Source organism: Pseudomonas putida (assembly GCF_004357765.1).
In the GTDB taxonomy this organism is placed as follows: Bacteria; Pseudomonadota; Gammaproteobacteria; order Pseudomonadales; family Pseudomonadaceae; genus Aquipseudomonas; species Aquipseudomonas putida_U.
The window spans coordinates 1-111,484 of record NZ_SMTE01000011.1 but is presented as its reverse complement, the minus strand read 5'-3'; the positions used below and the strand labels follow the sequence as shown (position 1 = coordinate 111,484).

Below are 111,484 nucleotides of genomic sequence, written 5' to 3'. Positions count from 1 at the left end.
CCACGCCGCCCGCCCAGGGCAGCCTCGGCGGCCTCCTGCAACTTGATATCCAGGCTCAGCACGATGTCCTTGCCCGGTTTCGGATCGGTGCGTTTGAGCACCCGCAAGACCCGGCCACGGGCGTTGGTTTCGACTTCCTCGTAACCGACCTGGCCGTGCAGTTCGGCTTCATAGAAGCGTTCGATGCCGGTCTTGCCGATGTGGTGAGTGCCGCTGTAGTTCACCGGGTCGAGGGTCTTCAGCTCTCGCTCGTTGATCCGTCCGACATAGCCCACCGAATGGGCGAAATGCGCACCTTGGGGGTAATGCCGGACCAACTGCGCCACTACCTCGACGCCGGGCAGACGGAATTGATTGACCGCCACCCGTGCGATCTGTTCTTCGTTGAGTTCGAACAGGATCGGCACCGGCTCGAACGGCCGGCGCCCCTGCTTCATGCGTTTCTCGAAGAGGGCGCGGTCATCGGCGGTGAGCTCCAGCACTTCGACGATGGTATCCAGCACTTGCTGCCAGTTACCCGCACGTTCGCGGGTCATCGACAGACTGAAGCTGGGCCTGTTGTCGGCGATGATCACACCGTTGCGGTCAAAGATCAGGCCGCGAGTCGGTGGAATCGGCTGCACGTGCACTCGGTTGTTTTCCGACAACGTCGAGTGATAGTCGTACTGGATGATCTGCAGGTAATACAGGCGGGCGACGAGCACACAGATGAGCAGCACGACCACCACCGCGCCGACCACGACGCGGTTGCGCACCAGGCGGGCGTCTTTTCCGTGGTCCTTGAGACGGATCGGCTGCGACATCGGACGGCTTACAGGCTCATTTGTGGTAAGGGTGCCCGGACAATACGGTCCAGGCGCGGTAGATCTGCTCGCCGATGAGTATCCTTACCAACGGGTGCGGCAGGGTCAGCGGCGACAGCGACCAGCGTTGCTCGGCGCGTGCGCAGACTTCCGGCGCCAGCCCTTCCGGGCCGCCCACCATCAAGTTGACCGTGCGCGCATCCAGGCGCCAGCGATCCAGTTCGCTCGCCAGTTGCTCGGTACTCCAGGGCTTGCCATGGACTTCGAGGGTGACGATTCGCTCCCCTGGCTGGACCTTGCTCAGCATGGCCTCGCCCTCCTGACGAATCAGACGGGCGACGTCGGCATTCTTGCCTCGGGTGTTCAGCGGAATTTCCAGCAGCTCCAGCGACAGCTCCTGGGGCAGGCGCTTGGCATACTCATGCCAACCGTCCTCGACCCACTTGGGCATGCGCGAGCCGACCGCGATCAGGCGCAGACGCACGGCGTGTCCTTATTCCCGGTCCTTGAGCTTGTCGGAGTAGTCGTGGCTGTTCTCCGGGCTGTGGTGCTTGCCATCGGCGGCACGGCTCTGCTCGGCACCCAACCACAGGCGCTCCAGGTCGTAGAACTGGCGAGCGGCGGCGGTCATCATGTGCACGATGACATCATTGAGGTCCAGCAGCACCCAGTCGCTGTCGCCCTTGCCTTCTTCGCCCAGGGGCTGTGCACCCTGCTTCTTCACCGCCTCGCGGACTTTTTCCAGCATCGCGTTGATCTGGCGGTTGGAGGTACCGGTGGCAATGATCATGTAGTCGGTCAGGCTGTGCTTGTCACGTACGTCGATGACCTGGATGTCCTGGGCCTTGACATCTTCCAGCGCGGCCTTGGTCAGCTCGACCAGCTGTTCGCCATTGATTTTCTGCTTGCTCATAAAAAACTCTTCAACTCGTTGGATGAGGCGCCGTGGGGCACCGTCAGTTAGGCACACGATACAGTTCGTGCGCCTCGATATAGGCCAGTACGGCGTCCGGCACCAGGAACCTCACCGATCTGCCGCTGGCCAGCAGCTGTCGGATCTGCGTGGCGGACACCGCGAGCGGGGTCTGCCAGACGAACGAAATATGCCCCGCCGGGCCGGACATGGCGGTGGGGTCGCTCACCGAGCGCGCAGCCAGCAGGTTGCGCAGCTCGTCTGGGGGTTCTACGTCGGCATCCGGGCGTTGCAGCACCAGGATGTGACAGTGTTGCAGCAGTTCGTCCCAGCGGTGCCAGCTCGGCAGGCCGCAGAATGCGTCCCAGCCCAGCACCAGAAACAACTGATCGTCGGCGTGCAGTTCGGCACGCACCGACTCCAGCGTATCGATGGTGTACGACGGCTTGTCGCGGGCCAGTTCGCGGGCATCCACGCTCAGGCGCTCGACGCCCTGCACCGCGCTACGCACCATGGCCAACCGGTCATGCGCGGCCACCTGGGGCGTGTCGCGGTGCGGCGGGCGGGCATTGGGCAGCAGGCGCAACTCGTCCAGTCGCATGAACTCGGCCACCTCCAGCGCGCTGCGCAGGTGGCCGATGTGCACGGGATCGAAGGTGCCGCCAAGAATGCCGATACGCCGGGCTGCCGGGGCTTTGCTCAACTCAACAGGTCCCCTGACCGCGCAACTGGCCGTCGCCGATCACCACGTACTTCTCGCAGGTCAGGCCTTCCAGGCCAACCGGGCCGCGGGCGTGCAGCTTATCGGTGGAAATGCCGATCTCGGCACCCAGGCCGTACTCGAAGCCATCGGCGAAGCAGGTCGGGGTGTTGAGCATCACCGACGCCGAATCGACCTCGGTCATGAACTGGCGAGCCTGACCCTGATGCTCGGTGATGATCGAGTCGGTATGGTGCGATCCATAGTGATTGATGTGCTCGATGGCCTGCTCCAGGCCGTCAACGACACGGATCGACAGGATCGCGTCGAGGTACTCGGTGTGCCAGTCGTCTTCGGTGGCCGGCTTGGCCTCGATGATTGCCCGGGTGCGTTCGCAGCCGCGCAGCTCGACGCCCTTCTCCTGGAAGCGGCGGGCCATTTCCGGCAGGAAGTCGGCGGCCACGCGCTGATCGACCAGCAGGGTTTCCATGGCGCCGCAGATGCCATAGCGGTAGGTCTTGGCGTTGAAGGCCACGGCCAGGGCCTTGTCCAGCTCGGCGTGAGCGGCGACGTAGACGTGGCAGATGCCATCGAGGTGCTTGATCACCGGCACCCGGGCATCGCGGCTGATGCGCTCGATCAGGCCGCGGCCGCCGCGCGGCACGATGACGTCGACGAACTCGGGCATGCTGATCAGTGCGCCCACGGCTTCGCGGTCAGTGGTCTCGACCACCTGCACCACCGCCGCCGGCAGGCCGGCTTCGGCCAGGCCACGCTGGATGCAGGTGGCGATGGCGCGATTGGAGTGGATGGCTTCGGAGCCGCCGCGCAGGATGGTGGCATTGCCGGACTTCAGGCATAGGCTCGCCGCATCGATGGTCACGTTGGGACGCGACTCGTAGATGATGCCGATCACCCCCAGCGGTACGCGCATCTTGCCGACCTGAATGCCCGACGGGCGGTAGCTCATGTCGCGGATGGCACCGACCGGATCCGGCAGAGTGGCTACCTGGCGCAGGCCGGTGATCATGCCGTCGATGCGCGCCGGGGTCAGTGCCAGGCGGTCGAGCAGTGCAGGCTCCAGACCGTTGGCGCGGCCGGCGGCCAGGTCCAGTTCGTTGGCAGCCGTCAGCTCGGCGCGCGCAGCATCCAGCGCGTCGGCGGCGGCCTGCAGGGCACGGTTCTTCTGCGCGGTGCTGGCACGCGCGATCACCCGGGAGGCCTGGCGGGCGGCGTGACCCAGGCGGGTCATGTAGTCAAGAACGGACTCAGTCATGGGTGCGGTGTCTTGGCAAAGGGGAAATCGGCTGATTATAACTGTCGCGCAGGTATACGCCCAGCGGCGGGAGGCGGATGGTTGAAAATGATGGGATCGCCTTGGGGTTTGCAGCGCGTTGAAGATCGAGCGCCGCCCCCAGCGAACCGAAACATACAGAAACCATTCCCCCACCCCCACCGTTCAGCCTCGATTAAGCCAATCATTGCTATCATCCCCGACCTCATCGCCACGAAACGCCAGCATGCCAGCCCCAAGCCCCTGCCCTGCCCGCGCCCTGCCCGACAGCTTCTTCGACCGTGACGCCCAGACCCTGGCCCAGGCCCTGCTCGGCAAGGTCATCCGCCACCGTCACGGCGACCTGTGGCTGGCCGCGCGCATCATCGAGACCGAGGCCTACTACCTCACCGATAAGGGCAGCCATGCCTCGCTGGGCTACACCGAGAAACGCAAAGCGCTGTTCCTCGATGGCGGGCATATCTACATGTACTACGCCCGTGGCGGCGACTCGCTGAACTTCAGCGCCCACGGCCCAGGCAATGCGGTGTTGATCAAGTCCGCCTATCCCTGGGTCGATGCCATCTCCGACGCCAACAGCCTGGCGCAGATGCAGCTGAACAACCCCGACGCCAGCGGTGAAATTCGTCCTGCAGAACGCCTGTGCGCCGGCCAGACTCTGCTGTGCCGCGCCCTGGGCCTGAAAGTGCCACAGTGGGACGCCCAGCGCTTCGACCCCGATCGCCTGTACGTCGAGGACTGCGCCATCGACGTGCCACGGGTGATCCAAACCACGCGCCTGGGCATCCCCCATGGCCGCGACGAACACCTGCCATACCGCTTCGTCGATGCCGCCTTCGCCCGCTTCTGCACGCGGAACCCGCTGCGCCGGGGGCAAGTCGAAGGGCGCGACTTCTTCATTCTCGAACAAGGAAGCTGAACCATGGGCCAATGGCTCGACAGCCTGACCAACTGGCTCGGCGCCAACCCCGAGTGGCTGGGCCTGGCGATTTTCCTGGTGGCCTGCGTGGAATGCCTGGCCATCGCCGGCATCATCGTGCCCGGCACTGTCTTGCTGTTCACGGTTGCCGTGCTGGCCGGCAGCGGCGCCCTGGGCCTGAGTGAAACCCTGTTGCTGGGCTTCCTCGGCGGTCTGTTGGGTGACGCGCTTTCCTACACAATCGGCAAGCATTTCCACCAAAACATTCGCCGCCTACCCTTGTTGCGCCACCACCCTGAATGGATCGGCAGCGCCGAGACCTACTTCCAGCGCTACGGCATCGCCAGCCTGCTGGTAGGCCGCTTCATCGGCCCATTGCGACCGATGCTGCCAATGGTCGCCGGCATGTTCGACATGCCGCTCCCACGCTTCATCGCCGTGAGCCTGCTGGCCGGCGCGGGCTGGTCGGTGGTGTACCTGCTGCCGGGCTGGGCCACCGGCGCGGCGATGCGCCTGCCATTGCCCGAAGGCTTTTGGCCGGAGGCCGCCGTGGTCGCCGGCACCTTGGCGGTGGTGACCGGGCTGAGCCTGAACGCCAGCATCCGTGACCGCCGCCATGGCACCCGACTGATCGCCGCCCTGAGCTTTCTTGCCCTGGCCGGGGTTTTCCTCGGCTGGCCGCTGCTGCATGACCTCGACCAGGGCATCATGACCCTGGTGCAGGAACATCGTAGCCAGGCCATCGATGGCACCGTGGTGCTGGTGACCCGCCTGGGTGACTTCCGCACCCAGTTCTTCCTCGGTGGCTTGCTGACCGGCTTGCTGCTGCTGACCCGACAATGGCGCCACGCGGTGTTCGCCGGTAGCGCGCTGATGGGCACCGCCATCGCCAACGGCACGCTGAAATGGCTGTTCGCCCGCGCCCGCCCGGAAGTCCTCGCCGACCCGCTGACCAGCTACAGCATGCCCAGCGGGCACAGTTCGGCATCGTTCGCGTTCTTTCTGGTGATGGCGGTACTGGCCGGACGTGGCCAACCGCCGCGCATGCGACTGACGTGGATCATGCTCGGCTGTGTTCCCGCGCTGTCGATTGCCCTGTCGCGGGTGTACCTGGGAGCCCACTGGCCGACCGATATCCTGGCCGGGGCGTTGCTCGCCTGCTGCGTCTGCGCACTGAGCCTGACCTTGGTGCAGCATCGCGCCCCGCTGAACGCTCTGCCCCAGCGGGTGTGGTGGCTGGTGGTGCCAGCGTGCGTGGCGTTGCTGGCGTTCTTTGCCATGCATGCCCTGCCGCAGGCGTTGCTGCGCTATCAATATTGATCGTGGCCGAGCCGGCCACGATCGATCAGGCGAACAACTCGCCCTGGATCCGCTCCAGCAAGCGCTGGATCTCCGCCAGGCGCTCCTGGGGCGAATCGATGGTCAACAGGTCGAGCTTGTCTTCCTCCATGAACGGCAACAGGTATGCCAGCTGATTGGCCAGGGACTGGCGACCGTCGACCGCACGCGGCATGTCCAACGCCTCGACCATCGGGTGCTCGCCTAATGCCAGCAACAGCGCCAGCAGGTCATCGTCCTGCTCGCCCAGCGGACTGTCGGGCTGTTCGGCGAGCCAATGGACCTGCCCCAGCATCAGTTGGTCCTTCTGCACTTCGGTCTGGGTCAGCTCGAAGCGGCGCACACCTTCCACGCGGATGCCGAGCAGGCCGTTGTCCTGCTGGACGAAGTCGCGGATCAGCGCCTCGCAGCCGATCGACGCCACAACCGGGGGCGCCTTGCCGACCTGCTCACCTTCGAGGATGCAGACCACGCCAAAACCTTCGCCCTGCTTCATGCAGCGGCCGATCATGTCCAGATAGCGTGCCTCGAAGATCTGCAGATCCAGCAGGCATCCGGGAAACAACACGGTATTGAGGGGAAACAGCGGTAGCGTCATCAGAACTCCTCAAGCCACCAGGCTGACCGCCAACGGCAGGAACACCGCCGTGGCCACCCCCATGAGACTCATCGCCAGCGCGGCGAAGGCGCCGCATTCGTCACTTTCCTGCAAGGCCACCGAGGTACCGACCGCATGTGCGGTGATACCCAGGGACATGCCTCGCGCCTCCGGGCTGAGCACGCCCAGACGGGTCAGCAGGGCCGGGCCGAAAATCGCCCCGATGACCCCGGTAATCAACACGAACACCGCCGCCAATGCCGCCACCCCACCGATCTGCTCGGCGACCAGCATGGCGATCGGCGAAGTCACTGACTTGGGTGCCATGGTCATCAGGATCATGTGTTCGGCGCCGAACCACCACCCCAGCAACACGCACGCCACGGTGGCAAAAACGCCTCCGATTACCAGCGTAGTAAAGATCGGCCAGAACAGTTGGCGAATGCGCCGCAGGTTGAGGTAGAGGGGGACCGCCAGGGCCACCGTGGCCGGGCCCAGGAGGATATTCATGATCTCGGTGCTCTTGCGGTACTCGGCGTAGTCGATACCACTGAGCAACAGCACGCCGATCACCAGCAGCATCGACACCAGCACCGGCTGCAGGAAGATCCAGCGGGTTTTCTCGTAGGCCGCCAGGACCATTTGATAGGCGGCCAAGGTGATGCCGATGCCAAAGAGCGGATGATGCACCACCGCATCCACGGTCCCCTGCCAATCGAGGTTCATGGCTGCTCCTCGCGGGGGGCCTGGCGATGGATAAGCTTTTGCATCAGCACACCGACGAACACCAGGGTAAGCAGGCACGACACCAACAGCGCCCCGACAATGGCCCAGAAATCAGCGGCAATCGCCTTGGCATACACCATCACCCCGACCGCCGGAGGCACCAGCAGCAACGGCAGATAGCGCAGCAGGCTGCTGGCGGCCTCGTTCAGTGGCTTGCCGACCTCGCCGCGGGCCATGAGGAAGCACAGCAACAACAACAGACCGATGATCGGGCCCGGCAGAATCGGGGCAAGCAGATGATTGATCGCTGTACCCAGCAGCTGGAACAGCACCAGCCAGGTCAAACCACGCAACAGCATACGTCTCTCCTCGAGGCATCGCGGCCATTATAAGCATGCCGTGCCTGTATGCCGATATTCGGCAAAGTGCAGGCAACTTGACGGCAACCAGCGGCCGTGCTGATCTTGCACTCTCGTACCAACTAGAAGCCTCTGGAGAGTCGCCATGCCCCATGTACCGGTTACCGAGCTCGTGCAGCATGTTGGAAAGGAACTGGGTCGTTCCGACTGGCTCAAGATCGATCAGCAACGTATCGACCTGTTCGCCGAGGCTACCGGCGATTTCCAGTTCATCCACGTCGACCCACAACGGGCAGCGAATACCCCGTTCGGCAGCACAATCGCCCATGGTTTTCTCACCTTGTCGCTGTTGCCGATGCTGATGGAAGACATCCTGCTCCTGCCCGAGGGGCTGAAGATGGTGGTCAACTATGGCCTGGACAGCGTGCGCTTCGTGCAACCGGTGAAGGTCGACAGCAAGGTGAGGCTCAAGCTGGAGCTTCGCGAAGTGACCGAGAAGCGACCCGGGCAATGGTTGCTGAAGGCAACCGCCACCCTGGAGATCGAAGGCGAAGAAAAGCCGGCCTACATTGCCGAGCCACTGACCCTCTGTTTCGTCTGAACGACATGGGGGCTGCTATGCAGCCCCCATTCTGCGGCATACTCGGCAGATCTTTTGCCCGGGTTCGACCATGCGTCCATTGTTGCCTCTCGCCCTGACCCTGTTGCTTGCCGCCTGTGGCGATGGCGAATCGTTATTGCCGCCGGACGCCCGCCTGCCCGACGGCGGGCGCTATCGAGGCGAGGTGGTGAATGGCCTGCTGCAGGGCCAGGGTCGTATCGACTACCCCAATGGCAGCTGGTACGCCGGCACGTTCAAGGATGGCCAATGGCACGGCCAGGGCGAATGGCACGGTAGCAATGGCGAGGTCTACCGCGGCCAGTTCGCCGAAGGGCTGTTCCAGGGCCTGGGCGACCTGACCACCCCAGGCAGCCACTACGCCGGCACCTTCAAGCATGGCCGGCGCGATGGCGAAGGCACGCTCAAGCAAGCCGATCAGACCTACCGGGGCCAGTTCAAGGACGATCAGTACGACGGTGCGGGCCAGCTCGAACTGGCTGACGGCAGCCGCTACCAGGGGCTGTTCGCCAAGGGCCAGCCCAATGGCGATGGCGTACGCAGCGACGCCAGCGGCAACCAGTTCAGCGGGCGTTTCGTCAATGGCCAACTGCAGGGCAGCGGCACCTACGACAGCGTCGACGGTGAGCAGTACATCGGTGAGTTCAAGGACAACCGTTTGGAAGGCCGGGGCCGCTATGAAAGCGCCGAGGGTGATGTGTGGATCGGCGAATTCAAGGATGGCTCGCTGATCGGCGAAGGCGAAATGCTCGCCAGCGATGGCAGCCACTACAAAGGCGAATTCGTCGACTGGCGCTTCGACGGCCAGGGCACCCTGCAACTGGCTGACGGCAGCCACTACAGCGGCGGCTTTGCCAACGATGCCTACCACGGCGCAGGTCGCCTGACCCTGGCCAACGGTAAGGTGCAGGCTGGTGAGTGGGTGAACGGCGTGCGCGTGCGCGACCAGCACGGCAAGCTGTTGCCCGACCCTCTCGACCTGGCCTTGCTCAACCAAGGCCGACTGCTCGACGAAGCACTGGCCAACGTGCCGCATTCGGCACCACCGATCCAACTGTACAGCCTGGTGGTGGCCGGAGATGGCCAGCAGAGCGTATTCCTGCGCGAAGCCGACTATGTCAGCAACATGCTGAAGGTACGCTTCGGCGCCAGCGGCCAGGTAACCCTGGTCAATCACCGGGATCAGCTGGCGACGCGCCCGATGGCGACACGCGAGAGCCTCTCCCGCGCCGTGCGTACCCTGGCCGAGCGTAGCGGCCCGGAAGACCTGGTGTTCATCTACCTGACCAGCCACGGCAGCGCCGACCACCAGTTGGTGCTCGACCAGCCGCGCCTGCAACTGGCCGATCTGTCCGCTGCCGAGCTGAGCAGCGCCCTGGCCCCGCTGAAGGGCCGCGACAAGGTGATCGTCATCTCCGCCTGCTATTCCGGAGGCTACATCGCTCCGCTCAAGGACGAGCGCACGGTGATCATGACTGCAGCGCGAGCTGATCGGGTGTCGTTCGGCTGTTCGGAAGAGGCTGATTTCACCTACTTCGGCGATGCGTTGTTCGCCCAGGCACTGAATCAGACCGATGATTTGAAACAGGCGTTCGAACTGGCGCGAGCCACCGTTGCCGAACGTGAACAAAGGGAAGGTTTTGAAGCCTCCGAGCCCCAGATGTGGGCACCGCCTGCGGTCCTGGCGCACTGGCAGCGCCTGCGCCGGCAGCAGGCCGAGGAGGCCTTGCGCAACGCCGCACAGGCGAACGTGGGGGAACAGGCGAAAACGCCCGGCAACCACTAAACTCTGTGTGTAACAAGGGAGAGACATCATGTACTTGACGCCTCAGCATGTCCTGCTTGCCGGAGCCACGGGTCTAACGGGCGAACACCTGCTCGACCGCCTGCTCAACGAACCCACCATCAGCCGGGTACTGGCCCCAACGCGCCGCCCCCTGGCCGAGCATCCGCATCTGGAAAACCCGGTTGGCGACCCGGCAGTGTTTCTGCCACAGCTGGCCGGACGCGTCGACATCGCCTATTGCTGCCTGGGCACCACGCTCAAGCAGGCGGGGTCGGAGCAGGCGTTCCGTGCGGTGGACCTGGACATGGTCGTGGCCTTCAGCAAGCGTGCCCGGGAGATGGGCGCGCGGCACCTGCTGGTGGTCAGCGCGATCGGTGCCGATCCCAAGTCGTCGATTTTCTACAACCGGGTCAAAGGCGAGATGGAAGAAGCGCTCAAGGCCCAGGACTGGCCACAGCTGACCATCGTGCGGCCTTCACTGCTGCTGGGTGACCGCGTCGAGCCACGCCTGGGCGAGCGGATGGCGGCGCCGTTCGCGCGGTTTCTCCCAGGCAAGTATCGCGGTATCGAGCCCTGCACACTGGCGCGGGCGCTATGGCGACTGGCGCTGGAAGAAGAAGACGGGGTGCGCATCGTCGAGTCGGATGAGCTGCGTAGGCTCGGCAAGAAGTAATCCTGCGTTCAATCAGGCCTCTTCGCGCCAGTTCGGCGCGAAGAGGCCATCACAATCCACCGCTAGCCTGGAAACCGATGCCCGCCGCGGTCAGCAACGACAACGGCAGGAACAGGGTATCGAGCAGCATGCTCCCCGGCAGATCCAGGCGCGGATACGTCGGTGCCTCGGCGCCGAAGTGGTCCTTGGGGCAGCACCCGCCATTGATCACATACCAGTCCAGCCGCGTCCCGGCATACACCACCGGCGCCCCCGGCTTGTTGGCATCCAGGGTTCGCACGGTGGCGCAGCCGCCAAGCGTCATGCCCGCCAGCAGTATCACCAGCACGCGCTTCAATCATCGACCCCGAAGTGATGCTCGCCCCAGCGCGGGAGCATGTCCTGGGGAATGTTCAGCAGGTTGAGCACACGCGCCACGACGAAGTCGACCAGGTCATCGATGGTCTGCGGCTGATGGTAGAAACCCGGCGCAGCCGGCAGGATCACCGCCCCCATCTGCGACAGCTTGAGCATGTTCTCCAGATGAATCGTCGAGAATGGCGCCTCACGCGGCACCAGGATCAACTGCCGACGCTCCTTGAGGGTGACATCGGCGGCGCGCTCGATCAGGTTGTTGCAGGCGCCGGTGGCGATGGCCGACAGCGTACCGGTGGAGCACGGCACCACTACCATCGCCGCCGGAGCACCGGAGCCTGAAGCTACCGGCGACATCCAGTCCTCCTTGCCATACACCCGCACCTGGCCATCGGCGGCACCGGTGTACTCGGTCAGAAACGCCTGCATCGCCTGTGGCTTGGGCGGCAACACCACGTCGGTCTCGGTGGCCATCACCAGTTGTGCGGCCTTGGAGATGAGAAAGTGCACCTCGCGATCCTCGCGCACCAGGCAGTCGAGCAGGCGCAGGCCATACTGCGCCCCGGAGGCGCCGGTCATGGCCAGGGTGATGCGTTCCGGCCCGTTCACTTCAGGGCCTCGGCCAGCTTGCCGTGCAGGCCGCCAAAGCCGCCGTTGCTCATGATCACCACATGGGTGCCGGGACGCGCCTGGCCCTTGACCCGCTCGATGATCGCCTCGAGGCTGTCGGCCACCACGCTCGGCACCTTGCACTGCTCGGCGGTGGCCGCCAGGTCCCAACCGAGGTTGGCCGGGGCGTACCAGATGACCTGATCGGCGTCGTTGACGCTGTCCGGCAGGCCATCACGGTGGGCACCCAGTTTCATCGAGTTGGATCGGGGCTCGACCACCGCGATCACCGGCGCCTCGCCAACGCGCTTGCGCAGGCCATCGAGGGTGGTGGCGATAGCGGTCGGGTGATGGGCGAAATCGTCATAGATAGTCACGCCCTGAACTTCAGCGACCTTCTCCATACGGCGTTTGACACTCTTGAAGGCGCTCAGACCGTCGATGCCCATGGCCGGCACTACGCCGACATGGCGGGCGGCGGCCAGGGTCGCCAGGGCATTGGCGACGTTATGCTGGCCGGTCAGGGCCCAATCGACCACACCCTGTGGCTCGCCCTCGAACAGCACTTCGAAGCGCGACCCATCGGCGCTGAGCAGCTTGGCCTGCCACTGGCCGCCGGCTCCGGTGGTCTGCACCGGCGTCCAGCACCCCATGCCGATCACCCGTTCCAATGCCGGTTCGGTGGTGGGATGGATGACCAGACCCTCGCCTGGAATCGTCCGTACGAGGTGATGGAACTGCCGCTCGATCGACGCCAGGTCGGGGAAGATATCGGCATGATCGAACTCGAGGTTGTTGAGGATCGCGGTTCGCGGGTGGTAGTGGACGAATTTCGAGCGCTTGTCGAAGAAGGCACTGTCGTACTCATCGGCCTCGACCACGAAGAACGGCGTGTCGCCAAGGCGCGCCGACACCGAGAAATTCTGCGGCACACCGCCGATCAAAAAGCCCGGGCTCATGCCGGCATGTTCGAGGACCCAAGCCAGCATGCTGCTGGTGGTGGTCTTGCCGTGGGTACCGGCGACGGCCAGTACCCAGCGCCCCTGCAGCACGTGGTCGGCCAGCCACTGCGGGCCGGAGACGTAGGGCAGTCCCTTGTTGAGCACGTATTCCACTGCCGGATTGCCGCGCGACATGGCGTTGCCGATCACCACCAGATCAGGTGCCGGGTCCAGTTGCGCCGGGTCGTAGCCCTGGGTCAGCTCGATACCCTGGGCCTCGAGCTGGGTGCTCATCGGTGGATAGACGTTGGCGTCGGAGCCAGTGACGCGGTGGCCAAGCTCCTTGGCCAGCACCGCCAGCGACCCCATGAACGTGCCGCAAATACCTAGAATGTGAATATGCATGGTCGACCTCGCAAAACTTCGAGGCAGGGTAGCCCAGGGCGAAGAAAATCGCACACGATGTTTCGCTCAGACGGCTCGGGTTATGCCGTGCTTGCGCAGTTTTCGATAGAGGGTATTGCGACTGATGCCCAGGTGCTCGGCGACGCGGGTCAAGTGCCAGCGATTGGCCTCCAGCATTTCCATTAGCGCCTGACGCTCGGCGCTCTGCAGTAGATCGACACCCTCCAATGTTCCAGACCCGATAACGGACCTGTGGGAGCGGGCCTCGTTGGCCCTGACCATAGTGGGAATGTCAGAGAATCGGATCAACGTGTCCTCGCACAGCGCCAGCAAAGTCCGCAGCACGGTACGCATCTGCCGCACATTGCCAGGCCAGGCAAAGTCCAGCAGCGCCTGCCGCGCCCGTGGCTCGATGGCGATGGCCTGGCCCTGGGCTTCCTGGCGCAGCAACAGGTCCAACAGCGCCGCCTTGTCGCTGCGTTCGCGCAGTGCCGGCAAGGTGACCTCCAAGCCGTTGAGCCGGTAGTACAGGTCCTCGCGGAAAGTGCCCTGCTCTACCCGTTCGAGCAGGTCGCGATGGGTGGCACTGACGATGCGCACGTCCACTGCCTGGGGCTCGCCCCCGATCGGCACCACCTGGCGCTCTTCCAGCACCCGCAGCAGACGCGTCTGCAGCGCCAGTGGCATGTCGCCGATTTCGTCCAGCAACAACGTCCCGCCATCGGCCTGCAACAGTTTGCCGCGCATACCCTCCTTGCGCGCACCGGTAAAGCTGCCGCCGCGATAGCCGAACAGCTCGCTCTCGATCAGGTTTTCGGGGATGGATGCACAGTTGACCGCCACGAACGGCTTGCCACGGCGCTGGCTGGCCTGGTGCACGGCCTTCGCGAACGCCTCCTTGCCGCAACCGGTCTCGCCGCATAGCAGCAACGGTACATCGCGCTCGAACACGCGAACGGCGCGCTGGAACTCGCGCTGCAGCGCAGGATCCAGCAGACATACACCGTTGGCCGGAGCTTGCACCGGCGCGGTACTGGCCGGCACCGACCACAACGGCCGTTGCGCTTGCCCGCGCAAGCTGGCGAAGAACCGTCGTCCGTCACGGGTTCGCAACGGCCAGGCGGTGCTGCCTGAGGGCGTGGCGCGGCTGAACAACTCATCGTGGCTGCAAGCGAAGCACTGCTCCATGGTCTGCCCCAGCAGGCCATCGCGCCGACAACCGAGCAGGTTCAACGCGCCTTGGTTGGCCGCGCAGATACGCCCATCGCCGTCGAACGCCAGCAGGCCTTCGCCCACCAGGCCGGGCGATTCGACCTGCAGGTGCAAGCGCAACAGCCAGTGTCGCTCGAAGTGACGCAAAAAATAGGCACTTTCGATCAGTTTGGCCGACAGGGTGACCAGGGCCATGGTGTGGAACTGACTCTGTCGCGACACGTCGGGGCGGGCCGAGGACACGTCGAGCACCGCCAGCAACTCGCCATGGGGGTCGAACACCGGGCTGGCCGAGCAGGTCAGGCCCGTATGACGGCCACGGAAGTGCTCATGTTGGTGAATGGTCAGGGCCTGACGCTCGACCAGGCAGGTGCCGATGCCGTTGGTGCCCTCACGCGCCTCGCTCCAGTCCGCACCCAGCCACAGTCCCGCGCGCTCGAACACGCGCCGCTCGGTCGGTGCGGTGACGCAGTTGAGGATCACCCCTCGGGCATCGGTAAGCAGCACCGCGTGACCGGCACCGGAGAGTTGCTGATGCAGGCTGTTCATCTCGCCGCCGGCGATTTCCAGCACCTGACACAGGCGCTCGCGGCTTTCGAGCAGCCGCTCGTGTTCAAGCACCAGCGGCGCCTGGATCAGTGCTGGGTCGAGGTGATAGTCCTCCAGGCAACGCAGCCAGGAGCGGGTGATCGACGGGTCACCGGTGGCCGCGCCGCGGGCGACGGTGTGCACCTGCCGGGCATGGCGGCTGAGTTCGTTGCTCTGCATTTGTTGTTTTGCTCCGCAGATAGAGACTTCACGTCAGCATCCTCCACCCGGGCGGGCTTTGCAATGCAGGTGCCGAGGGCGTGTCATCAACGGTACAAAGTGTCACCCCCCAGCGCGCCATGCCTGGCACGTTCCATCGCGCCTCCACCGCCGGGTCATGGTCCAAGCCGTTGATTGCATTGGCGCTGGCCACGCTGGCCCGGGCTTTGCTCTACGCTTCTCAACTCCACAACAAAACACATAAGCCAGGAGACACACCATGCGTTACGCACATCCCGGTACCGAGGGCGCGAAGGTTTCCTTCAAGAGCCGCTACGGCAACTACATCGGTGGTGAGTTCGTTCCTCCGGTCAAGGGTGAGTACTTCACCAACGTCTCTCCGGTGAACGGCCAGCCGATCGCCGAATTTCCCCGCTCCACTGCCGAAGACATCGACAAAGCCCTGGACGCCGCGCATGCCGCCGCCGATGCCTGGGGTCGCACTTCCGTACAGGACCGCTCCAATGTCCTGCTGAAAATCGCCGACCGCATCGAGCAGAATCTGGAAGTCCTGGCCATCACCGAAACCTGGGACAACGGCAAGCCGATCCGCGAAACCCTCAACGCCGATATCCCACTCGCGGTGGATCATTTCCGCTACTTCGCCGGCTGCATCCGTGCCCAGGAAGGCGGCGCCGCAGAAATCAACGAAGGCACCGTGGCCTATCACATCCATGAGCCGCTGGGCGTCGTTGGGCAGATCATCCCGTGGAACTTCCCGCTGCTGATGGCGGCCTGGAAACTCGCGCCGGCGCTGGCCGCAGGCAATTGCGTGGTGCTCAAACCCGCCGAGCAGACCCCACTGGGCATCAGTGTGCTGGTCGAGCTGATCGGCGACCTGCTGCCCAAGGGCGTGCTCAACATCGTCCAAGGCTATGGCCGAGAAGCCGGCGAAGCGCTGGCCACCAGCAAGCGCATCGCCAAGATCGCCTTCACCGGCTCCACCCCGGTCGGCTCGCACATCATGAAATGCGCCGCCGAGAACATCATTCCGTCCACCGTAGAGCTGGGCGGCAAGTCGCCGAACATCTACTTCGAAGACATCATGCAGGCCGAGCCGAGCTTTATCGAGAAGGCCGCCGAGGGCATGGTCCTGGCGTTCTTCAACCAGGGCGAGGTCTGCACCTGTCCATCGCGCGCCCTGGTGCAGGAGTCGATCTACCCGCAGTTCATGGAAGCGGTGATGAAGAAGGTCCAACAGATCAAGCGCGGCGACCCGCTGGACACCGACACCATGGTCGGCGCCCAGGCCTCGCAACAGCAGTTCGAGAAGATTCTCTCGTACCTGGAAATCGCCGAGAAGGAAGGCGCCGAGCTTCTGACCGGCGGTAAGGTAGAAAAACTCGAAGGCGCCCTGGCCACTGGCTATTACATCCAGCCGACCCTGCTCAAGGGCAACAACCGCATGCGCGTGTTCCAAGAGGAAATCTTCGGCCCGGTGGTCAGCGTCACCACCTTCAAGGACGAAGCCGAGGCCCTGGCCATCGCCAACGACACCGAGTTCGGCCTCGGCGCCGGCGTCTGGACCCGTGACATCAACCGCGCCTACCGCATGGGCCGTGGCATCAAGGCCGGTCGCGTGTGGACCAACTGCTACCACTTGTACCCAGCCCACGCCGCGTTCGGCGGTTACAAGAAGTCAGGCGTTGGCCGCGAAACCCACAAGATGATGCTCGACCACTACCAGCAGACCAAGAACCTGTTGGTGAGCTACGACATCAATCCGCTGGGCTTCTTCTAAACCGCGTTGCGGCATTCACGGGCAAGCCCGCTCCCACAGGTCCCGTGATGGCCTCGGCCATCACACATTACCTGTGGAGGCGGGCTTCCATTGCCAAGCGGTTTCCGTGCACGAACCGCTCTGGCCCGCTTCCTGCAGTCTCGATCACCATCGGCCCGGAACCCCTCCGGACCTCAAGAAAAACAACAGGTGAATCCATGCCTAGCGATCACTCCACCGGCACGCCGGCGGGCTCTTCCGTCGATTTCGAAAAGGTCGGCTCCGACTACTTCCAACAACGTGAATTGAAAAAAGGTGCCGCCGGCTGGGTCCTGCTGGTAGGCCTGGGCGTTGCCTACGTGATATCCGGCGACTACGCCGGCTGGAACTTCGGCCTGGCCCAGGGCGGCTGGGGCGGTATGTTCCTGGCAACGCTGCTGATGGCCACCATGTACCTGTGCATGTGCTTTTCCCTGGCCGAGCTTTCTTCGATGATTCCTACCGCCGGCGGCGGCTATGGCTTCGCCCGCAGCGCTTTCGGCCCCTGGGGCGGCTTTCTCACCGGCACCGCGATCCTCATCGAATACGCCATCGCCCCTGCCGCCATCGCCGTGTTCATCGGCGCCTATTGCGAATCGCTGTTCGGCATCGGCGGCTGGATGATCTACCTGGCGTTCTACATCGTCTTCATCGGTATCCACATCTTCGGCGTGGGTGAGGCACTGAAGCTGATGTTCATCATCACCGCCATCGCGGCCATCGCCCTGGCGGTGTTCCTGGTGGGCATGGTGCCCCATTTTGATGCAGCCAACCTGTTCGATATCGCCAAGACCGACGCGGTCGGTGCCAGCAGCTTCCTGCCCTTCGGCTACGTCGGCGTGTGGGCGGCGATCCCCTATGCGATCTGGTTCTTCCTCGCCGTCGAGGGCGTGCCGCTGGCCGCCGAAGAGACCAAGAACCCCAAACGCGACCTGCCACGCGGCCTGATCGGCGCCATGCTGGTGTTGCTCGCCTTCGCCCTGTTGATCCTGGTGGTCGGCCCAGGTGGCGCGGGCTCCGAGGCCCTGAAAGCATCTGGCAACCCCCTGGTCGAGGCCTTGTCCAAGGCTTATGGCGGCAGTACCTGGATGGGCAGCTTCGTCAACCTGGTCGGCTTGGCGGGTCTGATCGCCAGCTTCTTCTCGATCATCTATGCCTATTCGCGGCAGATCTTCGCCCTGTCGCGAGCCGGCTACCTGCCACGCAAGCTCTCGGAAACCAACAAGAGCAAGGCCCCGGTCATGGCCCTGGTGATCCCCGGCATCATCGGCTTCGCGCTGTCGCTGACCGGCCAGGGTGACTTGCTGATCCTGGTCGCGGTGTTCGGCGCGACCCTGTCGTACGTGCTGATGATGGCCGCGCACATCACCCTGCGCATCCGCCGGCCGAAGATGGAACGGCCCTATCGCACCCCTGGCGGCATCGTGACCTCGGGCGTGGCCCTGGTCCTGGCGTGCATCGCCGTGGTGGCAGGCTTCCTGGTCGATCCGCGAGTGGTGATTGGCGCTGCGGTGATCTATGGGGTATTAATTGCCTACTTTGCTTTCTACAGTCGCCACCACCTGGTAGCGGGTACACCGGAAGAGGAATTCGCCGCGATCCAGCAGGCCGAAGAGGCGTTGAACTGATCGCCGACATCCGCCGCGGGCCACGCCCGCGGCGCTCTGGAGATTCTGTATGGCAAGTTTCGTACACACGGTGGGCAACCTGGTCTACCGCTTCGACAGCCTCCGGGAAGTCATGGCCAAGGCCAGTCCGGCGCGCTCCGGCGACTACCTGGCCGGTATCGGCGCCAGCAACGACGGCGAACGGGTCGCCGCGCAGATGGCCCTGGCCGATATCCCCCTCAGTCACTTTCTCAACGAAGCGCTGATTCCCTACGAGCAAGATGAAGTCACCCGGCTGATCGTCGACAGCCATGACGCCCAGGCTTTTTCCGCCGTCAGCCACCTGACCGTCGGCGGCCTGCGTGACTGGCTCTTGAGCGATGCGGCCAACGAGGACAGCCTGCGCGCCCTGGCCCCAGGGCTGACCCCGGAAATGGCGGCCGCGGTATCGAAGATCATGCGCGTGCAGGACCTGGTCCTGGTGGCGCAGAAAATCCGCGTGGTCACTCGTTTTCGCGGCACCATGGGCCTGCGCGGACGTCTGTCGACCCGCCTGCAACCCAATCACCCGACCGACGAACCGGCCGGAATCGCCGCCAGCATCCTCGACGGCCTGTTGTACGGCAATGGCGACGCCATGATCGGCATCAACCCAGCCACCGACAGCATCGCCTCGATCTGTGCCCTGCTGGAAATGCTCGACGCGATCATCCAGCGCTACGACATCCCTACCCAGGCCTGCGTGCTCACCCACGTGACCACCTCCATCGCCGCCATCGAGCGGGGCGTGCCATTGGATTTGGTGTTCCAGTCCATCGCCGGCACCGAGGCGGCCAACGCCGGCTTCGGCGTCAACCTCAACGTGCTGCAGGAAGGTTACGAGGCCGGCTTGTCGCTGCAGCGCGGCAGCCTCGGGCAGAATCTCATGTATTTCGAGACCGGCCAGGGCAGCGCACTGTCGGCCAACGCCCACCATGGGGTTGACCAGCAGACCTGCGAGACCCGTGCCTACGCCGTGGCCCGGCATTTCAAGCCGTTTCTGGTGAACACCGTGGTCGGCTTCATCGGCCCGGAATACCTGTACAACGGCAAACAGATCATCCGCGCCGGTCTCGAGGACCACTTCTGCGGCAAGCTCCTGGGCGTGCCGATGGGCTGCGACATCTGTTACACCAACCATGCCGAGGCCGACCAGGACGACATGGACACCCTGCTGACCCTGCTCGGCGTGGCCGGGATCAACTTCATCATGGGCATTCCTGGCTCCGACGACATCATGCTCAATTACCAGACCACCTCGTTCCATGATGCGCTCTACGCTCGCCAGACCCTGGGCCTGCGCCCCGGCCCGGAGTTCGAAGCCTGGCTGGAGCGCACCGGTATCTTTACCCAGGCCGATGGTCGAGTGCGCTTTGGCGACAACCTGCCGCCCGCCTTCCGCCAGGCCCTGGCGCAGCTCGCATAGGACATGACCATGGACCCTCGCACGCCCTCCCCGGCCAACCCCTGGCTAGCCCTGCGCAACCTCACCCCGGCGCGCATCGCCCTGGGTCGCAGCGGCACCAGCCTGCCCACCGGCGCACAGTTGGACTTCCAGTTCGCCCACGCCCAGGCCCGCGATGCCGTGCACCTGGCTTTCGATCACGCCAGCCTGGCCGAGCAACTCCAGGCACGGGGCCGCGATACGCTGGTGCTGCACAGTGCCGCCAGCGACCGCCACCAATACCTGCAACGCCCCGACCTGGGTCGGCGCCTGCATGAGGACTCGGCGCGGTTGTTGCGCGAGCATGCCCACGCCAACCCTGGCGGCGTCGACCTGGCGATCGTCGTCGCCGACGGTCTTTCCGCTCTGGCGGTGCATCGCCATACCCTGCCGTTGCTGGCGCGCTTCGAGGAGCAGGCCGCAGCCGATGGCTGGAGCTGCGCCCCGGTATTGCTGGTGGAGCAGGGTCGGGTTGCCGTGGCCGATGAAATCGGTGAACTGCTCGGTGCCCGCATGACGGTGATGCTGATCGGCGAGCGTCCTGGTCTCAGCTCCCCGGACAGCCTGGGGCTGTATTTCACCTATGCGCCCAAGGTCGGGCTGACCGACGCCTACCGCAACTGCATCTCCAACGTGCGCCTGGAAGGGCTGAGCTACGGCATGGCCGCCCACCGTTTGCTGTACCTGATGCGCGAGGCCTGTCGCCGGCAGCTGTCGGGCGTCAACCTGAAAGACGAAGCCGAGCTACACAGTATCGACAGCGAAAACCCCACCAGTAAAAAAGGGAACTTCCTACTCGACGAAGGGTAAAACACATGTCACGGACGGTTGGCGCCGCAGATTGGGGCAGCATGGCCCTGACTGCTGCTGGCATTCCGCCGTTTCCCAATGGACTCTGAGGGCCGCACATGCGCATCATCAAGGCAACCCTGCAACACCTTGACCTGCTGACGCCGTTGTTCGTGAAGTATCGCGAGTTTTATGGGGAGCTGCCCTACCCGGACAGTTCGCGGGCCTTTCTGGAAAAACGCCTCAAGCGTGACGAGTCGGTGATCTACCTGGCACTACCGGATGATGACGATGGCAAGTTGTTGGGCTTCTGCCAGCTGTATCCGAGCTTTTCGTCGTTGTCGCTCAAGCGCGTATGGATTCTCAACGACATCTATGTAGCCGAGGATTCCCGTCGCATGCTGGTGGCGGACCACTTGATGCGCGAGGCGCGGAAGATGGCCAAGGATACCCAGGCGGTGCGCATGCGGGTGTCGACCACGGCCAGCAACGAGGTGGCGCGCAAGACCTATGAGTCGATAGGGTTTCGCAAGGACACCGAGTTCGAGAATTATGTGTTGCCGATTGGTGGGGATTGAGGGATGGCAACGGGCGCAGTGTGCGCTTGGAATATTTAGTGCCGCATCTATCGAGCGCCGCGCGGGCGCCCGATAGATGCCGCCCTGCATAAGCCCCACCATACCAATACCGCCCCCCACCGAAACCCAAAGCTACAATCTCCCCGGGCACGATCCCCGCATCGCCGTATAATGCCCTTCCTGACACAAAGTAATTTCCCCATCAGTAGGGTAAAAAAGCCTACCTCCTGGGCGTCGTCCGTCATCGCGTGCCCGTAGCCTCGGGTCAAGAACACAGGTGCTGTACATGGATTTCAACCCGCTGGACCTTATCCTGCATCTCGATACCTATCTCGACCTGCTGGTCACCAACTACGGCCCCTGGATCTACGCCATCCTCTTCACCGTGATCTTCTGCGAGACCGGCCTGGTGGTCATGCCCTTCCTGCCGGGCGACTCCTTGTTGTTCATTGCCGGGGCGGTAGCCGCAGGCGGTGGCATGGACCCCGTGCTGCTGGCCGGCTTGCTGATGGCCGCGGCGATTCTCGGCGACAGTACCAACTACGTGATCGGTCGCACCGTGGGTGAACGGTTGTTCAACAACCCCAACTCGAAGATCTTCCGTCGCGACTACCTGCAACGCACTCACGACTTCTATGAGCGCCACGGCGGCAAGACCGTGACCATGGCGCGCTTCCTGCCGATCCTGCGGACCTTCGCGCCGTTCGTCGCCGGCATCGCGCACATGCACTACCCGCGCTTCCTCGGCTTCAGCGTGGCCGGCTCGCTGCTGTGGGTGGGCGGCCTGGTCACCCTCGGTTACTTCTTCGGCAACGTGCCGTTCATCAAACAGCACCTGTCGCTGATGGTGGTGGGCATCATCGTCCTGTCGCTGGTGCCGATGATCCTCGGACTGGTACGCGGGCGCCTGGGCCGCACGGCCAAGGCCCACTGACCGCACCATGTGGTCGTTGAGCGCCTGGCGGCGCAAGCGCACCCTGGCGCGCTACCCAATCGACCCACAACTGTGGCAGGCGATCCGCGAGCGCCTGCCCCTGCTCGATGGCATCAGCCAGGCCGAAGACCGTTGGTTGCGCGAAGCGTGCGTCCTGTTCCTGCACGACAAGCACCTGACCACCCTGCCCGGCGTCGAACTGGACGACGAGCAGCGCCTGTACCTCGCCGCCCAGGCACAACTGCCGCTGATGCACCTGGGCGAGCTGAACTGGTACCAGGGCTTCCACGAGATCATCCTCTACCCCGATGACTTCAAGAGCCCCCAGCGCCACCGCGACGCCAGCGGCGTGGAACACGTCTGGGATGGCGAGCACAGCGGCGAGGCCTGGCAGCAAGGCCCGGTGATCCTCGCCTGGCATGGGGTGCTGGCCAGCGGCGGCTGGGATGCCTACAACCTGGTCATCCACGAGCTGGCGCACAAGCTCGACATGCTCAACGGTGACGCCAACGGCCTACCGCCCCTGCACCGGGACATGCATGTCGAGACCTGGGCCAAGGTGATGCAACAGGCTTACGATGATCTCAACCGCCAGCTCGATGCCGACCCCGACACTGACACCATCATCGATCCCTACGCAGCGGAAAACCCGGCAGAATTCTTCGCGGTCACCAGCGAGTATTTCTTCAGCGCGCCCGACCTGTTGCAGCAGGCCTATCCACAGGTCTATGGCCAACTTGCGCTGTTCTACCGCCAAGCCCCGCTCGAGCGCCTGCAGCGTCTGCAGGCCGAACATCCGGACTATCGCGAAAGCCACGCCTGATACCCCCGCGCGTCCGCCTAAGCGTGGCAGCCCTGCGCGGAATATGCCTATAATCGCCGCCACTTTTTGAACAGACACGGGGGCATCGCCCAATGAGCTACAGCAAGATTCCGGCTGGCAAAGACCTGCCGAACGACATCTACGTCGCCATCGAAATTCCGGCCAACCATGCGCCGATCAAATACGAGATCGACAAGGACAGCGACACCCTGTTCGTCGACCGTTTCATGGCCACCCCGATGTTCTACCCGGCCAACTACGGCTTCATCCCCAACACCCTGGCCGACGACGGTGATCCGCTGGACGTGCTGGTGGTCACCCCGTATCCGGTCGCGCCAGGCTCGGTGATCCGTGCCCGTCCGGTCGGCGTTCTGAACATGACCGACGACGGCGGCGGCGACGCCAAGGTCATCGCGGTACCGCACGACAAGCTGTCGCAGCTGTACGTCGACGTCAAGGAATACACCGACCTGCCTGCCCTGCTGATCCAGCAGATCGAGCACTTCTTCGCCAACTACAAGGATCTGGAGAAGGGCAAGTGGGTCAAGATCGAAGGCTGGGAAGGCGCCGACGCCGCCCGTGCCGCGATCACCAAATCGGTCGCTGCCTACAAGGGCTGATCCCGATCGCGAAACAACCCCGCTCCGGCGGGGTTTTTTTATGGCATCGGCCGCCTGCATGGCGAAAATCCTACCGCGTCCTAAGAAATTGTCTTACATAGAGGCTTTTTCCGACTTTTCGCATCAACATCCGGTTCATTTCCCTGCGCGTACGCCGACGCTACACTCGGTCCATGAACAGATCCGGTGAACGCCTAAAGGCCCTGCTCCAGGAGTGTGGGCTGACCTCTTCCGATTTCGCTGCCCAGCGCGGTATCTCGCCGCAGCACGTCAACAATTGGTACAAGCGAGGCATCCCCTTCGCTCGCCTCGATGAACTGGCCGACGTGTTCTGCGTGAACCGACGCTGGTTGCAGAATGGCGAAGGCCCGAAGCACCCGGCGCCGATGCTGCGCAGTGGCCTGCCGGGTCCGCAACCGATCGAAGCGCCGGCCCTGCTCGGCGCCCAGAGCGGCTACATCCAGCAGGTGCCCCTGCATGCGTTGTACGAAGGCTCGCTGGTGCCAGTGCCAGGCAACTACCTGCCGCTGCAGGCCCAGGCGCTGCAGACCTTGGGGATTTCCAGCGAGGCGGCCATCTGCGTGGCCATGCCCGGCAGCAACATGGCGCCGCTGATCCCCAGTGGCGCGATCGTCGCCATCGACCGTAGCCTGACCCAGGTGATCGAAGGCGAGACCTATGCGCTGCTGCACGACGGCGTGCTCCGGGTGAACAGCCTCAGCCTGGGCCAGCAAGGCACCTTGTGCCTGCACAGCCACGACCGCAACCAGTACGCAACCGAGCGCTATACCCAGGTACAGCGCCAGGCCCAAAGGCTGCAGGTCCTCGGCTGGGTGTTCCATTGGTCGCATTTTCGCGGCCAGCGCCCGGGGGGCCCCTGCTAATGGCAATTTTTGCTGGGCATCTGGCGCCAGCCCTTGTATGCTACGCGCCACTTCAGCCCCGACCGGCGCAAGCCGCGATCCAGAGGGCTCGGCAACGTCCCACACGGTCGTTCGCCATTTCTATTCGGCCCTTGATGGCCACACGATTAAGGCGGTTGCGGCTTACCAAAAATTAGCCAAGACCGTCCCCGAGAAGCCGGCCACAAGCCGGCTTTTTAATGCCCGACCGAAAGTCCCCCTGAACCTCTGCGCCATTCACCCACGGGACCAAGCGCAGGGCTAAGGTAGGGTTAATGACATTTCCAGTTCAGATCTCTACCAATGGCCAATCCCACTCCTCACAGCCACGAACAGCCTGAGACCGAACCACGGGCCGTTGGATTGTACGAAGCGTTCCTGTTCTGGCTGAAACTGGGGTTGATCAGTTTTGGCGGCCCTGCGGGGCAGATTTCGATCATGCATCAGGAACTGGTGGAACGCCGCCGCTGGATCAGTGAAAAGCGATTCCTGCATGCACTCAACTACTGCATGTTGCTACCTGGGCCCGAGGCGCAACAGCTGGCAACGTACATCGGCTGGTTGATGCATCGCTCCTGGGGCGGAATCATTGCAGGGACGTTGTTCGTGCTACCGTCATTGTTCATCCTGATCGGCTTGTCATGGCTGTACCTTGCGTTTGGCGAGGTACCCGCGGTCGCCGGCATCCTCTATGGCATCAAACCGGCGGTGACCGCGATTGTGGTACATGCCGCCCACCGTATCGGCACCCGAGTGCTGAAGAATGCCTGGCTATGGGCGATCGCGGCAGCCTCGTTCGTGGCCATCTTTGCGTTACATCTACCCTTTCCGCTCATCGTGCTGGCTGCCGGCCTTGTCGGTTACTTCGGCGGTCGCCTGCTGCCGGACCAATTTGCCTTGGGCGGTGGCCAGCGGGCCGCCACGGCCCGCCATGGCCGTGCTCTGATTGACGATGATACAGCGATCCCGGCGCATGCTCGCTTTCACTGGACGCGCCTGCTGCGCTTGTTATTCGTCGGTGCTGGCCTGTGGTTGCTGCCCATGGGCCTGCTGGTGGCGGCCTTTGGTTGGGACGGGACGCTGACGCGCATGGGCTGGTTCTTCAGCAAAGCGGCATTGCTGACCTTCGGCGGCGCCTACGCGGTATTGCCTTACGTGTATCAAGGGGCAGTGGGCCAGTACGGTTGGCTCTCGCCCAGCCAGATGATCGACGGCCTGGCGTTGGGCGAAACCACGCCTGGCCCGCTGATCATGGTGGTCGCATTCGTAGGGTTCGTCGGCGGCTACCTCCACCCCATGTTCGAGGCCTATCCTCCGTTCGTCGCCGGGGCCATCGCCGCTAGCCTCGTGACCTGGTTCACCTTCCTTCCCTCCTTCCTTTTCATCCTGGCTGGAGGCCCTCTGGTGGAATCGACCCATAACGCGTTGAAGTTCACCGCACCCTTGACCGGCATCACCGCAGCGGTGGTCGGCGTGATCTTCAACCTGGCGCTTTTCTTCGGCTATCACGTCCTCTGGCCGAATGGCTTCGCCGGTGCGTTCGAGTGGCCGTCTGCGCTGATTGCTGGCGCAGCTGCCATCGCGCTGTTGCGCTACAAGCGAAGCGTGATCCAAGTGCTGATCGCTAGCGCGCTGGTCGGACTTGCCATCCACCTCATCACCTGAAGAAGACCGGGTGCCGATTTCGCTGCGCCTCGTCCTGCGCGCGACTCATCCCTGGGCGCCGAGCCGCTCCACGGCTGGGAACAACTGTCCCAGAGTGCGCCGCGCCTGGGCGGCTTCAAGGTAGGCGTACAACAGGTCGGTCAGTTCCTCGAAGGCCAATGCCCTGCCGGCCAGGGTCGGTGTGCACGCCCACACCTTGACCCGCAGACCGCCGGCCAGGGGGGAGGCATCGGGTGTCACCAGCGACTTGTAGCAGGCGGGATACAATTCAGGGGCACGACTGGATGCCGAGACCGAAAACACCACCAAAGTACTGAGGTGGCGCTGATCGATGTCGAATGCATCGAAGGTATGCCAGGGTATGGGCGCGGGCGAATTGGCAAAGCACAGGGTGTCGGGGGTGATGTCCAGCACCCGTTTGCCGTGGCGGCGGCGCAGCGCCTCGGCCAAGGCCAACCCGGCCAGACCTGCCGCGAGCAACGGCAGACCACAGCCCCACAGCAGCCATTTGACCGGCGCCGCGGTCTGCGGGCCGAATAACAGCGGCAGGCTGGTCAGCCACAGGCCGACGGCAGCCACCGACAAGGCCAACACGGCGCACACCAGCGCCTTGCCCAGCGAGCGCTCATGGATCTCCAGGGACGCGCTCGGTCCATCGGCACAGGCCTGCAGATAATCCAGATGCGCTTCGCGTTCGCCTTCATCCATCGGCAAGCACTGCCTCGAGCTGACGTTGGGCATGGGCCGCGTCGCGGTAGGCCGCCAGCAATGCCAGCGCTTCTTCGTTGTCCAGCTTACGGCCGCCGATGGCCAGACCGGCGGACATGATGCGCAGTTGCAGACGGGGTTTTCTCAACACCATTGCCTGGTTACCGAAGAACTGCAGCCGCGCCACACGATGATCCGGCAGCACCGCTTCGTCGCTCATGTTCAGGGTCTGCATCGTGACCAGGCCTTCGTCCTTGATCGCCACATCCTCGACCTGGGCCAGGTCGACCGGCGTATCCAGAGTGTCGACGAACAGCTGGCGACGGGTCAGGCGCATGAACACGTGGGTGCCAGCATTGCGATGCTGCCAGGTCACCGCGGCGAAGACCGCCGCCAGGAACAAGGCCGCCACGATCATGCCGGTCTTGCCCATGTTGACGGCCAGGGCAAGCATACCTAGCGATGCCAACAGCAGCACCGGCCCCCACACCTTGTAGCGGCGCGAGTTGGTGAGTTCGGTCTGTTCGGGTACACGCTCGATCACTTGCTTGAGTTCGGCGATCACGCGGTCGCGCTGGGCCGCGCGGGATTGATCGTATTCAGCACTGAGCGAGCCGCTCAGGTTGGACAGCGAGTCCGGGTTTTCAGGTGTGGTCATGGTAATCGTCCCGGTTGAAAGGCCTGTATTGAAGTGGCTGAACATCGACCTGCCAAGCCGAGAGGTCGCCACTCACAACAAACAGGCCGTCGATAACAATGGCCGATGTCCAAGCTGTGCTCGGGTTAACACTTGCGTGAACCGCGGGCACAGCAATGGGCAAGGATCAGAAGTCGTAGCGAGCACCCACGCTCATGCTGCGCGATGGGCCGTAGAAGTTGAAGGTCGAGGTCGAGCCCACCCGCGACAGATAATCCCGGTCGAACAGGTTGTTGACGTTGAAGGTGGCCGTGAGCTTGTCGGTGACCGGGTAGGACAACATGGCATCGACGGTGGCATAACCCGGCGCATCGATGCGCACGCCGCCGTTCTCGGCGTAGAAGCTGCTCATGGCCGAAACCCCGCCGCCGATGGCCAAGCCGTTCAGCGGACCTTGGTCGACGGTGTATTTGGTCCACAGCGAGGCCTGGTTGCGCGGCATGATGAAGAACGTGGTCTCGGCATCGCCCTTGACCGTGTCGGTCTGCATCCAGGTGTAGCCGGCCAACACTTCCCAGTTCTGCGCCAACTTGCCGCTGACTTCCACTTCCGCACCCTTGACCCGGGTTTTCCCGGACGCCACGGAGAAGCCGGTGTCGACGCCGTCAGCATCGTATGCGGTGGTGGCGCGGTTCTTGTCGGTCAGGCGGAAGACCGACACACGGGTGTTGAGGTCGCCACCGAAGTAGCTGCTCTTGAGGCCGAACTCGTACTGCTCGCCTTGCCGTGGCTTGAGGACCCGGCCATTGCTGTCGGTATCGGACTGCGGCTTGAACACCTGCGAGTAGCTGGCGTAAAGCGCGTGGGTGTCAGTGAGGTCATAGACCACGCCGCCGTACGGGGTGAAGCGACCGTCGACACGCTTGTCGTCTTCAGTGGTCGAGCCGCTGCTCAGGGTGGTGGTGTAGAAATCACCGCGATACCAGCTGAAGCGGCCACCGGCGATCAGCGCCAGACGCTCGACCGGGCGGAAAGTGACCTTGGAATACAGGCCATATTCCTCTTCCTGCATACCGGTCTCAGTGCTGTAGTTCGGCGACGGCTTGGCGAACTGAGTCGGCGAATAGCTGTTGACGTCGATGGTGCCGAGGGTGCTGGAACCGTTGAGGTACTCGGTGTCGTAGTTCTTGTAGTCGGTGCCGACCACGAATTCGCTGACCTGGCCGAATGTCTCGAACGGCTGGCTGTAGCTGGCGTCGAGCGAGTAGGTGTCCTGGGTGAAGTCCCGCGCACTGGCACGCAGCGAGTTGGCGCCAGTCTTGGCATTGGTCGCGGTGAAGCCATACAGGTAGTTGGTGTCGCGGTGCGAGCCACGGGCGGCGATGCGGCCGTAACCACCATTGTCGAAGCGGTGAGTCAGCTCGGCGACCAGGTCGGTGGTCTTGCCGTCGAAGTAGTTCCAGTCGGCACCGAGGAATTTGGAGTGGCTGAAATCGGGCACCTCGCCCGACAGTGTGGCCGGATAGCCATTGTGCGGAGTGATGTTCTTCACTTCGTGGATCAGGCCGAAGGACAGCAAGGTGTCTTCGTCCAGGTCGATGTCCAGCGCGCCGTAGTAACTGTTGCTGGTGTTGGCGTTGTAGTCCACCTCGCCATTGGTGTCGTCACGCGAGGCGACGAAACGCCCGCGTACCCGGCCCGCCTCGTCCAATGGACCGCTGAGGTCGATTTCCTCGTGGTTGGTGTCCCAGGTGCCGTAGCTGCCTTCGACATGCCCCTGGAATTCGGCGGTCGGGCGCTTGCGCACCATGTTGACGATGCCGCCCAGTTCGCTGGTGCTGCTGAACAGCCCGGCTGGGCCACGCATGATTTCGACGCGGTCGAAAGCAGCCAGCGAGGGTACTGTGCCGAAGATGCTGGCCATCGGCGCTGGCAGGCCGTCGATGTTGTACTCGCTGTATTCATAGCCACGGGCGTAGATCGACGAGCGGCCGCTGTCGTTGGTCAAGGTCCGCAGGCCGGCGGTGTACTTGGCCAGGTCGTCCAGGTGCACGAACTGGCGATCCTTGACGTAGTCCTGGGTGTAGACGGTGATCGACTGGGGGATGTCCTTGAGCGCGGCAGGGGTTTTGGTGCCCACGGTGGCGGCGTCGACACTGTAGCCGCCGGTCTGCTCCGATGGCAGCATGTCGTACAGGCGGTTGCCCTCGATGGTCAAGGCCGGCAGGTCCAGTGCAGTATCGACGGTGGCTGCCTGTGTTGCCACCGTCTCGGCCAGTGCCGTCAGCGAGAACGGCGCCAACAGCCCCAGCACCAACCATCCCCGAACCCGTCGCGGGCTTCCCACACCTTTGATACCGCTCATGACACACCTTTGAGTTGAAGTTGCAGTGGACAGACCAGCAACGGCTCCGCTTGCACCGCGGCGAGAGGTTCGAACCTCTTTCTTGCGGGCAGCCGCCTCCCACGACGCTGTCGATGCAGACGCTGAGTAGGGAGAGGGACCAGTGGCGTCAGCCACCTAAATGACAGTCAATCGCAAACGAAACCAGTTGCTTTTTGCGAACGATACCCGAGGGCAGGCGGGGGTGCAGCAGGATTAACCTTCTTAACACACGCCGCCCGAGGCTTGGGCACGAGCAGCCCACAGGCAAGGATTGCCCTTGCACACCTCACAATGGGATGATCTAACTGATACGGATTCTCATTAAAGGCTCATCGTGCCCACATCACTGCTGCTTGCCGAAGACGACCCGCGCCTGCGCCAGGATCTCGAGTGCCATTTCCTCAGCCGCCACTTCCAGGTTCATGCCTGCGCCAATGGAACCCAGGCGCTGGCGGCGATCGAAGCTGCGCGTTTCGATCTGGTACTGCTGGATATCATGCTTCCCGGTATCGATGGCCTCAGCCTGCTCGATCAGCTACGCCGCCAGCAGGCCGTGCCGGTGATGCTGATGTCGGCGCTGGGCGCCGAGCAAGATCGCATCAGTGGCTTCACCCGCGGAGCGGACGACTATCTGCCCAAGCCGTTCAGCCTGGCGGAGTTGGATGCCAGAGTCGATGCACTGTTGCGGCGGGTGGCCTTCGACCGCGGCACCGTGCTGCACAGCGGTGCCGGCACGCTGCTGCTCGATCAAGCCCGCCAGGATGTCGTTCACCACGGCAAGGCCGCAGGCCTCACCGCTTCGGAGTTCCGCTTGCTGGCCACGCTCTCGGCCCACCCAGGCGAAGCCCTGAGCAAGGCCTTTCTCTACCAGACCGTACTGCACCGGGCCTACACCCGGCTGGACCGCGGCCTCGACGTGCATGTCTGCAACCTGCGCCGCAAGCTGGCCGATATCGATGCTCAGCATCTGCAGATCCAGGCCGTGCGCGGCCAAGGCTACATCCTGGTCGACACGGAACAGCCCTGATGCGCCGCCACCCCCTGCTGTGGAAACTGGCCATGCTGCAGGTCGGCTTCTGCCTGCTGCTGACCTGGCTGATCTGGACCTGGGGGTTGTCGGTAGAGCGCAAGAGCTACTTCCTTTCCCAGGCCGACCAGGACTACCTGGCGCGTTATGCACAGCAAGCCGAGCAGGCCTGGATGGAAGGCGGCGCTGTCGGCGCAGAAGCCTTCCGCCGGAAACTGGAACAGGCCGAGGACACCTGGGCAGTCGTCCTCGGTCCTTACCTGCAAAGCCTCGGCACCTCGCCACTGAGCGCCGAGGAAGCCAGTCACTTGACCTTCATGCGCAAGCTCAACTGGCCGATGAGCCGCCGGCTACGCGACGAACTGCCCTACGTCAGCATCGAGTTCCCCCAACACCCCGAACATGGCCGGCTGGTGATGCAGTTGCCCGAGCGACTGCTGCCCACCGGCCTGACGCCGTGGACCCACGTCATCACCCACGGCGTCGCCCCCACCCTGCTCGCATTACTTCTGGGCCTGGCGCTGTATCGTCACCTCGTGGTGCCGCTGAACCGCCTGCGGGATCGCGCCGACGCCCTGCGCGCCGATGACCTGGACGGCCCCAGCCTGCCGCTGCAGGAACGCCGCGACGAATTGGGCGAACTGGCCCAGGCCTTCGAGCACATGGCCGGGCGCCTGCGCCAGAGCCTCGAACAGCAACGCCTGCTGCTGCGTACCCTGTCCCACGAATTGCGCACACCACTGGCGCGTCTGCGCATCGCCCATGACAGCGACCTGCCGCCGGTGCAATTGCGCGAGCGCCTGGACCGCGAGGTGAACGACATGCAGAAGCTGCTCGAGAACACCCTGGACCTGGCCTGGATGGACACCGAGCAGCCACAGTTGGCCACCGAGCCGGTGCTGATGCTGTCAGTGTGGGAAGCACTGTGCCAGGACATCTGTTTCGAAAGCGGCTGGGACCGCGCCCGGTTGCCCTGTTCGCTCGGAACCGACTGCGTGGTCCAGATTCATTTGGACAGCCTGGCCCAGGCCTTGGAAAACCTGATGCGCAATGCCATCCGCCACTCACCCGCCGAAGGCCGGGTCAGTCTCGAAGGCTGGCGTGAGGGCGATCATTGGCACCTGCGTCTGAGCGACCAAGGCCCAGGTGTGCCGCAAGCGGACCTCGAACGCATCTTCAAGCCCTACCAGCGCCTGGCCGATAGCGGTACAGGCTTCGGCCTGGGCCTGGCGATCGCCCGCCGCGCCATCGAGCTGCAAGGGGGACGGCTATGGGCCAGCAACGGCCACCCAGGCCTTTGCTTGCATGTGGTCCTGCCTGCAGGCCAGGAATGTTTAGAAAGTTAATGCGCTTTACCGCCAATCGATAGTGAATATCATCCAGGGTTTCGCGTACTGCGCACCTGCGCCCCTCCCGACGCCCGAAGAGAGTTTCGATGAGCAAGCTGACCCTGTCCCTCGCCTTGGCCCTGGCCCTTGCCGCGCCGGTCGTCCTGGGCCAGCCCGAGCGTGACCAGAAGATGGACACCCGCCTGTTGCAACGCCAGGACCTGGCCTACCACTTCAGCCACCTCGACCTCGATTCGGCTGACGGCAAACGCCATTACCGCCTGTGGATCGGCAAGCCCGAACGCCCTGCTCCCGCTGCGGGCTACCCGGTGTTGTGGATGCTCGATGGCAACGCCGCGATCGGCGCGCTGGATGATGCCGACCTGCTGAACAAGCTCGCCGCCGGCCAGGCGCCGCTGCTGGTGGCAGTGGGTTACCAGACCGAGCAGCGTATCGAGCGCACTGGCCGCACCTACGACTACACCCCGGCACTGCCGGGGCAGGCGCAGCAACTCGATCCGTTGACCGGCCAAGCCAGCGGCGGCGTCGAGGTGTTTTTCGAACTGCTGCGTCAGCGCATGCGGCCGATGGTTGCCAGCGTCGCGCCAATCGATCCCACCCGCCAGACCCTTTGGGGCCACTCCTACGGCGGCCTGGCGGTGCTGCACGCACTGTTCGACCACCCAGGCGAGTTCAGCGACTATGCGGCTGCCAGCCCGTCACTGTGGTGGCATGACGGCGCCATCGTGAACGAGGCCGAGGGCCTGCAACAGCGTCTGGGTCGCAGCCGTGCGCACCTGTTGCTGATGCGCGGCGGCGTCGAGCCCGCACGCCCCGGCAAGCCGTCGAAGGGTGACGAAGAAGGGCCCGCACGCAGGCTCGCAGCGCAGTTGGGCAACGTCCGGGGGCTAACAGTACGCTTCGAACGCTTCGATGGCCTGGGGCATGGCCCGATGCTGCCCGCCTCGCTGCACCGGGTGATCGAGTTGATGTCCAATCCCCAGGAGCACGCCTGGCCCGTGCCTCAAGGGTAGATGTACTTGAGCACATACAGGCTCAGCTCGCGAAACGCCTCGATGGGAATGTTCGGCATTTGCGCCTGGGCCCGCTGCAGGGTCGAGCAGCAGGTCTGGACCATGCGCTGGCGGGTCTCTTTGGCGATCATGCCGGCATGCACAACCTCTGCGTATTGCAGATAGGAACAGGGGAAGTTGGCCTTGGGGTTACGCTCGATACTGAACGTCCGGTCCAGGTGCGGCACGTTGGCGAATGGCGCGCCATTGTAGTCCGGGTGGGGCACCAGGCTTTCGGGGTTTTCGCATCGACTGTGGCACAGTACCTGGCGGGCGGAGGCCCACTCTAGGGCAGCGCACAGAACCGAAGATAGTAGATAGCCACTTCCCTCGCCTATCCACGCTATCGCCGAAGGTCGTAGGCCTGCGGCTTGCCACACCCGTGGCAGACTGCTGTATGCTGACGCGGTCTTCAGGGCGGGGTGAAAGTCCCCACCGGCGGTAAATCGAAAGATGAGCCCGCGAGCGCCCCGACCATGTCGGGGGTCAGCAGACCTGGTGAGATTCCAGGGCCGACGGTCATAGTCCGGATGAAAGAAGGCGTCAGCCAAGGGCCATTCGGGCGCCCTTGCGCGCGCATTTTGTTCGCCCCGAGACGTTCATCGAACTTTACGAGGAGCGTTTCATGTCTTCCACGCTGTTCCAGCAATACCCCAACGTCACCGCCGCTATCGCCGCCTTCCAGGCCGGGCGCCCTGTTCTGCTGCTCGATGACGACGATCGCGAGGACGAAGCGGACATCGTTGCCGCCGCCGAGAACCTCTCGCTGCAGACCATGGCCATGATGATCCGCGACTGCAGCGGCATCGTCTGTCTGTGCCTGGACGAAGCCACCGTCGACGCCTTGCAATTGGCGCCGATGGTGCAGAACAACCAGGCCCGCCACGGCACCGGCTTCACCGTCACCATCGAAGCGGCCGAAGGGGTCACCACCGGCGTTTCGGCCCAGGACCGCATCACCACCATCGAAGCCGCCCTGCGCTCGACCGCGCAGCAGCGCCACATCGTCAGCCCAGGCCACGTGTTCCCACTGCGCGCACGTGACGGCGGCGTGCTGACCCGGCGTGGTCATACCGAAGGATCGGTGGACCTGGCGCGCCTGGCCGGCCTGCGCCCGGCTGCCGTACTGTGCGAGCTGATGAACCCAGATGGCAGCATGGCCCGGGGGGAAGAGGTCGCCGTGTATGCGCGTCAGTACAACCTGCCGGTGCTGACCATCGAGGAACTGGCTCGCTATCGTCAGGCGCTGGTGGAGCTGGAGGTGGAGGCCGAGAGCGTTTGATGGCGGATGAGTGTTCGCCTTGGTAGGTTTGGCGCCGCGGATGTCGAGCGCCGCCAAACCCCAGCCAGGCCCCTCCAACACCCCACACAAGTTTGCTCCCCCCGCCCCTCTCTGCTAGTGTCGCGCCGTTCTGACCAGCCTCCGAGACAGTCGCCATGGCCCGCAAAAAAGCCTCCATCGATTTCGAACAATCCCTCGCTGACCTGCAAGCCCTGGTCGAGCGCCTGGAGAACGGCGAACTGTCGCTGGAAGACTCGCTGGCCGCGTTCGAGCAGGGCATCGCCCTGACCCGCGACTGCCAGGGGGCGCTGGCCCAGGCCGAACAGAAGGTGCAGATTCTCCTGGAACGCGACGGCGAGCTGGCCGCCCAGCCCTTCGACGCGGAGCCAGAGGAATGATCGCCAGCTACCAGGCCAGCAGCCAGGCACGTGTCGACAACGCCCTCGAGCCGCTGTTCCAGGCACCGTCCAAGGAACTTGAACGGCTCTACGCCGCGATGCGTTACAGCGTGATGAACGGCGGCAAGCGGGTCCGCCCGCTGCTCGCCTATGCTGCCTGCGAAGCCCTCGGCGCCCCGGCCGAACAGGCCAACGGCGCCGCCTGTGCGGTGGAACTGATCCACGCCTATTCGCTGGTCCATGACGACCTGCCGGCCATGGACGACGACGACCTGCGCCGTGGCCAACCGACTACCCACAAGGCGTTCGACGAAGCCTGCGCCATTCTTGCCGGTGACGGCCTGCAGAGCCTGGCCTTCAGCGCCCTGCTCGACCCACGCCTCAGCCCGCAGCCGGATGCCATTCGTCTGGCCATGGTCCAGACCCTGGCCAAGGCCGCAGGCCCCGCAGGTATGGTCGGTGGGCAGGCTATCGACCTGGGCTCGGTGGGCATCAAGCTCGACCAGAAGGCCCTGGAATACATGCACCGGCACAAGACCGGCGCCCTGATCGAGGCCAGCGTGCGCCTCGGCGCCCTGGCCAGCGCTCGCGCCGAGCAGCCCCAGCTGGATGCCCTGCAGATCTATGCCCAGGCAATTGGCCTGGCGTTCCAGGTGCAGGACGACATCCTCGACGTGGAGAGTGACACTGCCACCCTGGGCAAACGCCAGGGTGCAGATATCGCCCGCGACAAGCCGACCTACCCTGCTCTGCTCGGCCTGGATGCCGCCAAGACCTATGCAATCGAACTGCGCGACCAGGCGCTGGTCGCACTGGAAGGGTTCGGCGAAAATGCAGAGCCTTTGCGGGCGTTGGCGCGCTATATCGTCGAACGCCGCCATTGATTGACCGGGGCTGCTTTGCAGCCCTTCGCGGGCAAGCCCGCTCCCACAGGGGCAGCTTTTCCTACAATGGGGTAAACTGCCGCGTCTTCACACCTATAACGACTCGCCTGATGCCCACGACGTTTCAAGAGATCCCCCGCGAACGCCCGGTCACGCCGTTGCTCGACCGCGCTGACACGCCCGCCGGCCTGCGCCGGTTGGCCGAAGCCGACCTGGAGACCCTGGCCGACGAGTTGCGCCAGGAGTTGCTCTACACCGTGGGTCAGACCGGTGGGCATTTCGGCGCCGGCCTTGGTGTCATCGAGCTGACGATCGCCCTGCACTATGTCTTCGACACACCGGATGACCGCCTGGTGTGGGACGTCGGCCACCAAGCCTACCCGCACAAGATCCTCACCGGGCGGCGCAACCGCATGCTGACCCTGCGCCAGAAGGACGGCATCGCCGCCTTCCCGCGCCGCAGCGAGAGCAAGTACGACACCTTTGGCGTCGGTCACTCCAGCACCTCGATCAGCGCCGCCTTGGGCATGGCCATTGCCGCCCGGCTGCAGAATGACCCACGCAAGGCCATCGCCGTGATCGGCGACGGCGCCTTGACCGCAGGCATGGCCTTCGAGGCGCTGAACCACGCCCAGGAAGTGGACGCCAACATGCTGGTGATCCTCAACGACAACGACATGTCGATTTCGCGCAATGTCGGTGGCCTGTCCAACTACCTGGCCAAGATCCTCTCCAGCCGCACCTACGCGAGCATGCGCGAAGGCAGCAAGAAAGTGCTGTCGCGCCTGCCGGGTGCCTGGGAAATCGCCCGTCGCACCGAGGAATACGCCAAAGGCATGCTGGTGCCTGGCACCCTGTTCGAGGAACTGGGCTGGAATTACATCGGCCCGATCGACGGGCACGACCTGCCGACCATGATCGCCACCCTGCGTAACATGCGTGACCTCAAAGGCCCGCAGTTCCTGCACGTGGTGACCAAGAAGGGCAAGGGTTTCGCTCCGGCCGAAATCGATCCGATCGGCTACCACGCGATCACCAAGCTCGAGCCTGCCGACAAGCCCGCAGCGCCGAAGAAGCCCAGCGGGCCGAAGTATTCTGCAGTCTTTGGCCAATGGCTGTGCGACATGGCGGCTGCCGATAACCGCCTGGTCGGCATCACCCCGGCGATGAAGGAAGGCTCCGACCTGGTGGCCTTCAGCGAACGCTACCCGGAGCGCTACTTCGACGTGGCGATCGCCGAGCAGCACGCGGTGACCTTCGCTGCCGGCATGGCCTGCGAAGGCGCCAAGCCGGTGGTGGCGATCTATTCGACCTTCCTCCAGCGCGCCTACGACCAGTTGATCCACGATGTGGCGGTACAGAACCTCGACGTGCTGTTCGCCATCGACCGTGCCGGCCTGGTCGGCGAGGACGGCCCGACCCACGCTGGCAGCTATGACCTTTCGTACCTGCGCTGCATCCCCGGCATGCTGGTGATGACCCCGAGCGACGAAAACGAACTGCGCAAGATGCTCAGTACCGGCCACCTCTACAACGGTCCGGCGGCGGTGCGCTATCCCCGTGGCACCGGCCCCAACGCCCCGATCAGCGGCGATCTGGAGCCACTGGAAATCGGCAAGGGCGTGGTTCGTCGCAAGGGCCAGAAAGTCGCCCTGCTGGTGTTCGGCGTGCAACTGGCCGAAGCCCTGCAGGTGGCCGAGCAGATCGACGCCACCGTGGTCGACATGCGCTTCGTCAAGCCGCTGGACGAAGCCCTGGTACTTGAACTGGCCGGCAGCCATGAGTTGCTGGTGACCATCGAGGAAAACGCCATCATGGGCGGCGCCGGCGCTGCCGTAGGCGAGTTCCTGGCCCGTGAGGCAGTGGTCAAGCCGCTGTTGAACCTGGGGCTGCCGGACATCTACGTGGAGCATGCAAAACCTGCGCAGATGCTCGCAGAATGTGGCCTGGATGTGACTGGCATCGAAGCCTCGGTGAAGGCACGGATGGCCAAGCTGGGTCTGTAGGGCCCTTTCGCGGGACAAGCCCGCTCCCACAGGGACCCCACAAATTTCAAGACTTGTGGTGTGCCTGTGGGAGCGGGCTTGTCCCGCGAATACGTTGGAACCGCCAATGAAAAAATCTGCCTGTGCCGCTTTACTCTGCGCCCCCACATTCCTGCTGGCCGCCGAACGCGACGACGCGCTGAAACTCCCCGATGTACTCATCAGCGCCAACCGCCAGGTCGAATCGCGCACCGCCACCAGTGCCGCCAACACCGTCTTCACCCGTGACGACATCGACCGCCTGCAGCCCACCAGCGTCACCGACCTGCTCACCCGCGTACCCGGCGTGCAGGTGGCGCCGACCGGTGGCCGTGGCAGCCTGCCGGGCATCTTCATCCGCGGCACCAAGGCGGCCCAGAGTCTGGTGCTGGTGGACGGGGTACGCATCGCCAACGCCACCTCCGGCGACAGCGGCCTGCAGTTTCTCGATGTCGACCAGATCGAGCGCGTCGAGGTGCTGCGTGGCTCGCGCTCGGCGCTGTACGGCAGCGATGCCATCGGTGGGGTGATCCAGATCTTCACCCGCCGCGCCAGCGGTGCCGGCCTGCACCCTCGGCTGCGCCTGGCTGCTGGCAGCAATCACACCTGGCAACGCAGCCTGGGCGTGTCCGGCAATGACGGCGCCACGCGCTTCAACCTCGGCGCCAGCCTGGACGAAACCGCCGGCATCGACGCCACCGGTCCTTCGTTCGCCAGCGATAACGATCACGATGCCTACCGTAACCAGTCGCTCAACCTGAGCCTCAGCCATACCTTCGGCGAACGCTTCGAAGCCGGGCTGAACCTGCTCGATAGCCGTGGGCGCAGCGAGTACGACGAACCAAGGGGGCTTAGCCCGCAAGAGCCTTATTCTGATTTTTCCGTTAGCAGTGTCGGTATGTACTTTGATGCGCAGCTAACCGAGGGTTGGAACACTCGATTCGAAATGGCCCATAGCGAAAATCGCGATGACAGCCAAGACAAACTAGGCGATACCAGCTTCCCATTCAGCACCTATCGCGATCAGGTCACCTGGCAGAACACTTTGGCGTTGGATGAGCGCAACAGCCTGATATTAGGGGGAGACTGGTACGAGGACCGTGTGCATGCTAGTACTGCTTTCACCGAAACCAGTCGCTGGAATAGGGCGCTTTTTGCCCAGCACCGTTTTCAGGGCGAATACTTCTCGACTGAATTAGGGATACGCCATGATCAAAATCAGCAGTATGGTGATACAACGACATGGAGCAGCACCCTGACGGTTCCAATCGACCCGGCCAACGATGTGCTGTTTTCATACAGTGAGGGCTTCCGAGCACCGACTTTCAACGACCTGTATTTCCCCGACTACAACAATCCGACCCTCAAGCCAGAGCACTCAAAAAGCTACGAACTCCAATGGCGCACCCAGTTGAGCGAAAACAGCAGAATAGAAACGTCGCTTTACCGGACAAATCTCCGTGACGCCATCGAATACATCGACCGCCCTGAGAACGCCGGGAGCGCCCGTATCAACGGTTTCGAAATGGCTCTGAGTCAGGAGTGGGACGCGTGGAGCTCGCAGCTAGGTATAGCATTTACAGATCCGCGTAATCGCGAAAATGGTCATACTCTTTCTCGTCGGGCACGTCGCACCTTGAGTCTAGACATCGACCGTCAATTCGACCGTTTAGGGATTGGCGCTACGTGGCGGGCTATTAGTAAAAGTTTTAACGATGAAGCAAATACGGACACAGTAAGTGGCTACGGGACGCTTGCTCTACGTGCAAACTGGGCCCAAAGCCATGAGCTAGAATTCGATTTGAAACTGGATAATGTGTTGGACAAGCGATACAGCCGAACTCATTACAACTACCAGGGGCAAAACTACGGCTACCGCGAAGAAGGCCGCACGGCGTTGCTGAGCCTCACCTGGACACCGGCGCTTTAGCCGCAAGCATCGCGCATAGCCGAGCAGTGGCCTCGATCATCTGGCCGCTGGGGCGCTCGATCCCCTTGTCCGGTATCACCAGCAGACGCCCCTGCGCCACCGCGTCGATAGCTGACCAGGCGTGCCAGCTCTGCAGTTGCGCCGCATCGCCTGCCAGGATCACCTGCGGATTGCGCAACAGCACCGACTCCACACTCACCTGAGGTGCCGGCTGGTTCAGGTCGTCGAAGATATTGCGTGCCCCGCACACTGCCAACGCATCGCTGACCACCTGCCGTCCGCCGAGGGTATACAGCGGTCGATCCCAGACCTGGTAGAACACCCGTAGCGGTTGCTCGCGGTGATAGCGCTCGCGTAACTGGCGCAGGCGCTGACGCAACCCACTGGCATATACCTGCCCCCGTTCGGCCAGGCCCAGGCGCTGGGCAAGGGTATCGATCTGATCGATCAGTTGTGCAAGGGTGTGCGGCTCGGCGCTGTAGGTGGCGATGCCCAACCGCGTGAGCTGCTCGCGCTGGGCCGGGGCAATGCTGCCCGGCCACAACAGCAACAGGTCGGGCCGCAGGCTGACCAGGCGTTCGAGATCCAGCTGTCCCTGGCGCCCGACCGAGGGCAAGGCCTGCAGCGCAGCGGGTCGCTCGCCGCCGTCGAGTACGCCGACCAGCAGGCCGTCGGCCTGCAGTTCGAGCATGATTTCAGTCATTGAGGGCGCCAGGCTGATCACCCGCAGCGGCTCGGCCCGGGCGATGCAGGCCAGCAGTGCAAGGAGGCAGAGCAACAGGCGCATCGGCGCAACCGATCAGGCGTGGGGGACTTCGCCTTGGTGCTTGTTGCCCATCATGTGGCCCAGCTTGTCGGCCTTGGTGGCCAGGTACAGGCGGTTATGCGGGTTGTGCCCGGTATGCAGCGGCACCCGCTCGGCGACTGTGATGTGCATGTCGGTCAGCGCCTTGACCTTGCGCGGGTTGTTGGTCATCAAACGCAGAGACTTGACGCCCAGGTGCTCGAGCATTGGCAGGCACATGGCGTAGTCACGCTGGTCGGCAGCAAAGCCCAGGCGTTCGTTGGCCTCGACGGTGTCGGCGCCGCCGTCTTGCAGCTCATAGGCGCGGATCTTGTTCAGCAGACCGATGCCACGACCTTCCTGGCGCAGATACAGCAGCACGCCACGGCCTTCTCGGGCGATGGCCTGCAGCGCGGCCTCCAGCTGCGATCCGCAGTCGCAGCGCTGGCTGAACAAGGCATCGCCGGTCAGGCACTCGGAGTGCAGACGCCCCAGTACCGGCTCGCCATCGGCGATATCACCCAGGCTCAGCACCACGTGCTCGCGGCCGGTGGCTTCGTCAAGAAAGCCATGCATGGTGAAAGTCGCAAAAGGAGTCGGAAGCTTAGAGGCGGCAACAAAGACGACGGGCACGTTGTGCTCCTGGAATAAGTAGGACATTTCTCTGGATGCGATTGTATCAGCAGGTTGGCAGGTATGGGCGCGCTGAATACCGTCGCTTAAGATCGAAAAGTTCGATGCTTATGGGGCCCACCCTGGCATTACTGCGGCTTGCTGTCGGCACTGAACGGATAGGGCTGCTTCCAGTGCGCGAAAATCGCCTTCAGTTCGCCGCTGCGTACCAGTTCGGCCATGCGCCTGTCGAACAGGTCACGCAGGGCCTTGGCCTGCTCGCTGCGGGCAAATGCCAGGTACAACGGCAGTTCGGCGATGTGCGTGCGCCGGAACCGCTGGGGTTGCGAGGTCTGGTCAAGCACATAGTCGACCTCGGTCTGGGCATCGATGTAGAAATCAACCCGGTCATGCTCGAGCATCGGCAGGATGCCTTCACGGCGCTGGATCTCGCGAAAGTCGTGCACATTGGGCAGGTAACTGCCGTAGTCATAGCCGCGCACCCAGGCTAGCCGATAATGGCCGATGGTCTGCGGGGTCGGTATCGGCTTGCTGGCCAGACCCAGGGCATAGATGTGGTCCATGTCGAAGTGCCAACGCGGATACAGGTTGTCTTCGTTCTCGTCCTTGTACGAACCGACCCAGGCATCGGCCTCACCGCGCTTGACCAGGCCGATCGCGCGGCTGTAGGGCGCGCTCTGGGTCACCACCTTGACTCCGGCGGGCTCGAACACCTTGCGCAATACATCCCAGGCCACTCCGCTGCCATCGGCATTGGTGTAGTCGATCCATTCCTCGCTGACCAGATGGACCTGCTTGGGCAGGCCGTCGGCGGCAGCGGCCCAGGGGGCCAGGCTCAGCAGCATTGCCAATAACAACGTCTTCATGACCTTCGCCCCATTCCCTGTATCAGCCCACCGCCCAGACCAGGACCTGCATCCCCAGCCAGGCGAACACACCGGCCAGGATATCATCAAGCATGATCCCTACGCCGCCGTGCACGTGACGGTCGATCCAACGAATCGGCCATGGCTTGAGGATGTCGAAGAAACGGAACAGCAGGAACCCCGCCAGCAGCCATTGCCAGCCCTCCGGCACCAGCCAGAGGGTGATCCACATGCCGACCATTTCGTCCCAGACGATGCCTTCGTGGTCATGGACGCGCAGGTCGGTGGCCACTTTGCCGCACAGCCAGAAGCCGAACAGCATGGTGACGCCCAGCAGCAGCCAGTAGCCCCAGTCCGGGAGCATCTGCCACAGCGGGATGAATGGCAGAGCCACCAGCGAGCCCCAGGTCCCTGGGGCCTTGGGCAGGGTGCCCGAGCCGAAGCCGAAGGCAATGAAATGCCACGGATTGCGCCAGACCGAAGGCGGCACGAACTCCGCGGGCACCTGATTGGGGTGATCGGTCACGGTGTCTCCCTAAAATGTTGATAGCCCCGCTGCAGCGGGGTGATGTCCTGACCTTGGCGATCGCGCAGGCTCACGCCCTGCCCCTCGAGCACACGCCCGATGACATGAACGGGGGTCTGCGCCTGCAGGGATGACAGCTGCCCTGGTGGCAAGGTGAACGCCAGCACGTAATCGTCGCCACCGGCCACAGCGGCCTGCAAGGCCGCCTGCGGGCCGACAAAGCCCTGCAAAGCGGCTGACACCGGTACCTGGTGCAGGTTCACTTCCAGTGCCACCCCGGATGCCTTGGCAATATGCCCGCAATCGGCCAACAGGCCATCGGATATGTCCAGCGCCGCGGTGGCGCGCCCGCGCAGCAACTGGCCGAGGGCGAACTGCGGCGAGGGTGACCAGTAGTGATCGAGCAGGGGTTGCGCCAGGGCGTTGGGCGCCTCGCGCTCGCCAAGCACCAACGGCAGGGCGCCGGCGGCATTGCCCAGCTCGCCGCCCACGCACAGCAAATCGCCCGGCCTCGCGCCACTGCGGCGCAAGGCCTGCCCAGCTGGCACACGGCCAAACACGGTCACGGTGATGCTCAGGGGACCGCGGGTGGTGTCGCCACCGATCAACCCCAGCCGGCAGCGTCGCGCCATACGGTCGAGCCCATCGGCAAAGGCACGCAGCCAGGCCTCGCCGACTTCCGGCAAGGTCAGGGCAAGGGTGAAGGCGATCGGGGTCGCGCCCATGGCGGCCAGGTCACTGGCGGCCACGGCCAGCGAACGCTGGCCGAGCAGGCCAGGGTCACAGACCCGGGGAAAGTGCACGCCGGCAACCAGGGTGTCGGTAGACACCGCCAGTTGCTCGCCGGGAGGCAGGTCCAACAGGGCACAGTCATCGCCGATACCCAACGCCACGCCTTCGCCGCCCTGCGCGCATTGCGCGGCGGCGAAATAGTGGTTGATCAGCTCGAACTCACCCATGGCCGGACAGCGCTGGAATCAGCGCTTGGCCGCCTTGACTTCCGCTTCGCGCAGGATCGGCGCGAGCTTGTCCAGCACGCCGTTGACGAACTTGTGCCCGTCGGTGGCGCCAAACACCTTGGCCAGTTCCACGCCTTCGTTGATCACCACGCGGTACGGTACGTCGACGCGCTTGATGAACTCCCAGGTGGACAGACGCAGTACAGCCAGCTCGACCGGGTCGAGCTCGTCCAATGCCAGGTCCAGGCATGGAACCAGGGCCTTGTCGATTTCGCTCTTGATCGCCGGAACCCCATGCAGGATTTCGCGGAAATAAGCGCCATCGACATCGGAGAAATCGTTATCGACCCGGAACTGCGCTTCGACCTCGTTCAGCGAATGCTGAGCCATGTGCCACTGGTAGAGGGCCTGGGTCGCGAGCTTACGGGCTTCGCGGCGCTTGGCGCTCTTCGAGGGCTTGCCGGCATCCGCGGGTTTTGGATCGCGCGGGTTGAAACGATCGCTTTCGTCGCTAATCACTTGGCCTCCAACTGCGCCAGCAGGCTGACCATTTCCAGAGCGGACAGGGCAGCTTCAGCACCTTTGTTGCCGGCCTTGGTGCCGGAACGCTCGATGGCCTGTTCGATGGAATCGACGGTCAGGACGCCGAAGGCTACCGGCACACCGAACTCCATCGACACCTGGGCCAAGCCCTTGGTGCATTCGCCCGCCACGTATTCGAAGTGCGGGGTACCGCCACGGATCACGGCGCCCAGGGCGATGATCGCGTCGTATTCGCTTTGCTGGGCGACTTTCTGTGCCACCAGCGGGATTTCGAAGGCGCCCGGGGCACGGATGATGGTGATGTCGCTTTCGCTGACACCGTGGCGTACCAGGGCATCAACGGCACCGCTCACCAGGCTTTCGACGACGAAGCTGTTGAAGCGGCCAACCACCAAAGCATAGCGACCTTTGGGGGCGATGAAGGTACCTTCGATGGTCTTCAGGGTCATTCCGATGTTCTCATCTTCAAGAGCGAGGCCGCGCAAGGGCGGCCTCTGCAGGGTTTGGACTCGAGCGCAGGGGCGCGAACGCCGCCTCAAGTCACTCGGAGGGCACGTATTCTACAACTTCCAGATCGAATCCGGATATCGCATTGAACTTCATCGGCGAACTCATCAGGCGCATCTTGCGCACGCCGAGGTCGCGCAGGATCTGCGAGCCGGCACCGACGGTGCTGTAGGTGGTCGGCGCCTTGACCGGCGCGTCGCCCGCGCTTTCGCGGATGTGCGCCAGCAGCACGTCGCCGTCCAGCGGGTGACCCAGCAGCAGCACCACGCCACTCCCGGCCTCGGCCACCGCGGCCATGGCGGCACGCAGGCTCCAGCGACCCGGTTGCTTGACCAGCAGCAGGTCGCGCAAAGGGTCCATGTTGTGCACGCGCACCAGGGTCGGCTGTTCGGCGCAGATGGTGCCCAGGGTCAGGGCCATGTGCACATCGCCTTCCACCGCATCGCGGTAGGTGACCAGGTTGAATTCGCCCAGCTCGCTCTCGATACGCTGCTCGGAAACACGCTGGACGGTACGCTCGTGGATCATGCGGTAGTGGATCAGGTCGGCGATGGTGCCGATCTTCAGGCCATGCTCGGCTGCGAAGACTTCCAGCTCGGCGCGGCGCGACATGGTGCCGTCGTCGTTCATCACTTCGCAGATCACGCCGCTCGGCTCGAAGCCGGCCATGCGTGCCAGGTCGCAAGCGGCCTCGGTGTGGCCGGCGCGGGCCAGGGTGCCGCCGGGCTGGGCCATCAGCGGGAAGATATGCCCCGGGCTGACGATGTCCTCGGCCTTGGCGTCCTTGGCTGCGGCAGCTTGCACGGTGCGGGCGCGGTCGGCAGCGGAGATGCCGGTGGTCACGCCTTCGGCGGCCTCGATCGACACGGTGAACTTGGTGCCGAAGCCGGAACCGTTGCGCGGCGCCATCAGCGGCAGCTTGAGCGTTTCGCAGCGCTCACGGGTCATCGGCATGCAGATCAGGCCACGGGCGTGCTTGGCCATGAAATTGATGTGCTCGGGCTGGCAGCACTCGGCCGCCATGATGATGTCGCCTTCGTTCTCACGGTCTTCGTCATCCATCAGGATGACCATTTTGCCCTGGCGGATGTCCTCGACCAGTTCTTCGATGCTGTTGAGCGCCACTGGCACCCCCTCTCAATCAGGATTTCAAGAAGCCGTTGGCGGCCAGGAAGCTTTCGGTTATGCCACTGCCCTTGCTCGGCTCGGCCGCCTTGTCACCCAGCAGCAGACGCTCCAGGTAACGGGCCAGCAGATCGACCTCAAGGTTCACCCGACGCCCTGCGCGGTAGTCGGCCATGATGGTTTCGGACAGGGTGTGCGGGACGATGGTCAGCTCGAATTCGGCGCCGTCGACCTCATTGACCGTCAGGCTGGTGCCGTCGACGGTGATCGAACCCTTGTGGGCGATGTACTTGGCCAGCTCCTTCGGCGCCCGCAGGCGGAACTGGATGGCGCGGGCGTTATCGCTGCGCGAGATGATTTCGCCGACACCGTCGACGTGGCCGCTGACCAGATGGCCGCCCAGGCGGGTGGTGGGGGTCAGGGCCTTTTCCAGGTTGACCTTGCTGCCGCTCTTGAGGTCGATGAAGGCGGTGCGCTTGAGGGTCTCGACACTGACGTCGGCCCAGAAGCCATCGCCGGGCAACTCCACGGCGGTCAGGCACACGCCATTGACCGCGATGCTGTCGCCGAGCTTGACGTCACCCAGGTCGAGCTTGCCGGTCTCGACGTAGACGCGCACGTCGCCGCCCTTCGGGGTCAGGCTGCGGATGGTGCCGATGGATTCGATGATGCCGGTGAACATGATGCTTCCTCAGGAACGGTTGCGCGGGGCAAGCCCGGCATTATACGCCGGGTGCTGGCAGAGGGATGGCTGTGACCCGCCAGTCATCGCCCACTGCGCGCATTTCGATGATTTTCAGCCGAGGCGCCTCGCTCATCTGGCTCAGCGGCCAGTCCAGCAGCGGCCGGGCCTGGGAACCGAGGAAGGTGCCGGCGACGAACAGCTGGTACTCGTCGATCAGCCCTTGCCGGGCGAAGGCGCCGACCAGGCTGGGGCCGGCCTCGAGGAGGATGTCGTTGACGCCACGGGCGGCCAGGACGCGCAGCAACGCGGGCAGGTCGACCTGGCCATCGCTGCCAGGCAGGCTGAGCAGTTCGTGGCCGGCCTCGGCATACCGCGAGTCTGCCGCCTGAGCGGTGACAACCAGGGCTGGGCCGGCCTGGAAGAATGGCGCGTCGAGCGGCAGACGCAGGCGGCCATCGATCAGCACGCGCAGCGGCGTGCGGCTCAATGCCAGCGCAGTGGTTTCGACATCCAGGCCAAGCTCGGCGCCGCGCACGGTCATCCGCGCATTGTCGGCCAGCACGCTGGCGGCACTGGTCAGCACAACGCTGGCACGAGCGCGCAGGCGCTGCACCGCCGAGCGGGCGGCGGGGCCGGTGATCCACTGGCTCTCGCCGCTGGCCATGGCGGTGCGACCATCCAGGCTCATCGCCAGCTTGGCGCGTACGAACGGCAGGCCGTGCTCCATGCGTTTGAGGAAACCTGGATTGAGCGCGCGCGCATCAGCCTCGAGCACGCCGCTGGTCACCTCGATACCGGCCTCGGCCAGGCGCCGCAGGCCAGTGCCCGCCACCTGCGGGTTGGGGTCCTGCATGGCCGCAACCACACGTGCTACGCCGGCCTTGACCAGCGCCTCGGCGCACGGCGGGGTACGCCCGTGGTGGCTGCACGGTTCGAGAGTGACGTAGGCGCAGGCGCCACGGGCACGCTCACCGGCCTGGCGCAGGGCATGCACCTCGGCATGCGGCTCGCCGGCACGCACATGCCAGCCCTCGCCCACCACCTCGCCGTCGCGCACGATCACGCAGCCCACACGCGGGTTGGGGTGCGTGGTGTAGACCCCCTTGCGGGCCAGTTCCAGTGCACGGGCCATGTAGTGGGCGTCGAGGATCGCGGTCTGGCTGGGCATGCTCATTCTTTGGCGGGCTCGCGGGCCAGACGGTCGATTTCTTCACGGAATTCGTCAAGGTCGCGGAAGCTGCGGTACACCGAGGCGAAGCGGATATAGGCGACTTCGTCGAGCTTGCGCAGCTCGGCCATGACCATTTCCCCGACCACCAGCGACTTGACCTCGCGTTCGCCGGTGGCGCGCAGGCGGCTCTTGATATGCGCCAGCGCCGCTTCCAGGCGCTCGACACTGACCGGGCGTTTTTCCAGGGCCCGCTGCATCCCGGCGCGCAGTTTGTCTTCATCGAAAGGCTGGCGGGTGCCGTCCTGCTTGATCAGCCGGGGCAGCACCAGCTCGGCGGTTTCAAAGGTGGTGAAGCGCTCGCCGCAGGCGACGCATTCGCGGCGGCGGCGCACTTGTTCGCCTTCGGCGACCAGGCGCGAATCGATGACCTTGGTGTCGTTGGCACCGCAAAATGGACAGTGCATGGTGGCAGGCAACAAAAAAAGGGAGAGCCATGGTAGCGCATTGCACTGGCAAGACAAGACAAAGGGTTTACCATCCAGATAAATCTGCCCTTTAAGGATGACTCCATGCAGCCTCGTGCGCTCGTCGTACTGTGCCTCTCCGGCCTACTCGCCGCCTGCGGCAGCGACCGGCCCAAGCCCGAACAGGCCCCGGCGCCCAGCCCTGCCAAGGTGGCGAAAAAAGCCGAGCCCCTGGGTCCGCTACCTGCCTACCAACGCGAACTGAGCGGCACCTTGCTGGAGGTCCCCGCGGGCGCCGAGGTCGAGCTGGCGCTGCTGGTGATCGACGAGCGAGACCGCCCGCAGCGCCTGTTGGCCAGTAGCAACCTGACCGGCACCGGCCAGGCCCTGCCCTACCAGCTGCGCTTCAACCCCGAAGCGTTTCCGGCTGGCGCTCGCGTCGAACTGCGTGGGCGTGCCAGCCGCTCCGGCCAGTTGATCCTGCATTTGCCACCCCTGCGCATCACCCAGGCCCAGACCCAGGCCACCGGCCCGCTGCGTTTCGAGAAAGCCCCATAATGGTCCCCAGCGCCCTGCAACAGGCCCTCACTGGCCTGATCGGCGAAGCGCGCCTGGTGGTCAGTGAACTGCCTGCAAGCCCCCTGAAACTCTGGCTGATCGACGACCAGAACATGGACCGCGCCTTCAGCAGCGACGAAACCCGGCGCATCCTCGAAGAACCGCCCTACTGGTGCTTCTGCTGGGCCAGCGGGCTGGCCATGGCGCACTACCTGGCTGAGCACCCGCACTGGGTCGAAGGTAAGCGGGTGTTGGACTTCGGTGCAGGATCCGGCATTGCCGGCATCGCCGCCGCCCAGGCAGGCGCCCTGGAAGTGGTGGCCTGCGATCTCGATCCGTTGGCTCTGCAAGCGTGCCAGGCGAATGCGGCGCTCAATGGCGTGACGCTTGGCTACAGCAGCGACTTTTTCGCCGAGGCCGATCGCTTCGACCTGATTCTGGTGGCCGACGTCCTCTACGACCGCGCCAACCTGCCACTGCTCGATGCCTTCCTCGGCCGTGGCCGGCAAGCACTGGTGGCGGACTCGCGGGTGCGCGACTTCAGCCATCCGCTGTATCGGCAATTGGGCACGCTCGATGCCCTGACCCTGCCGGACCTGGCCGAGCCACACGAATTCCGCCGGGTCAGCCTGTACCACGCCAGCCGCGAGCCTTTATAGTGGTGCCATTCACGGATTTGCGAGAGTCATGATGAGCCAAGCTCCCTACAGCGAAGAAGTCCCGTACATTTTCGATGCCACCGATGCCAACTTTCAGCAGGCAGTGATCGAGAACTCGTTTCACAAGCCGGTGCTGGTCGACTTCTGGGCCGAATGGTGTGCGCCCTGCAAAGCGCTGATGCCGCTGCTGGCGAAAATCGCCGAGGGTTACCAGGGCGAGTTGTTGCTGGCCAAGGTCAATTGCGATGTCGAGCAACAGGTGGTTGCCCAGTTCGGCATCCGCAGCCTGCCCACCGTGGTGCTGTTCAAGGATGGCCAGCCGGTTGATGGGTTTGCCGGCGCCCAGCCTGAGTCGGCCATTCGGGCGATGCTCGAACCGCACGTACAGATGCCCGCGCCGCCGACCGCCGCACCGCTGGAGCAAGCCAAGGCGCTGTTCGCCGAGAGCCGCTTCGCCGAGGCCGAGGCGCTGCTGGTGGCTCTGCTGGGTGAAGACAACAGCAATGCCGAAGGGCTGATCCTGTACGCCCGCTGCCTGGCCGAACGAGGTGAACTGGGCGAAGCCGAGACCGTACTCGATGCGGTCAAGAGCGATGAGCACAAGGCCGCCCTGGCTGGCGCCAAGGCCCAGCTGACTTTCCTGCGCCAGGCAGCCAGCCTGCCGGAAGTCGCCGACCTGAAGAGCCGTTTGGCGCAAAACCCACAGGATGACGAAGCCGCCTACCAGTTGAGCATTCAGCAACTGGCGCGCCAGCAATACGAGGCTGCGTTGGATGGGCTGCTGAAGCTGTTCCAACGTAATCGAGGTTATGAGAACGGGCTGCCGCAGAAGGCCATGTTGCAGGTGTTCGAGCTGCTCGGTGGCGATCATCCGTTGGTGGGCGTGTACCGTCGCAGGTTGTCGTCGGCGATGTTCTGAGGCGTGCGCTGGAGAGGGGTGGCGTTGCGGATATCGAGCGCCGCCCTGCAAACCTAGTGGCGAGCCACTAACGTCAACCTCACCCCACCCAGTGATACACCGGCGCATCCACGCCACTCTCCACCTTCACATCGGCACTATGGCGCAACCGCACCAGTAGCCGCTTGCCCGCCGCGGTACTGCCTGCCAGCCCTTCCAGCCGATCGAGCAGCTCAGGCCCATTCATCTCCCCGGCCTGGCGCAATAGATCACGCGCTGCCGTCCACTGCCCGTCGTCCTGGCGTGGCGCCGCCGTGGTCGCCGCAGGCACCTCGGCGACCCCAGGTACATCCCTGGGGCGCCCCAGTTGTGCCCACTCTTCAGGCTCGAGCTCGATGGTCAGGTCCACCGGCCAGTCACCAATCTGTCCACGAATTCTCACGATGCGTTCCTTGAAGGGAGGTCGATGGCGACCATGCTACAGCAACATGAAACCTGCGCCAGGCAGGCTGGCGACGCCGATAAAAGTTGTTATAACATTACCACATCATTTCTCTCGCTCCGGAGTCGTCCATGCGCCGCCTGTTGCTCGCCCTGCCTTTCGCCCTCTTGCCCCTGGCCATGGCCAACGCCCATGACGATCATGACCATGAACACGCCCATGGCACCCTCGGCGCCCATGAACATGGCGTGGCCAAGCTCAATGTTGCACTGGACGGCAACACCTTGGAACTGGAGCTGGACAGCCCGGCGATGAACCTGGTCGGCTTCGAACACGCCGCCAACAGCGATGCCGACAAGGCCAAGGTAGCGGCGGTGCGCCAACAACTCGAACAACCCCTGAAGCTGTTCGGCCTGGCCGCTGCGGCAGACTGCAAGGAAGAATCCCAGGACCTGCAGAGCCCGCTGTTCGGTGATGCTCCCCACGCTGACGATGACGGTGACGAGCACGAACATGGCCATGTGCACAGCGACATCGGTGCCCACTACCAGCTGACCTGCGCGACCCCGGCCAAGCTCGCCCAACTCGACCTCGGCCCACTGTTCAAAGCCTTCCCGGCAACCCAGAAGATCAACGTGCAACTGATCGGCCCGAACGGTCAGAAGGGTGTGGAAACCAGCCCATCCAAGGCGATGGTCGAATTCTGAATATGAACCAGCCGCTGCTCGAACTGCATGACCTGCTGTTTGCCTGGCCTGGCCAGGCTCCGCTGCTGGATATTCCCGCACTGCGCCTGGAGGCCGGCGAGGCATTGTTCCTCAAAGGCCCCAGTGGCAGCGGCAAGACCACGCTGCTGGGCTTGCTGGGCGGGGTCAACCTGCCTGGCCAGGGCAGCATCCGCCTGCTCGGCCAGAATCTCGCAGACCTGGGCCAGGGCGCGCGAGACCGCTTTCGTGTCGATCACACCGGCTATATCTTCCAGCAATTCAACCTGTTGCCGTTCCTCTCGGTGCGCGAAAACGTCGAGCTGCCCTGCCACTTCTCACGCAGCCGCGCCGAACGTGCGGCGCGCCGCCATGGCAGCGTCGATCAGGCAGCCGGCGCACTGCTGTCTCACCTCGGGCTGGATGATCCAGCCCTGCTCGGCCGGCGCGCCGGTAGCCTGTCGATCGGCCAGCAGCAGCGGGTCGCCGCCGCCCGGGCGCTGATCGGCCAGCCTGAGCTGGTGATCGCCGACGAGCCCACCTCCGCGCTCGATACCGATGCCCGCGAAGCGTTCATCCGCCTGCTGTTCGACGAATGCCGCGATGCCGGCGCCAGCCTGCTGTTCGTCAGCCACGACCAGAGCCTGGCTCCCCTGTTCGACCGTCACCTGTCGCTCGCCGAACTCAACCGCGCCGCCAAGCCCCGGGAGGCCTGATGTACCTGCTTCGCCTTGCCCTGGCCAGCCTGGCCAACCGCCGCTTCACCGCCTTTCTCACCGCCTTCGCCATTGCCCTGTCGGTGTGCCTGTTGCTGGCCGTAGAGCGTGTACGCACCGAGGCCCGGGCCAGTTTCGCCAGTACCATCAGCGGTACCGACTTGATCGTCGGCGCCCGCTCGGGGTCGGTGAACCTGCTGCTGTACTCGGTATTTCGGATCGGCAATGCCACCAACAACATTCGCTGGGACAGCTACCAGCACTACGCCCAGGACCCACGTGTGAAATGGGCGATCCCGATTTCGCTGGGCGACTCGCACCGCGGCTACCGGGTGATGGGCACCACCGGCGACTACTTCAGCCACTACCAGTACGGTCACCGCCAACACCTGGAACTGAGCCAGGGCCGAACCTTCGAAAGCGATCCCTTCGAGGTGGTGCTGGGTGCCGAAGTGGCCGACGCCCTGCACTACAAGCTCGGCGACAAGCTGGTACTGGCCCATGGCGTGGCCGCCATCAGCCTGGTCAAGCATGACGACAAGCCCTTCAGCGTGGTCGGCGTGCTCAAGCGCACCGGGACGCCAGTCGACCGCACCCTGCACATCAGCCTGGCCGGCATGGAAGCCATCCACATCGACTGGCACAACGGCGTACCGGCCCGCGGTGCCGGACGCATCAGTGCCGAGCAGGCCCGCACCATGGATCTGCAGCCCACGGCAATCACCGCCTTCATGCTCGGGCTGAACAGCAAGATCGCCACCTTCAGCCTGCAGCGCGAGATCAACGAGTACCGCAGCGAGCCGCTGCTGGCGATCCTCCCCGGCGTGGCCCTGCAGGAGTTGTGGAGCCTGATGGGCACGGCTGAGCAGGCATTGTTCGTGGTGTCGCTGTTCGTGGTGCTGACCGGACTGATCGGCATGCTCACCGCGATTCTCACCAGCCTCAACGAGCGCCGCCGGGAAATGGCGATACTGCGCTCGGTAGGGGCGCGCCCCTGGCATGTGGCGGGGTTGCTGGTACTCGAGGCACTGGCCCTGGCCGTGGCGGGCTGCGTCGCCGGGCTGGGTCTGCTATACGGTGGCATTGCCCTGGCCCAGGGCTACGTACAGGCCAACTACGGTTTATACCTGCCGCTGGCCTGGCCGAGCGGCCATGAATGGACGCTGCTGGCGATCATCCTGGGGGCCGCATTGCTGATGGGCAGCGTGCCAGCGTGGCGCGCCTATCGGCAGTCGTTGGCCGATGGCCTGTCGATCAACCTCTGAGTCCCGTGCCATGATCCGAAACCTCTGTGCCCTCTTCGCGCTCCTGCTGGTCTTCCTGGCGCAGCCTGCGCTGGCCGGCGAGCCCCGCGAGCTGGACTGGCCCGCGCTGATTCCCGAGGGCGCGCCGGTCGTCGCGCCGCAGCTCACGCCAATGCACGACCTGTCGCAACTGAGCGATGCCCTCGCCGAATCGGCACCGCCGGCGCCCCAGCAAGCGCCCCACGCGCCGGTTGAAAAAAGCCTGGACGGGAAATTGGTCAAACTGCCTGGGTTCATCGTGCCCTTGGAGGTGAGCGAAGAAGGCCGCACCACCGAGTTCCTGTTGGTGCCTTACTACGGCGCTTGCATCCATGTACCACCGCCGCCGTCGAACCAGATCGTGCATATCTTCAGTGAAATGGGCGTGCGCGTCGAAGATCTCTACCAGCCCTACTGGATCGAGGGCACGATGCAGGTCAAAGACTCCAGCAGTGAACTGGCCGACGCGGGTTATCAGATGGAAGCCGAGAAAATATACGCATATGAGCTGAATTGAGAACCGCTTCGAAATTATGAAAGCGCTTCGTTGAGCTGGGTCAAACGTTTGGTTTGAACCTCTCCGTACCATTGGACTACTCGGTTACTCACGTCCTTTGGGAGCTTCCATGAACAAGTCCTTGCTCGGCGCCTCGCTCATTGCCCTGGCGTTCGCAGCCCCTGTCGCCAACGCCTACCAAGCGGGGGACATGATCCTTCGCGCAGGTGCCATCACCACCGCTCCCAACGAAGACAGCGGCGCACTGAAATTCGACGGCAACAAGGTTTCCGGCACCAAGGCGACCCTGGACAGCGACACTCAGCTGGGCCTGACCTTCGCCTATATGCTCACCGATCACGTCGGTCTGGAACTGCTGGCGGCCACCCCGTTCAAGCACACCGTAGGGGTCAAGGGCCTGGGTGGCGGCCTGGATGGCAAGTTGGCCGACATCAAGCAACTGCCACCGACCTTGTCGCTGCAGTACTACCCGATGGAGCCGACTTCGAAGTTCCAGCCATACGCCGGCGTCGGTATCAACTACACCCTGTTCTTCGACGAAGACCTCAGCAGCCAGCGCAAGCAGCAGGGCTTCAGCAACCTGAAGCTGCAGGACTCGGTAGGCTTCGCCGGGCAGTTGGGCATGGACTACATGCTCACCGACAATCTGCTGGTCAACGCCTCGGTCTGGTATGTCGACATCGACACCAAGGCCAGCGTCAACGGCCCGACCGCGCTGGGCTACAGCAAGACCAAGGTCGACGTCGATGTCGATCCATGGGTCTACATGGTCGGACTGGGCTACAAGTTCTGATCTGCCAGGGGCGCTTGGCGTCCCTTCGTAGCACAAGGCCGCTGCTATCGGGACTCGCGTTGACCCGATGACAGCGGCCTCGTGCCGTCAGGACTGCAGGGCAGACGTCATTCGCTCAAGCCTTGCCCAGCAGCCGCGCCAACCCCTCGACCATTGGCGTGGGCTGCGGAAAGTCGAAGCGCGCCAGCAGACGCTGGTTGTCCGCCCGTGAATGACGGATGTCGCCCGAGCGTGCCTGGCCATAGCTGATCGCCGGCAGGCTGCCGACCACCTGCTCCAGCGCCTTGAGCAGCTGGTTCAGCGAGGTGGCCTGGTTCAGGCCGATGTTCACCGCCCCCTCCTCCACCTGCTGTTGCTCCAGGGCCTGCACCATCACCTGCACCAGATCACCCACGTAGAGGAAGTCGCGGGTCTGCTCGCCGTCACCGAACACGGTAATGGGCAAACCCTGGCTGACCCGCTCGCTGAAGATGCTGATCACCCCGGAGTACGGCGAGGAAGGGTCCTGGCGTGGTCCGAAGATGTTGAAGAAGCGGAACACCACCGGTTCCAGATCATGCTGGCGGCGATAGAAGTCCAGGTACTGCTCGCTGGCCAGCTTGTCCACCGCGTAAGGCGTCAGCGGTGCTTTCGGCGTGTCCTCGGCGATCGACTGGCCTTCGCCATTGTTGCCATAGACCGCAGCGCTCGAGGCAAAGAGCACACGGCGGATGCCATGCACGCGCATCGCCTCGCAGACGTTGAGGGTGCCGATGAAATTGCTCTGGTGGGTCTTCACTGGGTCTTCGACCGATGCCTGCACCGAGGCCACTGCCGCCAGGTGGACGACGGCGCCACAGCCCTGTGCGGCGCGCTGGACCAGTTCGGCATCGGCGACATCGCCTTCGATCAAGGTGAGTCGCGGGTTGTCCATCTGCAGGTTGGCGCGCTTGCCGGTCGACAGGTCGTCGAGAATACGCACCGCGTAGCCTTTTTCCAGCAACGCATCGCACAGGTGCGAGCCGATGAAGCCGGCACCGCCGGTGATCAGGATGGGGGCGTCAGCCATGGCGGTAGAATCGGTCCAGTAGTGGCGGCAAGCCGGCGCGCCAGGCGCGTGGCTTGATACCGAAGGTGTGAAGGATCTTCTTGCAGGCCAGCACCGCGTGCTGCGGCTCTTCGCTGGCGTCGGGGCGTGCGGCGTGGGCCTGCGGGGTCGGCGCCTGCACCGCCAACTGGCGGTACTGACCGGCCTCGGCGAGGATCGCCTGGCCCAAGGCCAGCAATGTGGTGGCCTCGTTGCCGGCGTAATGGTAGGTGCCCCACAGTGGCGCGTTGCAGTCGAGCTGCTTGAGTACCGAGAGGATCACCCGTGCGGCGTCATCGACCGGCGTCGGGTTGCCGCGTCGGTCATCGGCCAGCAGCAGCTCCTGAGGTTGCTCGGCACGGGTCAGGAAACGGCCCAGCGCTCCATCGATGCTCTCGTCGAGCAACCAGCCGAAGCGCAGCAGCACATGCTGCGGACTGGCCGCGCGCACGCTCTGCTCGATTCGCCACAATGCCTGGCCACGCTGACCAAGCGGCACGGGTTCATCCTTTTCGCTGTAGGCCGTGGCGCGCGAACCGTCGAACACCCGGTAGCTGGAAGGCTGCACCAAGGTGATCTGATGGTGCTGGCACAACTCGGCCAGACGCTCGACCGCCCGCTCCTGTTGAGCCAGGCGCTGGTCACTCACCGACTCCGCCTGGAACCAGTCGAAGTAATAGGCCAGGTTGACCAGGGCATCGGGGCGATGATCGTCGAGCAACTGGGTGAGGTTGGCCGGGGTCCAGCCATTTTCCGGGGGCCGCGGCGCCAGGAATGCGATGTCCTCCTCGGCCCCGAGACGAATCAGCGCTTGCCCGAGGGCATTGCCACCACCCAACAGCATCAGGCGCATACGCATAGAGTCAGCAGATCCGAACAGGTTGATAGGGGGAAAGCGATCATTTTGCGGTTTCCTGCCTGGGAAGTCCAACCAGCAGGCGCTGGGGTGGTTTTGGCCACCTCACTCGATCTCGAACAAGCCGTTGCTCAGCGGCCCCACGGTGAGACGCTGGCGCACATCGTCGTCGATGCGAGGGTCCTCCGGACGGTACAGCTTGACTTGGCGGTAGGCGTTGATGCGGTTGATTTCCTCGCCTAGGTATTCCCACACCACCCGGGTGCAGGCCGGATTGCGGCGGTCACCGCTGGACACGCCGGTCTTGAGCCCATTGAGGCGGGTGATGCGGCTCTTGAAGCTGGGAATCAGGATGGTCTGGCTCATCTCGTTGAGTGTCAGCGACTCATAGTCGATGAGGAACAGTCGGTCCTGCAGTTGATAGGCCACGCCCAGGTAACGGCAGCGCACCTCGGCGTGAGGGTCGGTGGCGGTGGAGCGCTCCTGGCGCTCTTGGCGCTCAAATACGAAATGCCCGCGCTCTTCACGCAGGTGCACCAGCGACAGCAGGATCGAGCCGGGTACCGACATGCAGTTGGAGTATTCGAAGTAGTAACCACAATAGCGCGAGAGGTTGCCGGCCTGCGTCTGCAGAGGTTGGAACAGCTCGCTCAGCGGATCACGCGGGGTCTCGGCCAACGGCGATACTCGCGCGCCGATCAGCCGGGCGAACTGTTCGGGCGGCAAGTTCAGTTCGTAGTCCTCGACGCCGAAGAAGTCGCCGATGCGCTTGAGGTTGTAGGCCGTCGGACGGCTCTGCCCGCCCAGGTACTTGTTGAACTGGGCGCGATTGATCGAAAGCTGGCGGCAGACCTCGGAGATAGAGCGGTAATGGCTACAGGCCAATTTGAGATTGGTTGCGAAATGTTCGCTCATGGCAGGACTCACCTGACGCTAATGACGCCATTCTAGCATCAAGTCGCATCAAGTAAGAGCAACCCGCGAAATTGTAACCGCTCTTGTCATGGCCAACCATGCGCCCAACGAATAGCGGTGCGCCTGACGCCCGCTGGTCATTCCATGCGAACAATAAGAATCGAGGTCATTTTCCAATGCTCGAAGCACTCAACGATTTCCTTTCGGGGAAACTGCTCATCGTGCTGATCGTCGGTCTCGGCGGTTACTTCACCATCCGCTCGCGGTTCGTCCAGTTCCGCCATTTCACCCACATGTTCGCTGTATTCAAGGAATCCCTGCGGGGTCAGGCAGGCCAACTAAGCTCGTTCCAGGCGCTGATGCTGAGCCTGGCTGGCCGCGTGGGTGCCGGTAACATCGCTGGTGTCGGTATCGCCGTGACCCTGGGCGGCCCAGGCGCGGTGTTCTGGATGTGGGTCACCGCCCTGGTGGGCATGTCCAGCAGCTTCTTCGAATGCACCCTGGCCCAGGTCTACAAGCGCGCCGATGGCGACGGCCTGTATCGCGGTGGCCCGGCGTACTACATCCAGCATGGCCTCAAGCGCAAGAGCATGGCCGTGGTGTTCTCGATCCTGCTGTTGGTCACCTACGGCTTCGCCTTCATTGGCCTGCAGTCCTACACCGTGACCCATTCGCTGCAGAACGCCTTTGCCTTCGAACCTACCCACACCGGTATCGTTCTGGCCGTGTTGCTAGCCATCACCTTCATCGGTGGCATCAAGCGTATCGCTGCGGTCTCTGACCTGCTGGTGCCGATCAAGACCTTGGCCTACATCGGCGTGACCCTGTATGTGATCGGCACCCAGATCGAACACGTACCCGCCATGCTGGAAACCATCTTCAAGAGCGCGTTCGGCCTTGACCCAGCGTTTGGTGGTCTGCTCGGCAGCGCCATCGTCATGGGCGTGAAACGTGGCGTGTTCGCCAACGAAGCGGGCCTTGGCAGTGCGCCGAACGTAGCCGCCGTGGCTGCCGTGAAGCACCCCGGTGCCCAGGGTGTGGTCCAGGCTTTCAGTGTGTTCCTCGATACCTTCCTGATCTGTACCTGCACCGCGCTGCTGATTCTGCTGTCGGGCTTCTACACCCCAGGCTTCGAAGGTGATGGCATCGTCCTGACCCAGAACTCGCTGGCCGCCGTGGTGGGTGACTGGGGTCGCCTGTTCGTCAGCGTCGCGCTGTCGCTGTTCGTGTTCACCTGCATCCTCTACAACTACTACCTGGGCGAGAACAGCCTGCAATTCCTCAGCCGTAACCGCGCGGTGCTGCTGGCCTTCCGCGGCCTGGTGCTGGCGCTGGTGATCTGGGGTTCGATGCAGGACCTGTCGACCGTGTTCGCCTTCGCCGACATCACCATGACCTGCCTGGCATTCGTCAACCTGGTGGCCCTGGCCTTGCTGTTCAAGGTCGGTCTGCGAGTGATGCGCGACTACGACGACCAGCGCAAGGCGGGTATCGCCCAGCCAGTGTTCGATTCGGCCAAGTTCGCCGACCTGGACCTGGACACCAATGCCTGGCCGGCCAATCCTCAGGCCGAAACAGCCGCTGACAAAGCCCCGGCCCAAGCCCAGCTGCAGCGCTGATATCCTCTCCTGCCCAGCCGCCCCGTTCGTGGGCGGCTGCTTCACCTCCGCTCACCGCTACGGATGCTTTCCATGCGTGTAGTCAAGAATCTTCTCGTCCTCTATACCGGGGGCACCATCGGCATGCTCGAAACGGCCGAAGGCCTGGCGCCGGCCGGTGGTTTCGATGCGCGCATGCGCGCCCACCTTGCCTTGCTGCCTGAAGCCCCGCAGGTGCCATGGACCTTGCAGGAAATGAATCCGCTGCTCGACAGCGCCAACATGCAACAGCACAACTGGCTGGCCATGCGTGACGCGATCGTCACAGCGGTCGAAGCCCAAGGCCACGACGGCGTGCTGGTGCTACATGGCACCGACAGCCTGGCCTACAGCGCCGCGGCGCTGTCGTTCCTGCTGCTGGGCTTGCCGGTACCGGTGCTGCTGACCGGCTCGATGCTGCCGGCCGGGGCGCCGGGCAGTGACGCCTGGAGCAACCTGTGCGGGGCTTTGCGCCAGTTCGAACAGGGCCTGGATGCGGGCGTGCAGCTGTACTTCCATGGCCAATTGCTGCACGGTAGCCGCGCCTCGAAGCTGCGCAGCGAGGCTTTCGACGCCTTCGCCGCACTGCCGCGCCATCGCGAAGGCGAACGTGCAGGGGCCGTGCCTGGCGAACTCGACTACCGCCAGCAGCGTCAGCCAGTCAATCTGGCGGTAATGCCGGTGTTCCCGGGGCTGCAGGCCGGTCACCTGCGCGGTCTGCTCGACAGCGGCGTTCAGGGCTTGCTGCTGGAGTGCTATGGCAGCGGCACCGGGCCTTCGGATGACCAGGCATTGCTGGGCGTGCTGCGCGAGGCGCGTGCACGTGGAGTGATGCTGGCAGCCATCAGCCAGTGTCCCGAAGGTTCTGTGGTGTTCGATACCTATGCGGCGGGCAACCGCTTGCGCGCTGCCGGGCTGGTCAGTGGCGGCGGCATGACCCGGGAGGCGGCACTGGGCAAGATGTTCGCCTTGCTCGGGGCGGGGCTGGATGTCGAAGCGGCAGAGCAGTGGTTTGCCCTGGATCTGTGCGGAGAGCGGGCTTAGCCGCGAAGAGGCCCTGACAGGCTGAAAATGGCGGAAGGCAGCGGGAGTCGAACCTGCCCGGGAACGGCTGCCGTCCCCAACCGGGTTTGAAGCCCGGCCGCGCCACCGGGCGCGATTGCCTTCCTTGAACTCAGTGCCTGGCCTGCTGTTGGGCCAGGGCGCTGTCGGCGCGGATATGACGCTGGTCGGCGACCCTCCGGGTCAGACCGATGCGGTCGAAATACTCGAGAATCTGCACACTGCGCTTTCGACCGATGCCCAACATATCGCGAAACGCGGCGACCTGCACTATCGGCGTTTCATCGGCCTGGGCCAGCAACAGCTCGGCCATGCGTTGCAATGTGGCCTGCGGGTAGAACAGATCGCGCACCACCTGGTGCACCAACCCAAGTCGGGCCAGCTTACGTAGCAACAAGCGCACATCGGCTTCGTCACGGTTTTCCTCGCCAGCCAGCGTGCGCACCCAGGGCGGGTCGAACTGCCCTTCCAGCAAGCGCGGTTGCAGGCGCTCCCACAAGGCGTTGTCGGCTTCGCTCAATTGCACCTTGTGGTCCGGCAAATGCAGCCACGGTCCACTGCTGGAGATGACGCCATCATCGAGCAGTTCATCGACCAGACTGACAAAGGCAGGGCGTTCCAACGGCAAGGCGCAGAACCTGCGCAGACGATCGCGGTCAGGACCAAGCTGGTCCGGCTCCTGCTCATGAAACAGCGCCAGCTGAGCCAGGACCTGCTGCCTGAGCGTTTGCCACTGGGCGTCGGCGAACAACAGGGGCCCCTGCCGCGTCGCAATGACCCTGACCTCTGTCGGCAGCGTCCAGGTTTCACGTAGGCGATTGAACTGGCGCTCCAGGCGTTGCGGGTCGAGCCCGCCAGGAGCGCTGGTCAACAAGGCCGGCAATGCCTGCTCCAGGTCATCGGCATCGCGCAGCACGTGCAACTGGCGCAGGCGCATTTCACTGCGGCGTTGTCGGCTCGGTGCGAATGGATCGAGCACACGCCCGCCCCCGATGGTGCGCTGGGCACGCTGGTCGCGCAGCACCAAACGGTCGCCGTGCACAGCCTGCAGCGGGGCATTGAGTAGCAGTTGGGCGAACATGCGCTGGCCTGGGGCGAGCGCCTCGCCCTCGAGCAGGGCGACCCGCGCCGTGACATCCTGGGTGCCGAGGTGCACATGCACCGCGCTGAAGTGTTCGAAGGTTCGGCTCTCGGTCTGCAGCAGGTTCAACTCGATGTCCACCCGGGTGCTGGGCGCATGCAACCATTCCGGCACCAGCCAATCGCCACGGTGCACCTGCTCGACCGCCAGGCGGTCGGCGCTGATGTTCAGCGCCACCCGCTGCCCTGCCTCGGCCACCAATGCCGCCTGGTTCTGTGCATGCAGACCACGTACGCGCACCGGCTTGCCGGTCTTGCCCAGCAGCAGGGTATCGCCGGCACTGACGCGCCCGGCCAACGCCGTGCCAGTGACCACCACGCCCGCGCCAGTGACGGCGAAGGCACGGTCGACAGCCAGGCGCAAGCCACCGCGGGCGCTGCGCTTGCACACCTGCCGTTCGGCATCCAACAATGCCTGACGCAGCGCATCGACCCCCTCCCCGGTCACGCTGGACAGCGGGAATTGCCGCGCACCGGCATACGGACCCGGCGCCAGCAGCTCGGTAACCTGCGCCTGTACCTGAGCCAAACGAGCCGGTTCGACCCGATCGCATTTGCTCACCGCCACCAGTGCCTGGGGAATGCCCAGCAGCTCGATGATCGCCAGGTGCTCACGGGTTTGTGGCATCACCCCATCATCGGCGGCCACCACCAGCAGCACGAGGTCGATGCCATGGGCACCGGCGAGCATGTTGTGGATGAACCGCTCGTGACCCGGCACGTCGATGAAGCCGGTCAGCGGCGCACCTTCGGCCAGGGCCGCATAGCGGTAACCGAGGTCGATGGTCATGCCGCGTGCGCGCTCTTCCTGGCGCTGGTCACCGGCCTGGCCGGTGAGCGCCTGAAGCAAGGCGGTCTTGCCATGGTCGATGTGGCCGGCGGTTCCGACGATCACTGCACCGGCCCCAACTGCAGGGAGGACAGCTGCGCCAGCCACTGGGCTTCGTCGTCCAGTTGGCGCAGGTCGAGCCACAGGGCATCGTCGTCGATACGCCCCAGCACTGGCACGGGCAAGGCCCGCAGGGCCCGCTCCAGCACGTGCAGGCTACGTCCGCGCAGCTTCTTCGGCACCTGTGGGCGCAGGCACAGCGCTGCGCTGGGTAGCCGCGCCACCGGCTGGCTGCCACTGCCGATCATGCCCAGGGCGGGCGCTACGCTGACGATCCATGGATCGCCCAGTTGCGCCGCCAGTTCAGGCGCCAGGCGCTCGGCCTGAGCCTGGATCTCGGCCTGAGTCCGAGTCAGCAGGCGCAAGCTGGGTAGGCGCTCGGCCAGGCGGTCCGGATTGCGGTACAGCGCCAGCACGGCTTCGAGCGCGGCCAGGGTGATCTTGTCGACGCGCAAGGCGCGCTTGAGCGGATTCTTCTTGATCTTGGCGATCAGCTCCTTGCGCCCGACGATGATGCCGGCCTGAGGACCGCCGAGCAGCTTGTCGCCACTGAAGGTGACGATGTCGGCACCATCGTCCAGGGCCTGGCGCACCGTGGGCTCGGCTGGCAGGCCCCAGCGGGTCAGGTCGAGCAGGCTGCCGCTGCCGAGGTCTTCGAGCAGTGGCAGTTGGTGCTGCCGGGCGATACGCGCCAACTCGGTGGTCGGCACCTGGGTGGTGAAACCCTGGATGCTGTAGTTGCTGCAATGCACGCGCATCAGCAGGCCGGTGCGCGGACCGATGGCGGCTTCGTAGTCGCGGGCATGGGTGCGGTTGGTGGTGCCGATCTCGTGGAGGCGTACTCCGGCGCGGGCCATGATGTCAGGAATGCGAAAGGCGCCGCCGATTTCGATCAGTTCGCCACGGGAAATGATGCCTTCCTTGCGCGCGCCGAGGCTGTTCAGCGCCAACAGCACGGCGGCGGCGTTGTTGTTGACCACGGTGACGGCTTCGGCGCCGGTCAATTCGCGGATCAGGCCTTCGATCAGGTCGTCGCGGTCGCCGCGCTTGCCGGTGGCCAGGTCGAATTCCAGGTTGAGCGGGTAGCGGGCGGCGGTCTGCATGGCTTCGACCGCTTCTTCCGGCAACAACGCACGCCCAAGGTTGGTGTGCAACACCGTGCCGGTGAGATTGAACACCCGGCGCACCTGGCTGCGCTGCTGGACGACCAGGCGTTCGCCGGCGCGGCCCAGGAGGACTTCAGCGGCCAGCTCGGCCGGGCTGAGTTGGCCGTGGCGGGCCGGGTCGCGCAGGTCGTCGAGCAGTTGCCGCAGGGTGTTGAGCACGGCATCGCGGCCGTGGCGGTCGATCAGCGGGAGGCCGGCCGGGTGGCGCAGGAGGGTGTCGATCGAGGGCAGGCGGGGGGTGTCGCTGGCTGGGTTGGATGACATGCGGTACTACCTTGGACTGATCCGTTGTCTGTGATGGCCCTTTCGCGGGCAAGCCCGCTCCCACAAGGACCGGCGCAGGTGTCAAGACCTGTGTTGTCCCTGTGGGAGCGGGCTTGCCCGCGAAAAGGGCGACTCGGTATTGCAGTGTAGACACTCCCACCTAGCCAGGTGCGAGCATCAGGTTCGGCGCCAGCCGATGAAAGCCCTCCTCGTCCAGGCGTATATCCAGAGCAAGACTGGCCAGGTCGTCGGCCAGCGCTTCGGCGTAGGCATCGTTCTCCAGGTAATGGTGCTTGAGGTAGCTCTGACACTCCGGACAGCATTCAGCCCGCAGCGGCGCCTTGCCCGGCGCATGACGATCGTCCTCCAGGCTGGTGTAACGAAGGCCCTTGCTCGACTCGCAGTACACACACTTGACCCGCACCACGTGCCATTCGCAACTGCACAGCGAGCAGGCCAGGTAGCGCAGCCCATTGTGCTTGCCCCGGTTACGCACCATACCGGCCATGGCCTGGGAGCCACAGGCCGGACACTGGGCCAGGCTACCGGAGGGCTTGAGTTCGGCTTCCGGCAGCGCCAGCAACCAGCTTGACCAGGCCGCCTGCAGCGCCGCGCCGATGAATGGCACCAGCGCGGCGGGGACTGCATCGTATTGGCCCGCGAGCAAAGCGACGCCCCAGCCCTTGCGCTGGCTTTCGGCACTGGCGCGTAACGTTTTCACGGCATCACCCAGTGGGCCGTCGCCGGTCTCGTCGAAGCCGATCAGCAGCGCCTGCAACCAGATCAGCCAGGGCCCTTCGCGCACCAGGCTGTCGGCTGCCAACGGCGGCAACCCGTGACTTATGCACAAGCGCTGACGCTCTTCGGCCAGCGGCAATTCGCTGGGAGGGTTATCCACAAGCTGCTGTTGGCGACGACAAAGTCGCGCCACCAATCGCAGGTAATCGCCCAGGGCGTTGCCCTCGGCCAACTGCTCCAGGCGCTCAGCGCGCCGTTCGAACAGATTGCGGGGCGGCAGGTGAAGAAACGCCGGCATCACTGCCGACGCTTCGATCTGCCCAGGTTCGAGTATCGTGCTCAAGCGCTCATCCTTCTTTGCTTCGGTGATCCGAAGAGGCCTTGTCGCCGGTCACTTCGCGATACCACAACTCATGGTGTTTGCGCGCCCAGGCGCGGCTGACCCAGCCATGCAGCATGGCCCCGATCGATCCTTTGATCCAGATCCCGGCGTAGATATGCACGATGATGCTGAGGATCAGCACGAAGGCCGCCAGGGCGTGGAGCAAGGTAGCCAGACGGATGGCGCCGATGTCGAAGTAGTGGCTGAAATACGCCCGCCAGATCAGCACGCCGCTGATCAGCAGGATCAGCATGCACGCCAACAGGGTCCAGAACAGCAGCTTCTGCCCGGCATTGTATTTACCGATCGGCGGCACACCTTCCTCCTGGTTGAGCATCACTCTATCGACACGCCGTAACCACAGGCGGTCGTTGGCCGTGATGAAGTTGGCGCGCCAGAAACGGATCACCAAGCCGAGGAAGAACACGAACATCGCCACGCCCAGGAACGGATGCAGAATCCGCGTCCACGGCCCACCACCGAACAGGTGACTGAGCCAGAACAGCGCCGGGTGGAACAGCGCCAAACCGGACAAAGCCGCCGTGACGAAGAGAATGGCCACGATCCAGTGGTTGGTCCGTTCGTTGGCGTTGTAGCGCAGGATGGGTTTGTTATCGTCGTTCATGGCCGCTGCTCCCCTTGCCCGCCGGGCCGGTTCGGATCGTAGACATGCACCGACGGGTCCACCTGGTGAACGCCATCGCCCGACGGTGTCGGATGCTCTTCTTCCTCGACCCGCTGCGGGCCCACACGCACGTAATGGAAGAACCCTGCCAGCACCGCCGCGCCCATGGCCAACAGCGCCAGCGGTTTGGTGAAGCCCTTCCACAGCCCTACCAGCGGACTGATCACCGGCTGGTCCGGCAGGCCGGCGTACAGTTTCGGTGTGTCGGCGTGGTGCAGTACATACATCACGTGGGTACCGCCGACACCGTCCGGGTCATACAGTCCGGCTTTGTCGTAGCCGCGTGACTTCAGGTCGACGATACGCTCGTCGGCATGCACCTTCATTTCCGCTTTGCTGCCGAAGACGATCGCCCCGGTCGGGCAGGTCTTCACACAGGCCGGCTCCAGGCCCACGGCCACCCGGTCGGAGCACAGGGTGCACTTGTACGCCTTGTGGTCCTTCTGCGAGATTCGCGGGATGTTGAACGGACAGCCGGTGATGCAGTAGCCGCAACCGATGCAGTGGTCCTGGTTGAAGTCGACGATACCGTTGGCGTGCTTGATGATCGCCCCTGGGCTCGGGCACGCCTTCAGGCAACCGGGCTCTGCGCAGTGCATGCAGCCGTCCTTGCGGATCAGCCACTCCAGGTTGCCATCGTCGCGCTCGTGCTCGGTGAAGCGCATCAGGGTCCAGGTCTCGGCGGTGAGGTCCTGGGGGTTATCGTAGGTACCGTGGTTGTGGCCCACCTCGTCACGCAGTTCGTTCCACTCCGAACACGCCACCTGGCACGCCTTGCAACCGATGCACTTGGTGGTGTCGATCAGCTTGGCGACTTCCTCCAGCTGGCGTACCGATGGCGGTACGGTGGTGGTGGCCGAGCGGGCAATGATGTCTTGGCTGGCCATCAGAGTTTCTCCACTTTGACGAGGAACGACTTGGACTCCGGCGTCTGCGTGTTGCCATCACCGATGAACGGCACCAAGGTGTTGGTCAGATAGCCATGTCGGGTCGAACCGGTGAAGCCCCAGTGCAACGGGATGCCGATCTGGTGCACGGTCTGGTTGTTGACCTGCAGCGGACGGATCCGCTTGGTCACCACCGCCACTGCGTCGATATGCCCGCGCTTGCTCGACACCCGCACTCGGTCGCCGGCCTTGATGCCCTTTTCGTTGGCCAGCACTTCGCCGATCTCGACGAACTGCTCGGGCTGGATGATCGCATTCAAGCGGCAGTGCTTGCTCCAGAAGTGGAAGTGCTCGGTCAGCCGGTAGGTGGTGGCCGCGTAGGGGAACTCATCGTGCGTGCCGAGGGAGTCCCATACCGAATCGAACACCCGGCCAGCCGGGTTGCTGGTGGCCTTCTTGTTCTGCGGATGCAGCGGGTTGATGCCAATCGGCGTCTCGAACGGCTCATAGTGCTCGGGGAATGGTCCTTCGGCCATCTTGTCGATGGCGAAGAAACGCGCCACCCCCTCGGGGTTCATGATGAACGGGTTCATCCCGGCCTCCGGCGGCGAGTCGGCCTTGAAGTCCGGGACGTCGGTTCCGGTCCAGGCCTTGCCGTTCCACCACACCAAGCGCTTCTTCTCCGGGTCCCACGGCTTGCCCTGCACATCGCTGGAGGCACGGTTGTAGAGAATCCGCCGGTTCGCAGGCCAGGCCCAAGCCCAGTTCTGCACCTGGTGCATGCCATAGGGATCGCTGTTGTCGCGTCGGGCCATCTGATTGCCCTGCTCGGTCCAGCAGCCAGAGAAAATCCAGCAGCCAGAGGCGGTGCTGCCATCGTCCTTGAGCTGACCGAAGCCCGAAAGCTGCTGGCCGGCCTTGAGCAGGGTGCCGGTCGGATCGGTGATATCGGTCACCGCCCAGCCGTTCATTTCCTTGGCCAACTCCTCTGGCGAGGGGTCTTCGGCGATCTTGTAAGGCCAGTTGATGTTCAGCAATGGGTCTGGATACGTACCGCCTTCAGCCTGATAGCGATGACGCAGGCGCAGGAACAGCTCGCTCATGATCTGCACGTCGGTGCGGGTCTCGCCCGGACCATCGGCGCCTTTCCAGTGCCATTGCAGCCAACGGCTGCTGTTGACCAGCGATCCGTCCTCCTCGGCGAAACAGGTGGTGGGCAGACGGATGACTTCGGTCTGGATGCTGGAGGTGTCGACGTCGTTGAACGGCCCGGCGTTACGCCAGAACTCCGAGGTCTCGGTGGCCAGCGGGTCCATTACCACGAGCCACTTCAGTTTGCCCAGGGCCGCGGTGACGCGGTTCTTGTCCGGCAACGCGGCGATCGGGTTGAAGCCCTGGCACATGTAGCCATTGACCTTGCCCTGCCCCATCATCTCGAACATGCGCAGGACGTCGTAGCCTGGCACGTCAAGTTTGGGCAGCCAGTCGTAACCCCAGTTGTTGTCGGCGGTGGCATTGGCGCCATACCAGGCCTTCATCAGGCTGACATGGAACTTGCCATAGTTCTGCCAATAAGACAGCTGTCCAGGGCGCAGCGGCTTGGACGCACGCTTGTCGATATAGGCGGCGTAGTCCTGCTCGGCATCGCCCGGCAGAGTCAGGTAACCCGGCAGCAGGTTCGACAACAGCCCCAGGTCGGTCAGCCCCTGAATGTTGGAGTGGCCACGCAGCGCGTTGACCCCACCGCCAGGCATGCCGACGTTACCCAGCAACAGCTGGAGCATGGCTGCACTGCGAATCATCTGCGCGCCGATCGAGTGCTGCGTCCACCCCAGCGCGTAGAGAATGGTCATGGTCTTGCCGGGAACCGAGCAGGTAGCGATCTCGTCCCAGACCTTCATCATGGCCTCCTGGGGCATGCCACAGGTCATGCTCGCGACTTCCGGTGTGTAGCGGCTGTAGTGCTGCTTCATCAACTGGAACACGCACCGCGGGTGCTGCAGCGTCGGGTCGACCTTGGCGAAGCCGTCTTCGCCGAGTTCGTAGCCCCAGCTGGATTTGTCTGAATACACGCGCTTGGCTGCGTCATAGCCGCTGAACAGGCCATCTTCGAAGCCGTAACCTTCCTTGACGATGAACGACACGTCGGTGTAGTTGCGCACGTACTCGTGCTGGATCTTGTCGGTAGTCAGCAGGTAATTGATCAACCCGCCCATGAAGGCGATATCGCTGCCGGTACGGATAGGCGCGTAGTAATCGGCCACCGAGGCAGTACGGGTAAATCTTGGATCGACCACGATGAGCCGCGCCTTGTTGTGCGCCTTGGCTTCGGTCACCCATTTGAAGCCGCACGGATGCGCTTCTGCTGCGTTGCCACCCATCACCAGGACCAGATTCGCGTTGGCGATATCGGACCAGTGGTTGGTCATGGCGCCACGGCCGTACGTCGGGGCAAGACTTGCCACCGTCGGGCCATGTCAGACACGTGCTTGGTTATCGAACCCCAGCATGCCTGTTGCGCGGACGACCTTGTGGGTCAGGTAGCCTGCCTCGCTGGAGGCAGCCGACGCAGCGAGAAAACCGGTGCTGAGCCAGCGATTGACGGTCTGGCCCTGGGCGTTCTTCTCGATGAAGTTGGCGTCACGGTCCTGCTTCATCAGGGTCGCGACGCGGTCGAGCGCCTCGTCCCAGCTGACCCGCACCCACTCATTGCTGCCTGGCTTGCGTACCTCGGGGTACTTGAGGCGGCTGGGGCTGTGGATGAAGTCGAGCAGGCCGGCACCTTTGGGGCACAAGGTCCCACGGTTGACCGGGTGATCGGCATCGCCTTCGATGTGGATGATGTTCTGCTTGACGTTTTTACCCGCATCGCCCTGGCTGTACATGATCAAGCCGCAGCCGACCGAGCAGTAAGGGCAGGTGTTGCGAGTTTCTTTGGTGTGCGTCAGCTTGAAATGACGCACCTGCTCGGCGAACGCCGGCGTCGGGGCCATGCCCAACGCTGCGAGGCTCGAGCCTCCAAGGCCGATACCAGCGACCTTGAAGAACTGCCGACGGTTGAGATCCATCGTGCACTCCTGATCAGGTGGTGGACGCACGGATCATGGCCGGCGCCTCTTGGTAGTCACGGTGGCGGCTTTTTGATGGCTGCCAGAGGTTAAGACTAGTCAAGAATCGAGAAGGTGCGATGACGTGGGTCAGGGGTGGGGTGTTCGGGGGGTTCGCTTGAGAGGTGTAGCGGCGCTCGATCTCGAGAACACCATAAATCTCAAGACAAGCCCCTACCCGCCCCACCGCCAACAACCCATAAAAAAAACCCAGGGCCAAGGCCCTGGGTTTCTGGTCCAGCTAGACGCCTACCGTCGGATCAGAACGGAATATCGTCATCGAAGCTATCGAAGTCAGCCGCAGGTTGCGGAGCAGGCTGCTGTGGCGCCGGGCGCTGCTGTTGCTGCGGGCGCTGGGCCTGCTGGCGTGGCGGAGCCTGGTTGTATTGCTGCTGACCCCCACCCTGGTTGTAGTTGTTGCCACCACCTTGGTTGTACGGATCACCGCCCTGCTGCTGGTTCTGCGGACGACCGCCGAGCAGCTGCATGGTGCCGCCCATGTCGACGATGATTTCGGTGGTGTAGCGCTTGATGCCGTCCTTTTCCCACTCGCGGGTCTGCAGCTTGCCCTCGATGTACACCTGCGAACCTTTGCGCAGGTATTCGCCGGCGATTTCGGCGACCTTGCCGAACAGCGAGACACGGTGCCACTCGGTGCGCTCGACCTTCTGGCCCGACTGCTTGTCAGTCCACTGCTCGCTGGTGGCCAGGCTCAGATTGGTCACGGCGTTACCGTTGGGCAGGTAGCGGACTTCGGGATCCTGGCCACAGGTACCGACCAGAATGACTTTGTTAACCCCACGGGCCATAACGTTCTCCTAGGCTTCGCACGCCGATGAGGCTGGGTTTACCAAACGCTCGAGGGTCGTGCGGTCCAAAATTTTCGTATCCAGTTTGATGTAGATGGCAGACTCTTCTGCCACCACGACAGCGTCGGTCACACCCGGCACGGCCATCAGGCGCTCGGTCAGCCCGGCTTCCCGAACCGCCTCCGGCGTCAGCGGCATGCGCACGCTGGTCACATACGGCGGCTCGTTCATGCGCAACGCAACGACCAGCCACACGGCACACAGCACCGCGCAGCCGAGGAACACACTGTCCAGCCCACCGTGCTGGAACAACCAGCCACCGAGAATTCCTCCCAGGGCGGCACCGAGGAACTGACTCGTGGAATACACCCCCATAGCCGTTCCCTTGCCGCCAGCGGGCGACACCTTGCTCACCAGTGAAGGCAGCGAAGCCTCCAGCAGGTTGAAGGCAGTAAAGAATACCACGGTGCCAATCACCAGTCCGCGCAAGTTGTCAGCCCACTCCCAGAAGAACACCTCGACCAGCAGCAGCACGGCAACCGCACCGGCCAGCACGCGCTTCATCTTGCGCTTTTTTTCCCCGTAGATGATGAAGGGAACCATTGCGAAAAATGAGACGAACAGTGCGGTCAGGTAGACCCACCAATGCTGTTCCTTCGGCAGCCCGCCCCGTTCGACGAAGGCCAGCGGCAAGGCGACGAAGCTTGCCATGAGGATCGCATGCAGGATGAAAATGCTCGCATCCAGCCGCAGCAGGTCCGGATGGCGCAGGGTCGGGCCGAGGGCCTGACGCGCCACACCTGACTCGCGATGCTGCAGGGTGGTGTGGGTGTTGGGCACGACGAACGCAATCAGAGCGACGCCTACCAGGGCAAGTCCTGCGGTGGTCAGGAACAATCCTGACAAGCCGAAGGCGCGGGTCAGCAGCGGGCCGACGACCATTGCCACAGCGAACGACAGACCGATGCTCATGCCGATCATGGCCATGGCCTTGGTGCGGTGTTGCTCGCGGGTCAGGTCCGATAGAAGCGCCATGACCGCCGCGGAAATTGCCCCGGCACCTTGCAGGATGCGCCCGGCGATCACGCCCCAGATCGAGTCGGCCTGAGCCGCCAGTACGCTGCCCAGGGCAAAGACCACCAAGCCGAGGTAGATCACCGGCCGACGGCCGATACGGTCGGATATCACCCCGAATGGAATCTGCAGCACCGCCTGGGTCAGGCCGTAGGCACCGATGGCCAGGCCGATCAGCGCGGGCGTCGCGCCAGCCAGGTCCATGCCGTAGGTGGCCAGCACCGGCAGGACCATGAACATGCCCAGCATGCGGAAGGCAAAGACCAGGGCCAGGCCCCCTGCGGCGCGTGTTTCGCTGCCACTCATGCGCTCGGTGTGGGTGTCGTGCATGGATTAACCTCGTGTGAACCGGCGGCGATTCTATCAGTCCGACAGCTTGACGGCATCTACGCGACGCTTTGCCGCGTGCTGGCAGTGCGCCGTATACTTCCTTGTTTATGCCCGCCAAGCGAGGCCGTAGTGGACAAGATCCTGATTCGTGGGGCACGGACCCACAACCTGAAGAACATCGACCTGACACTGCCGCGCGACAAACTGATCGTGATCACCGGCTTGTCTGGGTCCGGCAAGTCTTCCCTGGCCTTCGACACCCTATACGCCGAGGGCCAGCGCCGCTACGTCGAGTCGCTGTCGGCCTATGCCCGGCAGTTCCTGTCGATGATGGAAAAACCGGACGTCGACACCATCGAAGGCTTGTCACCGGCGATTTCCATCGAACAGAAATCGACCTCCCACAACCCACGCTCGACCGTCGGCACCATCACCGAGATCTACGATTACCTGCGTCTGCTGTATGCCCGTGTGGGTACGCCGCGTTGCCCAGACCACGACATCCCGTTGGAGGCGCAGACCATCAGCCAGATGGTCGACCTGGTGCTGGAGCGTCCCGAGGGCACCAAGCTGATGCTCCTGGCGCCGGTCGTCCGCGAGCGCAAGGGCGAGCACCTGGCGGTGTTCGATGAACTGCGCGCCCAAGGTTTCGTGCGCGCACGGGTCAACGGAAAGCTGTACGAACTGGATGAGCTGCCCAAGCTCGACAAACAAAAGAAGCACAGCATTGATGTGGTAGTGGACCGCTTCAAGGCCCGTGGCGACCTTCAACAACGCCTGGCCGAATCGTTCGAGACCGCGCTGAAGCTGGCCGACGGTATCGCCCTGGTGGCGCCGATGGATGGTGAGGACGGTGAGGAGATGATCTTCTCAGCGCGCTTCGCCTGCCCGGTCTGCGGGCACGCCATCAGCGAGCTGGAACCCAAGCTGTTCTCCTTCAACAACCCGGCAGGCGCCTGCCCGACCTGCGACGGCCTGGGGGTCAAGCAGTTCTTCGATACCAAGCGCCTGGTCAATGCCGAGCTGACCCTGGCCGAAGGCGCCATCCGTGGCTGGGACCGGCGCAACGTGTATTACTTCCAGATGCTCGGCTCGCTGGCCGCGCATTATGGCTTCAGCCTCGAAGAGCCATTCGGTGAGCTGTCGGCCGAGCACCAGAAGGTGATTCTGCAGGGCAGCGGCAAGCAGAGTGTCGACTTCAAGTATCTCAACGACCGGGGCGACATCGTCAAGCGCTCGCATCCCTTCGAAGGCATCGTACCCAACCTCGAACGCCGCTACCGCGAAACCGAATCGGCTACCGTGCGCGAAGAGCTGGCCAAGTTCCTCGGGACCCAGCCTTGTCCGGATTGCCGCGGTACTCGCCTGCGCCGCGAGGCCCGTCACGTATGGGTCGGCGAGAAGACGCTACCGGCCGTGACCAACCTCCCCATCGGCGATGCCAGCGAGTACTTCGCCGCGTTGACCCTCACCGGTCGCCGCGGTGAGATCGCCGCGAAGATCCTCAAGGAAATCTGTGAGCGACTACAGTTCCTGGTCAACGTTGGCCTCGATTACCTGACCCTGGATCGCAGCGCCGAAACATTGTCCGGTGGCGAGGCGCAGCGTATCCGCCTGGCCAGCCAGATCGGTGCTGGCCTGGTCGGGGTGATGTACATCCTCGACGAACCGTCCATCGGCCTTCATCAACGGGACAACGACCGCTTGCTGGCCACCCTCAACCACCTGCGCGACCTGGGTAACACGGTGATCGTGGTGGAACACGACGAGGACGCCATTCGCCTGGCCGACTACGTCGTCGATATCGGCCCGGGGGCAGGCGTGCACGGTGGCCAGATCGTCGCCGAGGGCTCGCCCCAGGAGGTCATGGACCACCCCGATTCGCTGACCGGCAAATACCTGTCCGGGCGCAAGAAGATCGTGGTTCCGGCCAAGCGCACCCCGCGCAACAAGAAGCTGCAGCTCAAGCTCAAGGGTGCGCGCGGCAACAACCTGCAGAACGTCGACCTGGAAATCCCGATCGGCCTACTCACCTGCGTGACCGGTGTGTCCGGGTCGGGTAAATCGACCCTGATCAACAACACTCTGTTCCCCCTGGCAGCCACAGCCCTCAACGGCTCCAGCAGCCTGGAGGCCGCGCCGCACAGCAGCATGGACGGCTTGCAGCACCTGGATAAAGTGGTCGACATCGACCAGAGCCCGATCGGTCGCACGCCGCGCTCCAATCCGGCGACCTACACCGGCATCTTCACGCCGATCCGCGAACTGTTCTCCGGCGTGCCGGAATCCCGTTCGCGGGGCTACGGCCCGGGTCGCTTCTCGTTCAACGTCAAGGGCGGGCGCTGCGAAGCGTGCCAGGGCGATGGCCTGATCAAGGTGGAAATGCACTTCCTGCCGGACATCTACGTGCCGTGCGATGTGTGTAAGAGCAAACGCTACAACCGCGAAACACTGGAGATCAAGTACAAGGGCAAGAACATCCACGAGGTCCTGGAAATGACCATCGAGGATGCCCGGGAGTTCTTCGACGCGGTGCCGGCGCTGGCGCGCAAACTGCAGACCCTGATGGACGTCGGCCTGTCCTACATCAAGCTGGGGCAGTCGGCGACCACGCTGTCGGGCGGCGAGGCGCAGCGGGTCAAGCTGTCGCGCGAGTTGTCCAAGCGTGATACCGGCAAGACCCTGTACATCCTCGACGAGCCGACCACCGGCCTGCATTTTGCCGATATACAACAACTGCTGGATGTGTTGCATCGCCTCCGCGACCACGGCAACACCGTGGTGGTGATCGAGCACAATCTGGATGTGATCAAGACCGCCGACTGGCTGGTCGACCTGGGGCCGGAAGGAGGCTCCAAGGGCGGACAGATCATTGCCTGCGGTACGCCGGAAGAACTGAGCAAGATGAAGCAGTCCTACACCGGCCACTACCTGAAGCCGCTGCTGGAACGCGATCGAGCCTGATCATTCTCGATAGCATGCAAAAAGCCCCTGGCACCGACGGTACCAGGGGCTTTTTGCATGCTGTGGATAACTTACATCTGCGATTGCAGGTAGTTCTCCAGACCAATGGCCTTGATCAGCCCTTGCTGCTTCTCCAGCCAGTAGGTGTGATCTTCTTCTGTATCGGCCAGCTGCGCACGGAGGATATCGCGGCTGACATAGTCCTTGTGCAATTCGCACAACTCGATGCCTTTGCACAGGGCGCCGCGCACCTTGTACTCGAGCTTGAGGTCGGCCTCGATCATTTCCGGCACGGTGGTACCCACTTCGAGGTCATCGGCGCGCATGTCCGGGGTGCCTTCCAGCATGAGGATACGGCGCATCAGGGCGTCAGCGTGCTGGGTCTCTTCTTCCATCTCGTGGTTGATACGCTCGTAGAGCTTGGTCAGCCCCCAGTCTTCGTACATGCGCGAGTGAATGAAGTACTGGTCACGTGCGGCCAGTTCGCCCTTCAGCAACGTGACGAGGTAGTTGATTACGTCCGGGTGGCCTTGCATCGCCCTGTTTCTCCATATGAAAACGCCAATGAGCATAGTGTGAACCAGCTTTTGGTCGCGGTCACTGAGAAATGCGCAATTAGAAGCAAAAAATCGGTTAAACAGTAGTGATATTCATTGAAAAACCGCCCAAATGAGGGCGGTTCTTCTTATCACTTCGACTTAGTCGAGATTCAAGCCCAAGGCCTTGGCGATCCCCTCTCCGTAAGCCGGATCGGCCTTGAAGAAGTACTGCAACTGCCGCTGGACCACATCTTCGCTGACGGCTGCCATGGTGCCGGCGATGTTGTTGATCAGCAGTGCTTTCTGCTCGTCGCTCATCAAACGGAACAGCGCGCCGGCGTGGCTGTAGTAATCGGAATCTTCACGATGATCGTGACGATCCGCTGCGCCGCTCAGGGCCAGCGCAGGCTCGGCGTGACGTGGCGACTGCTTGGGTGCGTCGGCGTAGCTGTTTGGCTCGTAGTTCGGTGCACTGCCATAGCTGCCCATCGCCATCGAACCGTCACGCTGGTAGCTGTTGACCGGGCACCGCGGGGCATTCACTGGCAGTTGCTGGTGATTGGTACCGACCCGATAGCGGTGGGCATCGGCGTAGGCGAAGACACGGCCTTGCAGCATGCGGTCCGGCGACAAGCCGACCCCGGGGACCATGTTGCTCGGACCAAACGCGGCCTGCTCGACTTCAGCAAAATAGTTGAGCGGATTTCGGTTGAGCTCGAGTACACCCACTTCGATCAAAGGGTAATCCTTCTGCGACCAGGTCTTGGTCACGTCGAAAGGATTCTCGGCGCGTTGTGCGGCCTCGGCCTCACTCATGATCTGGATGCACACCGTCCAGCGTGGGAAGTCGCCTCGCTCGATGGCCTCGAAGAGGTCGCGTTGGGCATAGTCTGGGTCACTGCCGGCCAGCCGTGCAGCCTCTGCCGGGGCGAGGTTCTTGATACCTTGCTGAGTCTTGAAATGCCACTTCACCCAAGTGCGCTCGCCCTGCGCATTGATCAGGCTATAGGTGTGACTGCCAAAGCCGTGCATATGACGATAGCCATCCGGAATGCCACGATCCGAGAAAAGGATGGTGACCTGGTGCAATGCCTCGGGGGAATGCGACCAGAAGTCCCACATCATCTGGGCATTCTTCAGGTTGGTCTGTGGGTGACGCTTCTGGGTGTGGATGAAGTCTGGGAATTTCAGGGGGTCGCGGATGAAGAACACCGGGGTGTTGTTGCCGACGATGTCCCAGTTGCCTTCCTCGGTATAGAACTTCACCGCGAAGCCGCGCGGATCGCGCTCGGTGTCGGCGGAGCCACGTTCGCCGCCAACGGTGGAGAAGCGCAAGAAGGTTTCAGTCTGCTTGCCGATTTGTTCGAACAACTTGGCGCTGGTGTATCCAGTGATATCGCGCGTCACCGTGAAAGTGCCATAGGCACCGGATCCCTTGGCGTGGACGCGCCGCTCGGGAATATTTTCACGGTTGAAGTGAGCGAGTTTCTCGATCAGATGGAAGTCATCAAGCATCAGCGGACCACGTGGGCCAGCGGAACGGGAATTCTGATTGTCAGCTACAGGGGCACCGCTGGCGGTGGTGAGAATCTTGCTCATGAGCTCTCCTTATCGGTCTCGAAGGCCGGCTAATCGGCTTGGCTTGAAAGGAGTATCGGCGAGGGGCCTAGCTAGAACAAATTCATTGAATGACTTAAAGCAATAGAAATTAACAATACCATTAACCACAAAAAACCGGGCGCTAGGCCCGGTTCTTTGTAGCAGACAGAACGTCTTACTCGGCAGCTTCTACAGCACCACCGACCGGACGATCAACCAGCTCGACGTACGCCATAGGGGCGTTGTCGCCAGCGCGGAAACCGCACTTCAGGATGCGCAGGTAGCCGCCCTGACGGGTGGCGTAACGCTTGCCCAGGTCGTTGAACAGCTTGCCTACAGCGGACTTCGAACGGGTACGATCGAAGGCCAGGCGGCGGTTCGCAACGCTGTCTTCCTTGGCCAGGGTGATCAGCGGCTCGGCAACGCGGCGCAGTTCCTTGGCTTTCGGCAGGGTGGTTTTGATCAGCTCGTGCTCGATCAACGACACTGCCATGTTCTGGAACATAGCCTTGCGGTGAGAGCTGGTACGGCTCAGGTGACGTCCACTTTTACGATGACGCATGATTCATTCCTTACCAAACACTACGTTCGGTGATTACGACGATCAGGCGGTCGCCTTGTCGTCTTTCTTAAGACTTGCAGGCGGCCAGTTGTCGAGGCGCATGCCGAGAGACAGACCACGAGAGGCCAGGACGTCCTTGATTTCAGTCAGGGACTTCTTGCCCAGGTTAGGAGTCTTCAACAGCTCTACTTCGGTACGCTGAATCAGGTCGCCGATGTAGTAGATGTTCTCCGCCTTGAGGCAGTTGGCCGAACGTACAGTCAGTTCCAGGTCGTCAACCGGACGCAGCAGGATCGGATCGATCTCGTCTTCCTGCTCGACTACGACAGGCTCGCTGTCACCTTTGAGGTCGACGAACGCGGCCAGCTGCTGTTGCAGGATGGTCGCAGCGCGACGGATAGCCTCTTCAGGATCCAGGGTGCCGTTGGTTTCCAGATCAATGACCAGCTTGTCCAGGTTGGTACGCTGCTCAACACGGGCGTTCTCGACCACATAGGCGATACGACGCACCGGGCTGAACGAAGCGTCCAGCTGAAGACGGCCAATGCTACGGCTTTCGTCTTCGTCAGTCTGACGAGAGTCGGCCGGCTCGTAACCGCGACCACGAGCTACGGTGAGCTTCATGTTCAGGGCGCCGTTGGACGCCAGGTTCGCGATTACGTGATCGGGGTTGACGATCTCGACATCGTGATCCAGCTGAATATCGGCAGCGGTAACCACCCCCGAACCCTTTTTCGACAAGGTCAGCGTAACTTCGTCACGACCGTGCAGTTTGATAGCCAGGCCTTTCAGGTTCAACAGGATTTCAATTACGTCTTCCTGAACACCTTCGATCGCGGAGTACTCGTGGAGTACGCCATCGATCTCGGCCTCGACTACTGCACAGCCAGGCATGGAGGACAACAGGATGCGGCGCAGCGCGTTGCCCAGGGTATGGCCGAAACCACGCTCGAGAGGCTCGAGGGTGATCTTGGCGCGGGTCGGACTGACTACCTGCACATCAATGTGGCGGGGAGTCAGGAACTCATTTACCGAAATCTGCATGGATGCACCTATTTTCTAGCCCTTACTTGGAGTAGAGCTCGACAATCAGGTTCTCGTTGATGTCGGCAGACAGGTCGCTGCGAGCAGGAACGTTCTTGAAAACGCCCGACTTTTTAGCAGCATCCACGTCAACCCACTCAACGCGGCCACGCTGGGCGCACAGTTCAAGGGCTTGAACAATGCGCAGCTGGCTCAGCGACTTCTCGCGAACCGCGACCACGTCACCCGGACGAACTTGGTAGGATGGAATGTTTACAGTCTTACCGTTGACGCTGATCGCTTTGTGCGAAACCAGCTGACGGGACTCGGAACGAGTCGAGCCGAAGCCCATACGGTAGACGACGTTATCCAGACGGCACTCGAGCAGTTGCAGCAGGTTCTCACCGGTTGCGCCTTTTTTCGAGGCAGCAGCTTGGTAGTAACCGCGGAACTGACGCTCCAGAACACCGTAGATACGACGGACTTTTTGCTTCTCGCGCAGCTGGGTACCGTAGTCGGACTGACGGCCACGGCGCTGGCCGTGGATACCTGGGGCTGCTTCGATGTTGCACTTCGATTCCAGAGCGCGAACGCCGCTCTTCAGGAACAGGTCAGTGCCTTCACGACGAGACAGTTTGCATTTTGGACCAATGTAACGTGCCATTCTTCTGTCTCCTGATTACACGCGACGCTTCTTCGGCGGACGGCACCCGTTGTGCGGGATTGGCGTCACGTCGGTGATGCTGGCGATCTTGTAGCCGCAGCTGTTCAGTGCACGAACGGCGGACTCACGACCCGGACCTGGACCCTTGACGTTAACGTCGAGGTTTTTCAGGCCGTATTCCAGCGCAGCTTGACCAGCACGCTCAGCAGCGATCTGAGCTGCGAACGGGGTGGATTTGCGCGAACCACGGAAACCCGAACCACCGGAGGTCGCCCAGGACAACGCATTGCCCTGACGGTCGGTGATGGTCACGATGGTGTTGTTGAAAGACGCATGGATGTGGGCGATGCCATCAACCACTGTCTTTTTGACTTTCTTACGAGGACGAGCAGCAGGTTTTGCCATGTCTATATTCCTGGGCGATTACTTGCGGATCGGCTTACGCGGGCCCTTACGGGTGCGTGCGTTGGTCTTGGTGCGCTGACCGCGGACCGGCAGACCTTTACGATGACGCAGGCCGCGGTAGCAACCCAGGTCCATCAAGCGCTTGATCTTCATGTTGACGTCACGGCGCAGGTCACCTTCGGTGGTGAACTTCGCGACTTCGCCACGCAGGGTTTCGATTTGCTCGTCGCTCAGATCCTTGATCTTAGCGGCTGGGTTTACACCAGCGTCTGCACAGATCTTCTGTGCAGTTGTGCGACCGACACCATAGATGTAGGTCAGCGAGATAACAGTATGCTTGTTATCTGGAATGTTGACGCCTGCAATACGGGCCATTCAGTGGGACTCCAATTGACAGCTACCTACGCCCCGGAAGCCAAGAAATAGGGCGCGAGATAATATCGCTGTAGAAACGATTAATCAACCCAGCAGCACACTAGCTGCTGGGTTTGAAGCGCAGATCACACTCAGCCTTGGCGCTGCTTGTGACGCGGTTCCGCGCTGCAGATCACTCGTACGACGCCTTCGCGACGGATGATCTTGCAGTTACGGCACAGCTTTTTCACCGATGCACGAACTTTCATTACCGACTCCTCGAACCTTAAGGGGCTAAATCAGCGCAGCAGACCGCTGCCGCCGTAGCCTTTCAGGTTGGCTTTCTTCATCAGGGATTCGTACTGGTGCGAAACGAGGTGCGATTGTACTTGGGACATGAAGTCCATCACAACCACTACCACAATCAGCAACGAGGTCCCGCCAAGGTAGAACGGCACATTTGCTGCCACCACCAGGAACTGGGGCAGAAGGCAGACGGCCATCATGTAAAGAGCACCGAACATGGTCAAACGGGTCAGAACGCCATCAATGTAGCGTGCCGACTGCTCACCAGGACGGATACCCGGAATAAAGGCACCGGACTTCTTCAGGTTTTCCGCTACGTCTTTCGGGTTGAACATCAACGCTGTGTAGAAGAAGCAGAAGAAAATGATCCCTGCACTAAACAGCAGAATGTTCAACGGCTGACCAGGAGCGATCGACTGCGAGATGTCCTGCAGCCAGCCCATACCTTCGGACTGACCGAACCAGGCACCCAGCGAAGCCGGGAACAGCAGAATGCTGCTCGCGAAAATGGCCGGGATTACCCCTGCCATGTTCACCTTCAACGGCAAGTGGCTGGTCTGCGCAGCGAAGACCTTGCGGCCCTGCTGACGCTTGGCGTAGTGAACGGCGATACGACGCTGACCACGCTCGATGAACACCACGAAACCGATAATCGCTACTGCCAGCAAACCGATAGCGACCAGGGCGAAAATATTGATATCGCCTGTGCGTGCAGACTCGAAAGACTGCCCGATTGCTCTCGGAAGACCGGCAACGATACCTGCGAAGATCAACATCGAGATACCGTTGCCCACACCGCGCTCGGTGATCTGCTCGCCCAGCCACATCATGAACATCGCGCCTGCCACGAAGGTGGAGACGGCGACGACATAGAAGCCAAGCCCAACAGAAAACGCCACGCCCTGGTTGGCCAGGCCAATGGACATGCCAATGGCTTGGACCAGCGCCAGAATAACGGTGCCGTAGCGGGTGTACTGGCTGATCTTGCGACGGCCAGCTTCACCTTCCTTCTTCAACTGCTCCAGTTGCGGGCTGACCGCAGTCATCAGCTGCATGATGATCGATGCCGAGATGTACGGCATGATCCCCAATGCAAAGATGCTCATGCGCTCGAGCGCGCCACCGGAGAACATGTTGAACAAGCTAAGAATGGTCCCCTCATTCTGCCGAAACAGATCCGCCAGACGGTCTGGATTGATGCCTGGAACCGGGATATGCGCACCTATCCGATAGACGATGATCGCCATGAACAGAAAGCGCAGACGAGCCCAGAGTTCCGACATCCCGCCCTTACCGAGCGAAGAGAGAGCACCTTGCTTAGCCATTTATTCCTCGAACTTGCCGCCAGCTGCTTCGATAGCCGCACGCGCACCCTTGGTGGCTGCGATACCCTTGATGGTGACTGCGCGAGTGACTTCGCCAGACAGCATGATTTTCACACGCTGTACGTTCTGGCCGATCACGTTGGCATCCTTCAGGGATTGCACGGAAACCACGTCGCCTTCCACTTTGGCCAGCTCGGACAGACGCACTTCGGCGCGGTCCATGGCTTTCAGGGAAACGAAGCCGAACTTCGGCAGACGACGGTGCAGCGGCTGTTGACCGCCTTCGAAGCCCGGAGCGATCGAACCACCGGAACGGGAGGTTTGACCTTTGTGGCCGCGGCCACCAGTCTTGCCCAGACCGCTACCGATACCACGACCCGGACGATGCTTCTCGCGACGGGAACCCGGCGCTGGACTCAGATCATTGAGTTTCATCGATTAACCCTCGACGCGCAGCATGTAGTAAGCCTTGTTGATCATCCCGCGATTCTCGGGAGTATCCTGGACTTCTACAGTGTGACCGATGCGACGCAGACCCAGGCCTTTAACGCACAGGATGTGGTTAGGCAGGCGGCCAGCGGTGCTCTTGATCAGCGTTACTTTTACAGTTGCCATGATCAGAAGATCTCCTCAACGCTCTTGCCGCGCTTGGCAGCAATGGACTCAGGAGATTGCATGGCTTTCAGACCCTTGAAAGTGGCGTAGACCACGTTCACTGGGTTGGTCGAACCGTAGCACTTGGCCAGGACGTTCTGAACACCAGCAACTTCCAGGACGGCACGCATGGCGCCGCCGGCGATGATACCGGTACCTTCCGAGGCAGGCTGCATGTAGACCTTCGAGGCGCCGTGGGCGGCCTTGGTGGCGTACTGCAGGGTGGTGCCTTTCAGGTCAACCTGGATCATGTTGCGACGGGCAGCTTCCATGGCTTTCTGGATCGCGGCAGGTACTTCACGCGATTTGCCACGGCCGAAACCGACGCGACCCTTGCCATCACCTACCACGGTCAACGCGGTGAAGGTGAAGATACGGCCGCCTTTTACGGTTTTAGCTACGCGGTTAACTTGAACCAGCTTCTCGATGTAGCCTTCGTCGCGCTTTTGATCGTTATTTGCCATAACTTAGAACTCCAGCCCGCCTTCACGAGCAGCATCAGCCAGCGCTTTGACGCGGCCATGGTACTTGAAGCCGGAACGGTCAAAGGCAACTTGAGATACACCGGCGGCTTTCGCACGCTCAGCTACCAGCTTGCCAACCTTAGTGGCCGCGTCGATGTTGCCAGTGGCGCCATCACGCAGTTCTTTGTCCAAGGTCGAGGCGCTTGCCAGAACCTTGCTGCCGTCGGCCGAAATGACCTGGGCGTAGATGTGCTGCGAAGAGCGGAACACGCACAGGCGCACGACTTCGAGTTCGTGCATCTTGAGGCGTGCTTTGCGAGCGCGACGCAGTCGAGTAACTTTTTTGTCGGTCATTTGCTAGGCCCTACTTCTTCTTGGCTTCTTTACGACGGACTACTTCGTCCGCGTAACGCACACCTTTGCCTTTGTAAGGCTCTGGCGGACGGAACCCGCGGATTTCAGCGGCCACCTGACCTACCAGCTGCTTGTCGATACCCTTGATCAGGATGTCGGTCTGGCTAGGCGTTTCAGCGGTGATACCGGCTGGCAGTTCGTAGTCCACTGGATGCGAGAAGCCCAGAGCCAGGTTCAGGACGGTGCCCTTGGCCTGTGCCTTGTAACCAACACCGACCAGCTGGAGCTTGCGCTCGAAGCCTTGGCTTACGCCCTGGACCATGTTGTTGACCAGAGCACGGGTGGTACCGGCCATGGCGCGAGCTTGCTGATCACCGTTGCGAGCGACGAAACGCAGCTCGCCAGACTCTTCGGTAACTTCAACAGACGAGTGAACGTTCAGTTCGAGAGTGCCTTTGGCACCCTTCACCGAAAGCTGCTGGCCGGCGAATTTGACTTCGACACCAGATGGCAGCTTAACGGGGTTCTTAGCGACGCGAGACATGCCTATCTCCCCTTAGAACACTGTGCACAGAACTTCGCCGCCGACACCGGCAGCGCGCGCAGCGCGATCAGTCATCACACCTTTGTTGGTGGAGACGATAGACACGCCCAGGCCGCCACGTACTTTCGGCAGCTCTGCGACGGACTTGTACTGGCGCAGGCCTGGACGGCTGGAGCGCTTCAGCTCCTCGATGACCGGACGGCCTTCGAAGTACTTCAGTTCGATCGAGAGGGAAGGTTTGGCCTCACCAGTCACCTGGTAGCCAGCGATGTAACCTTCGTCTTTCAGAACTTTGGCAACCGCGACCTTCAGGGTGGAGGAAGGCATGCTTACGACGGACTTTTCAGCCATCTGGGCATTACGGATGCGAGTTAGCATGTCCGCTAACGGGTCCTGCATACTCATGGGCTAGATGCTCCTGATACAAGAATAATTAGCCTTGCGGCTATCACAACCACCCGAGCAGGCAGGGCAAAAAACCCAGGCTCAGGTGAGCCGGTCATTCTAGACACAAGGCAGAAACGAAACAAGCCCCATGAAGGGGCTTGTTCGTTGGCGAGGTCACCGGTGGTCGGAAGATTGCTCCCCTTCCACCGGGATCACACCTGCAGCACTTACCAGGAGGCTTTGACCAGACCTGGTACGTCGCCACGCATTGCAGCTTGACGCAGCATGTTACGGCCCAGGCCGAACTTACGGTATACACCGTGAGGACGACCGGTCAGGCGGCAACGGTTGCGCAGGCGCGAAGCGCTGGCGTCGCGCGGTTGCTTCTGCAGCGCGACAACGGCAGCGAAACGCTCTTCTGGAGAGGCGTTGACGTTGACGATGGTCGCTTTCAGCTCAGCACGCTTCTTAGCGAACTTGGCTACCGTGAGCTGACGCTTCAGCTCGCGGTTCTTCATGCTCTTCTTGGCCATTTTCCTACTCCAATCAGTTGCGGAACGGGAACTTGAAAGCACGCAGCAGAGCGCGGCCTTCGTCGTCCGAACGAGCAGTGGTGGTCAGGGTGATGTCCAAACCGCGCAGAGCATCGATCTTGTCGTAATCGATTTCCGGGAAGATGATCTGCTCTTTCACGCCCATGCTGTAGTTGCCACGACCATCGAAGGACTTGGCATTCAGGCCGCGGAAGTCGCGAACCCGAGGCAGGGAGATCGCCAGCAGGCGGTCCAGGAATTCGTACATCTTTTCGCGACGCAGGGTCACCTTGACACCGATCGGCCAGCCTTCACGGACTTTGAAGCCCGCGATGGATTTACGAGCGAAAGTCACGACCGGCTTTTGACCGGTGATCTTTTCCAGGTCGGCAACAGCGTGCTCGATGACTTTCTTGTCACCGATCGCTTCGCCCAGACCCATGTTCAGGGTGATCTTGGTAACGCGCGGAACTTCCATCACGTTCGACAGCTTAAGTTCTTCCTTAAGCTTGGGAGCGATTTCGTTCCGGTAAATCTCTTTCAGTCGTGCCATGGTCTTCTACCTAGCAGTGTTCAAGCATCAACCGCTTTTTGGGTCGACTTGAAGACACGAATTTTCTTACCGTCTTCTACTTTGAAACCAACGCGGTCAGCCTTGTTGGTTTCGCCATTGAAGATGGCAACGTTGGAAGCGTGCAGAGGCGCTTCTTTCTCGACGATACCGCCCTGAACGCCCGCCATCGGGTTAGGCTTGGTATGACGCTTGACCAGGTTGACACCGCCAACGACCAGACGGTCGTCAGCGAGAACCTTCAGCACCTTACCGCGCTTACCTTTGTCTTTGCCGGCGATCACGATGATCTCGTCGTCACGACGAATCTTTTGCATGTCGGATCTCCTTACAGCACTTCAGGGGCGAGCGAGACGATCTTCATGAACTTCTCAGTACGAAGTTCACGGGTCACTGGCCCGAAGATGCGAGTGCCGATCGGCTCTTGCTTGGTGTTCAGCAGAACAGCAGCGTTGCCGTCGAAACGAATGATGGAACCGTCAGCGCGACGTACACCGTGACGGGTACGGACGACAACAGCGGTCATCACCTGGCCTTTTTTGACCTTACCGCGCGGAATTGCTTCCTTGACGGTAACTTTGATGATGTCACCGATGCCGGCGTAACGGCGGTGCGAACCACCGAGCACCTTGATGCACATGACGCGACGAGCGCCGCTGTTATCGGCCACATCGAGCATGGATTGAGTCTGAATCATAAAATTTCTCCGACCCCTAGCCCTTAGACTTCAACAGCGCGTTCGAGGACTTCAACCAGTGCCCAGGACTTGGTCTTGGCCAGCGGACGGGTTTCACGGATGGAAACCTTGTCGCCGATCTTGCACTGGTTGGATTCGTCGTGCGCGTGCAGCTTAGTCGAACGCTTAACGTATTTACCGTAGATCGGGTGCTTTACGCGACGCTCGATCAGAACGGTGATGGTCTTGTCCATTTTGTCGCTGACGACACGGCCAGTCAGCGTACGGACGGTTTTTTCAGCTTCAGCCATGATCACTTACCTGCCTGCTGGTTGAGCACAGTTTTCACGCGAGCGATGTCACGCTTAACTTGCGAGAGCAGGTGCGACTGCCCCAACTGGCCAGTTGCTTTCTGCATACGCAGATTGAACTGGTCGCGCAGCAAGCCGAGCAGTTGCTCATTCAGTTGCTGTGCCGATTTTTCACGAAGTTCATTCGCTTTCATCACATCACCGTCCGCTTAACAAAGGAGGTGGCGAGAGGCAGCTTTGCAGCAGCCAGGGCGAAAGCTTCGCGCGCCAGCTCTTCAGAAACACCCTCGATCTCATACAGGACTTTGCCTGGCTGGATCTGGGCAACCCAGTATTCCACGGAACCCTTACCTTTACCCATACGAACCTCGAGAGGCTTCTTGGAGATCGGCTTGTCCGGGAACACACGGATCCAGATCTTACCGCCACGTTTTACGTGACGAGTCAGAGCACGACGTGCCGACTCGATCTGGCGAGCGGTGAGGCGACCGCGAGCAACAGCTTTCAGGGCGAATTCGCCGAAGCTGACTTTGCTACCGCGCAGTGCCAGACCACGGTTGTGGCCAGTCATCTGCTTGCGGAATTTTGTACGCTTTGGTTGCAACATTTGGCGTACCCCTTACTTAGCAGCTTTTTTACGAGGCGCTGGTGCTTGTGGTTTCAGTTCTTCTTGGCGACCACCAATCACTTCGCCTTTGAAGATCCAAACCTTCACACCGATCACACCGTAGGTGGTGTGAGCTTCGTAGGTGTTGTAGTCGATATCGGCACGCAGGGTGTGCAGAGGCACACGACCTTCGCGATACCACTCGGTACGAGCAATCTCAGCACCGCCGAGACGACCGCTCACCTGGATCTTGATGCCTTTGGCACCAATACGCATGGCGTTCTGTACGGCGCGCTTCATGGCACGACGGAACATTACGCGGCGTTCCAGCTGCTGAGCTACGCTCTGCGCAACCAGCATAGCGTCGAGTTCCGGCTTGCGGATCTCTTCGATGTTGATGTGCACAGGCACACCCATCTGCTTGGTCAGGTCCTGACGCAGCTTCTCGACATCTTCACCTTTCTTGCCGATAACGATACCGGGACGAGCGGTGTGGATGGTGATGCGTGCAGTTTGAGCCGGACGATGAATATCGATACGGCTTACGGACGCGCTTTTTAGTTTGTCTTGGAGGTACTCACGCGTTTTCAGATCCTTCAACAGGTAATCTGCGTAAGTAGCACCGTCTGCGTACCAGACGGAGGTGTGCTCCTTGACGATTCCCAGGCGAATGCCAGTGGGATGTACTTTCTGACCCATCTGATCGACTCCGTTACTTGTCCGCAACCTTGACAGTGATATGGCAAGACCGCTTGACGATGCGATCAGCGCGGCCTTTGGCACGCGGCATGATGCGCTTCAGCGAACGCCCTTCGTTGACGAAGACGGTGGAGACCTTCAGGTCATCAACGTCTGCGCCTTCGTTGTGTTCGGCGTTGGCTACGGCCGACTCGAGGACTTTCTTCATGATTTCAGCGGCTTTTTTGCTGCTGAAGGCCAACAGGTTGAGCGCTTCGCCCACCTTCTTCCCGCGGATCTGGTCGGCGACCAAGCGGGCTTTCTGGGCGGAGATTCGAGCGCCCGACAACTTAGCGGCTACTTCCATTTCCTTACCCCTTAACGCTTGGCTTTCTTGTCAGCCACGTGCCCGCGATAGGTGCGGGTACCGGCGAACTCGCCCAGTTTGTGGCCGACCATGTCTTCGTTCACGAGAACTGGGACATGCTGGCGACCGTTGTGAACCGCGATGGTCAGACCGACCATTTGTGGCAGGATCATCGAGCGACGCGACCAGGTTTTAACTGGCTTGCGATCGTTCTTCTCCACCGCCACTTCGATCTTCTTCAGCAGGTGAAGATCGATAAAAGGACCTTTTTTCAGAGAACGTGGCACTGTCGTATCCCTCTAGTTACTTGCGACGACGGACGATCATGTTGTCGGTACGCTTATTACCACGGGTTTTCGCACCCTTGGTTGGGAAGCCCCATGGCGATACCGGATGACGACCACCGGAGGTACGACCTTCACCACCACCATGCGGGTGGTCAACCGGGTTCATGGCAACACCACGAACGGTTGGGCGAACGCCGCGCCAGCGTTTGGCACCAGCTTTACCCAGCGAACGCAGGCTGTGCTCGGAGTTCGAGACTTCACCCAGGGTCGCACGGCACTCAGCCAGGACTTTACGCATTTCACCAGAGCGCAGACGCAGGGTCACGTAGACACCTTCGCGAGCGATCAGCTGAGCCGAGGCACCAGCGGAACGAGCGATCTGAGCACCTTTACCCGGCTTCAGTTCGATGCCGTGAATGGTGCTACCCACTGGAATGTTGCGCAGTTGCAGGGAGTTACCGGCCTTGATTGGGGCCAGTGCACCTGCGATCAGCTGGTCGCCAGCGCTCACGCCTTTAGGGGCGATGATGTAGCGACGCTCACCGTCTGCGTAGCACAGCAGGGCGATGTGAGCAGTACGGTTTGGATCGTATTCGATACGCTCGACAGTGGCTGGGATGCCATCTTTGTCGTTGCGACGGAAGTCGACCAGACGGTAATGCTGCTTGTGACCACCACCAACGTGACGAGTGGTAATACGGCCATTGTTGTTACGACCACCAGACTTCGATTTTTTCTCGATCAGCGGTGCGTGAGGAGCGCCTTTGTGCAGCTCCTGGTTGACCACCTTGACCACGAAACGGCGGCCAGGGGAAGTCGGTTTGCATTTAACGATTGCCATGATGCACCCCTTCCTTACTCAGCACTGCTGCTGAAATCGAGATCTTGGCCTGGCTGAAGGGAGACGATCGCCTTCTTCCAGTCATTACGCTTGCCCAGACCACGTGCGGTACGCTTGGTTTTACCCAGAACGTTAACAGTCGACACGTTTTCAACTTTTACGTTGAACAGGCCTTCGACAGCTTTCTTGATTTCCAGCTTGGTTGCATCAGTAGCAACCTTGAATACGAACTGGCCTTTTTTCTCAGCCAGAACGGTAGCCTTCTCGGAAACGTGCGGGCCAAGGAGGACTTTGAATACGCGTTCCTGGTTCATCCCAGCAGCTCCTCGAATTTCTTCACGGCCGAGACAGTGATCAACACTTTCTCGTATGCGATCAGACTGACCGGGTCGGAACCTTGAACGTCACGTACGTCGACGTGCGGCAGGTTGCGAGCAGCCAGGTACAGGTTCTGATCAACAGCGTCGGAAACGATCAGTACGTCGTTCAGACCCATGCCGTTCAGCTTGTTCAGCAGATCTTTGGTTTTCGGGGCTTCAACAGCGAAGTCCTGAACCACGACCAGACGGTCGCTACGCACCAGCTCAGCGAGGATGGAGCGCAGAGCTGCGCGATACATCTTCTTGTTGAGCTTCTGCGAGTGATCTTGAGGACGGGCTGCGAAGGTAACACCACCGCCACGCCAGATCGGACCACGAGTGGTACCAGCACGAGCACGGCCAGTACCCTTCTGACGCCATGGGCGCTTACCGCCACCAGCTACGTCGGAACGGGTCTTCTGCTGCTTGGTGCCCTGACGGCCGCCAGCCATGTAGGCCACGACTGCTTGGTGTACCAGCGTCTCGTTGAATTCGCCACCGAAAGTCAGTTCGGAAACTTCGATCGCCTGAGCGTCATTTACATTAAGTTGCATGTCAGTTTCCCCTTAACCGCGAGCCTTGACAGCTGGACGTACAACCACGTCGCCGCCAGTAGCGCCAGGTACGGCACCCTTGACCAGCAGCAGGTTGCGCTCAGCGTCTACGCGTACTACTTCCAGGGACTGAACAGTCACGCGCTCGGCGCCCATGTGACCGGACATTTTCTTGCCCTTGAACACACGACCAGGAGTCTGGCACTGGCCGATGGAACCTGGGACACGGTGCGACACGGAGTTACCGTGCGTGTTGTCCTGGCCACGGAAGTTCCAGCGCTTGATGGTACCGGCGAAGCCTTTACCTTTGGACTGACCGGTTACGTCTACCAGCTGGCCTGCAGTGAAGAGTTCAGCTTTGATCAGATCGCCAGCCTGGAAATCGCCTTCTTCAAGACGGAACTCCCAAACACCGCGACCAGCGGCAACGTTAGCCTTGGCGAAGTGACCTGCCTGAGCGGCAGTCACACGCGAAGCACGACGCTCGCCGACAGTGACTTGCACTGCACGGTAGCCATCGGTTTCTTCAGTTTTGAACTGGGTGACGCGATTCGGCTCGATCTCGATGACCGTAACCGGAATGGAGACACCTTCTTCGGTGAAAATGCGGGTCATACCGCATTTGCGACCGATTACACCAATAGTCATGTTGTAAACCTCATGAGTGTACGGGGCTTTCACCCGCTATGGCCGCCCATTTCAGAGCGTTACACGACCAGACCGAAGTCTTAGCCGAGGCTGATCTGCACTTCCACACCTGCCGCGAGATCAAGCTTCATCAGCGCGTCAACGGTTTTATCCGTAGGCTGGACGATGTCCAGAACACGCTTATGAGTGCGAATCTCGTACTGGTCACGCGCGTCTTTGTTGACGTGCGGAGAAACCAGAACGGTGAAACGCTCTTTGCGGGTAGGCAGTGGAATAGGACCACGCACTTGTGCACCAGTACGTTTCGCGGTTTCCACGATTTCCTGGGTGGATTGGTCGATCAGGCGATGGTCGAAAGCCTTCAACCTGATACGGATTTGCTGATTTTGCATTGGATTTCAGACTCCAGGCTGTTCCCAACGGACGCACTACGCCCGCTAAAAGGAGGCGTGATTCTATAGACGACCCAATTTAGTGTCAACCCAATAAAAAAAACCCCCGCTGAGCGGGGGTTTTTTCAATCGATCGAGGGATTACTCGATGATTTTGGCTACGACGCCGGCGCCGACGGTACGACCGCCTTCACGGATAGCGAAGCGCAGACCGTCTTCCATTGCGATGGTCTTGATCAGGGTGACAGTCATCTGAATGTTGTCACCTGGCATTACCATTTCAACGCCTTCCGGCAGCTCGCAGTTACCGGTCACGTCAGTGGTACGGAAGTAGAACTGAGGACGGTAGCCTTTGAAGAACGGAGTGTGACGGCCGCCTTCTTCCTTCGACAGAACGTAGACTTCTGCGGTGAACTTGGTGTGCGGCTTGACCGAACCTGGCTTGACCAGAACCTGGCCACGCTCAACGTCGTCACGCTTGGTACCACGCAGCAGAACGCCGCAGTTCTCGCCAGCACGACCTTCGTCCAGCAGCTTGCGGAACATCTCAACACCGGTGCAGGTGGTGGTGGTGGTGTCACGCAGACCAACGATTTCCAGCGGATCCTGAACGCGGACGATACCACGCTCGATACGACCGGTAACAACGGTACCACGACCCGAGATCGAGAAGACGTCTTCGATCGGCATCAGGAACGGCTGGTCAACGGCACGAACTGGCTCAGGGATGTAGGCATCCAGAGTTTCAACCAGCTTCTTGACAGCGCTGGTACCCATTTCGTTGTCGTCTTTGCCTTCCAGAGCCATACGAGCCGAACCGATGATGATCGGAGTGTCGTCGCCTGGGAAGTCGTAGGTGGACAGCAGGTCGCGAACTTCCATCTCGACCAGTTCCAGCAGCTCAGCGTCGTCTACCAGGTCAGCCTTGTTCAGGAAGACCACGATGTAAGGAACGCCAACCTGACGGGACAGCAGGATGTGCTCACGGGTTTGTGGCATCGGACCATCGGCGGCCGAGCAAACCAGGATCGCGCCGTCCATCTGGGCAGCACCGGTGATCATGTTCTTCACGTAGTCAGCGTGACCTGGGCAGTCAACGTGAGCGTAGTGACGAATGTTCGAGTTGTACTCGACGTGAGCGGTGTTGATGGTGATACCGCGCGCTTTTTCTTCCGGAGCCGAGTCGATCTTGTCGAACTCAACGACTGCCGAACCGAAAACTTCGGAGCAGACGCGAGTCAGAGCTGCGGTCAGAGTGGTCTTACCGTGGTCAACGTGGCCGATAGTGCCGACGTTAACGTGGGGAAGGGAACGATCAAATTTTTCTTTAGCCACGACAGTGAACCTCTTGCCTAAAGGGGATTAGCCTTGTTTTTTAACGAGTGCTTCGACGATGTTCGACGGAGCTTCGGCGTATTTGGAGAATTCCATGGAGTAGCTTGCGCGACCCTGAGACATGGAACGAACGTCGGTCGCGTAACCGAACATCTCTCCGAGCGGAACTTCAGCGCGGACGACGCGGCCAGAGACCGACTCATCCATACCCTGTACCAGACCACGACGACGGTTCAGGTCACCCATCACGTCACCCAGGTAGTCTTCCGGGGTTACAACTTCGACCTTCATGATCGGCTCGAGGACCACACCGCCGCCCTTCTGGGCCAGCTGCTTGGTCGCCATCGAAGCGGCGATCTTGAACGCCATTTCGTTGGAGTCGACGTCGTGGTACGAACCATCGAATACCGCGGCTTTCAGGCCGATCAGAGGATAACCGGCAACGACGCCGTTTTTCATCTGTTCTTCGATACCCTTCTGGATCGCAGGGATGTATTCCTTCGGAATCACACCACCAACGACTTCGTTGGCAAACACCAGACCTTCGGTGATGTTGCCCTTGTCGTCCTGATCCGGCTCCGAGAAACGGATCCAGCAGTGACCGAACTGACCACGACCGCCCGACTGACGAACGAACTTGCCTTCGATCTCGACGTTGGACTTGGTGATCTTCTCGCGGTACGAAACCTGCGGCTTGCCGATGTTGGCCTCGACGTTGAACTCGCGCTTCATGCGGTCAACGAGGATGTCCAGGTGCAGCTCACCCATACCGGAGATGATGGTCTGACCGGTTTCTTCATCGGTCTTGACGCGGAACGACGGGTCTTCCTGGGCCAGCTTGCCCAGTGCGATACCCATCTTCTCCTGGTCAGCCTTGGTTTTCGGCTCTACGGAGAGCGAAATTACAGGCTCAGGGAAGTCCATACGCTCGAGGATGATCGGCTTGTCGGCGTTGCACAGGGTGTCACCGGTGGTGACGTCCTTCATGCCGATCAGCGCAGCGATGTCACCTGCACGTACTTCCTTGATTTCTTCACGCTGGTTGGCGTGCATCTGCACCATACGACCAACGCGCTCTTTCTTGCCCTTGACCGAGTTGATGACGGAGTCACCGGAGGTCAGGAAGCCCGAGTAAACGCGGACGAAGGTCAGAGTACCAACGAACGGGTCGGTGGCAATCTTGAAGGCCAGAGCCGAGAACGGCTCGTCGTCGTCAGCGTGACGCTCGTCGAACTGTTCAGGCGTGACTTCGTCCTTCGGAACTTCAGCCAGGTCAGGGTGGATACCCTTGATCGCCGGGATTTCGGTCGGCGCAGGCAGGAAGTCGATGACGGCGTCGAGAACCAGGGGAACGCCCTTGTTCTTGAACGAAGAACCACAGACAGCAGGAACGATCTCGCTCGCCAGAGTACGGGCGCGCAGACCAGCCTTGATGTCTTCGACGGACAGCTCACCTTCTTCAAGGTACTTGTTCATCAGCTCTTCGCTGGCTTCGGCAGCGGCTTCAACCATGTTGTTGCGCCACTCGTTCGCCAGCTCAACCATATCCGCAGGAATCTCTTCCTCGCGGTAGGTGGTGCCTTTGTCGTCATCGTTCCAGTAGATGGCTTTCATCTTGATCAGGTCGACCTGACCCTGGAAGTTGTCTTCAGCACCGATGGCCAGCTGGATCGGAACCGGGGTGTGACCCAGGCGGTTCTTGATCTGACCGACAACGCGCAGGAAGTTGGCACCAGCACGGTCCATCTTGTTCACGTAAACAACACGTGGAACACCGTACTTGTTGGCCTGACGCCATACGGTTTCGGACTGCGGCTCAACGCCGGAGGTACCGCAGAATACGACGACCGCGCCGTCGAGTACACGCAGCGAACGTTCCACTTCAATGGTGAAGTCAACGTGGCCGGGGGTATCGATGACGTTTACGCGGTAGTTGTCGTACTGACCACGGGAGCCTTTCCAGAAGGTGGTAACGGCAGCGGAGGTAATGGTGATACCGCGCTCCTGCTCCTGCACCATCCAGTCGGTGGTCGCGGCGCCATCATGCACCTCGCCCATCTTGTGGCTCAGACCTGTGTAGAACAGGATCCGCTCGGTCGTGGTAGTCTTGCCCGCGTCAACGTGAGCACAGATACCGATGTTACGGTAGCGGTTAATTGCTGTAGTACGAGCCATAAAGCCCTCGCAAAAAGATTGATGCTTGAATTAGAAGCGGTAGTGCGAGAACGCTTTGTTGGCTTCAGCCATACGGTGCACGTCTTCACGCTTCTTGACTGCAGCACCCTTGCCTTCGGCAGCATCCAGCAGCTCGCCGGCCAGACGCAGAGCCATCGACTTCTCGCCGCGCTTGCGGGCGTAGTCTACGAGCCAGCGCATTGCCAGAGCGTTACGACGGGACGGACGAACTTCAACCGGAACCTGGTAAGTGGCACCGCCGACACGACGGGACTTTACTTCGACCAGCGGAGCGATGGCGTCGAGAGCTTTCTCGAAGATTTCCAGGGGGTCGCTGTTCTTGCGTGCTTTGACGGTATCCAGAGCACCGTAAACGATGCGCTCGGCTACGGCCTTCTTGCCGCTTTCCATCACGTGGTTCATGAACTTGGCGAGAATCTGGGATCCGTACTTAGGATCGTCCAGAATCTCACGTTTTGCTGCTACACGACGTCTTGGCATGATAAGCCCTCAAACGGTCTTCAGGTTAGCCCGGGACCAGGTCTTACGACCCCTGCCCGACCTTACTCTTATCGACTCAAAAAAATGGATGTCTGCAAACGGCCGATTACTTCGGACGCTTGGTACCGTACTTCGAACGACCCTGGTTACGGCCTTTGACGCCCGAAGTATCCAGAGAGCCGCGAACGGTGTGGTAACGAACACCTGGCAAGTCTTTTACACGACCGCCACGAATCAGGACGACGCTGTGCTCTTGCAGGTTGTGGCCTTCACCACCGATGTACGAGGAAACCTCGAAACCGTTGGTCAGACGCACACGGCATACTTTACGCAGTGCCGAGTTAGGTTTTTTCGGCGTGGTGGTGTACACACGGGTGCACACGCCACGACGCTGCGGGCAGTTCTGCAGCGCAGGAACGTCGGACTTTTCGACCGAACGCTTACGCGGCTGACGTACCAGCTGGTTGATAGTTGCCATCTACTAGCTCCACTGATTGTCTTGCGACTCTATTGTCTTGCAAGAAAGCCAAAAATTGGCGAGACGGAGTCCCACCAAATTTAAGGGTACAAAAGTCTAAAGAGGATCTTGCACCCAGTCAAGACGAGGCCCCGCCCCCTCCTGCCCGATCATCGGCAACATGTGCTGTCGCCGTGAGCGGGAGGAAGGGCCGGGGCCCTGCCCTCACTTAGTTACCGCTGGAGTTCAGCGCTTCGGTCAGTGCGGCTTCCACCTCACTGGCGCTCACACGCAGCGGCTTGTCGGCATCACGGCGACGCTTGCGCTCGCTGTGGTAGGCCAGACCGGTACCGGCCGGGATCAGACGACCCACGACCACGTTCTCCTTCAGGCCGCGCAGGTAATCGCGCTTGCCGGTTACGGCCGCTTCGGTCAGCACGCGGGTGGTTTCCTGGAAGGAAGCCGCGGAGATGAACGATTCGGTCGACAGCGAGGCCTTGGTGATACCCAACAGCACGCGGGTGAACTTGGAGATGAACTTGTCCTCGCTGGCGAGACGCTCGTTCTCTACCAGTACCTGGGTCAGTTCCATCTGGTCGCCCTTGATGAAGCTGGAATCGCCCGACTCGGAGATCTCGACCTTGCGCAGCATCTGACGCAGGATGGTCTCGATGTGCTTGTCGTTGATCTTCACGCCTTGCAGACGGTAAACGTCCTGGATCTCGTTGACGATGTACTTCGCCAGCGCACTCACACCCAGCAGACGCAGGATGTCGTGCGGATCGCTCGGGCCGTCGGAGATGACTTCGCCGCGGTTTACCTGTTCGCCTTCGAAGACGTTCAGGTGGCGCCACTTCGGAATCAGCTCTTCGTACGGATCGCTACCGTCGGTCGGGGTGATGACCAGACGACGCTTGCCCTTGGTTTCCTTGCCGAACGCGATGGTGCCGCTGACTTCAGCCAGGATCGAGGCTTCCTTCGGACGACGCGCTTCGAACAGGTCGGCAACGCGCGGCAGACCACCGGTGATGTCGCGGGTCTTCGACGTTTCTTGCGGGATACGCGCGATAACGTCACCAACACCGATCTGAGCACCGTCAGCCACACCGACAAGGGCGTTGGCCGGCAGGAAGTACTGAGCAGGTACGTCGGTACCTGGCAGGTACAGGTCCTTGCCAGCGGCATCGACCATCTTGATCGCCGGACGGATTTCCTTGCCTGCGGCAGGGCGATCCTTGACGTCCATCACTTCGATGTTGGTCAGGCCGGTCAGTTCGTCGGTCTGACGCTTGATGGTGATGTTTTCTTCCATGCCCACGAAGGTCACGGTACCTTTCAGCTCGGTCACGATCGGGTGGGTGTGTGGGTCCCACTTGGCGACGATGGCGCCAGCTTCGACCTTCTCACCTTCCTTGACCGAGATCACCGCACCGTAAGGCAGCTTGTAGCGCTCACGCTCACGGCCGAATTCATCGGCAATGGCCAGCTCGCCGGAACGCGATACGGCAACCAGGTTGCCATCGGCGCGCTCGACCTGCTTCAGGTTGTGCAGACGAACCATACCGCCGTTCTTCACCTGAACGCTGTCGGCAGCCGAGGTACGGCTTGCAGCACCACCGATGTGGAACGTACGCATGGTCAGCTGGGTACCCGGCTCACCGATCGACTGTGCAGCGATGACGCCAACTGCTTCACCGATGTTCACCTGGTGACCACGCGCCAGGTCACGACCGTAGCACTTGGCGCAGATGCCGTAGCGGGTTTCGCAGTTGATCGGCGAACGTACGACGACTTCGTCGATGCTGTTCAGCTCGATGAACTCGACCCACTTCTCGTCGACCAGGGTACCGGCCGGAACGATGACGTCCTCGGTGCCTGGTTTGAACACGTCGCGAGCGATGACACGACCCAGTACGCGCTCACCGAGCGGCTCTACAACGTCGCCGCCTTCGATGTGCGGGGTCATTACCAGACCTTGGTCGGTGCCGCAATCGATCTCGGTCACGACCAGATCCTGCGCCACGTCTACCAGACGACGGGTCAGGTAACCGGAGTTCGCGGTCTTCAGTGCGGTATCCGCCAGACCCTTACGAGCACCGTGGGTCGAGATGAAGTACTGCAGTACGCTCAGACCTTCACGGAAGTTCGCGGTGATCGGCGTCTCGATGATCGAGCCGTCCGGCTTGGCCATCAGACCACGCATACCGGCCAGCTGACGGATCTGGGCTGCGGAACCCCGCGCACCCGAGTCAGCCATCATGTACATCGAGTTGAAGGACTCTTGATCGACTTCGTTGCCTTCGCGGTCGATGACCTTCTCTTTCGAGAGGTTGGCCATCATCGCCTTGGATACTTCGTCGTTCGCCTTCGACCACAAGTCGATGACCTTGTTGTACTTCTCGCCCTGGGTTACCAGGCCGGAGGCGTACTGGCTCTCGATTTCCTTCACTTCGTCGGTAGCGGTACCGATGATGCGGGCTTTCTCATCCGGGATAACGAAGTCGTTAACACCGATGGAGACGCCGGAAATGGTCGAGTAGGCGAAACCGGTGTACATCAGTTGGTCAGCGAAGATAACGGTCTCTTTCAGACCAACCACGCGGTAGCACTGGTTGATCAACTTGGAGATCGCCTTTTTCTTCATCGGCTGGTTGACCACGTCGTACGGCAGACCTGCCGGTACAACCTGGAACAGCAGCGCACGGCCGACAGTGGTGTCGACGATACGGGTGTTCTTGGTCACGCTGCCATCGCGATCTTTCACGGTTTCGTTGATACGAACCTTGATTTTCGCGTGCAGGGCGGCTTCGCCGGCGCGGAATACGCGGTCGACTTCCTGCAGGTCTGCGAATACGCGACCTTCGCCCTTGGCGTTGATGGCTTCACGGGTCATGTAATACAGACCCAGTACAACGTCCTGCGACGGAACGATGATCGGCTCACCGTTGGCTGGCGACAGGATGTTGTTGGTCGACATCATCAGCGCGCGCGCTTCGAGCTGGGCTTCCAGGGTCAGCGGCACGTGAACGGCCATCTGGTCACCGTCGAAGTCGGCGTTGTACGCAGCACAGACCAGCGGGTGCAGCTGGATCGCCTTACCTTCGATCAGGACCGGCTCGAACGCCTGGATACCCAGACGGTGCAGGGTCGGTGCGCGGTTGAGCAGGACGGGGTGTTCGCGGATCACCTCGGCGAGAACGTCCCAGACCTCTGGCAGTTCGCGCTCGACCATCTTCTTGGCCGCCTTGATGGTGGTCGCCAGACCACGCATTTCCAGCTTGCCGAAAATGAACGGCTTGAACAGCTCGAGAGCCATCTTCTTCGGCAGACCGCACTGGTGCAGGCGCAGGGTCGGGCCTACGGTAATTACCGAACGGCCGGAGTAGTCCACACGCTTACCGAGCAGGTTCTGACGGAAGCGACCTTGCTTACCTTTGATCATGTCAGCCAGGGACTTCAGCGGACGCTTGTTCGAGCCAGTGATGGCGCGACCGCGACGGCCGTTGTCCAGCAGGGCGTCAACCGCTTCCTGCAGCATGCGCTTTTCGTTGCGCACGATGATGTCCGGCGCCGACAGATCGAGCAGGCGCTTCAGACGGTTGTTACGGTTGATCACCCGACGATACAGGTCGTTCAGGTCGGAGGTCGCGAAACGGCCACCATCCAGCGGAACCAGCGGACGCAGGTCCGGCGGCAGCACTGGCAGGACTGTCAGGACCATCCACTCAGGCAGGTTGCCCGAACCCTGGAAAGCTTCCATCAGCTTCAGGCGCTTGGACAGTTTCTTGATCTTGGTTTCCGAGTTGGTCTGCGGAATTTCTTCACGCAGGCGACCGATCTCGTGCTCCAGGTCGATAGCGTGCAGCAGCTCACGAACAGCCTCGGCACCCATACGGGCGTCGAAGTCGTCACCGAACTCCTCCAGCGCTTCGAAGTACTGCTCGTCGTTGAGCAGCTGACCCTTTTCGAGGGTGGTCATGCCCGGATCGATCACGACGTAGCTCTCGAAGTAGAGCACGCGCTCGATATCACGCAGGGTCATGTCCATCAGCAGGCCGATACGGGACGGCAGCGACTTCAGGAACCAGATGTGGGCAACCGGCGAAGCCAGTTCGATGTGCGCCATGCGCTCACGACGAACCTTGGCCAGCGCAACTTCAACGCCGCACTTCTCGCAGATCACACCGCGGTGCTTCAGGCGCTTGTACTTGCCGCACAGGCACTCGTAGTCCTTGACTGGGCCAAAGATCTTGGCGCAGAACAGGCCGTCACGCTCAGGCTTGAACGTACGGTAGTTGATGGTTTCCGGCTTCTTAACTTCACCGAACGACCACGAACGGATCATTTCAGGCGACGCCAGACCGATGCGGATGGCGTCGAACTCTTCGACTTGACCCTGGTTTTTCAGCAAATTCAGTAGGTCTTTCAAGGCCTTTCCTCCTGGCGGAGCAGGAAGCGGGCATTACCTGCCCCGCTCCCCTTCGCGTCACGTGTTATTCGGTTTCCAGATCGATATCGATACCGAGCGAACGGATCTCTTTGATCAACACGTTGAAGGACTCGGGCATGCCCGGCTCCATACGGTGATCGCCATCCACGATGTTCTTGTACATCTTGGTACGGCCGTTCACGTCGTCCGACTTCACTGTGAGCATTTCTTGCAGGGTGTATGCCGCGCCGTATGCTTCCAGCGCCCACACTTCCATCTCCCCGAAACGCTGACCACCGAACTGCGCCTTACCACCCAGCGGCTGCTGGGTAACCAGGCTGTAGGAACCAGTGGAACGCGCGTGCATCTTGTCGTCCACCAAGTGGTTCAGCTTGAGCATGTACATGTAACCAACGGTCACAGGACGCTCGAACTTGTTGCCGGTACGGCCATCGAACAGCACCATCTGGCCGCTTTCCGGCAGGTCAGCCAGCTTCAGCATGGCCTTGATCTCACGCTCCTTGGCACCGTCGAAGACCGGAGTAGCCATCGGCACGCCTTTCTTCAGGTTGTGAGCCAGAGCGAGGATCTCTTCGTCGGAGAACTCTTCGAGGTTCTCCTGACGACCACCGATCTCGTTGTAGATCTCGGTCAGGAAGGTACGCAGTTCTGCGGCCTTGCGCTGCTCTTCGATCATACGGTCGATCTTCTCGCCCAGGCCCTTGGCCGCCAGGCCGAGGTGGGTTTCGAGGATCTGACCGACGTTCATACGAGAAGGTACGCCCAGCGGGTTCAGTACGACGTCGACCGGAGTACCGTTGGCGTCGTGCGGCATGTCTTCGACCGGCATGATCACCGATACCACACCCTTGTTACCGTGACGACCGGCCATCTTGTCACCCGGCTGGATGCGACGGCGGATAGCCAGGTAGACCTTGACGATCTTCAGTACGCCAGGTGCCAGGTCATCGCCCTGCTGCAGCTTGCGCTTCTTGTCTTCGAACTTGTCGTCCAGCAGGCGACGGCGATCGACGATGTACTGCTGAGCCTTTTCCAGCTGCTCGTTCAGTGCATCTTCAGCCATGCGCAGTTTGAACCACTGGCCGTGCTCCAGACCGTTCAGGACTTCGTCGTTGATCACGGTGCCTTTCTTCAGGCCCGCGCCACCGTCGACCACCTGGCCGTTCAGGGCTGCACGCAGACGCTCGAAGGTTGCACCTTCGACGATGCGGAACTCTTCGTTCAGATCCTTGCGGATCTCGTCCAACTGCATCTTCTCGATGGCCAGGGCACGGCTATCGCGCTCGACGCCATCACGGGTGAAGACCTGGACGTCGATGACGGTACCCTTGGTGCCGGTCGGCACACGCAGGGAAGTGTCCTTAACGTCGCTCGCCTTCTCACCGAAGATCGCACGCAGCAGCTTCTCTTCCGGCGTCAGCTGGGTTTCGCCTTTTGGCGTTACCTTGCCAACCAGGATGTCGCCAGCGCCCACTTCGGCACCTACGTAGACGATACCGGCTTCGTCCAGCTTGTTCAGTGCGGCCTCACCCACGTTCGGGATGTCCGCAGTGATTTCCTCTGGGCCAAGCTTGGTGTCACGCGCCACACAGGTCAGTTCCTGGATGTGGATGGTGGTGAAGCGGTCTTCCTGGACCACACGCTCGGACAGGCAGATGGAGTCTTCGAAGTTGAAGCCGTTCCACGCCATGAACGCGATGCGCATGTTCTGACCCAGTGCCAGCTCACCCATGTCGGTGGACGGACCGTCGGCCATGATGTCGCCACGCTGAACCTTGTCACCTTTGCTTACCAGCGGACGCTGGTTGATGCAGGTGTTCTGGTTCGAACGGGTGTACTTGGTCAGGTTGTAGATATCCACACCTGCTTCGCCAGTCTCGACTTCATCGTCAGCAACGCGCACGACGATACGGCTGGCATCGACCGAGTCGATCACACCACCACGGCGTGCCACCACGCAGACACCGGAGTCGCGGGCAACGTTGCGCTCCATGCCGGTACCTACCAGCGGCTTGTCGGCACGCAGGGTCGGTACAGCCTGACGCTGCATGTTCGAACCCATCAACGCACGGTTGGCGTCGTCGTGCTCGAGGAACGGAATCAGCGACGCTGCGACAGAAACAACCTGCTTCGGCGAAACGTCCATCAGGGTGACGTCTTCCGGCGCCTTGACGGTGAATTCGTTCAGGTGACGAACAGCTACCAGCTCGTCGATCAGTTGCTTCTTCTCGTTCATCGCGGCCGAAGCCTGAGCGATGACGTGATCAGCCTCTTCGATCGCCGACAGGAACACGATGTCGTCGCTGACCACGCCTTCCTTCACCACGCGATACGGGCTTTCAAGGAAGCCGTACTGGTTGGTGCGGGCATAGGCCGCCAGGGAGTTGATCAGACCGATGTTCGGACCTTCAGGGGTCTCGATCGGGCACACGCGGCCGTAGTGGGTCGGGTGTACGTCACGGACTTCGAAGCCGGCACGCTCACGGGTCAGACCGCCAGGGCCGAGTGCGGAAACACGGCGCTTGTGGGTGATCTCGGAGAGCGGGTTGTTCTGGTCCATGAACTGGGAAAGCTGGCTGGAACCGAAGAACTCCTTCACCGCCGCCGCTACCGGCTTGGCGTTGATCAGGTCCTGCGGCATCAGGCCTTCGCTTTCGGCCATCGACAGACGTTCCTTGACCGCGCGCTCTACACGCACCAGGCCAACACGGAACTGGTTCTCGGCCATCTCGCCAACGCAACGTACGCGACGGTTACCCAGGTGGTCGATGTCGTCGACGATGCCTTTGCCGTTACGGATATCGACCAGGGTCTTCAGAACCTCGACGATATCTTCCTTGCTCAGCACGCCCGAACCTTCGATCTCGGTACGACCGATACGGCGGTTGAACTTCATGCGGCCAACGGCGGACAGATCGTAACGCTCGGCGCTGAAGAACAGGTTGTTGAACAGCGTCTCGGCGGCATCCTTGGTTGGCGGCTCACCTGGACGCATCATGCGGTAGATCTCGACCAGGGCTTCCAGCTGGTTGCTGGTAGTGTCGATCTTCAGGGTATCCGAGATGAACGGACCGCAATCGATGTCGTTGGTGTACAGGGTCTCGATGCGGACGACCTGAGCCTTGGCGATCTTGATCAGCAGCTCGGTGGTCAGCTCGGTGTTGCACTCGGCCAGGATTTCGCCAGTGGCCGGATGTACGATGGCCTTGGCGGTGGTGCGACCCAGCACGTACTCCATCGGCACGTCCAGCTGGTTGACACCGGCTTTTTCGAGCTGATTGATGTGGCGCGCAGTGATACGGCGACCCTGCTCGACGATGACCTTGCCGCTGCCGTCAAGGATGTCCATCACCGCGACTTCACCACGCAGACGCTGAGGCACGAGCTCCAGGCTGAGTTTTTCGCCGGAGATGTGGAACACGTTGGTGGTGTAGAAGGTGTTCAGGACTTCTTCGGTGCTGTAGCCCAGCGCACGCAGCAGTACCGAAGCCGGCAGTTTGCGGCGACGGTCGATACGCACGAACACGCAGTCTTTCGGGTCGAACTCGAAGTCCAGCCACGAACCGCGGTACGGAATGATGCGAGCGGAGTACAGCAGCTTGCCCGAGCTGTGGGTCTTGCCACGGTCGTGGTCGAAGAACACACCCGGCGAACGGTGCAGCTGGGAAACGATAACACGCTCGGTACCGTTGATAACGAAGGTACCGTTCTCAGTCATCAGGGGGATTTCACCCATGTAGACTTCTTGCTCTTTGATGTCCTTGATCGCTTTGTTCGACGATTCCTTGTCGAAGATGATCAGGCGCACCTTGACCCGCAGTGGGACCGCGAAGGTCACGCCACGCAGGACACATTCCTTCACATCGAAGGCGGGATCGCCCAGGCGGTAGCCTACATACTCCAAGGCAGCATTGCCGGAGTAGCTGATGATCGGGAATACCGATTTGAAGGCCGCGTGCAGGCCGACGTCGCGGAACTGATCCTTGGATGCTCCCGCTTGCAGGAATTCGCGATACGAATCCAGCTGGATGGCCAGGAGGTAAGGCACATCCATGACGTCCGGCAACTTGCTAAAGTCCTTGCGGATACGTTTTTTCTCAGTGTATGAGTAAGCCATCAGCGTTCCCCAGCTTGGTCACCTGCTTGTTTGGCTTCTCCCGGCGGGAGCAGCCAGAAAATCGTGCAAACCCCTTGGTTTGCGCCACCCACATGGGTGTCTTGCAGCTTGTTATCGGGGCCGGCTTGACCGGCCACCAATAACGGAAAAAGGCCGGTGGCATAAGCCACCAGCCATCAGCCCTTCGCTCAACGCTCGGACTGGAGTCGCAAAGTCGAGATTACTTCAGCTCGACTTTAGCGCCAGCTTCTTCCAGCTTCTTCTTCGCGTCTTCAGCGGCTTCTTTCGAAACGCCTTCAGCGATAACCTGAGGAGCGCCGTCGACTTTCTCTTTGGCTTCTTTCAGGCCCAGACCGGTCAGTTCACGAACGGCCTTGATCACGTTGACTTTCTTGTCGCCAGCTTCGGTCAGAACGACGTTGAACTCGGTCTGCTCTTCAGCAGCGGCAGCAGCGCCAGCAGCTGGGCCAGCAGCAACAGCGGCAGCAGCGGTAACGCCGAAGGTTTCTTCCATCGCTTTGATCAGTTCAACAATTTCCAGAACGGTTTTCTGGCCGATCGCTTCGATGATTTGCTCGTTAGTCAGAGACATGACTATGAATTCCTGTATTGGGGTGACAGCCTACGCGGCCATCAAATTAAACGTTTGATTTCGAAAGAGACTACGCGGCCTTAGGCAGCAGCGGCTTCTTTCTGGTCGCGCAGAGCAGCCAGAGTGCGGGCCAGCTTGCTGGTTGCACCTTGGATTACGCTCATCAGCTGTGCGATAGCCTCGTCGCGAGTTGGCAGGGTTGCCAGCACGTCGATCTGGTTAGCGGCAAGGAACTTGCCGTCGAACGCAGCTGCCTTGATCTCGAACTTGTCCTGACCCTTGGCGAACTCTTTGAACAGACGGGCAGCAGCGCCCGGGTGTTCGTTGGAGAATGCGATCAGGGTCGGGCCTTTGAACGCGTCGTTGAGGATCGAGTACTCAGTACCCTCAACTGCGCGCTTGAGCAGGGTGTTACGTACGACGCGTACGTAAACGCCAGCTTCGCGGGCCTCTTTACGGAGTCCGGTCATTGCGCCTACAGTCACACCACGGGCATCGGCCACGACAGCGGACAGAGCGACTTTGGCAGCCTCGTTGACTTCAGCGACGATGGCCTTCTTGTCTTCGAGTTTAATTGCCACGGGTTTACTCCTGGTTTCTACCGTTTCATCTGGCCGAAGCCGGATGTCGTTTTGGTGTCTGATTCGGTAACGAATCGGGAGCACCATCTGCGTGGGCTGGATTTTTAAGGCTCGCGCCGCCTACGGTCTTGGATAGCCCCCGCCAGGCAGGGACCCCAATTTTTGCTGGCGGCGCGACAGGTCGCACCGCCATGTTCTTACACGTTCAGCGAGCTCTGATCGATGACCAGACCTGGGCCCATGGTGGTGCTCAGGGTAACACGCTTGACGTAGATACCTTTCGAGGAAGCCGGCTTGATACGCTTCAGGTCAGCGATCAGGGCTTCAACGTTTTCCTTCAGCTTGCCAGCTTCGAAGCCGACCTTGCCAACGGAGGTGTGGATGATACCGTTCTTGTCGGTACGGTAGCGAACCTGACCAGCCTTGGCGTTCTTGACGGCGCCGGCTACGTCTGGGGTCACGGTACCTACTTTCGGGTTAGGCATCAGGCCACGAGGACCCAGAACCTGACCCAGCTGACCGACGACGCGCATGGCATCAGGCGATGCGATGACGACGTCATAGTTCAGGTCGCCGCCTTTCATTTCGGCAGCCAGATCGTCCATACCTACACGGTCAGCGCCGGCAGCCAGAGCGGCCTCAGCAGCTGGACCCTGAGTGAAGACAGCAACGCGAACGGTCTTGCCAGTGCCGTGTGGCAGCACAGTAGCGCTACGTACGACCTGGTCGGATTTACGCGGGTCAACACCGAGGTTAACGGCGATGTCGTAGGACTCTACGAACTTGGCAGCCGGGAGCGAAGCCAGCAGGGTTGCGGCTTCTTCGAAGTTGTAGGCCTTGCCTGCTTCGATTTTCTCGGCGATAGCCTTTTGGCGCTTAGTCAGCTTAGCCATTACACACCCTCCACGTTCAGGCCCATGCTGCGGGCAGAGCCAGCGATGGTGCGTACAGCTGCATCCAGGTCAGCGGCGGTCAGATCAGCCTGTTTAGCCTTGGCGATATCTTCCAGCTGAGCACGGGTAACGGTACCGACTTTAACGGTGTTCGGACGAGCCGAACCACTGGCCAGGCCAGCAGCTTTCTTCAGCAGAACCGAGGCAGGAGTGCTCTTGGTCTCGAAGGTGAAGCTACGGTCGCTGTAGACAGTGATGATGACTGGAGTCGGCAGACCTGGCTCTTGACCCTGAGTACGGGCGTTGAAGGCCTTGCAGAATTCCATGATGTTCACACCGTGTTGACCCAGTGCTGGACCAACGGGTGGGCTTGGGTTGGCCTGGCCGGCCTTTACTTGCAGCTTGATGTAAGCCTGAATCTTCTTAGCCATGAGCTACTCCAAAATCGGGTACGAACGCCAGATGGCTCCCCGGATGACTTGCGTTTTATCCCAGTGACGACAAAACCCCGCAGCACACAGGGCTGCGGGGTATGGGATGCTTCGTCCGCCTAGACCTTTTCGACCTGGCTGAACTCGAGCTCTACCGGAGTAGAGCGACCGAAAATGAGCACCGCCACCTGGAGGCGACTCTTTTCATAGTTAACCTCTTCGACACTACCATTGAAGTCAGCAAACGGACCATCAATGACTCGAACCACTTCACCCGGCTCGAACAGCGTCTTCGGCTTAGGCTTGTCACTACCGTCAGCTACGCGACGGAGGATGGCCTCAGCCTCTTTATCGGTGATTGGCGCAGGCTTATCTGCGGTACCACCAATGAAGCCCATCACACGAGGGGTATCCTTGACCAAGTGCCAAGTCCCTTCGTTCATTTCCATCTGGACCAATACATAGCCAGGGAAGAATTTACGCTCACTTTTGCGCTTCTGGCCGTTGCGCATTTCGACGACTTCCTCGGTCGGAACCAGGATCTCGCCGAAACCGTCTTCCATGCCAGCCAGCTTGACGCGCTCGATCAGGGAGCGCATCACATGCTTCTCGTAACCCGAGTAAGCATGCACAACATACCAACGCTTAGCCACGGGACACCTTTAGCCAACGATCAAGGAGACCGCCCAGCCGAGCAGGGAATCAAGCCCCCACAACAGCAGTGCCATAACCAGCACGACAGCCACAACAATCAGCGTGGTCTGGGTGGTTTCCTGGCGGGTCGGCCACACGACTTTACGGATCTCGGTACGAGCTTCCTTCGCCAGCGCAAAGAACGACTTACCCTTGGCGGTCTGCAAGGCAACAAAGCCTGCGACTGCAGCCAGGACGAGAAGTGCAAGGACGCGATACAGGATTGGAGAGGCGGAGTAATATTGATTACCCACGACACCAACAACCACCAAAGCCACTACAGCCAGCCACTTGAACAGATCAAAACGCGTTTCTTGGGCTTCAGTCTTGGGAGTCATCGGGGAGGATCCTGTGAGAAGAAAGCCAATCACACCGAGGTGAATGGCAGGTCAGGAGGGAATCGAACCCCCAACCTACGGTTTTGGAGACCGTCGCTCTGCCAATTGAGCTACTGACCTTTAACGCTGTATCAGGCCGGCCATTATACCGGCCCAATCAAGTAAATCAACTACTTATTCAATAATTTTTGCTACGACGCCGGCGCCGACGGTACGACCGCCTTCACGGATAGCGAAGCGCAGACCGTCTTCCATTGCGATGGTCTTGATCAGGGTGACAGTCATCTGAATGTTGTCACCTGGCATTACCATTTCAACGCCTTCCGGCAGCTCGCAGTTACCGGTCACGTCAGTGGTACGGAAGTAGAACTGAGGACGGTAGCCTTTGAAGAACGGAGTGTGACGGCCGCCTTCTTCCTTCGACAGAACGTAGACTTCTGCGGTGAACTTGGTGTGCGGCTTGACCGAACCTGGCTTGACCAGAACCTGGCCACGCTCAACGTCGTCACGCTTGGTACCACGCAGCAGAACGCCGCAGTTCTCGCCAGCACGACCTTCGTCCAGCAGCTTGCGGAACATCTCAACACCGGTGCAGGTGGTGGTGGTGGTGTCACGCAGACCAACGATTTCCAGCGGATCCTGAACGCGGACGATACCACGCTCGATACGACCGGTAACAACGGTACCACGACCCGAGATCGAGAAGACGTCTTCGATCGGCATCAGGAACGGCTGGTCAACGGCACGAACTGGCTCAGGGATGTAGGCATCCAGAGTTTCAACCAGCTTCTTGACAGCGCTGGTACCCATTTCGTTGTCGTCTTTGCCTTCCAGAGCCATACGAGCCGAACCGATGATGATCGGAGTGTCGTCGCCTGGGAAGTCGTAGGTGGACAGCAGGTCGCGAACTTCCATCTCGACCAGTTCCAGCAGCTCAGCGTCGTCTACCAGGTCAGCCTTGTTCAGGAAGACCACGATGTAAGGAACGCCAACCTGACGGGACAGCAGGATGTGCTCACGGGTTTGTGGCATCGGACCATCGGCGGCCGAGCAAACCAGGATCGCGCCGTCCATCTGGGCAGCACCGGTGATCATGTTCTTCACGTAGTCAGCGTGACCTGGGCAGTCAACGTGAGCGTAGTGACGAATGTTCGAGTTGTACTCGACGTGAGCGGTGTTGATGGTGATACCGCGCGCTTTTTCTTCCGGAGCCGAGTCGATCTTGTCGAACTCAACGACTGCCGAACCGAAAACTTCGGAGCAGACGCGAGTCAGAGCTGCGGTCAGAGTGGTCTTACCGTGGTCAACGTGGCCGATAGTGCCGACGTTAACGTGGGGAAGGGAACGATCAAACTTTTCCTTAGCCATCGATACAATCCTCCGCAGAAGAAATAGTCTTGCGCTGATAAAACAAAGGCAGATATTTTCATATCTGCCTTGTTTATATGGAGCTCTTGAGCGGACTTGAACCGCTGACCTCACCCTTACCAAGGGTGTGCTCTACCAACTGAGCTACAAGAGCGAAACACTTGTGCAAAATCCAGCAAACTTGGAGCGGGTAGCGGGAATCGAACCCGCATCATCAGCTTGGAAGGCTGAGGTTCTACCACTAAACTATACCCGCGGAGCTTGCGGCTCTCGCTAAAACTGGTGGAGGGAGAAGGATTCGAACCTTCGAAGCTCTCGCAACGGATTTACAGTCCGTCCCCTTTGACCGCTCGGGAATCCCTCCAGATGTGGCCGGCATTCTATTTGTCTGCCGTCCTAGTGTCAAGCGCTTTTTCAAATTTTTTCAATCAAATCTGAAGCTTAGCTGCGCTTGCACCGCTTCCAGACCCATCACCTAAGTGCTGTTCCCTGTGAAGCGGGCGCCATTCTATCAAGCTATTCGCCAGTTGCAATACCCTCGCACAAAATAATTTTGTGTTTTAAGTCTTTGAAATCCTTGGAAAGACCTGCGATGACCGAGGGCTCCAGCAAACGCTCGCTTTGCGGGGCAATCTTCAGCCAGCGACCATCAGCACCAGGTAACTGCCCCGCGACCGGTTCGGCTTCGATATCGAGGCTGAGCAGGCGCTGACGCAGTGCATCCAACTGCTCCTGGCTACCCACGCCACCGATCACCAGACATTCATCCCGGCGCCGAGCCGGCGCCGACGCCCCCGTTTCGCGCAGCAGCCGAATTTCCTGCTGATTACCCTTGTACAACGACAAAGGTGCGACTTCCTTGACCTTCAGCGGGGCTTCCTGTTGGTGCCAGACGTAATAGAAGACGTTGAGCACCAGCAACAGCAGAAACAACCAACGCATAGTCACCTCAATCCAACGGACAGGCCATTGCCAGACCAACGAATACCAGATCGGGTACGACACGCGCCATGGGCACGGCGTCGCGTACCAGCGGCGCATCGCCACCGGTCAAGAACACAGTGAAGTCATCACCCCACTGCGCGCGCGCCTGCTCGAGCTGCGTGCGCGCGAACCCTTGAAGCATCAGCACACAACCACGCTCGACCGCTTCGACGGTGGAACGCCCAGGCTGCAGGCTGGTCAGGGCGCGCTCGGCGGACGCATCGTCATAGCGAATACGCCGAGTATGAGTGCGCAACTGGCTGCGCATCAGCGGCATCCCAGGACAGATGTATCCACCCAGATGCTCACCGTCAGAACTGACGAAGTCCGCCTTGGCCGCCGTCCCGAGATCAATGACCAGGCACGCTCCCTTTGCCAGATGGTAGGCACCCAGCACTGCAAGCCAGCGGTCCATGCCCAGGCGCTGATAGTCTTCGTAGCCATTACGAACACCCGCCATCTGTATCGCAGGCTGGGCGACCCGCGCCTGAACTCCGAATGCCTGGGCAATCAAGGTGCACAGAACAGCGGTCTCTTCCTCGCTGCGCACACTCACGATGCGGCAAGCCGTCAACCGGGCAGTGGCAAGACCGATCACCTCACCTAGCAGCGCCTGATCGGAGTCGACAATGCCTCCTCCCACCATCGTGGCTTCCGCCGTATGAATGACCCGCCATTTGATGAAGCTGTTACCGCAATCGAGCTCAAGAATCATCACGCAACCTCAAACTGAGCTCACCACCACTGAAGCTCTTTTCCACACCGTCGACATCAAGGCGTATCGCGCCCTGACCATCCACACCGAGGGCGATACCGTCAATCGTGGTAGTGCCTGCGATCAGCGAAACCTTGCGCCCCTGCCAGAGGTGCGACGCCTCCCACTCTTCCTGGAAAGCCGCAAAACCATAGCGCCGGTGGCGCGCCATTTCCCGCTGCAATTGCTCACCGAGCACAGCGACCAGTCGATTACGGTCGACCGATTGGCCCAGTTCGCGACGCATCGAGGTCCATTGTTGATCAACCAGGTCGTTGACCTGCATATTCACGTTGATCCCGATCCCCAGGACGACGTGGCAGACATCGGCGGGATCTCCGACCAACTCCAGCAGTATGCCGGTGATCTTCTTCCCATCCACCAAAACGTCATTAGGCCACTTCAGCCCCACCTTCTCCAGCCCGAAGGCCTGAAGCGTGCGCATGACCGCCAGCCCCACCACAAGGCTCAAACCTTCGAGCTGGCGCATACCACCATCGATGCGAAGCACCAGGCTGTAGTAGAGATTCTCCGCGAATGGGCTCACCCAGTGGCGACCACGCCGACCGCGACCAGCACTCTGACGCTCGGCAAGCACAACGAAGGGCGCCGACTGGCCAACGGCGGCGAGGCGCAAACCCTCTGCATTGGTCGAGTCGATGGTTTCATGAATGAAGACCGGCCAGCACTCGCCCTCTGCAAAGCCGGCAATTGCCTGCTCATCCAGCAAAACCAGCGGTGCCGCCAGTTGATAACCGCGCCCACGCACCTTGTGAATGGTCAGGTTGAGCTCGCTCTCCAGGTGCTGCAGCTGTTTCCAAACGGCGCTGCGGCTCACACCCAGGGCGGCGCCCAGGGCTTCCCCGGAATGGAAGCGGCCATCCTTCAGAAGATTCAACAACTTCAGCATGCCAGTCTCGACTTGGAATAAGGCAGGCATGATACCTGTAGCCGCTGCCTCATGTCGCGGAAAGGGTGCTGGCGATGCGTGCATTCCAGGGCGATAAGCGCACAAAGACAAAACCCCTACCTGCTCGCGCAGATAGGGGTTTTGCGAAATGAATCTTGACGATGACCTACTCTCACATGGGGAAACCCCACACTACCATCGGCG

General features: G+C 61.8%; 119 protein-coding genes, 5 tRNA genes and 1 riboswitch (1 of these 125 cut by a window edge). Of the genes, 34 read left to right on the top strand and 90 right to left on the bottom strand.

Annotated features, from left to right (window positions below; all coding sequences use genetic code 11):
* The 5 genes in view from mrdA to E2H86_RS17940 are tightly spaced (at most 43 nt apart) and all read right to left on the bottom strand, a layout consistent with a single transcriptional unit that may run on beyond the window.
* Positions 1–803, bottom strand: the 5' portion of a protein-coding gene (mrdA, locus tag E2H86_RS17960) for a penicillin-binding protein 2 (RefSeq protein WP_133330192.1). 1,087 nt of this gene lie to the left of the window's left edge; only the first 803 of its 1,890 coding nucleotides appear in the window; it begins with the start codon at positions 801–803; its stop codon lies beyond the left edge, outside the window.
* A 16-nt stretch (positions 804–819) separates the two neighbouring features.
* Positions 820–1,287, bottom strand: a complete 468-nt coding sequence (gene rlmH / locus E2H86_RS17955; protein WP_133330190.1) for a 23S rRNA (pseudouridine(1915)-N(3))-methyltransferase RlmH — start codon at positions 1,285–1,287, stop codon at positions 820–822.
* A 9-nt stretch (positions 1,288–1,296) separates the two neighbouring features.
* A complete protein-coding gene (rsfS, locus tag E2H86_RS17950; protein WP_133330188.1) occupies positions 1,297–1,716 on the bottom strand; it encodes a ribosome silencing factor in 420 nt (139 codons plus the stop codon).
* Between the two features lie 43 nt (positions 1,717–1,759).
* On the bottom strand, positions 1,760–2,419 hold the full coding sequence (gene nadD, locus E2H86_RS17945) for a nicotinate-nucleotide adenylyltransferase (RefSeq protein WP_133330186.1): 660 nt from the start codon (positions 2,417–2,419) through the stop codon (positions 1,760–1,762).
* A 1-nt stretch (position 2,420) separates the two neighbouring features.
* Positions 2,421–3,692, bottom strand: a complete 1,272-nt coding sequence (locus E2H86_RS17940; RefSeq protein ID WP_133330184.1) for a glutamate-5-semialdehyde dehydrogenase — start codon at positions 3,690–3,692, stop codon at positions 2,421–2,423.
* Positions 3,693–3,936: 244 nt separating this feature from the next.
* Between E2H86_RS17940 and E2H86_RS17935 the strand changes: the two genes are divergently transcribed.
* On the top strand, positions 3,937–4,629 hold the full coding sequence (locus tag E2H86_RS17935) for a DNA-3-methyladenine glycosylase (protein WP_133330182.1): 693 nt from the start codon (positions 3,937–3,939) through the stop codon (positions 4,627–4,629).
* A gap of 3 nt (positions 4,630–4,632) precedes the next feature.
* A complete protein-coding gene (locus E2H86_RS17930) occupies positions 4,633–5,949 on the top strand; it encodes a bifunctional DedA family/phosphatase PAP2 family protein (RefSeq protein ID WP_133330180.1) in 1,317 nt (438 codons plus the stop codon).
* 25 nt (positions 5,950–5,974) lie between these two features.
* Here E2H86_RS17930 and E2H86_RS17925 read toward each other — a convergent pair whose 3' ends face one another.
* The 3 genes from E2H86_RS17925 to E2H86_RS17915 are packed head-to-tail and all read right to left on the bottom strand — an operon-like array spanning position 5,975 to position 7,650.
* Positions 5,975–6,565, bottom strand: a complete 591-nt coding sequence (locus E2H86_RS17925) for an LON peptidase substrate-binding domain-containing protein (RefSeq protein WP_133330178.1) — start codon at positions 6,563–6,565, stop codon at positions 5,975–5,977.
* A 9-nt stretch (positions 6,566–6,574) separates the two neighbouring features.
* Positions 6,575–7,291, bottom strand: coding sequence for an LrgB family protein (locus E2H86_RS17920; protein WP_133330176.1), 717 nt, complete (start codon positions 7,289–7,291; stop codon positions 6,575–6,577).
* On the bottom strand, positions 7,288–7,650 hold the full coding sequence (locus E2H86_RS17915) for a CidA/LrgA family protein (protein ID WP_133330174.1): 363 nt from the start codon (positions 7,648–7,650) through the stop codon (positions 7,288–7,290). The genes E2H86_RS17920 and E2H86_RS17915 overlap by 4 nt, the downstream gene beginning before the upstream one ends.
* Positions 7,651–7,795: 145 nt before the next feature.
* On the opposite strand from E2H86_RS17915, the gene E2H86_RS17910 reads away from it, so the two are divergent.
* The 3 genes from E2H86_RS17910 to E2H86_RS17900 all read left to right on the top strand — a co-directional run bounded on the left by E2H86_RS17910 (position 7,796) and on the right by E2H86_RS17900 (position 10,728).
* Positions 7,796–8,251 (top strand): MaoC family dehydratase, encoded by a 456-nt coding sequence (locus E2H86_RS17910; RefSeq protein WP_133330172.1) that lies wholly within the window; start codon positions 7,796–7,798, stop codon positions 8,249–8,251.
* 70 nt (positions 8,252–8,321) lie between these two features.
* The gene (locus tag E2H86_RS17905) at positions 8,322–10,055 is read left to right on the top strand and encodes a C13 family peptidase (protein ID WP_133330170.1); all 1,734 of its coding nucleotides are present in this window, start codon (positions 8,322–8,324) and stop codon (positions 10,053–10,055) included.
* A 28-nt stretch (positions 10,056–10,083) separates the two neighbouring features.
* Entirely contained in the window at positions 10,084–10,728 is a 645-nt protein-coding gene (locus E2H86_RS17900) for an oxidoreductase (RefSeq protein ID WP_133330168.1), read from the top strand.
* 49 nt (positions 10,729–10,777) lie between these two features.
* Here E2H86_RS17900 and E2H86_RS17895 read toward each other — a convergent pair whose 3' ends face one another.
* The 4 genes from E2H86_RS17895 to E2H86_RS17880 form a co-directional block, all read right to left on the bottom strand.
* Positions 10,778–11,065 (bottom strand): YceK/YidQ family lipoprotein, encoded by a 288-nt coding sequence (locus tag E2H86_RS17895; RefSeq protein ID WP_133330166.1) that lies wholly within the window; start codon positions 11,063–11,065, stop codon positions 10,778–10,780.
* The gene (ubiX, locus tag E2H86_RS17890) at positions 11,062–11,691 is read right to left on the bottom strand and encodes a flavin prenyltransferase UbiX (protein ID WP_133330164.1); all 630 of its coding nucleotides are present in this window, start codon (positions 11,689–11,691) and stop codon (positions 11,062–11,064) included. Before ubiX ends, E2H86_RS17895 begins: the two co-directional genes overlap by 4 nt.
* Positions 11,688–13,037 carry a UDP-N-acetylmuramate:L-alanyl-gamma-D-glutamyl-meso-diaminopimelate ligase gene (gene mpl / locus E2H86_RS17885; RefSeq protein ID WP_133330162.1) on the bottom strand — a complete coding sequence of 450 codons (1,350 nt, stop codon included), beginning with the start codon at positions 13,035–13,037 and terminating at the stop codon, positions 11,688–11,690. The genes ubiX and mpl overlap by 4 nt, the downstream gene beginning before the upstream one ends.
* Before the next feature lie 66 nt (positions 13,038–13,103).
* On the bottom strand, positions 13,104–15,017 hold the full coding sequence (locus E2H86_RS17880; protein WP_133330160.1) for a sigma-54-dependent Fis family transcriptional regulator: 1,914 nt from the start codon (positions 15,015–15,017) through the stop codon (positions 13,104–13,106).
* Between the two features lie 259 nt (positions 15,018–15,276).
* On the opposite strand from E2H86_RS17880, the gene exaC reads away from it, so the two are divergent.
* From exaC to chrA, 10 genes are all read left to right on the top strand, one after another.
* Entirely contained in the window at positions 15,277–16,797 is a 1,521-nt protein-coding gene (gene exaC, locus E2H86_RS17875) for an acetaldehyde dehydrogenase ExaC (protein WP_133330158.1), read from the top strand.
* Positions 16,798–16,994: 197 nt separating this feature from the next.
* Complete coding sequence (eat, locus tag E2H86_RS17870) at positions 16,995–18,443, top strand: ethanolamine permease (RefSeq protein WP_133330156.1); 1,449 nt, start codon at positions 16,995–16,997, stop codon at positions 18,441–18,443.
* A gap of 49 nt (positions 18,444–18,492) precedes the next feature.
* Positions 18,493–19,887 carry an ethanolamine ammonia-lyase subunit EutB gene (locus E2H86_RS17865; RefSeq protein ID WP_133330154.1) on the top strand — a complete coding sequence of 465 codons (1,395 nt, stop codon included), beginning with the start codon at positions 18,493–18,495 and terminating at the stop codon, positions 19,885–19,887.
* Positions 19,888–19,896: 9 nt separating this feature from the next.
* Entirely contained in the window at positions 19,897–20,715 is an 819-nt protein-coding gene (eutC, locus tag E2H86_RS17860; RefSeq protein WP_133330152.1) for an ethanolamine ammonia-lyase subunit EutC, read from the top strand.
* A gap of 98 nt (positions 20,716–20,813) precedes the next feature.
* A complete protein-coding gene (locus tag E2H86_RS17855) occupies positions 20,814–21,272 on the top strand; it encodes a GNAT family N-acetyltransferase (protein ID WP_133330150.1) in 459 nt (152 codons plus the stop codon).
* Positions 21,273–21,558: 286 nt separating this feature from the next.
* Complete coding sequence (locus E2H86_RS17850; RefSeq protein ID WP_133330148.1) at positions 21,559–22,206, top strand: DedA family protein; 648 nt, start codon at positions 21,559–21,561, stop codon at positions 22,204–22,206.
* Between the two features lie 7 nt (positions 22,207–22,213).
* Positions 22,214–23,029, top strand: a complete 816-nt coding sequence (locus tag E2H86_RS17845; protein WP_133330146.1) for a zinc-dependent peptidase — start codon at positions 22,214–22,216, stop codon at positions 23,027–23,029.
* A 92-nt stretch (positions 23,030–23,121) separates the two neighbouring features.
* A complete protein-coding gene (gene ppa, locus E2H86_RS17840) occupies positions 23,122–23,649 on the top strand; it encodes an inorganic diphosphatase (protein WP_003255365.1) in 528 nt (175 codons plus the stop codon).
* 173 nt (positions 23,650–23,822) lie between these two features.
* The gene (locus E2H86_RS17835) at positions 23,823–24,533 is read left to right on the top strand and encodes a LexA family transcriptional regulator (protein ID WP_133330144.1); all 711 of its coding nucleotides are present in this window, start codon (positions 23,823–23,825) and stop codon (positions 24,531–24,533) included.
* 321 nt (positions 24,534–24,854) lie between these two features.
* Positions 24,855–26,216, top strand: coding sequence for a chromate efflux transporter (chrA, locus tag E2H86_RS17830; protein ID WP_133330141.1), 1,362 nt, complete (start codon positions 24,855–24,857; stop codon positions 26,214–26,216).
* A gap of 45 nt (positions 26,217–26,261) precedes the next feature.
* Here chrA and E2H86_RS17825 read toward each other — a convergent pair whose 3' ends face one another.
* From E2H86_RS17825 to E2H86_RS17815, 3 genes are all read right to left on the bottom strand, one after another.
* On the bottom strand, positions 26,262–26,957 hold the full coding sequence (locus E2H86_RS17825) for a hypothetical protein (RefSeq protein ID WP_243744074.1): 696 nt from the start codon (positions 26,955–26,957) through the stop codon (positions 26,262–26,264).
* On the bottom strand, positions 26,917–27,582 hold the full coding sequence (locus tag E2H86_RS17820; protein ID WP_207955640.1) for a hypothetical protein: 666 nt from the start codon (positions 27,580–27,582) through the stop codon (positions 26,917–26,919). Before E2H86_RS17820 ends, E2H86_RS17825 begins: the two co-directional genes overlap by 41 nt.
* A gap of 166 nt (positions 27,583–27,748) precedes the next feature.
* Positions 27,749–29,926: a TonB-dependent siderophore receptor gene (locus tag E2H86_RS17815; protein WP_133330140.1), complete on the bottom strand. Its 2,178-nt coding sequence runs from the start codon at positions 29,924–29,926 to the stop codon at positions 27,749–27,751.
* A 355-nt stretch (positions 29,927–30,281) separates the two neighbouring features.
* Between E2H86_RS17815 and E2H86_RS17810 the strand changes: the two genes are divergently transcribed.
* From E2H86_RS17810 to E2H86_RS17800, 3 genes are all read left to right on the top strand, one after another.
* Complete coding sequence (locus E2H86_RS17810) at positions 30,282–30,974, top strand: response regulator transcription factor (RefSeq protein WP_133330138.1); 693 nt, start codon at positions 30,282–30,284, stop codon at positions 30,972–30,974.
* The gene (locus E2H86_RS17805; protein WP_133330136.1) at positions 30,974–32,320 is read left to right on the top strand and encodes a HAMP domain-containing sensor histidine kinase; all 1,347 of its coding nucleotides are present in this window, start codon (positions 30,974–30,976) and stop codon (positions 32,318–32,320) included. Before E2H86_RS17810 ends, E2H86_RS17805 begins: the two co-directional genes overlap by 1 nt.
* Before the next feature lie 89 nt (positions 32,321–32,409).
* On the top strand, positions 32,410–33,336 hold the full coding sequence (locus tag E2H86_RS17800; protein WP_133330134.1) for an alpha/beta hydrolase: 927 nt from the start codon (positions 32,410–32,412) through the stop codon (positions 33,334–33,336).
* On the opposite strand, the gene E2H86_RS17795 is transcribed toward E2H86_RS17800, so the two are convergent.
* Positions 33,327–33,602: a hypothetical protein gene (locus E2H86_RS17795; RefSeq protein ID WP_133330132.1), complete on the bottom strand. Its 276-nt coding sequence runs from the start codon at positions 33,600–33,602 to the stop codon at positions 33,327–33,329. The genes E2H86_RS17800 and E2H86_RS17795 overlap by 10 nt on opposite strands.
* Before the next feature lie 177 nt (positions 33,603–33,779).
* Positions 33,780–33,921: riboswitch (FMN riboswitch) on the top strand.
* Positions 33,922–34,000: 79 nt separating this feature from the next.
* On the opposite strand from E2H86_RS17795, the gene ribB reads away from it, so the two are divergent.
* The 5 genes from ribB to E2H86_RS17770 all read left to right on the top strand — a co-directional run bounded on the left by ribB (position 34,001) and on the right by E2H86_RS17770 (position 39,893).
* Positions 34,001–34,657: a 3,4-dihydroxy-2-butanone-4-phosphate synthase gene (gene ribB / locus E2H86_RS17790; RefSeq protein WP_133330129.1), complete on the top strand. Its 657-nt coding sequence runs from the start codon at positions 34,001–34,003 to the stop codon at positions 34,655–34,657.
* Positions 34,658–34,812: 155 nt separating this feature from the next.
* Complete coding sequence (locus E2H86_RS17785) at positions 34,813–35,055, top strand: exodeoxyribonuclease VII small subunit (protein ID WP_133330127.1); 243 nt, start codon at positions 34,813–34,815, stop codon at positions 35,053–35,055.
* Positions 35,052–35,939: a (2E,6E)-farnesyl diphosphate synthase gene (gene ispA, locus E2H86_RS17780; protein ID WP_133330125.1), complete on the top strand. Its 888-nt coding sequence runs from the start codon at positions 35,052–35,054 to the stop codon at positions 35,937–35,939. Before E2H86_RS17785 ends, ispA begins: the two co-directional genes overlap by 4 nt.
* A 110-nt stretch (positions 35,940–36,049) precedes the next feature.
* Positions 36,050–37,945 carry a 1-deoxy-D-xylulose-5-phosphate synthase gene (gene dxs, locus E2H86_RS17775; protein ID WP_133330123.1) on the top strand — a complete coding sequence of 632 codons (1,896 nt, stop codon included), beginning with the start codon at positions 36,050–36,052 and terminating at the stop codon, positions 37,943–37,945.
* A 106-nt stretch (positions 37,946–38,051) separates the two neighbouring features.
* A complete protein-coding gene (locus E2H86_RS17770; protein WP_133330120.1) occupies positions 38,052–39,893 on the top strand; it encodes a TonB-dependent receptor plug domain-containing protein in 1,842 nt (613 codons plus the stop codon).
* On the opposite strand, the gene E2H86_RS17765 is transcribed toward E2H86_RS17770, so the two are convergent.
* The 11 genes from E2H86_RS17765 to nrdR form a co-directional block, all read right to left on the bottom strand.
* The gene (locus tag E2H86_RS17765; RefSeq protein ID WP_133330118.1) at positions 39,871–40,680 is read right to left on the bottom strand and encodes a cobalamin-binding protein; all 810 of its coding nucleotides are present in this window, start codon (positions 40,678–40,680) and stop codon (positions 39,871–39,873) included. The genes E2H86_RS17770 and E2H86_RS17765 overlap by 23 nt on opposite strands.
* A gap of 12 nt (positions 40,681–40,692) precedes the next feature.
* Positions 40,693–41,310, bottom strand: a complete 618-nt coding sequence (gene ribA, locus E2H86_RS17760; RefSeq protein WP_133330116.1) for a GTP cyclohydrolase II — start codon at positions 41,308–41,310, stop codon at positions 40,693–40,695.
* A gap of 128 nt (positions 41,311–41,438) precedes the next feature.
* Entirely contained in the window at positions 41,439–42,176 is a 738-nt protein-coding gene (locus tag E2H86_RS17755) for a substrate-binding periplasmic protein (RefSeq protein WP_133330114.1), read from the bottom strand.
* A gap of 22 nt (positions 42,177–42,198) precedes the next feature.
* Positions 42,199–42,702 (bottom strand): phosphatidylglycerophosphatase A family protein, encoded by a 504-nt coding sequence (locus E2H86_RS17750; protein ID WP_133330112.1) that lies wholly within the window; start codon positions 42,700–42,702, stop codon positions 42,199–42,201.
* Positions 42,699–43,661 (bottom strand): thiamine-phosphate kinase, encoded by a 963-nt coding sequence (thiL, locus tag E2H86_RS17745; protein WP_133330110.1) that lies wholly within the window; start codon positions 43,659–43,661, stop codon positions 42,699–42,701. Before thiL ends, E2H86_RS17750 begins: the two co-directional genes overlap by 4 nt.
* Positions 43,662–43,679: 18 nt before the next feature.
* Complete coding sequence (nusB, locus tag E2H86_RS17740) at positions 43,680–44,180, bottom strand: transcription antitermination factor NusB (protein WP_133330107.1); 501 nt, start codon at positions 44,178–44,180, stop codon at positions 43,680–43,682.
* Positions 44,177–44,653 (bottom strand): 6,7-dimethyl-8-ribityllumazine synthase, encoded by a 477-nt coding sequence (gene ribH / locus E2H86_RS17735; RefSeq protein WP_133330105.1) that lies wholly within the window; start codon positions 44,651–44,653, stop codon positions 44,177–44,179. The genes nusB and ribH overlap by 4 nt, the downstream gene beginning before the upstream one ends.
* A gap of 91 nt (positions 44,654–44,744) precedes the next feature.
* Positions 44,745–45,836: a bifunctional 3,4-dihydroxy-2-butanone-4-phosphate synthase/GTP cyclohydrolase II gene (gene ribBA / locus E2H86_RS17730; protein WP_133330103.1), complete on the bottom strand. Its 1,092-nt coding sequence runs from the start codon at positions 45,834–45,836 to the stop codon at positions 44,745–44,747.
* Positions 45,837–45,852: 16 nt separating this feature from the next.
* Positions 45,853–46,518, bottom strand: coding sequence for a riboflavin synthase (locus E2H86_RS17725; RefSeq protein ID WP_133330101.1), 666 nt, complete (start codon positions 46,516–46,518; stop codon positions 45,853–45,855).
* Positions 46,519–46,558: 40 nt separating this feature from the next.
* Positions 46,559–47,689: a bifunctional diaminohydroxyphosphoribosylaminopyrimidine deaminase/5-amino-6-(5-phosphoribosylamino)uracil reductase RibD gene (gene ribD, locus E2H86_RS17720; protein WP_133330099.1), complete on the bottom strand. Its 1,131-nt coding sequence runs from the start codon at positions 47,687–47,689 to the stop codon at positions 46,559–46,561.
* Positions 47,690–47,691: 2 nt separating this feature from the next.
* Positions 47,692–48,156, bottom strand: a complete 465-nt coding sequence (gene nrdR / locus E2H86_RS17715) for a transcriptional regulator NrdR (protein ID WP_165976087.1) — start codon at positions 48,154–48,156, stop codon at positions 47,692–47,694.
* A gap of 105 nt (positions 48,157–48,261) precedes the next feature.
* Here nrdR and E2H86_RS17710 point away from each other — a divergent pair, with 105 nt between their 5' ends.
* Genes E2H86_RS17710 through trxA form a run of 3 tightly spaced genes read left to right on the top strand, consistent with a single transcriptional unit; the run spans position 48,262 to position 50,292 of the window.
* On the top strand, positions 48,262–48,714 hold the full coding sequence (locus E2H86_RS17710) for a YbaY family lipoprotein (protein WP_133330095.1): 453 nt from the start codon (positions 48,262–48,264) through the stop codon (positions 48,712–48,714).
* Positions 48,714–49,373, top strand: a complete 660-nt coding sequence (locus E2H86_RS17705; RefSeq protein WP_133330093.1) for a class I SAM-dependent methyltransferase — start codon at positions 48,714–48,716, stop codon at positions 49,371–49,373. Before E2H86_RS17710 ends, E2H86_RS17705 begins: the two co-directional genes overlap by 1 nt.
* Positions 49,374–49,404: 31 nt before the next feature.
* On the top strand, positions 49,405–50,292 hold the full coding sequence (gene trxA / locus E2H86_RS17700; protein ID WP_133330091.1) for a thioredoxin: 888 nt from the start codon (positions 49,405–49,407) through the stop codon (positions 50,290–50,292).
* Between the two features lie 79 nt (positions 50,293–50,371).
* Here the strand turns inward: trxA and E2H86_RS17695 are convergent, their stop codons facing one another.
* Positions 50,372–50,713 carry a hypothetical protein gene (locus E2H86_RS17695; protein WP_133330089.1) on the bottom strand — a complete coding sequence of 114 codons (342 nt, stop codon included), beginning with the start codon at positions 50,711–50,713 and terminating at the stop codon, positions 50,372–50,374.
* Positions 50,714–50,844: 131 nt separating this feature from the next.
* On the opposite strand from E2H86_RS17695, the gene E2H86_RS17690 reads away from it, so the two are divergent.
* From E2H86_RS17690 to E2H86_RS17670, 5 genes are all read left to right on the top strand, one after another.
* On the top strand, positions 50,845–51,420 hold the full coding sequence (locus E2H86_RS17690) for a DUF2796 domain-containing protein (protein WP_133330087.1): 576 nt from the start codon (positions 50,845–50,847) through the stop codon (positions 51,418–51,420).
* Between the two features lie 2 nt (positions 51,421–51,422).
* Complete coding sequence (locus E2H86_RS17685) at positions 51,423–52,133, top strand: ATP-binding cassette domain-containing protein (RefSeq protein WP_133330085.1); 711 nt, start codon at positions 51,423–51,425, stop codon at positions 52,131–52,133.
* On the top strand, positions 52,133–53,398 hold the full coding sequence (locus E2H86_RS17680) for an ABC transporter permease (protein ID WP_133330083.1): 1,266 nt from the start codon (positions 52,133–52,135) through the stop codon (positions 53,396–53,398). Before E2H86_RS17685 ends, E2H86_RS17680 begins: the two co-directional genes overlap by 1 nt.
* A 10-nt stretch (positions 53,399–53,408) precedes the next feature.
* Positions 53,409–53,933 carry a DUF3299 domain-containing protein gene (locus tag E2H86_RS17675; RefSeq protein ID WP_133330081.1) on the top strand — a complete coding sequence of 175 codons (525 nt, stop codon included), beginning with the start codon at positions 53,409–53,411 and terminating at the stop codon, positions 53,931–53,933.
* Between the two features lie 109 nt (positions 53,934–54,042).
* Positions 54,043–54,726: an OmpW/AlkL family protein gene (locus E2H86_RS17670; RefSeq protein ID WP_133330079.1), complete on the top strand. Its 684-nt coding sequence runs from the start codon at positions 54,043–54,045 to the stop codon at positions 54,724–54,726.
* A gap of 115 nt (positions 54,727–54,841) precedes the next feature.
* Here the strand turns inward: E2H86_RS17670 and E2H86_RS17665 are convergent, their stop codons facing one another.
* The 3 genes from E2H86_RS17665 to E2H86_RS17655 all read right to left on the bottom strand — a co-directional run bounded on the left by E2H86_RS17665 (position 54,842) and on the right by E2H86_RS17655 (position 57,563).
* Positions 54,842–55,774, bottom strand: a complete 933-nt coding sequence (locus tag E2H86_RS17665) for an NAD-dependent epimerase/dehydratase family protein (RefSeq protein WP_133330077.1) — start codon at positions 55,772–55,774, stop codon at positions 54,842–54,844.
* On the bottom strand, positions 55,767–56,651 hold the full coding sequence (locus E2H86_RS17660) for a sugar nucleotide-binding protein (protein ID WP_133330075.1): 885 nt from the start codon (positions 56,649–56,651) through the stop codon (positions 55,767–55,769). Before E2H86_RS17660 ends, E2H86_RS17665 begins: the two co-directional genes overlap by 8 nt.
* Positions 56,652–56,753: 102 nt before the next feature.
* Complete coding sequence (locus E2H86_RS17655) at positions 56,754–57,563, bottom strand: helix-turn-helix domain-containing protein (RefSeq protein ID WP_133330073.1); 810 nt, start codon at positions 57,561–57,563, stop codon at positions 56,754–56,756.
* A gap of 176 nt (positions 57,564–57,739) precedes the next feature.
* Here E2H86_RS17655 and E2H86_RS17650 point away from each other — a divergent pair, with 176 nt between their 5' ends.
* Together E2H86_RS17650 and E2H86_RS17645 are read left to right on the top strand one after the other, a co-directional pair.
* Positions 57,740–59,182 carry an alanine/glycine:cation symporter family protein gene (locus E2H86_RS17650; RefSeq protein WP_133330071.1) on the top strand — a complete coding sequence of 481 codons (1,443 nt, stop codon included), beginning with the start codon at positions 57,740–57,742 and terminating at the stop codon, positions 59,180–59,182.
* 72 nt (positions 59,183–59,254) lie between these two features.
* Complete coding sequence (locus tag E2H86_RS17645; protein WP_133330068.1) at positions 59,255–60,244, top strand: asparaginase; 990 nt, start codon at positions 59,255–59,257, stop codon at positions 60,242–60,244.
* 28 nt (positions 60,245–60,272) lie between these two features.
* Here E2H86_RS17645 and E2H86_RS17640 read toward each other — a convergent pair.
* From E2H86_RS17640 to E2H86_RS17595, 9 genes are all read right to left on the bottom strand, one after another.
* Positions 60,273–60,368: transfer RNA gene (locus E2H86_RS17640), tRNA-Sec, on the bottom strand.
* 6 nt (positions 60,369–60,374) lie between these two features.
* Positions 60,375–62,297: a selenocysteine-specific translation elongation factor gene (gene selB, locus E2H86_RS17635; protein ID WP_133330066.1), complete on the bottom strand. Its 1,923-nt coding sequence runs from the start codon at positions 62,295–62,297 to the stop codon at positions 60,375–60,377.
* Positions 62,294–63,721: an L-seryl-tRNA(Sec) selenium transferase gene (gene selA / locus E2H86_RS17630; RefSeq protein ID WP_133330064.1), complete on the bottom strand. Its 1,428-nt coding sequence runs from the start codon at positions 63,719–63,721 to the stop codon at positions 62,294–62,296. Before selA ends, selB begins: the two co-directional genes overlap by 4 nt.
* A 160-nt stretch (positions 63,722–63,881) precedes the next feature.
* Positions 63,882–64,802 (bottom strand): formate dehydrogenase accessory protein FdhE, encoded by a 921-nt coding sequence (gene fdhE, locus E2H86_RS17625; protein ID WP_133330062.1) that lies wholly within the window; start codon positions 64,800–64,802, stop codon positions 63,882–63,884.
* A 4-nt stretch (positions 64,803–64,806) separates the two neighbouring features.
* On the bottom strand, positions 64,807–65,466 hold the full coding sequence (locus tag E2H86_RS17620; RefSeq protein ID WP_133330060.1) for a formate dehydrogenase subunit gamma: 660 nt from the start codon (positions 65,464–65,466) through the stop codon (positions 64,807–64,809).
* Positions 65,463–66,413 (bottom strand): formate dehydrogenase subunit beta, encoded by a 951-nt coding sequence (gene fdxH, locus E2H86_RS17615; protein WP_133330058.1) that lies wholly within the window; start codon positions 66,411–66,413, stop codon positions 65,463–65,465. The genes E2H86_RS17620 and fdxH overlap by 4 nt, the downstream gene beginning before the upstream one ends.
* A complete protein-coding gene (gene fdnG / locus E2H86_RS17610; RefSeq protein WP_165976086.1) occupies positions 66,413–69,481 on the bottom strand; it encodes a formate dehydrogenase-N subunit alpha in 3,069 nt (1,022 codons plus the stop codon). Before fdnG ends, fdxH begins: the two co-directional genes overlap by 1 nt.
* Before the next feature lie 299 nt (positions 69,482–69,780).
* A complete protein-coding gene (locus E2H86_RS17600) occupies positions 69,781–70,329 on the bottom strand; it encodes a single-stranded DNA-binding protein (protein ID WP_133330051.1) in 549 nt (182 codons plus the stop codon).
* A gap of 9 nt (positions 70,330–70,338) precedes the next feature.
* On the bottom strand, positions 70,339–71,733 hold the full coding sequence (locus E2H86_RS17595) for an MFS transporter (RefSeq protein WP_133330049.1): 1,395 nt from the start codon (positions 71,731–71,733) through the stop codon (positions 70,339–70,341).
* Positions 71,734–71,862: 129 nt separating this feature from the next.
* On the opposite strand from E2H86_RS17595, the gene uvrA reads away from it, so the two are divergent.
* Complete coding sequence (gene uvrA, locus E2H86_RS17590; RefSeq protein WP_165976085.1) at positions 71,863–74,697, top strand: excinuclease ABC subunit UvrA; 2,835 nt, start codon at positions 71,863–71,865, stop codon at positions 74,695–74,697.
* A gap of 71 nt (positions 74,698–74,768) precedes the next feature.
* Here uvrA and bfr read toward each other — a convergent pair whose 3' ends face one another.
* From bfr to birA, 50 genes are all read right to left on the bottom strand, one after another.
* Positions 74,769–75,233: a bacterioferritin gene (gene bfr, locus E2H86_RS17585; protein ID WP_133330047.1), complete on the bottom strand. Its 465-nt coding sequence runs from the start codon at positions 75,231–75,233 to the stop codon at positions 74,769–74,771.
* A 162-nt stretch (positions 75,234–75,395) separates the two neighbouring features.
* Positions 75,396–76,835 (bottom strand): catalase, encoded by a 1,440-nt coding sequence (locus E2H86_RS17580; RefSeq protein WP_133330045.1) that lies wholly within the window; start codon positions 76,833–76,835, stop codon positions 75,396–75,398.
* Between the two features lie 175 nt (positions 76,836–77,010).
* Positions 77,011–77,397 (bottom strand): 50S ribosomal protein L17, encoded by a 387-nt coding sequence (gene rplQ, locus E2H86_RS17575; RefSeq protein ID WP_003255451.1) that lies wholly within the window; start codon positions 77,395–77,397, stop codon positions 77,011–77,013.
* Positions 77,398–77,439: 42 nt separating this feature from the next.
* Entirely contained in the window at positions 77,440–78,441 is a 1,002-nt protein-coding gene (locus tag E2H86_RS17570) for a DNA-directed RNA polymerase subunit alpha (RefSeq protein WP_003255452.1), read from the bottom strand.
* 22 nt (positions 78,442–78,463) lie between these two features.
* Positions 78,464–79,084, bottom strand: coding sequence for a 30S ribosomal protein S4 (rpsD, locus tag E2H86_RS17565; protein WP_009681977.1), 621 nt, complete (start codon positions 79,082–79,084; stop codon positions 78,464–78,466).
* Between the two features lie 15 nt (positions 79,085–79,099).
* Positions 79,100–79,489 (bottom strand): 30S ribosomal protein S11, encoded by a 390-nt coding sequence (gene rpsK / locus E2H86_RS17560; protein WP_003255454.1) that lies wholly within the window; start codon positions 79,487–79,489, stop codon positions 79,100–79,102.
* Positions 79,490–79,507: 18 nt separating this feature from the next.
* Complete coding sequence (gene rpsM / locus E2H86_RS17555; RefSeq protein WP_012316515.1) at positions 79,508–79,864, bottom strand: 30S ribosomal protein S13; 357 nt, start codon at positions 79,862–79,864, stop codon at positions 79,508–79,510.
* A gap of 131 nt (positions 79,865–79,995) precedes the next feature.
* On the bottom strand, positions 79,996–80,112 hold the full coding sequence (gene rpmJ / locus E2H86_RS17550) for a 50S ribosomal protein L36 (RefSeq protein ID WP_002555468.1): 117 nt from the start codon (positions 80,110–80,112) through the stop codon (positions 79,996–79,998).
* Positions 80,113–80,142: 30 nt separating this feature from the next.
* On the bottom strand, positions 80,143–81,474 hold the full coding sequence (gene secY / locus E2H86_RS17545) for a preprotein translocase subunit SecY (RefSeq protein WP_016393394.1): 1,332 nt from the start codon (positions 81,472–81,474) through the stop codon (positions 80,143–80,145).
* Entirely contained in the window at positions 81,475–81,909 is a 435-nt protein-coding gene (gene rplO, locus E2H86_RS17540; RefSeq protein WP_023382625.1) for a 50S ribosomal protein L15, read from the bottom strand.
* Positions 81,910–81,912: 3 nt separating this feature from the next.
* Positions 81,913–82,089: a 50S ribosomal protein L30 gene (gene rpmD, locus E2H86_RS17535; RefSeq protein ID WP_029614570.1), complete on the bottom strand. Its 177-nt coding sequence runs from the start codon at positions 82,087–82,089 to the stop codon at positions 81,913–81,915.
* A gap of 2 nt (positions 82,090–82,091) precedes the next feature.
* Complete coding sequence (gene rpsE / locus E2H86_RS17530; RefSeq protein WP_003255465.1) at positions 82,092–82,592, bottom strand: 30S ribosomal protein S5; 501 nt, start codon at positions 82,590–82,592, stop codon at positions 82,092–82,094.
* A 3-nt stretch (positions 82,593–82,595) separates the two neighbouring features.
* Positions 82,596–82,946 (bottom strand): 50S ribosomal protein L18, encoded by a 351-nt coding sequence (gene rplR, locus E2H86_RS17525; protein WP_009397496.1) that lies wholly within the window; start codon positions 82,944–82,946, stop codon positions 82,596–82,598.
* A gap of 10 nt (positions 82,947–82,956) precedes the next feature.
* Positions 82,957–83,490: a 50S ribosomal protein L6 gene (rplF, locus tag E2H86_RS17520; protein ID WP_060478898.1), complete on the bottom strand. Its 534-nt coding sequence runs from the start codon at positions 83,488–83,490 to the stop codon at positions 82,957–82,959.
* 12 nt (positions 83,491–83,502) lie between these two features.
* A complete protein-coding gene (gene rpsH / locus E2H86_RS17515; protein WP_009681971.1) occupies positions 83,503–83,895 on the bottom strand; it encodes a 30S ribosomal protein S8 in 393 nt (130 codons plus the stop codon).
* 209 nt (positions 83,896–84,104) lie between these two features.
* Positions 84,105–84,410 (bottom strand): 30S ribosomal protein S14, encoded by a 306-nt coding sequence (rpsN, locus tag E2H86_RS17510; RefSeq protein WP_009681970.1) that lies wholly within the window; start codon positions 84,408–84,410, stop codon positions 84,105–84,107.
* Between the two features lie 13 nt (positions 84,411–84,423).
* Entirely contained in the window at positions 84,424–84,963 is a 540-nt protein-coding gene (gene rplE / locus E2H86_RS17505) for a 50S ribosomal protein L5 (RefSeq protein ID WP_012316517.1), read from the bottom strand.
* 20 nt (positions 84,964–84,983) lie between these two features.
* Entirely contained in the window at positions 84,984–85,298 is a 315-nt protein-coding gene (gene rplX / locus E2H86_RS17500; protein ID WP_016715319.1) for a 50S ribosomal protein L24, read from the bottom strand.
* Between the two features lie 11 nt (positions 85,299–85,309).
* Complete coding sequence (gene rplN / locus E2H86_RS17495) at positions 85,310–85,678, bottom strand: 50S ribosomal protein L14 (protein ID WP_008089810.1); 369 nt, start codon at positions 85,676–85,678, stop codon at positions 85,310–85,312.
* 23 nt (positions 85,679–85,701) lie between these two features.
* Positions 85,702–85,968: a 30S ribosomal protein S17 gene (gene rpsQ, locus E2H86_RS17490; protein WP_008089812.1), complete on the bottom strand. Its 267-nt coding sequence runs from the start codon at positions 85,966–85,968 to the stop codon at positions 85,702–85,704.
* 2 nt (positions 85,969–85,970) lie between these two features.
* Entirely contained in the window at positions 85,971–86,162 is a 192-nt protein-coding gene (gene rpmC / locus E2H86_RS17485; protein ID WP_002555481.1) for a 50S ribosomal protein L29, read from the bottom strand.
* Complete coding sequence (gene rplP / locus E2H86_RS17480; RefSeq protein ID WP_003255479.1) at positions 86,162–86,575, bottom strand: 50S ribosomal protein L16; 414 nt, start codon at positions 86,573–86,575, stop codon at positions 86,162–86,164. Before rplP ends, rpmC begins: the two co-directional genes overlap by 1 nt.
* A gap of 12 nt (positions 86,576–86,587) precedes the next feature.
* On the bottom strand, positions 86,588–87,274 hold the full coding sequence (gene rpsC / locus E2H86_RS17475; protein WP_003255481.1) for a 30S ribosomal protein S3: 687 nt from the start codon (positions 87,272–87,274) through the stop codon (positions 86,588–86,590).
* Between the two features lie 13 nt (positions 87,275–87,287).
* Positions 87,288–87,620, bottom strand: a complete 333-nt coding sequence (gene rplV / locus E2H86_RS17470) for a 50S ribosomal protein L22 (RefSeq protein ID WP_003103908.1) — start codon at positions 87,618–87,620, stop codon at positions 87,288–87,290.
* 11 nt (positions 87,621–87,631) lie between these two features.
* On the bottom strand, positions 87,632–87,907 hold the full coding sequence (gene rpsS, locus E2H86_RS17465; protein WP_010486981.1) for a 30S ribosomal protein S19: 276 nt from the start codon (positions 87,905–87,907) through the stop codon (positions 87,632–87,634).
* 16 nt (positions 87,908–87,923) lie between these two features.
* Positions 87,924–88,748, bottom strand: coding sequence for a 50S ribosomal protein L2 (gene rplB, locus E2H86_RS17460; RefSeq protein WP_015268750.1), 825 nt, complete (start codon positions 88,746–88,748; stop codon positions 87,924–87,926).
* 14 nt (positions 88,749–88,762) lie between these two features.
* On the bottom strand, positions 88,763–89,062 hold the full coding sequence (gene rplW, locus E2H86_RS17455; RefSeq protein WP_003255484.1) for a 50S ribosomal protein L23: 300 nt from the start codon (positions 89,060–89,062) through the stop codon (positions 88,763–88,765).
* A complete protein-coding gene (rplD, locus tag E2H86_RS17450; protein WP_008089819.1) occupies positions 89,059–89,661 on the bottom strand; it encodes a 50S ribosomal protein L4 in 603 nt (200 codons plus the stop codon). Before rplD ends, rplW begins: the two co-directional genes overlap by 4 nt.
* Before the next feature lie 12 nt (positions 89,662–89,673).
* A complete protein-coding gene (gene rplC / locus E2H86_RS17445) occupies positions 89,674–90,309 on the bottom strand; it encodes a 50S ribosomal protein L3 (protein ID WP_003257089.1) in 636 nt (211 codons plus the stop codon).
* A gap of 80 nt (positions 90,310–90,389) precedes the next feature.
* Positions 90,390–90,701 (bottom strand): 30S ribosomal protein S10, encoded by a 312-nt coding sequence (gene rpsJ / locus E2H86_RS17440; RefSeq protein WP_003186070.1) that lies wholly within the window; start codon positions 90,699–90,701, stop codon positions 90,390–90,392.
* Between the two features lie 141 nt (positions 90,702–90,842).
* The gene (tuf, locus tag E2H86_RS17435) at positions 90,843–92,036 is read right to left on the bottom strand and encodes an elongation factor Tu (RefSeq protein WP_062575362.1); all 1,194 of its coding nucleotides are present in this window, start codon (positions 92,034–92,036) and stop codon (positions 90,843–90,845) included.
* Positions 92,037–92,063: 27 nt separating this feature from the next.
* Positions 92,064–94,211, bottom strand: a complete 2,148-nt coding sequence (fusA, locus tag E2H86_RS17430) for an elongation factor G (protein ID WP_133330043.1) — start codon at positions 94,209–94,211, stop codon at positions 92,064–92,066.
* Between the two features lie 30 nt (positions 94,212–94,241).
* Positions 94,242–94,712, bottom strand: coding sequence for a 30S ribosomal protein S7 (gene rpsG / locus E2H86_RS17425; RefSeq protein ID WP_003246741.1), 471 nt, complete (start codon positions 94,710–94,712; stop codon positions 94,242–94,244).
* A 106-nt stretch (positions 94,713–94,818) separates the two neighbouring features.
* Entirely contained in the window at positions 94,819–95,190 is a 372-nt protein-coding gene (rpsL, locus tag E2H86_RS17420) for a 30S ribosomal protein S12 (protein WP_003255492.1), read from the bottom strand.
* Positions 95,191–95,398: 208 nt separating this feature from the next.
* Positions 95,399–99,598: a DNA-directed RNA polymerase subunit beta' gene (gene rpoC / locus E2H86_RS17415; protein ID WP_133330041.1), complete on the bottom strand. Its 4,200-nt coding sequence runs from the start codon at positions 99,596–99,598 to the stop codon at positions 95,399–95,401.
* Between the two features lie 64 nt (positions 99,599–99,662).
* Positions 99,663–103,736: a DNA-directed RNA polymerase subunit beta gene (gene rpoB / locus E2H86_RS17410; protein WP_133330039.1), complete on the bottom strand. Its 4,074-nt coding sequence runs from the start codon at positions 103,734–103,736 to the stop codon at positions 99,663–99,665.
* Positions 103,737–103,956: 220 nt separating this feature from the next.
* Positions 103,957–104,328 carry a 50S ribosomal protein L7/L12 gene (gene rplL / locus E2H86_RS17405; protein WP_133330037.1) on the bottom strand — a complete coding sequence of 124 codons (372 nt, stop codon included), beginning with the start codon at positions 104,326–104,328 and terminating at the stop codon, positions 103,957–103,959.
* A gap of 80 nt (positions 104,329–104,408) precedes the next feature.
* Positions 104,409–104,909 (bottom strand): 50S ribosomal protein L10, encoded by a 501-nt coding sequence (rplJ, locus tag E2H86_RS17400; protein WP_043215352.1) that lies wholly within the window; start codon positions 104,907–104,909, stop codon positions 104,409–104,411.
* A gap of 197 nt (positions 104,910–105,106) precedes the next feature.
* The gene (gene rplA, locus E2H86_RS17395) at positions 105,107–105,802 is read right to left on the bottom strand and encodes a 50S ribosomal protein L1 (protein ID WP_013970629.1); all 696 of its coding nucleotides are present in this window, start codon (positions 105,800–105,802) and stop codon (positions 105,107–105,109) included.
* A complete protein-coding gene (rplK, locus tag E2H86_RS17390) occupies positions 105,802–106,233 on the bottom strand; it encodes a 50S ribosomal protein L11 (RefSeq protein ID WP_133330035.1) in 432 nt (143 codons plus the stop codon). Before rplK ends, rplA begins: the two co-directional genes overlap by 1 nt.
* Before the next feature lie 119 nt (positions 106,234–106,352).
* Positions 106,353–106,886 (bottom strand): transcription termination/antitermination protein NusG, encoded by a 534-nt coding sequence (nusG, locus tag E2H86_RS17385; RefSeq protein ID WP_003255501.1) that lies wholly within the window; start codon positions 106,884–106,886, stop codon positions 106,353–106,355.
* A gap of 9 nt (positions 106,887–106,895) precedes the next feature.
* Positions 106,896–107,264, bottom strand: coding sequence for a preprotein translocase subunit SecE (gene secE, locus E2H86_RS17380; protein WP_133330033.1), 369 nt, complete (start codon positions 107,262–107,264; stop codon positions 106,896–106,898).
* 44 nt (positions 107,265–107,308) lie between these two features.
* A tRNA-Trp gene (locus E2H86_RS17375) sits at positions 107,309–107,384 on the bottom strand.
* 54 nt (positions 107,385–107,438) lie between these two features.
* Positions 107,439–108,632 carry an elongation factor Tu gene (gene tuf, locus E2H86_RS17370; RefSeq protein ID WP_062575362.1) on the bottom strand — a complete coding sequence of 398 codons (1,194 nt, stop codon included), beginning with the start codon at positions 108,630–108,632 and terminating at the stop codon, positions 107,439–107,441.
* A 78-nt stretch (positions 108,633–108,710) separates the two neighbouring features.
* Positions 108,711–108,786, bottom strand: a tRNA-Thr gene (locus tag E2H86_RS17365).
* Between the two features lie 28 nt (positions 108,787–108,814).
* Positions 108,815–108,888: transfer RNA gene (locus E2H86_RS17360), tRNA-Gly, on the bottom strand.
* A 24-nt stretch (positions 108,889–108,912) separates the two neighbouring features.
* Positions 108,913–108,996, bottom strand: a tRNA-Tyr gene (locus E2H86_RS17355).
* A 152-nt stretch (positions 108,997–109,148) separates the two neighbouring features.
* Positions 109,149–109,574: a hypothetical protein gene (locus E2H86_RS17350; protein ID WP_133330031.1), complete on the bottom strand. Its 426-nt coding sequence runs from the start codon at positions 109,572–109,574 to the stop codon at positions 109,149–109,151.
* Between the two features lie 7 nt (positions 109,575–109,581).
* Positions 109,582–110,331, bottom strand: a complete 750-nt coding sequence (locus E2H86_RS17345) for a pantothenate kinase (protein ID WP_133330029.1) — start codon at positions 110,329–110,331, stop codon at positions 109,582–109,584.
* The gene (gene birA / locus E2H86_RS17340; RefSeq protein ID WP_133330027.1) at positions 110,321–111,280 is read right to left on the bottom strand and encodes a bifunctional biotin--[acetyl-CoA-carboxylase] ligase/biotin operon repressor BirA; all 960 of its coding nucleotides are present in this window, start codon (positions 111,278–111,280) and stop codon (positions 110,321–110,323) included. The genes E2H86_RS17345 and birA overlap by 11 nt, the downstream gene beginning before the upstream one ends.
* Positions 111,281–111,484: the final 204 nt, after the last annotated feature.

Excerpts from the sequence above, each read along its gene's own strand:
- rplV (WP_003103908.1), bottom strand. The coding sequence starts at position 87,620 with ATGGAAGTAGCCGCTAAGTTGTCGGGCGCTCGAATCTCCGCCCAGAAA.
- dxs (WP_133330123.1), top strand. The coding sequence starts at position 36,050 with ATGCCCACGACGTTTCAAGAGATCCCCCGCGAACGCCCGGTCACGCCG.
- rplX (WP_016715319.1), bottom strand. The coding sequence starts at position 85,298 with ATGCAAAAGATTCGTCGTGACGACGAGATCATCGTGATCGCCGGCAAA.
- rpmJ (WP_002555468.1), bottom strand. The coding sequence starts at position 80,112 with ATGAAAGTTCGTGCATCGGTGAAAAAGCTGTGCCGTAACTGCAAGATC.
- rplC (WP_003257089.1), bottom strand. The coding sequence starts at position 90,309 with ATGACTATTGGTGTAATCGGTCGCAAATGCGGTATGACCCGCATTTTC.
- E2H86_RS17905 (WP_133330170.1), top strand. The coding sequence starts at position 8,322 with ATGCGTCCATTGTTGCCTCTCGCCCTGACCCTGTTGCTTGCCGCCTGT.
- selA (WP_133330064.1), bottom strand. The coding sequence starts at position 63,721 with ATGTCATCCAACCCAGCCAGCGACACCCCCCGCCTGCCCTCGATCGAC.
- E2H86_RS17680 (WP_133330083.1), top strand. The coding sequence starts at position 52,133 with ATGTACCTGCTTCGCCTTGCCCTGGCCAGCCTGGCCAACCGCCGCTTC.
- rpsG (WP_003246741.1), bottom strand. The coding sequence starts at position 94,712 with ATGCCAAGACGTCGTGTAGCAGCAAAACGTGAGATTCTGGACGATCCT.
- E2H86_RS17815 (WP_133330140.1), bottom strand. The coding sequence starts at position 29,926 with ATGAGCGGTATCAAAGGTGTGGGAAGCCCGCGACGGGTTCGGGGATGG.
- E2H86_RS17600 (WP_133330051.1), bottom strand. The coding sequence starts at position 70,329 with ATGGCCCGTGGGGTTAACAAAGTCATTCTGGTCGGTACCTGTGGCCAG.
- birA (WP_133330027.1), bottom strand. The coding sequence starts at position 111,280 with ATGCTGAAGTTGTTGAATCTTCTGAAGGATGGCCGCTTCCATTCCGGG.
- tuf (WP_062575362.1), bottom strand. The coding sequence starts at position 108,632 with ATGGCTAAGGAAAAGTTTGATCGTTCCCTTCCCCACGTTAACGTCGGC.
- E2H86_RS17925 (WP_133330178.1), bottom strand. The coding sequence starts at position 6,565 with ATGACGCTACCGCTGTTTCCCCTCAATACCGTGTTGTTTCCCGGATGC.
- ispA (WP_133330125.1), top strand. The coding sequence starts at position 35,052 with ATGATCGCCAGCTACCAGGCCAGCAGCCAGGCACGTGTCGACAACGCC.
- rpmD (WP_029614570.1), bottom strand. The coding sequence starts at position 82,089 with ATGGCAACTGTAAAAGTAACGCTGATCAAGAGCACCGCTGGCCGCCTG.
- rpsH (WP_009681971.1), bottom strand. The coding sequence starts at position 83,895 with ATGAGTATGCAGGACCCGTTAGCGGACATGCTAACTCGCATCCGTAAT.
- rplD (WP_008089819.1), bottom strand. The coding sequence starts at position 89,661 with ATGCAACTTAATGTAAATGACGCTCAGGCGATCGAAGTTTCCGAACTG.
- rpsE (WP_003255465.1), bottom strand. The coding sequence starts at position 82,592 with ATGGCAAATAACGATCAAAAGCGCGACGAAGGCTACATCGAGAAGCTG.
- E2H86_RS17725 (WP_133330101.1), bottom strand. The coding sequence starts at position 46,518 with ATGTTCACCGGCATCATCGAATCCATCGGCACCATCCGCAGCCTGACC.
- eutC (WP_133330152.1), top strand. The coding sequence starts at position 19,897 with ATGGACCCTCGCACGCCCTCCCCGGCCAACCCCTGGCTAGCCCTGCGC.
- E2H86_RS17835 (WP_133330144.1), top strand. The coding sequence starts at position 23,823 with ATGAACAGATCCGGTGAACGCCTAAAGGCCCTGCTCCAGGAGTGTGGG.
- rplE (WP_012316517.1), bottom strand. The coding sequence starts at position 84,963 with ATGGCACGACTGAAAGAGATTTACCGGAACGAAATCGCTCCCAAGCTT.
- rpsN (WP_009681970.1), bottom strand. The coding sequence starts at position 84,410 with ATGGCCAAGAAGAGCATGAAGAACCGCGAGCTGAAGCGTCAGCTCACG.
- E2H86_RS17845 (WP_133330146.1), top strand. The coding sequence starts at position 22,214 with ATGTGGTCGTTGAGCGCCTGGCGGCGCAAGCGCACCCTGGCGCGCTAC.
- E2H86_RS17705 (WP_133330093.1), top strand. The coding sequence starts at position 48,714 with ATGGTCCCCAGCGCCCTGCAACAGGCCCTCACTGGCCTGATCGGCGAA.
- ribB (WP_133330129.1), top strand. The coding sequence starts at position 34,001 with ATGTCTTCCACGCTGTTCCAGCAATACCCCAACGTCACCGCCGCTATC.
- E2H86_RS17935 (WP_133330182.1), top strand. The coding sequence starts at position 3,937 with ATGCCAGCCCCAAGCCCCTGCCCTGCCCGCGCCCTGCCCGACAGCTTC.
- rpsL (WP_003255492.1), bottom strand. The coding sequence starts at position 95,190 with ATGGCAACTATCAACCAGCTGGTACGTCAGCCGCGTAAGCGTTCGGTC.
- E2H86_RS17765 (WP_133330118.1), bottom strand. The coding sequence starts at position 40,680 with ATGCGCCTGTTGCTCTGCCTCCTTGCACTGCTGGCCTGCATCGCCCGG.
- ribD (WP_133330099.1), bottom strand. The coding sequence starts at position 47,689 with ATGCCCAGCCAGACCGCGATCCTCGACGCCCACTACATGGCCCGTGCA.
- E2H86_RS17850 (WP_133330148.1), top strand. The coding sequence starts at position 21,559 with ATGGATTTCAACCCGCTGGACCTTATCCTGCATCTCGATACCTATCTC.
- E2H86_RS17855 (WP_133330150.1), top strand. The coding sequence starts at position 20,814 with ATGCGCATCATCAAGGCAACCCTGCAACACCTTGACCTGCTGACGCCG.
- E2H86_RS17900 (WP_133330168.1), top strand. The coding sequence starts at position 10,084 with ATGTACTTGACGCCTCAGCATGTCCTGCTTGCCGGAGCCACGGGTCTA.
- E2H86_RS17645 (WP_133330068.1), top strand. The coding sequence starts at position 59,255 with ATGCGTGTAGTCAAGAATCTTCTCGTCCTCTATACCGGGGGCACCATC.
- E2H86_RS17910 (WP_133330172.1), top strand. The coding sequence starts at position 7,796 with ATGCCCCATGTACCGGTTACCGAGCTCGTGCAGCATGTTGGAAAGGAA.
- E2H86_RS17670 (WP_133330079.1), top strand. The coding sequence starts at position 54,043 with ATGAACAAGTCCTTGCTCGGCGCCTCGCTCATTGCCCTGGCGTTCGCA.
- E2H86_RS17800 (WP_133330134.1), top strand. The coding sequence starts at position 32,410 with ATGAGCAAGCTGACCCTGTCCCTCGCCTTGGCCCTGGCCCTTGCCGCG.
- secY (WP_016393394.1), bottom strand. The coding sequence starts at position 81,474 with ATGGCTAAGCAAGGTGCTCTCTCTTCGCTCGGTAAGGGCGGGATGTCG.
- rpsM (WP_012316515.1), bottom strand. The coding sequence starts at position 79,864 with ATGGCCCGTATTGCAGGCGTCAACATTCCAGATAACAAGCATACTGTT.
- E2H86_RS17920 (WP_133330176.1), bottom strand. The coding sequence starts at position 7,291 with ATGAACCTCGATTGGCAGGGGACCGTGGATGCGGTGGTGCATCATCCG.
- E2H86_RS17710 (WP_133330095.1), top strand. The coding sequence starts at position 48,262 with ATGCAGCCTCGTGCGCTCGTCGTACTGTGCCTCTCCGGCCTACTCGCC.
- rpsQ (WP_008089812.1), bottom strand. The coding sequence starts at position 85,968 with ATGGCTGAAGCTGAAAAAACCGTCCGTACGCTGACTGGCCGTGTCGTC.
- eat (WP_133330156.1), top strand. The coding sequence starts at position 16,995 with ATGCCTAGCGATCACTCCACCGGCACGCCGGCGGGCTCTTCCGTCGAT.
- E2H86_RS17865 (WP_133330154.1), top strand. The coding sequence starts at position 18,493 with ATGGCAAGTTTCGTACACACGGTGGGCAACCTGGTCTACCGCTTCGAC.
- E2H86_RS17350 (WP_133330031.1), bottom strand. The coding sequence starts at position 109,574 with ATGCGTTGGTTGTTTCTGCTGTTGCTGGTGCTCAACGTCTTCTATTAC.
- E2H86_RS17345 (WP_133330029.1), bottom strand. The coding sequence starts at position 110,331 with ATGATTCTTGAGCTCGATTGCGGTAACAGCTTCATCAAATGGCGGGTC.
- E2H86_RS17785 (WP_133330127.1), top strand. The coding sequence starts at position 34,813 with ATGGCCCGCAAAAAAGCCTCCATCGATTTCGAACAATCCCTCGCTGAC.
- rpsD (WP_009681977.1), bottom strand. The coding sequence starts at position 79,084 with ATGGCACGTTACATTGGTCCAAAATGCAAACTGTCTCGTCGTGAAGGC.
- rplW (WP_003255484.1), bottom strand. The coding sequence starts at position 89,062 with ATGAACCAGGAACGCGTATTCAAAGTCCTCCTTGGCCCGCACGTTTCC.
- rplN (WP_008089810.1), bottom strand. The coding sequence starts at position 85,678 with ATGATTCAGACTCAATCCATGCTCGATGTGGCCGATAACAGCGGCGCT.
- rplO (WP_023382625.1), bottom strand. The coding sequence starts at position 81,909 with ATGAAACTCAATGATCTGAGTCCAGCGCCGGGTTCCCGTCGCGAGAAG.
- E2H86_RS17620 (WP_133330060.1), bottom strand. The coding sequence starts at position 65,466 with ATGAACGACGATAACAAACCCATCCTGCGCTACAACGCCAACGAACGG.
- mpl (WP_133330162.1), bottom strand. The coding sequence starts at position 13,037 with ATGCATATTCACATTCTAGGTATTTGCGGCACGTTCATGGGGTCGCTG.
- nrdR (WP_165976087.1), bottom strand. The coding sequence starts at position 48,156 with ATGCACTGTCCATTTTGCGGTGCCAACGACACCAAGGTCATCGATTCG.
- rplP (WP_003255479.1), bottom strand. The coding sequence starts at position 86,575 with ATGTTGCAACCAAAGCGTACAAAATTCCGCAAGCAGATGACTGGCCAC.
- rpsC (WP_003255481.1), bottom strand. The coding sequence starts at position 87,274 with ATGGGTCAGAAAGTACATCCCACTGGCATTCGCCTGGGAATCGTCAAG.
- E2H86_RS17940 (WP_133330184.1), bottom strand. The coding sequence starts at position 3,692 with ATGACTGAGTCCGTTCTTGACTACATGACCCGCCTGGGTCACGCCGCC.
- rplK (WP_133330035.1), bottom strand. The coding sequence starts at position 106,233 with ATGGCTAAGAAGATTCAGGCTTACATCAAGCTGCAAGTAAAGGCCGGC.
- E2H86_RS17675 (WP_133330081.1), top strand. The coding sequence starts at position 53,409 with ATGATCCGAAACCTCTGTGCCCTCTTCGCGCTCCTGCTGGTCTTCCTG.
- rpoB (WP_133330039.1), bottom strand. The coding sequence starts at position 103,736 with ATGGCTTACTCATACACTGAGAAAAAACGTATCCGCAAGGACTTTAGC.
- E2H86_RS17685 (WP_133330085.1), top strand. The coding sequence starts at position 51,423 with ATGAACCAGCCGCTGCTCGAACTGCATGACCTGCTGTTTGCCTGGCCT.
- E2H86_RS17820 (WP_207955640.1), bottom strand. The coding sequence starts at position 27,582 with ATGACCACACCTGAAAACCCGGACTCGCTGTCCAACCTGAGCGGCTCG.
- rpsK (WP_003255454.1), bottom strand. The coding sequence starts at position 79,489 with ATGGCAAAACCTGCTGCTCGTCCTCGTAAGAAAGTCAAAAAGACAGTG.
- rplA (WP_013970629.1), bottom strand. The coding sequence starts at position 105,802 with ATGGCTAAGCTGACTAAGCGCCAAAAGGCTATCGCCGAGAAAATCGAA.
- rplR (WP_009397496.1), bottom strand. The coding sequence starts at position 82,946 with ATGACCGACAAAAAAGTTACTCGACTGCGTCGCGCTCGCAAAGCACGC.
- chrA (WP_133330141.1), top strand. The coding sequence starts at position 24,855 with ATGGCCAATCCCACTCCTCACAGCCACGAACAGCCTGAGACCGAACCA.
- fdxH (WP_133330058.1), bottom strand. The coding sequence starts at position 66,413 with ATGGCCAGCCAAGACATCATTGCCCGCTCGGCCACCACCACCGTACCG.
- rsfS (WP_133330188.1), bottom strand. The coding sequence starts at position 1,716 with ATGAGCAAGCAGAAAATCAATGGCGAACAGCTGGTCGAGCTGACCAAG.
- E2H86_RS17930 (WP_133330180.1), top strand. The coding sequence starts at position 4,633 with ATGGGCCAATGGCTCGACAGCCTGACCAACTGGCTCGGCGCCAACCCC.
- rplL (WP_133330037.1), bottom strand. The coding sequence starts at position 104,328 with ATGTCTCTGACTAACGAGCAAATCATCGAAGCGATCGGCCAGAAAACC.
- trxA (WP_133330091.1), top strand. The coding sequence starts at position 49,405 with ATGAGCCAAGCTCCCTACAGCGAAGAAGTCCCGTACATTTTCGATGCC.
- exaC (WP_133330158.1), top strand. The coding sequence starts at position 15,277 with ATGCGTTACGCACATCCCGGTACCGAGGGCGCGAAGGTTTCCTTCAAG.
- thiL (WP_133330110.1), bottom strand. The coding sequence starts at position 43,661 with ATGGGTGAGTTCGAGCTGATCAACCACTATTTCGCCGCCGCGCAATGC.
- ppa (WP_003255365.1), top strand. The coding sequence starts at position 23,122 with ATGAGCTACAGCAAGATTCCGGCTGGCAAAGACCTGCCGAACGACATC.
- rplQ (WP_003255451.1), bottom strand. The coding sequence starts at position 77,397 with ATGCGTCATCGTAAAAGTGGACGTCACCTGAGCCGTACCAGCTCTCAC.
- E2H86_RS17770 (WP_133330120.1), top strand. The coding sequence starts at position 38,052 with ATGAAAAAATCTGCCTGTGCCGCTTTACTCTGCGCCCCCACATTCCTG.
- E2H86_RS17805 (WP_133330136.1), top strand. The coding sequence starts at position 30,974 with ATGCGCCGCCACCCCCTGCTGTGGAAACTGGCCATGCTGCAGGTCGGC.
- E2H86_RS17915 (WP_133330174.1), bottom strand. The coding sequence starts at position 7,650 with ATGCTGTTGCGTGGTTTGACCTGGCTGGTGCTGTTCCAGCTGCTGGGT.
- rpmC (WP_002555481.1), bottom strand. The coding sequence starts at position 86,162 with ATGAAAGCGAATGAACTTCGTGAAAAATCGGCACAGCAACTGAATGAG.
- E2H86_RS17825 (WP_243744074.1), bottom strand. The coding sequence starts at position 26,957 with ATGCCCAACGTCAGCTCGAGGCAGTGCTTGCCGATGGATGAAGGCGAA.
- E2H86_RS17755 (WP_133330114.1), bottom strand. The coding sequence starts at position 42,176 with ATGAAGACGTTGTTATTGGCAATGCTGCTGAGCCTGGCCCCCTGGGCC.
- rplB (WP_015268750.1), bottom strand. The coding sequence starts at position 88,748 with ATGGCAATCGTTAAATGCAAACCGACTTCCCCTGGCCGCCGTTTCGTG.
- E2H86_RS17660 (WP_133330075.1), bottom strand. The coding sequence starts at position 56,651 with ATGCGTATGCGCCTGATGCTGTTGGGTGGTGGCAATGCCCTCGGGCAA.
- rpsJ (WP_003186070.1), bottom strand. The coding sequence starts at position 90,701 with ATGCAAAATCAGCAAATCCGTATCAGGTTGAAGGCTTTCGACCATCGC.
- ribH (WP_133330105.1), bottom strand. The coding sequence starts at position 44,653 with ATGACCCTGAAGACCATCGAAGGTACCTTCATCGCCCCCAAAGGTCGC.
- E2H86_RS17880 (WP_133330160.1), bottom strand. The coding sequence starts at position 15,017 with ATGCAGAGCAACGAACTCAGCCGCCATGCCCGGCAGGTGCACACCGTC.
- rplF (WP_060478898.1), bottom strand. The coding sequence starts at position 83,490 with ATGTCTCGCGTCGCTAAGAACCCCGTTAAGCTGCCATCTGGTGTCGAA.
- E2H86_RS17580 (WP_133330045.1), bottom strand. The coding sequence starts at position 76,835 with ATGAGCAAGATTCTCACCACCGCCAGCGGTGCCCCTGTAGCTGACAAT.
- E2H86_RS17655 (WP_133330073.1), bottom strand. The coding sequence starts at position 57,563 with ATGAGCGAACATTTCGCAACCAATCTCAAATTGGCCTGTAGCCATTAC.
- E2H86_RS17650 (WP_133330071.1), top strand. The coding sequence starts at position 57,740 with ATGCTCGAAGCACTCAACGATTTCCTTTCGGGGAAACTGCTCATCGTG.
- E2H86_RS17690 (WP_133330087.1), top strand. The coding sequence starts at position 50,845 with ATGCGCCGCCTGTTGCTCGCCCTGCCTTTCGCCCTCTTGCCCCTGGCC.
- bfr (WP_133330047.1), bottom strand. The coding sequence starts at position 75,233 with ATGCAAGGCCACCCGGACGTAATCAACTACCTCGTCACGTTGCTGAAG.
- secE (WP_133330033.1), bottom strand. The coding sequence starts at position 107,264 with ATGACTCCCAAGACTGAAGCCCAAGAAACGCGTTTTGATCTGTTCAAG.
- fusA (WP_133330043.1), bottom strand. The coding sequence starts at position 94,211 with ATGGCTCGTACTACAGCAATTAACCGCTACCGTAACATCGGTATCTGT.
- E2H86_RS17595 (WP_133330049.1), bottom strand. The coding sequence starts at position 71,733 with ATGCACGACACCCACACCGAGCGCATGAGTGGCAGCGAAACACGCGCC.
- E2H86_RS17665 (WP_133330077.1), bottom strand. The coding sequence starts at position 55,774 with ATGGCTGACGCCCCCATCCTGATCACCGGCGGTGCCGGCTTCATCGGC.
- E2H86_RS17570 (WP_003255452.1), bottom strand. The coding sequence starts at position 78,441 with ATGCAGATTTCGGTAAATGAGTTCCTGACTCCCCGCCACATTGATGTG.